Annotated in this window: 94 protein-coding genes and 2 pseudogenes (1 of these 96 cut by a window edge); 48 read left to right on the top strand and 48 right to left on the bottom strand. The window is 69.8% G+C overall.

Annotated features, from left to right (window positions below; translation table 11 throughout):
- Together OG963_RS39455 and OG963_RS39450 are read right to left on the bottom strand one after the other, a co-directional pair.
- A protein-coding gene (locus OG963_RS39455) for a zinc-binding dehydrogenase (RefSeq protein WP_319325766.1) crosses the window boundary here: on the bottom strand, positions 1-318 show its start. The gene continues 696 nt to the left of window position 1, outside the view; only the first 318 of its 1,014 coding nucleotides appear in the window; it begins with the start codon at positions 316-318; its stop codon lies beyond the left edge, outside the window.
- A gap of 71 nt (positions 319-389) precedes the next feature.
- Entirely contained in the window at positions 390-1,367 is a 978-nt protein-coding gene (locus OG963_RS39450) for an aldo/keto reductase (RefSeq protein WP_319325487.1), read from the bottom strand.
- Between the two features lie 218 nt (positions 1,368-1,585).
- Here OG963_RS39450 and OG963_RS39445 point away from each other — a divergent pair, with 218 nt between their 5' ends.
- From OG963_RS39445 to OG963_RS39430, 4 genes are all read left to right on the top strand, one after another.
- Entirely contained in the window at positions 1,586-2,494 is a 909-nt protein-coding gene (locus OG963_RS39445; RefSeq protein ID WP_319325488.1) for a helix-turn-helix transcriptional regulator, read from the top strand.
- A 582-nt stretch (positions 2,495-3,076) separates the two neighbouring features.
- The gene (locus OG963_RS39440; RefSeq protein WP_371799968.1) at positions 3,077-4,255 is read left to right on the top strand and encodes a Cmx/CmrA family chloramphenicol efflux MFS transporter; all 1,179 of its coding nucleotides are present in this window, start codon (positions 3,077-3,079) and stop codon (positions 4,253-4,255) included.
- A gap of 628 nt (positions 4,256-4,883) precedes the next feature.
- Entirely contained in the window at positions 4,884-5,096 is a 213-nt protein-coding gene (locus tag OG963_RS39435; RefSeq protein ID WP_030920378.1) for a hypothetical protein, read from the top strand.
- A gap of 710 nt (positions 5,097-5,806) precedes the next feature.
- The gene (locus tag OG963_RS39430; protein ID WP_319325490.1) at positions 5,807-6,412 is read left to right on the top strand and encodes a hypothetical protein; all 606 of its coding nucleotides are present in this window, start codon (positions 5,807-5,809) and stop codon (positions 6,410-6,412) included.
- A gap of 18 nt (positions 6,413-6,430) precedes the next feature.
- Here the strand turns inward: OG963_RS39430 and OG963_RS39425 are convergent, their stop codons facing one another.
- Both OG963_RS39425 and OG963_RS39420 read right to left on the bottom strand, forming a co-directional pair.
- Entirely contained in the window at positions 6,431-7,489 is a 1,059-nt protein-coding gene (locus OG963_RS39425; RefSeq protein ID WP_319325491.1) for a zinc-dependent alcohol dehydrogenase family protein, read from the bottom strand.
- 401 nt (positions 7,490-7,890) lie between these two features.
- Entirely contained in the window at positions 7,891-8,352 is a 462-nt protein-coding gene (locus OG963_RS39420) for a hypothetical protein (RefSeq protein WP_319325492.1), read from the bottom strand.
- Positions 8,353-8,484: 132 nt separating this feature from the next.
- Between OG963_RS39420 and OG963_RS39415 the strand changes: the two genes are divergently transcribed.
- From OG963_RS39415 to OG963_RS39395, 5 genes are all read left to right on the top strand, one after another.
- Positions 8,485-9,375, top strand: coding sequence for a LysR family transcriptional regulator (locus OG963_RS39415; protein ID WP_319739373.1), 891 nt, complete (start codon positions 8,485-8,487; stop codon positions 9,373-9,375).
- A 716-nt stretch (positions 9,376-10,091) separates the two neighbouring features.
- Positions 10,092-11,045 carry a hypothetical protein gene (locus OG963_RS39410; RefSeq protein ID WP_371799967.1) on the top strand — a complete coding sequence of 318 codons (954 nt, stop codon included), beginning with the start codon at positions 10,092-10,094 and terminating at the stop codon, positions 11,043-11,045.
- A 195-nt stretch (positions 11,046-11,240) separates the two neighbouring features.
- Entirely contained in the window at positions 11,241-12,209 is a 969-nt protein-coding gene (locus OG963_RS39405) for a sugar phosphate isomerase/epimerase (protein ID WP_319739375.1), read from the top strand.
- Positions 12,210-12,307: 98 nt separating this feature from the next.
- Positions 12,308-15,607, top strand: a complete 3,300-nt coding sequence (locus tag OG963_RS39400; RefSeq protein ID WP_319325496.1) for a PQQ-dependent sugar dehydrogenase — start codon at positions 12,308-12,310, stop codon at positions 15,605-15,607.
- Between the two features lie 300 nt (positions 15,608-15,907).
- The gene (locus tag OG963_RS39395; RefSeq protein ID WP_030920397.1) at positions 15,908-17,080 is read left to right on the top strand and encodes an ROK family transcriptional regulator; all 1,173 of its coding nucleotides are present in this window, start codon (positions 15,908-15,910) and stop codon (positions 17,078-17,080) included.
- A gap of 155 nt (positions 17,081-17,235) precedes the next feature.
- On the opposite strand, the gene OG963_RS39390 is transcribed toward OG963_RS39395, so the two are convergent.
- Positions 17,236-18,393, bottom strand: a complete 1,158-nt coding sequence (locus OG963_RS39390) for an exo-alpha-sialidase (protein WP_371799966.1) — start codon at positions 18,391-18,393, stop codon at positions 17,236-17,238.
- Positions 18,394-18,720: 327 nt separating this feature from the next.
- On the opposite strand from OG963_RS39390, the gene OG963_RS39385 reads away from it, so the two are divergent.
- The gene (locus OG963_RS39385) at positions 18,721-20,646 is read left to right on the top strand and encodes a lamin tail domain-containing protein (protein WP_371799965.1); all 1,926 of its coding nucleotides are present in this window, start codon (positions 18,721-18,723) and stop codon (positions 20,644-20,646) included.
- A gap of 396 nt (positions 20,647-21,042) precedes the next feature.
- Here the strand turns inward: OG963_RS39385 and OG963_RS39380 are convergent, their stop codons facing one another.
- Positions 21,043-21,477 carry a hypothetical protein gene (locus OG963_RS39380; protein ID WP_319739378.1) on the bottom strand — a complete coding sequence of 145 codons (435 nt, stop codon included), beginning with the start codon at positions 21,475-21,477 and terminating at the stop codon, positions 21,043-21,045.
- 515 nt (positions 21,478-21,992) lie between these two features.
- Between OG963_RS39380 and dhaK the strand changes: the two genes are divergently transcribed.
- From dhaK to OG963_RS39365, 3 genes are read left to right on the top strand one after another with little or no spacing between them, the layout of a single operon-like run.
- Positions 21,993-22,985, top strand: coding sequence for a dihydroxyacetone kinase subunit DhaK (gene dhaK / locus OG963_RS39375; RefSeq protein WP_319325499.1), 993 nt, complete (start codon positions 21,993-21,995; stop codon positions 22,983-22,985).
- 50 nt (positions 22,986-23,035) lie between these two features.
- Entirely contained in the window at positions 23,036-23,659 is a 624-nt protein-coding gene (gene dhaL, locus OG963_RS39370) for a dihydroxyacetone kinase subunit DhaL (protein WP_319325769.1), read from the top strand.
- A complete protein-coding gene (locus OG963_RS39365; RefSeq protein ID WP_030920413.1) occupies positions 23,656-24,066 on the top strand; it encodes a PTS-dependent dihydroxyacetone kinase phosphotransferase subunit DhaM in 411 nt (136 codons plus the stop codon). Before dhaL ends, OG963_RS39365 begins: the two co-directional genes overlap by 4 nt.
- A gap of 103 nt (positions 24,067-24,169) precedes the next feature.
- Here OG963_RS39365 and OG963_RS39360 read toward each other — a convergent pair whose 3' ends face one another.
- On the bottom strand, positions 24,170-27,598 hold the full coding sequence (locus OG963_RS39360) for a phosphodiester glycosidase family protein (protein ID WP_371799964.1): 3,429 nt from the start codon (positions 27,596-27,598) through the stop codon (positions 24,170-24,172).
- Positions 27,599-27,820: 222 nt separating this feature from the next.
- Between OG963_RS39360 and OG963_RS39355 the strand changes: the two genes are divergently transcribed.
- A complete protein-coding gene (locus tag OG963_RS39355) occupies positions 27,821-28,330 on the top strand; it encodes an NUDIX domain-containing protein (RefSeq protein WP_319325501.1) in 510 nt (169 codons plus the stop codon).
- Here the strand turns inward: OG963_RS39355 and OG963_RS39350 are convergent.
- The 4 genes from OG963_RS39350 to OG963_RS39335 form a co-directional block, all read right to left on the bottom strand.
- Positions 28,308-28,976 carry an NAD-dependent epimerase/dehydratase family protein gene (locus OG963_RS39350; RefSeq protein WP_319739381.1) on the bottom strand — a complete coding sequence of 223 codons (669 nt, stop codon included), beginning with the start codon at positions 28,974-28,976 and terminating at the stop codon, positions 28,308-28,310. The two genes, OG963_RS39355 and OG963_RS39350, sit on opposite strands and share 23 nt — an antisense overlap.
- A gap of 49 nt (positions 28,977-29,025) precedes the next feature.
- Complete coding sequence (gene abc-f, locus OG963_RS39345) at positions 29,026-30,675, bottom strand: ribosomal protection-like ABC-F family protein (RefSeq protein WP_319325503.1); 1,650 nt, start codon at positions 30,673-30,675, stop codon at positions 29,026-29,028.
- Between the two features lie 327 nt (positions 30,676-31,002).
- Positions 31,003-31,944, bottom strand: coding sequence for a M56 family metallopeptidase (locus OG963_RS39340; RefSeq protein ID WP_371799963.1), 942 nt, complete (start codon positions 31,942-31,944; stop codon positions 31,003-31,005).
- Positions 31,941-32,273 carry a BlaI/MecI/CopY family transcriptional regulator gene (locus tag OG963_RS39335; RefSeq protein ID WP_319325771.1) on the bottom strand — a complete coding sequence of 111 codons (333 nt, stop codon included), beginning with the start codon at positions 32,271-32,273 and terminating at the stop codon, positions 31,941-31,943. Before OG963_RS39335 ends, OG963_RS39340 begins: the two co-directional genes overlap by 4 nt.
- Positions 32,274-32,520: 247 nt before the next feature.
- Between OG963_RS39335 and OG963_RS39330 the strand changes: the two genes are divergently transcribed.
- The 4 genes from OG963_RS39330 (at position 32,521) to OG963_RS39315 (ending at position 35,161) form a co-directional block, all read left to right on the top strand.
- The gene (locus OG963_RS39330; protein WP_319325505.1) at positions 32,521-33,189 is read left to right on the top strand and encodes a DedA family protein; all 669 of its coding nucleotides are present in this window, start codon (positions 32,521-32,523) and stop codon (positions 33,187-33,189) included.
- Complete coding sequence (locus tag OG963_RS39325; protein WP_371799962.1) at positions 33,189-33,791, top strand: phosphatase PAP2 family protein; 603 nt, start codon at positions 33,189-33,191, stop codon at positions 33,789-33,791. The genes OG963_RS39330 and OG963_RS39325 overlap by 1 nt, the downstream gene beginning before the upstream one ends.
- Positions 33,788-34,522, top strand: coding sequence for a phosphatase PAP2 family protein (locus OG963_RS39320; RefSeq protein WP_319325507.1), 735 nt, complete (start codon positions 33,788-33,790; stop codon positions 34,520-34,522). Before OG963_RS39325 ends, OG963_RS39320 begins: the two co-directional genes overlap by 4 nt.
- 84 nt (positions 34,523-34,606) lie before the next feature.
- Positions 34,607-35,161 carry an isochorismatase family protein gene (locus OG963_RS39315; RefSeq protein ID WP_319325509.1) on the top strand — a complete coding sequence of 185 codons (555 nt, stop codon included), beginning with the start codon at positions 34,607-34,609 and terminating at the stop codon, positions 35,159-35,161.
- 137 nt (positions 35,162-35,298) lie between these two features.
- Here the strand turns inward: OG963_RS39315 and OG963_RS39310 are convergent, their stop codons facing one another.
- The 3 genes from OG963_RS39310 to OG963_RS39300 all read right to left on the bottom strand — a co-directional run bounded on the left by OG963_RS39310 (position 35,299) and on the right by OG963_RS39300 (position 38,437).
- Positions 35,299-36,510 carry a PP2C family protein-serine/threonine phosphatase gene (locus OG963_RS39310; protein WP_030920445.1) on the bottom strand — a complete coding sequence of 404 codons (1,212 nt, stop codon included), beginning with the start codon at positions 36,508-36,510 and terminating at the stop codon, positions 35,299-35,301.
- Between the two features lie 242 nt (positions 36,511-36,752).
- Entirely contained in the window at positions 36,753-37,517 is a 765-nt protein-coding gene (locus OG963_RS39305; RefSeq protein ID WP_319325511.1) for a GNAT family N-acetyltransferase, read from the bottom strand.
- Entirely contained in the window at positions 37,514-38,437 is a 924-nt protein-coding gene (locus tag OG963_RS39300) for an NADP-dependent oxidoreductase (RefSeq protein WP_362275910.1), read from the bottom strand. The genes OG963_RS39305 and OG963_RS39300 overlap by 4 nt, the downstream gene beginning before the upstream one ends.
- A gap of 858 nt (positions 38,438-39,295) precedes the next feature.
- Here OG963_RS39300 and OG963_RS39295 point away from each other — a divergent pair.
- From OG963_RS39295 to OG963_RS39280, 4 genes are all read left to right on the top strand, one after another.
- The gene (locus OG963_RS39295; RefSeq protein ID WP_352308036.1) at positions 39,296-39,397 is read left to right on the top strand and encodes a putative leader peptide; all 102 of its coding nucleotides are present in this window, start codon (positions 39,296-39,298) and stop codon (positions 39,395-39,397) included.
- A gap of 126 nt (positions 39,398-39,523) precedes the next feature.
- Positions 39,524-40,495, top strand: a complete 972-nt coding sequence (locus tag OG963_RS39290; RefSeq protein WP_319325513.1) for a TauD/TfdA family dioxygenase — start codon at positions 39,524-39,526, stop codon at positions 40,493-40,495.
- A 139-nt stretch (positions 40,496-40,634) separates the two neighbouring features.
- Complete coding sequence (locus OG963_RS39285; RefSeq protein WP_371799961.1) at positions 40,635-41,888, top strand: sulfite oxidase; 1,254 nt, start codon at positions 40,635-40,637, stop codon at positions 41,886-41,888.
- A 61-nt stretch (positions 41,889-41,949) separates the two neighbouring features.
- Entirely contained in the window at positions 41,950-42,477 is a 528-nt protein-coding gene (locus OG963_RS39280; protein ID WP_319739389.1) for a nuclear transport factor 2 family protein, read from the top strand.
- Here the strand turns inward: OG963_RS39280 and OG963_RS39275 are convergent.
- From OG963_RS39275 to OG963_RS39265, 3 genes are all read right to left on the bottom strand, one after another.
- On the bottom strand, positions 42,453-43,349 hold the full coding sequence (locus OG963_RS39275) for an NAD(P)-dependent oxidoreductase (RefSeq protein WP_030920459.1): 897 nt from the start codon (positions 43,347-43,349) through the stop codon (positions 42,453-42,455). The genes OG963_RS39280 and OG963_RS39275 overlap by 25 nt on opposite strands.
- Before the next feature lie 55 nt (positions 43,350-43,404).
- Complete coding sequence (locus OG963_RS39270) at positions 43,405-44,031, bottom strand: adenosylcobinamide amidohydrolase (RefSeq protein WP_371800353.1); 627 nt, start codon at positions 44,029-44,031, stop codon at positions 43,405-43,407.
- Positions 44,032-44,168: 137 nt separating this feature from the next.
- Positions 44,169-45,404: a cytochrome P450 gene (locus OG963_RS39265; RefSeq protein ID WP_319739390.1), complete on the bottom strand. Its 1,236-nt coding sequence runs from the start codon at positions 45,402-45,404 to the stop codon at positions 44,169-44,171.
- A 541-nt stretch (positions 45,405-45,945) separates the two neighbouring features.
- Here OG963_RS39265 and OG963_RS39260 point away from each other — a divergent pair.
- Entirely contained in the window at positions 45,946-46,290 is a 345-nt protein-coding gene (locus OG963_RS39260) for a PRC-barrel domain-containing protein (RefSeq protein ID WP_030920465.1), read from the top strand.
- A gap of 278 nt (positions 46,291-46,568) precedes the next feature.
- Here OG963_RS39260 and OG963_RS39255 read toward each other — a convergent pair whose 3' ends face one another.
- The 6 genes from OG963_RS39255 to OG963_RS39230 all read right to left on the bottom strand — a co-directional run bounded on the left by OG963_RS39255 (position 46,569) and on the right by OG963_RS39230 (position 52,562).
- On the bottom strand, positions 46,569-47,792 hold the full coding sequence (locus OG963_RS39255; RefSeq protein WP_319739391.1) for a beta-ketoacyl-[acyl-carrier-protein] synthase family protein: 1,224 nt from the start codon (positions 47,790-47,792) through the stop codon (positions 46,569-46,571).
- Entirely contained in the window at positions 47,789-48,067 is a 279-nt protein-coding gene (locus tag OG963_RS39250; protein WP_030920471.1) for an acyl carrier protein, read from the bottom strand. The genes OG963_RS39255 and OG963_RS39250 overlap by 4 nt, the downstream gene beginning before the upstream one ends.
- Before the next feature lie 89 nt (positions 48,068-48,156).
- Positions 48,157-48,333: a hypothetical protein gene (locus OG963_RS39245; RefSeq protein ID WP_158715908.1), complete on the bottom strand. Its 177-nt coding sequence runs from the start codon at positions 48,331-48,333 to the stop codon at positions 48,157-48,159.
- Positions 48,330-50,189, bottom strand: a complete 1,860-nt coding sequence (locus OG963_RS39240; protein ID WP_371799960.1) for an acyl-CoA dehydrogenase — start codon at positions 50,187-50,189, stop codon at positions 48,330-48,332. The genes OG963_RS39245 and OG963_RS39240 overlap by 4 nt, the downstream gene beginning before the upstream one ends.
- A 71-nt stretch (positions 50,190-50,260) precedes the next feature.
- Positions 50,261-51,490: a beta-ketoacyl-[acyl-carrier-protein] synthase family protein gene (locus OG963_RS39235; protein ID WP_319325529.1), complete on the bottom strand. Its 1,230-nt coding sequence runs from the start codon at positions 51,488-51,490 to the stop codon at positions 50,261-50,263.
- Positions 51,477-52,562, bottom strand: a complete 1,086-nt coding sequence (locus OG963_RS39230; protein ID WP_371800352.1) for a beta-ketoacyl-ACP synthase 3 — start codon at positions 52,560-52,562, stop codon at positions 51,477-51,479. Before OG963_RS39230 ends, OG963_RS39235 begins: the two co-directional genes overlap by 14 nt.
- Before the next feature lie 278 nt (positions 52,563-52,840).
- On the opposite strand from OG963_RS39230, the gene OG963_RS39225 reads away from it, so the two are divergent.
- Positions 52,841-54,154, top strand: coding sequence for a hypothetical protein (locus OG963_RS39225; RefSeq protein ID WP_319325531.1), 1,314 nt, complete (start codon positions 52,841-52,843; stop codon positions 54,152-54,154).
- Positions 54,155-54,257: 103 nt separating this feature from the next.
- Here OG963_RS39225 and OG963_RS39220 read toward each other — a convergent pair whose 3' ends face one another.
- Positions 54,258-55,190 carry a carbohydrate kinase gene (locus tag OG963_RS39220; protein ID WP_319325534.1) on the bottom strand — a complete coding sequence of 311 codons (933 nt, stop codon included), beginning with the start codon at positions 55,188-55,190 and terminating at the stop codon, positions 54,258-54,260.
- A 121-nt stretch (positions 55,191-55,311) separates the two neighbouring features.
- Here OG963_RS39220 and OG963_RS39215 point away from each other — a divergent pair, with 121 nt between their 5' ends.
- Entirely contained in the window at positions 55,312-55,521 is a 210-nt protein-coding gene (locus OG963_RS39215) for a hypothetical protein (protein ID WP_371799959.1), read from the top strand.
- Positions 55,522-55,823: 302 nt separating this feature from the next.
- Here OG963_RS39215 and OG963_RS39210 read toward each other — a convergent pair whose 3' ends face one another.
- Both OG963_RS39210 and OG963_RS39205 read right to left on the bottom strand, forming a co-directional pair.
- The gene (locus OG963_RS39210; RefSeq protein ID WP_030920486.1) at positions 55,824-56,087 is read right to left on the bottom strand and encodes a type B 50S ribosomal protein L31; all 264 of its coding nucleotides are present in this window, start codon (positions 56,085-56,087) and stop codon (positions 55,824-55,826) included.
- Positions 56,088-56,302: 215 nt separating this feature from the next.
- Positions 56,303-57,958, bottom strand: a complete 1,656-nt coding sequence (locus OG963_RS39205; protein WP_319325537.1) for a phosphodiester glycosidase family protein — start codon at positions 57,956-57,958, stop codon at positions 56,303-56,305.
- A 92-nt stretch (positions 57,959-58,050) separates the two neighbouring features.
- Here OG963_RS39205 and OG963_RS39200 point away from each other — a divergent pair, with 92 nt between their 5' ends.
- The 4 genes from OG963_RS39200 to OG963_RS39185 all read left to right on the top strand — a co-directional run bounded on the left by OG963_RS39200 (position 58,051) and on the right by OG963_RS39185 (position 63,193).
- The gene (locus tag OG963_RS39200; RefSeq protein ID WP_319325539.1) at positions 58,051-58,296 is read left to right on the top strand and encodes a hypothetical protein; all 246 of its coding nucleotides are present in this window, start codon (positions 58,051-58,053) and stop codon (positions 58,294-58,296) included.
- 120 nt (positions 58,297-58,416) lie between these two features.
- Entirely contained in the window at positions 58,417-60,186 is a 1,770-nt protein-coding gene (locus OG963_RS39195; protein ID WP_319325541.1) for a hypothetical protein, read from the top strand.
- A gap of 30 nt (positions 60,187-60,216) precedes the next feature.
- Entirely contained in the window at positions 60,217-62,184 is a 1,968-nt protein-coding gene (locus OG963_RS39190; protein ID WP_371799958.1) for a phosphocholine-specific phospholipase C, read from the top strand.
- A gap of 157 nt (positions 62,185-62,341) precedes the next feature.
- On the top strand, positions 62,342-63,193 hold the full coding sequence (locus OG963_RS39185; RefSeq protein WP_319325545.1) for a GntR family transcriptional regulator: 852 nt from the start codon (positions 62,342-62,344) through the stop codon (positions 63,191-63,193).
- 196 nt (positions 63,194-63,389) lie between these two features.
- On the opposite strand, the gene OG963_RS39180 is transcribed toward OG963_RS39185, so the two are convergent.
- The 4 genes from OG963_RS39180 to OG963_RS39165 form a co-directional block, all read right to left on the bottom strand.
- Entirely contained in the window at positions 63,390-65,024 is a 1,635-nt protein-coding gene (locus OG963_RS39180; RefSeq protein ID WP_371799957.1) for a TauD/TfdA family dioxygenase, read from the bottom strand.
- A gap of 416 nt (positions 65,025-65,440) precedes the next feature.
- On the bottom strand, positions 65,441-66,325 hold the full coding sequence (locus OG963_RS39175; protein ID WP_362275883.1) for a hypothetical protein: 885 nt from the start codon (positions 66,323-66,325) through the stop codon (positions 65,441-65,443).
- An 84-nt stretch (positions 66,326-66,409) separates the two neighbouring features.
- Positions 66,410-67,273, bottom strand: coding sequence for an ABC transporter substrate-binding protein (locus OG963_RS39170; protein WP_319325551.1), 864 nt, complete (start codon positions 67,271-67,273; stop codon positions 66,410-66,412).
- A 159-nt stretch (positions 67,274-67,432) separates the two neighbouring features.
- A complete protein-coding gene (locus OG963_RS39165; protein WP_319325552.1) occupies positions 67,433-68,059 on the bottom strand; it encodes a GNAT family N-acetyltransferase in 627 nt (208 codons plus the stop codon).
- 198 nt (positions 68,060-68,257) lie between these two features.
- On the opposite strand from OG963_RS39165, the gene OG963_RS39160 reads away from it, so the two are divergent.
- Positions 68,258-68,614, top strand: a complete 357-nt coding sequence (locus OG963_RS39160; RefSeq protein WP_319325554.1) for a YciI family protein — start codon at positions 68,258-68,260, stop codon at positions 68,612-68,614.
- Complete coding sequence (locus OG963_RS39155) at positions 68,614-69,903, top strand: RNA polymerase sigma factor (RefSeq protein WP_371799956.1); 1,290 nt, start codon at positions 68,614-68,616, stop codon at positions 69,901-69,903. Before OG963_RS39160 ends, OG963_RS39155 begins: the two co-directional genes overlap by 1 nt.
- A gap of 7 nt (positions 69,904-69,910) precedes the next feature.
- Here OG963_RS39155 and OG963_RS39150 read toward each other — a convergent pair whose 3' ends face one another.
- Complete coding sequence (locus tag OG963_RS39150) at positions 69,911-70,804, bottom strand: LysR family transcriptional regulator (RefSeq protein WP_319739401.1); 894 nt, start codon at positions 70,802-70,804, stop codon at positions 69,911-69,913.
- Positions 70,805-70,884: 80 nt separating this feature from the next.
- On the opposite strand from OG963_RS39150, the gene OG963_RS39145 reads away from it, so the two are divergent.
- On the top strand, positions 70,885-72,132 hold the full coding sequence (locus OG963_RS39145) for an MFS transporter (RefSeq protein ID WP_371799955.1): 1,248 nt from the start codon (positions 70,885-70,887) through the stop codon (positions 72,130-72,132).
- A gap of 67 nt (positions 72,133-72,199) precedes the next feature.
- On the opposite strand, the gene OG963_RS39140 is transcribed toward OG963_RS39145, so the two are convergent.
- The 8 genes from OG963_RS39140 to OG963_RS39105 form a co-directional block, all read right to left on the bottom strand.
- Entirely contained in the window at positions 72,200-72,517 is a 318-nt protein-coding gene (locus OG963_RS39140) for a cupin (protein ID WP_319325562.1), read from the bottom strand.
- 80 nt (positions 72,518-72,597) lie between these two features.
- Positions 72,598-74,220, bottom strand: a complete 1,623-nt coding sequence (locus tag OG963_RS39135) for a glycoside hydrolase family 13 protein (RefSeq protein WP_319325564.1) — start codon at positions 74,218-74,220, stop codon at positions 72,598-72,600.
- Positions 74,221-74,336: 116 nt separating this feature from the next.
- Positions 74,337-75,287, bottom strand: coding sequence for a carbohydrate ABC transporter permease (locus OG963_RS39130; RefSeq protein WP_319325565.1), 951 nt, complete (start codon positions 75,285-75,287; stop codon positions 74,337-74,339).
- Positions 75,288-75,300: 13 nt separating this feature from the next.
- Positions 75,301-76,260 (bottom strand): carbohydrate ABC transporter permease, encoded by a 960-nt coding sequence (locus OG963_RS39125; RefSeq protein WP_030920536.1) that lies wholly within the window; start codon positions 76,258-76,260, stop codon positions 75,301-75,303.
- An 87-nt stretch (positions 76,261-76,347) separates the two neighbouring features.
- Positions 76,348-77,772, bottom strand: coding sequence for an extracellular solute-binding protein (locus tag OG963_RS39120; RefSeq protein WP_319325568.1), 1,425 nt, complete (start codon positions 77,770-77,772; stop codon positions 76,348-76,350).
- A gap of 219 nt (positions 77,773-77,991) precedes the next feature.
- Positions 77,992-82,281 carry a discoidin domain-containing protein gene (locus OG963_RS39115; RefSeq protein ID WP_371799954.1) on the bottom strand — a complete coding sequence of 1,430 codons (4,290 nt, stop codon included), beginning with the start codon at positions 82,279-82,281 and terminating at the stop codon, positions 77,992-77,994.
- A 617-nt stretch (positions 82,282-82,898) separates the two neighbouring features.
- Positions 82,899-83,387: a GNAT family N-acetyltransferase gene (locus OG963_RS39110; protein WP_319325572.1), complete on the bottom strand. Its 489-nt coding sequence runs from the start codon at positions 83,385-83,387 to the stop codon at positions 82,899-82,901.
- Positions 83,388-83,900: 513 nt separating this feature from the next.
- Complete coding sequence (locus OG963_RS39105) at positions 83,901-84,413, bottom strand: DUF402 domain-containing protein (RefSeq protein WP_319325574.1); 513 nt, start codon at positions 84,411-84,413, stop codon at positions 83,901-83,903.
- Between the two features lie 612 nt (positions 84,414-85,025).
- Here OG963_RS39105 and OG963_RS39100 point away from each other — a divergent pair.
- On the top strand, positions 85,026-85,673 hold the full coding sequence (locus tag OG963_RS39100; RefSeq protein WP_362275859.1) for a cysteine hydrolase: 648 nt from the start codon (positions 85,026-85,028) through the stop codon (positions 85,671-85,673).
- Between the two features lie 381 nt (positions 85,674-86,054).
- Here the strand turns inward: OG963_RS39100 and OG963_RS39095 are convergent.
- A pseudogene (locus tag OG963_RS39095) lies at positions 86,055-86,580 on the bottom strand (transposase); the annotation flags it as partial.
- A 290-nt stretch (positions 86,581-86,870) separates the two neighbouring features.
- Here OG963_RS39095 and OG963_RS39090 point away from each other — a divergent pair.
- Positions 86,871-87,359, top strand: a complete 489-nt coding sequence (locus OG963_RS39090) for a hypothetical protein (protein ID WP_319325578.1) — start codon at positions 86,871-86,873, stop codon at positions 87,357-87,359.
- Between the two features lie 71 nt (positions 87,360-87,430).
- Here the strand turns inward: OG963_RS39090 and OG963_RS39085 are convergent, their stop codons facing one another.
- Positions 87,431-87,556, bottom strand: coding sequence for a hypothetical protein (locus tag OG963_RS39085; protein WP_319325580.1), 126 nt, complete (start codon positions 87,554-87,556; stop codon positions 87,431-87,433).
- Positions 87,557-87,969: 413 nt separating this feature from the next.
- Between OG963_RS39085 and OG963_RS39080 the strand changes: the two genes are divergently transcribed.
- The 6 genes from OG963_RS39080 (at position 87,970) to OG963_RS39055 (ending at position 95,845) form a co-directional block, all read left to right on the top strand.
- On the top strand, positions 87,970-88,965 hold the full coding sequence (locus OG963_RS39080) for an SDR family NAD(P)-dependent oxidoreductase (RefSeq protein ID WP_319739407.1): 996 nt from the start codon (positions 87,970-87,972) through the stop codon (positions 88,963-88,965).
- Between the two features lie 186 nt (positions 88,966-89,151).
- Positions 89,152-89,898, top strand: coding sequence for a 4'-phosphopantetheinyl transferase superfamily protein (locus tag OG963_RS39075; RefSeq protein WP_371799953.1), 747 nt, complete (start codon positions 89,152-89,154; stop codon positions 89,896-89,898).
- 47 nt (positions 89,899-89,945) lie between these two features.
- Positions 89,946-91,586, top strand: a complete 1,641-nt coding sequence (gene pgm, locus OG963_RS39070; RefSeq protein ID WP_319325586.1) for a phosphoglucomutase (alpha-D-glucose-1,6-bisphosphate-dependent) — start codon at positions 89,946-89,948, stop codon at positions 91,584-91,586.
- Between the two features lie 149 nt (positions 91,587-91,735).
- Positions 91,736-94,090: an FHA domain-containing protein gene (locus tag OG963_RS39065; RefSeq protein ID WP_319739409.1), complete on the top strand. Its 2,355-nt coding sequence runs from the start codon at positions 91,736-91,738 to the stop codon at positions 94,088-94,090.
- A 16-nt stretch (positions 94,091-94,106) separates the two neighbouring features.
- Entirely contained in the window at positions 94,107-94,796 is a 690-nt protein-coding gene (locus OG963_RS39060) for a hypothetical protein (RefSeq protein ID WP_319325591.1), read from the top strand.
- A complete protein-coding gene (locus tag OG963_RS39055) occupies positions 94,796-95,845 on the top strand; it encodes a serine/threonine-protein kinase (RefSeq protein WP_371800351.1) in 1,050 nt (349 codons plus the stop codon). The genes OG963_RS39060 and OG963_RS39055 overlap by 1 nt, the downstream gene beginning before the upstream one ends.
- Before the next feature lie 20 nt (positions 95,846-95,865).
- On the opposite strand, the gene OG963_RS39050 is transcribed toward OG963_RS39055, so the two are convergent.
- Positions 95,866-97,146, bottom strand: a complete 1,281-nt coding sequence (locus tag OG963_RS39050) for a streptophobe family protein (protein WP_319739411.1) — start codon at positions 97,144-97,146, stop codon at positions 95,866-95,868.
- Positions 97,147-97,290: 144 nt separating this feature from the next.
- Here OG963_RS39050 and OG963_RS39045 point away from each other — a divergent pair.
- A pseudogene (locus OG963_RS39045) lies at positions 97,291-98,617 on the top strand (DUF6777 domain-containing protein).
- Positions 98,618-98,775: 158 nt separating this feature from the next.
- Here OG963_RS39045 and OG963_RS39040 read toward each other — a convergent pair.
- Positions 98,776-102,132: a S8 family serine peptidase gene (locus tag OG963_RS39040; protein WP_371799952.1), complete on the bottom strand. Its 3,357-nt coding sequence runs from the start codon at positions 102,130-102,132 to the stop codon at positions 98,776-98,778.
- A gap of 397 nt (positions 102,133-102,529) precedes the next feature.
- On the opposite strand from OG963_RS39040, the gene OG963_RS39035 reads away from it, so the two are divergent.
- From OG963_RS39035 to OG963_RS39025, 3 genes are all read left to right on the top strand, one after another.
- The gene (locus tag OG963_RS39035; protein ID WP_093929883.1) at positions 102,530-102,709 is read left to right on the top strand and encodes a hypothetical protein; all 180 of its coding nucleotides are present in this window, start codon (positions 102,530-102,532) and stop codon (positions 102,707-102,709) included.
- Positions 102,710-103,040: 331 nt separating this feature from the next.
- Positions 103,041-103,562, top strand: coding sequence for an ATP-binding protein (locus OG963_RS39030; RefSeq protein WP_093929882.1), 522 nt, complete (start codon positions 103,041-103,043; stop codon positions 103,560-103,562).
- A 275-nt stretch (positions 103,563-103,837) separates the two neighbouring features.
- On the top strand, positions 103,838-104,053 hold the full coding sequence (locus OG963_RS39025; protein WP_030920591.1) for a hypothetical protein: 216 nt from the start codon (positions 103,838-103,840) through the stop codon (positions 104,051-104,053).
- Between the two features lie 459 nt (positions 104,054-104,512).
- Here the strand turns inward: OG963_RS39025 and OG963_RS39020 are convergent, their stop codons facing one another.
- The gene (locus OG963_RS39020; protein ID WP_158715911.1) at positions 104,513-104,686 is read right to left on the bottom strand and encodes a hypothetical protein; all 174 of its coding nucleotides are present in this window, start codon (positions 104,684-104,686) and stop codon (positions 104,513-104,515) included.
- A 284-nt stretch (positions 104,687-104,970) separates the two neighbouring features.
- Here OG963_RS39020 and OG963_RS39015 point away from each other — a divergent pair, with 284 nt between their 5' ends.
- On the top strand, positions 104,971-107,052 hold the full coding sequence (locus OG963_RS39015; RefSeq protein WP_319325600.1) for a SpoIIE family protein phosphatase: 2,082 nt from the start codon (positions 104,971-104,973) through the stop codon (positions 107,050-107,052).
- Between the two features lie 324 nt (positions 107,053-107,376).
- Here OG963_RS39015 and OG963_RS39010 read toward each other — a convergent pair whose 3' ends face one another.
- Positions 107,377-108,126 (bottom strand): lamin tail domain-containing protein, encoded by a 750-nt coding sequence (locus OG963_RS39010; protein ID WP_371799951.1) that lies wholly within the window; start codon positions 108,124-108,126, stop codon positions 107,377-107,379.
- 468 nt (positions 108,127-108,594) lie between these two features.
- On the opposite strand from OG963_RS39010, the gene OG963_RS39005 reads away from it, so the two are divergent.
- Complete coding sequence (locus OG963_RS39005) at positions 108,595-109,206, top strand: TetR/AcrR family transcriptional regulator (protein ID WP_371799950.1); 612 nt, start codon at positions 108,595-108,597, stop codon at positions 109,204-109,206.
- 74 nt (positions 109,207-109,280) lie between these two features.
- Positions 109,281-110,981, top strand: coding sequence for an acyl-CoA dehydrogenase family protein (locus OG963_RS39000; protein ID WP_371799949.1), 1,701 nt, complete (start codon positions 109,281-109,283; stop codon positions 110,979-110,981).
- A 40-nt stretch (positions 110,982-111,021) separates the two neighbouring features.
- On the opposite strand, the gene OG963_RS38995 is transcribed toward OG963_RS39000, so the two are convergent.
- Complete coding sequence (locus OG963_RS38995; protein ID WP_093929876.1) at positions 111,022-111,660, bottom strand: DUF6629 family protein; 639 nt, start codon at positions 111,658-111,660, stop codon at positions 111,022-111,024.
- A gap of 397 nt (positions 111,661-112,057) precedes the next feature.
- Between OG963_RS38995 and OG963_RS38990 the strand changes: the two genes are divergently transcribed.
- On the top strand, positions 112,058-113,374 hold the full coding sequence (locus tag OG963_RS38990) for a pectate lyase (RefSeq protein ID WP_371799948.1): 1,317 nt from the start codon (positions 112,058-112,060) through the stop codon (positions 113,372-113,374).
- 149 nt (positions 113,375-113,523) lie between these two features.
- Here the strand turns inward: OG963_RS38990 and OG963_RS38985 are convergent, their stop codons facing one another.
- Entirely contained in the window at positions 113,524-114,636 is a 1,113-nt protein-coding gene (locus OG963_RS38985; protein WP_319325605.1) for an XdhC family protein, read from the bottom strand.
- Between the two features lie 140 nt (positions 114,637-114,776).
- Positions 114,777-115,076 (bottom strand): DUF1876 domain-containing protein, encoded by a 300-nt coding sequence (locus OG963_RS38980; protein ID WP_030920613.1) that lies wholly within the window; start codon positions 115,074-115,076, stop codon positions 114,777-114,779.
- Positions 115,077-115,343: the final 267 nt, after the last annotated feature.

Below are 115,343 nucleotides of genomic sequence, written 5' to 3'. Positions count from 1 at the left end.
GAAGCCGTACCGGCCACCGTTGCGGCACGAGATGTGCAGGCCTTTGGCGCAGTAGTCACAGGTGCTGTCGCTGTACGTGAACGGGGCGACTACCAAGTCGCCCGCTGTCAGGCCGGTCACGTCCGCGCCGGTCTCCTCGATGACGCCGAGAAACTCATGCCCCATGGGCCGGCCGGTGTCGGTGGCGGGCATCGACCCGTACGGCCACAGGTCGCTGCCGCACACACAAGCGGCAAGGGTCCGCACGACGGCGTCGGTAGGCTGCACGATCTTCGGGTCGGGCCGGGCTTCGACACGGACGTCTCCGGCTCCATACATCACTGCTGCACGCACGAGGGGTAACTACTCCAAACAAGGATGGGGCTTGCGCTCCGGGTGGCGGGTGGCGCTCAGCGTTCGAGCATCTGCGCCTGGGCTTCGGTGTGGGTGTCACCGGCGGCGGGCGGCAAGCTGGAGAGCTTGTCGAGCTGCTCGCGCGTCAGCGTGATCGCGTCGGCGGCGGTGTTCTCCTCCACGCGGCCGACCCGCTTGGTGCCAGGGATCGGGGCGATGTCGTCCCCCTGGGCCAGCAGCCAGGCCAGCGCCACCTGCGCGGGCGTGGCCCCGACCTCCGCGGCCAGGGCCTGCACCTCGTCGGCGAGCGCCAGGTTGCGCTGGAAGTTCTCGCCGGAGAAGCGCGGATTGTCCCGCCGGAAATCAGAGGCATCGAACTGGTCGGTGGAGCGAACGGTGCCCGTCAGGAAGCCGCGGCCAAGCGGCGAGAACGGCACCAGACCGATATTCAGCTCCCGCAGCACCGGCAGGACACGCTCCTCGATACCGCGCGTCCACAGCGAGTATTCCGACTGCACCGCGGTGACCGGCTGGACGGCGTGCGCGCGGCGGATCGTGTCCGGGCCGGCCTCCGAGAGACCGAAGGCGCGGACCTTGCCTTCGTCGATCAGCTCGCCGACGGCGCCGGCGGTGTCCTCGATCGGCGTGTTCGGATCAACCCGGTGCTGGTAGTACAGGTCGATGTGGTCGGTGCCCAGCCGCTTCAGGGACCCCTCGACGGCGGTGCGGATGTTGGACGGACCGGAGTCCAGATTCCACGCCCCGTCCCCGGCGTGGGAGACCAGGCCGAACTTCGTCGCCAGCACCACTTGGTCACGGCGCCCCTTCAGGGCCCGGCCCAGTAGTTCCTCGTTGGTGTACGGGCCGTATATCTCGGCGGTGTCGATGAGCGTGACACCCAACTCCAGCGCACGGTGCACGGTCCTGATCGATTCCGCCTCATCGGTGCCGGAACCGGTGTAGCCGTGGGACATCCCCATCGCACCCAGGCCGATCCGGGAAACCTCCAGGTCACGCAGCTTGATGTAGTGCATTTCGCCCTCTCCTGTTCGTGGCGTCGCCCGGCACTCTCGCTCTCGCCCGACCGGCCAGATCCTGCTGTGGCGGCCTTGGCGGGGGCCGGGGTACCGGCGGTCCTGCTCCTTCACCCTCGCGTGGATTGAGCCCCCGTGGCAGGGCGGGCTCTTCGGGGGTAACGACAGGGCCCCCCTCCCACCGGCACGTCGGAGGTTCGGCGGGTGAGACTGTAGGCATGGCATCCGAGAGCGCGCACAGCGAGGGCGCCGAGCTGGGCCGCTACCTGCGCGCCCGCCGCACCCAGACCAGCCCCGACCACGTCGGCCTCACCGTCGGCGCCGGCATCCGCCGCACCCCTGGGCTGCGTCGCGAGGAGCTGGCCACCCTCGCCGGAATCAGCATCGACTACTACGTACGACTGGAGCGCGGCAAGGAGACCCGCCCCAGCCCATCGGTCCTCGACGCGCTCGCCCGAGCCCTGCACATGGATGATCAGGAGCACCAGCACCTGCGCGAGCTGGCCGCCCGCTCGGCCCGCTACATGCCCGAGCCGCCACCTGTCCCGAGCCGTACGGTGCGACCGCACCTGAAGCTGTTGCTGGAGTCACTGCGCCCGAACCCGGCCTACGTCATCAGCCGCAGCATGGACATGCTCGCCTGGAACCCCGGCGGCCTCGCCCTCTACGCCGGGCTGGACGACTGGCCGGCCAAGCACAGAAACCTCGCCCGATACCTCTTCCTGCACCCCGCAGCCCAGGACCTGTTCACCGACTGGGACCGGCAGATCACGGCCTGCGTCGCCCGCCTGCGCGCCATCGCCGGCACCGCCCCCGACGCCCCCGACCTCACCAACCTCGTCGGTGAACTCCTCCTCAAAAGCCCCGACTTCGCCGGGCTGTGGGAGCGCTACGAAGTGACCGGACGCAAGCCCGCACTGAAGACCTTCCAACACCCCCAGGTCGGCCCAGTCACCCTCACCTCGCAGTCGCTGCAGGTGGAAGGCACCCCCGGCCAGCGCATCGGCGTCTACACCGCCGAACCCGGAAGCCCCGACCACGATGCTCTGCTCCTGCTCGACATGACCGCACCGCGACCGGCGCAACGCCCGTCGTCCGCCCCCGAGACCACCGGTCAGCAGCCGTGAGCCGGTACCTCCGTCACGAAGGCTCCACGGCATGCGCCTGACGGCCATCGCCCTCACGAGCCCGCGAGGAAGCACCACGCCTGAGTCAGCGCAGCTCCGCCGCGCAGTCCTCCAGGGCGTCGCGTGCGTGCGTGAGCAGGGCACCACGACATCGGCGGCGGGCTCGGGACGCATGGTGAGGGGATGGAGCAGCCGTCCTTCCGGTCCCGCGTACCCCGCCTGCCAGGCGGCCATGCGCAGTACGCCCACCCCGACGGGGTCCGGCGGAACACCGACGCGCCAGGCACAGGCCGCCGTCTCGACCAGGCCGCGCTGGTCTTTGCGGGACATGACGCTGGTGACACGGCCGATGCCGGTGAAACCGAGGTGCCTCGACGGACATCGGTCAGGTACCGTGCGGACCATGTCGAGTCCTGAGTCGGACACGGTGGGGGCTTTCGGTCACGCCGTCAGCCCCCTGAACCACTGAGCTCGTAGCCCTGTCGTCGCGCCACATGCCGTGGTGGGACGAGTGTGTCCTGGGGACTGGCCGCGGTGACGAGATGACCTTCTCGTGCTTCTCCTCACCCCCGGAGCCACTCGATGCCTTTCCCGCTGTATCTGCTTGCCATGGCAGTCTTCGCCATGGGCACCTCGGAGTTCATGCTCGCCGGCCTCTTGCCGGACATCGCCTCAGGTCTCGACATCACAGTCGGGACAGCAGGCATGCTCACCCCTGCCTTCGCGATCGGCATGATCGTCGGTGCCCCACTCATGGCCGCGCTTGCCCGCAACTGGCCCAGTCGCTCCAGCCTTTTCGGGTTCATCCTCGCTTTCGCTGCAGCTCACGCTGTGGGCGCCGTCACCACCAGCTACCCGGTCCTGTTCGCTACCCGAGTCGTCGCCGCGCTCGCGAACGCAGGGTTCCTTGCCGTCGCTCTGACGACTGCCGCCACGCTCGTATCGCCCGACAAGAAGGGACGGGCGCTCGCCGTACTGCTGTCAGGCACGACGGTGGCCACGATCGTCGGTGTCCCTGGTGGATCGGTACTCGGCACGTTGCTCGGCTGGCGGGCCACATTCTGGGCTGTCGCCGCTCTCTGCCTGCCTGCAGCTCTGGGCATCCTGAAGGGGATCCCAGCAGGACGTGCGAAGGACGAGACGACTGGCGGGCCGGCCCTGCGCGCGGAGCTCGCCCAACTCACAAAGCCACGGTTGATCCTGGTGATGGTGCTCGGCGCGCTGGTGAACGCGGCAACCTTCGGAAGCTTCACCTTCCTTGCCCCCGTGGTGACCGGCACCGCCGGGTTGGGCGAGCTGTGGATCTCTGTCGCTCTGGTGCTCTTCGGTGCCGGTTCCTTCGTGGGTGTCACCGTCGCCGGACGGTTGTCCGACCAGCGCCCCGCCCCAGTCCTCGCAGTCGGCGGTCCCCTGCTGCTTACCGGCTGGCCGGCCCTGGCCGTGCTGGCCGACAAGCCGGCCGCTTTGCTCTCCCTCATGTTCATCCAGGGCGCGCTGTCGTTCGCGCTGGGCAGCACGCTGATCACACGGGTCCTTTACGAGGCGGCAGAAGCCCCCACCATGGCCGGCTCCTACGCGACCGCCGCACTCAACGTCGGCGCCACCGTCGGACCCCTCGTCGCTGCGACCACCCTCAGCACCGCGCTGGGAAACCTCGGGCCGCTGTGGGCAAGCGGCCTACTGGTCGCTGTCGCTCTGCTCCTCGCGTTCCCCCTCCGCAAGGTGATCGCAGCGGGCCAGAGCACCGAGGTGCTCCCGTAAACGCATGCAAACGCCCCCTGAACATCGAGGGACGCCGAAGGCTCGTGGAACGCTGCCGCAGCCGCCCCATCGCGTACGTCGCCGCCGAAGTGGTCCGCCCGCAGGATCTCTCTGGAGCTGCGGGCCGGCCAGCGCGCGGACCTGCGAGCGCACCGTGGGCCGGTGGCCGGCCTACGCCCGCACCCGGACTTCCGAAGCAGAGCGAGCCCGGGCAATCGCCGTCCGGAACGTCCACTACAACTACCGACGGCCCCACACCACCGCCGGCTTCGTAGAGGAGGTCGGCAGCGAGGTCTCCTCGGTCAAGCGGGGCCAGTTCGTGATCGGCTCCTTCGCCGCCGTGCGTTGTCTCGTTCCATTCGTGAGCGCTGTCGTCTCGTTCCTGCGGCATGCGGCGCACGCCGTACACGAGCCGCATCGCGCCGCTCCCCTCGCCGAGGCCGCCCACGGCCCTCCGGCCGCCGCGGCCCAAGTGGTGCACGCCCCGACCGACTGCTCGGCGCCCTCATGTCGCTGCGTGCGAACGGCAGCGTGCCGGGTAGAAGCGTCGATGGCAGCCGAACGGATAAATCGGGTGACAGACAACCTGTGTGCGCCCGCTGAGCCGCGCCGGGTGCATCCTGGGGTCATGGTGAACGCGCCGATCGTCGTGCACCGGCCGTCTCGGACAGGCGGCCGACGCGTCACCGCGTATGACCACATTCTCGGGCTGGCCCACGACGATCATGATCTGATCGAGTTCCTGCGCCGAGCTGGGCTCCCGGACGCCGAGACGCTGATCGACGACCCGCAAATGATCGAGTGGCGCGGGGGCCGGGCCCACGTCTACGAAGCGGCATAGGACCAGGCCACCGCACAAATCCGCCCCTCCCCGAGGGGCGGATTGCCACCAGGTCGCAGCCCCACTGGCCGCGAAGGCTGCGACCGGATGGCAGCGCGAGCCGACCAGCTCGCACAGCCGCACCCAATAGCCCTGTCGGCCAGATGGGTGTACCGGCTCCAGACGCACGAAAGCGCCTCCTGCTCGGCCCTTGACGGCCGAGCGGTGTGGTCAGCGGAGGAGCGCGAGGACTTCCGTCACCGTGCCCCGGGCCGGGACGTCTCGTGGACGACCGAGGCGACGTGCACGCACTCGCGGGCCAGCGCACAGACCGAGCCGGGCTTGTGTACGGCGGACGGGGGTCGGCACGACCAAGGAGTCAGCGACTTGTGGCACCAGACGGTCGCGGCCGGTTCGTGCCGAATCGCCACGGTGCCGGGTTCTCACGTCCGGCTCGGGTGCGCGAACCGGTTGGTCGCTGGGACGGGGACCGGGGCGCAGCGCGGCGCCGATGATGTTGGCGCGCGGTCCGGGTCACCGAGACGCCCACATGGATCAGATGAGGCTCGCGAACGGGTGTGCCGTACGCCTTCGCGTGAAAATGCAACGAGCCTGGTCTATCTCTGTATGCCCATGGGACGACGGTGGGCACGGCTTCCCGCCCTCCCGATCGGGGTAGCCGTACGGGCAGCCGCCGAGCGCCGATGCCCTACCGGACAAGGAGCACGCCCATGCGCCTCTACGCCCAGACTCCGGCACGTCGGAGCCGCCAGGTGTTCGCAGACCTGATCGCGGCGGCCCTGATCTACGGTGCGGTGAAGCTGGCCTTGGCCGTGCACAATGCGATCGGGCGACTGGCCGAGCCGGGCCGCAAGGCGGAAAGCGCCGGCAACAGTCTCTCCGACGGACTCGTCGACGCGGGCGACGCCGCCTCGAAGGTGCCGTTCGTCGGAAGCCAGTTGAAGAAGCCGCTCAAGTCCGCCGCCGAGGCCGGCACCGGGCTGGCCGACGCAGGTCGTTCGCTCCAGGACACGGTGGCCCACGTGGCGACGCTGACCACGGTCGCCCTGATCGTCATCCCGGTGGTGTTCGTGCTGTTGCTGTGGCTGCCCCCGCGCCTGCGATGGATCCGCCGCAGCGCCGTCACCCGGCGCCTCGCCGCCGATCCGGGCGGCGCCGACATCCTCGCGCTACGCGTCCTCACCGGCTCGCAGCGCGAACTTGCAGCGCTGCCCACGCCACCTGGCGGCTTCGCAGACGCTTGGCGGCGCGGCGACGAACAGGTCATCGCCGACCTGGCGGCGATCGGCCTACGGCAAGCGGGTCTACGCGGCTGACGGGTGAGCAGACGGGTCCTACCTGTCGTCGTTGTCCCGGCTGTCTTCGAACACGAAGAGTGGCTTGGGGCCACGCGCGGGTGTTTCGGCGAGCGCGATGGCTTCAGCGAAGCGTTCGAGCGGGAACGGCTGGCCCTGGGGGATGCTCAGCACTCCATCAGCGACGAGACTGCGAACCTCGGACAGCGCGCGCAGCGCATCCTCAGGCGAGGCCGTGCCGAACCATCGGTTCAGCCAGAAGCCACGGACTGCTTTGGTCTCGTAGATGAGCGAGCGTGCCTGCAGCGGGATCGTCAGCGCTGCAGGGTCGGTCTGCCGATGGGTGGAGAGCGCGCCGTAGACCACGACCTCTCCTCCCGGAGCCAATGCCTGGGACACCTGGGCACCTACGGGTCCCGCGACACAGTCGATGGCCTTGCGCACGCCGGCCGGTCCTGCGATCTCGGCCACACGCCGCAACAGGTCCTCGTCCTCCGTGCAGATGACCTCGTCACCACCGAACGCTTTGATCTCCTCAACGGCAGCGCGCCGCCGCACGACATTGATCGTGCGAATACCGAGATGCCTGGCCAGCTGAATGACGAGCCGGCCGACGGTGGAGCCCGCGGCCGTCTGCAACAACCATTGCCCCGGCTGGACGTCGAGTTCGCGAGTCACCAGTAGAAGCGCGGTCAACGGATTGACCGCGAGCTGACAGGCGCTGAAATCGCTCAGATGGTCGGGGACCGGCAGAAGCCTTCGTGTATCGGCAACAAGGTATTCCTGCCAAGTGCCGGCCACATGGGGCCCGGGTACTGCCGGTACGGCAGCGACCACCACACGCTCGCCGACCTTCGGTCCCTCGGTATCCGGGCCCAGGGCCTCGATACGGCCCACGCATTCCATGTGACCCCCGACAGCGGGAAACTCGGGCGAGAAACCGTAGCGGCCACGCAGCACGTGCAGATCACTGGCGTGAATCGGAGTCGCCTTCACACGGATCAACGCCTGACCGGCTGCCGGCGTGGGAACAGGCCGGGATTCCAGCCGCAGGACATCGGTAGGCTCGCCGACCTTTCCGGCTACGAGCGCGCGCATGGATTGTGGCATGAGTGACCTTTCGTCTCTCAGCGCCCGCCGAACTCGGCGGGCGTTCTGGACAGAAAACGATGCTGGTGCCGAAATCCTCATCGGCGCCCAGGCCCCGGATCCTTCCCTGTCAATGGAAGGGGCCGGTGCGCAGAATGTCGTCGACGTCGGCTCGCACGGTAGTGATCGCAGGCATCCCGGTGGAAGGCGGGAATCCCTTCAGACCCATGGAATGTCCCGGCGCGAGGCAGGGAAGTGGGAAAGTTGAAAATCGCCGACGCCATCAGGGTGACCCGGTCCGCGGACTCGTTCTCCTCGAATCCAGAATATGCTCACCAGCAGGTTTCCACGATTTCCTGATCATGAGAGACGTTCCCTCCGGGTCTCAGCGGAAATGAATTGGACGTGGTTCATCCGCAGTCGGAATCCGACAGTTGGTTACCCTTCGACGGGTCGGCACAGTACTTCGCATAATCTGTCCCTGCGAAGTGCTCGCCCAGCTTCCGGGAGAAGTACTGGAGCATCGGCAGCGGACGGTGGTTCATCACAAGATGTTGTGTCTTCCCCTCTTCGTTCTTATAGACGACAGCGATGTTGGCTATCGGCCTGCCGTCCACCGTCGCTGCGTAGTCCTCGACGAAGCCGTTCTCTCCGTACTTACCGATGTAGATGAAGTCCTGGAATTCGTACAGAGTGCGCGCGTAGGAGAGTACCGCCAAAACGTCCTTGGCTCCGTGGATGGTCCCGTTGAAAACCCCGGCCTCCAACGTCACATCGTCGGCAAGATTGTCCAGCCAAGGGGGGTAGTAGTCCGTGCGCTGCCGCGCCGGGTCGCCGCTGCCCAGATATGTCGGTGGCGTCTTGCAGGTCATCTTTCAGCCTCCTGTATCGGTTGAACTTCCAACAGAATCGCTGGACGCGACAGGCGCTGTCCAACGAAAGTCAGAGACTGCCGCCATCTCGCTGAGAGATACCCTGGGGGCTCACCGAGGGATACTCGGAGCGTGGAACTGCGCCAACTCGAATACTTCGTCGCGGTCGCCGAGGAAGCGAACTTCACCCGTGCCGCCGCGCGGCTGCACGTCGTCCAGTCCGCGGTCTCCACCACAATCAAGAACCTCGAGCGAGAACTCCGCACGCCGCTGCTGGAACGCACCCCCAAACGCGTGCTTCTCACCGATGCCGGTGCTGCTCTGCTGCCGCGTGCCCATGCCGCTCTCGACGCTGCCCGGGAGGCCGCAGACGCGGTGGGCGAGGTCCGCGGCGGACTGCGCGGCACACTACGGCTGGGCGCGATAACCACGGTCGGGCTCATCGACCTTCCCGTGTTCCTCGGTGAATTCCACCGGCGTCATCCCGGCGTGTTCCTGCAGACCAGCGCCGCCCCCACCGGCTCCCAAGGGCTGGTCGAAGCCCTCCTCGAACGGCGTCTCGACCTCGCCTTCGTTTCGGGGCCCGGACCACGCCCGACGGGCATCACGATGACCGCCCTCGCCACCTCGGTGCTCGACCTCGTCGTGCCGGCCGCCCATCCGCTCGCGAAACGCCGCAGCGTGTCGATCACCGAACTGGCCGACCTGGACTTCGTCGACTTCCCCTCGGGGTACAGCAACCGGACCGTTGCCGACCGGGCCTTCGCCGCTGCCTCCGTCCCCCATCGCGTCGCCATCGAGATCACCGACCTGACCACCGGCGTGGCCTACGTCCGAAACGGCCTGGGCCTGGCGCTGCTGCCACGGGTCGCCCTCGGCAAGGGACAGGACGTCACCGCGCTGACCGTCGACGACGCCGACCTGGAATTGCAGTTCTCCCTGGCCGCTCCGTCCGAGCGCACGCCCGGTACTGCGGCACGCGCCATGATCGCAATGGCGCGCGAGTTCCTCTGGCAAGGATGAGCATCACTCGGAGGGCGCTGTCGCGTCGTCGGTTGGGTCGACGTCTGACATCAGGGGATCTCGCAGCCGACCGTCGGTGATTGTCTCAGCGCCTCGTGCCTGGCGAGGATCGAAGTCGACCAGGAGGACTCGCAGGCCGAGGCCGGGCAGGTCTCACCCGGCGCATCTCACCGACTTCACTGCCTTCGGCCTCGCGGCGGCAGTGTCCGAGCGGCGCAGTCCGACTTCCGCCCCGAAGCAACTCCCTTTCCGCTGCGGTGCGTTGTCCCCGGCCAGTCGCCGGGATCGCGGCCCGCCTCGATCGCGACTGCGAACGCAGGGGCAGTGACGCGCCGTTGTGCACTCCCAGGGGCGTCCTGGGCCGCTCGGTCGTCTTTTCCACCGGCACGTCACCGCTTTTGATGAATCATTAGAAAGTTACAGAGATTCGTACCGAACCTCTGGACACCCCCTGGGCGGCGCTCTAGTGTCTCGGCCCATCGAGACATGTGTTTCGTCGCAGTAACACCGCAGCCGATCGGCGTTCACTTGAACGCCCCGCAGCTCACGAGTCTCTCCACGTCTCTCCCCCCACTGCCGGGCCACCGCCCGTCACGAGGCGCTGTGCGATCGCCGTCACAGCGGTCGTCGCTCACGCACCGTGCAGCACCCCCGTCGATACACGGGAACCGGCCGGGTCGCCGACTCTGCCGAGACCGCAGCGGAAGGGAAGCGACATGAAGATCCGTACGTTCATCGCAACGGCGTCACTGGTGGCATCCGGGAGCCTGATGGCTGTCTCCGGCTCGGCCCAGGCCGCCCTTTACACCACTTGTGTCGGTGACGGCGGGGCCGTGACCGTCAGCAACGACCTGGTCGTACCGGCCGGGAAGTCCTGCACCCTCACCGGCACGAAGGTCAAGGGCACGGTGACGGTCGAGGCCGGAGCCGACCTCGTAGCGGCCGGCGCCACCTTCAACGGCGCGGTCACCGTCAAGGAGAACGCCTATCTCGACCTCACCGACACCACCGTCAAGGGCGCGCTGACCACCGACTCCGCTTTCGGCACCCACCTGGAGAAGAGCAGCCTCAAGGCGGTCGACGCCACGAAGGGGTTCGTCTACGCGGTCGATTCGACGCTGGCGGGGAACGTCAGAACCGAGGCCGGCGAGCTGTACGTCTCCGGCAGCACCCTCAGCGGCTCGCTGACGGGTGAGGGCAACCAGTACAGCGACGTGTACGACACCACTGTCAAGGGCGCGCTCACCGTCGACGGAAACACCCTCGGCGGCGTGTTCTGCGCCAGCGAGGTGTATGGCGCCGCCACGTACTCGGGCAACGCCGACAACCTCCAGATCGGCGGCGAGGGACTGCTCGGATCCTGCGCGGGCGCCTCGTACTTCGGCGGTGACCTGGAGATCACCGACAACAGCGCGAACGCCGTGCTCGACAACGCGATCGTGCGCGGCGGCCTCACGGCGACCGGCAACAACCCCGTCCTGGTCGTGGGCGAGTTGGCGCGTATCCGTGGCGCCGTGACCGGAGAGACTGCCGCCGCGGGCGCGTCGTTCTCCCGCTCGGCAAGGGAGGCGGCACCGCAGGACCGTGGCGCCGCCCTCGCCGCGAAGGCCGACGAGCGCGCCACCGCGGCGCGGGCCGATGCCGACGCGGCGGGCGACTCCGGCCTCTGACCCGGGCCGGCGCACCCGGCGCTGCCGACCGGAACCCGCCGCGACACCGGCACCTGACGGCTGCTGTACCTGCGCGCCGCTCGGCGTGTCGCCGGCACCGGCCGTCCTGCGCCCCCGCGGCGCCCACCGCCGGGCAGCAGCCCGGCCGCGCGCCCCGGTCCACACCTTCTTCTCCTCATTTCCCCAGGAGTGACCGTGAGTCATATCCGCAAGTCCTTCGACCGCAGGAACTTTCTGCGGGCCACCGCCGGCACCACCGTGGCCCTCGCCGCCGCCTCCGTCACCGGGGCCGCGGCGACCTCTGCCAACGCTGCGTCGAGCACCCTGTCCATCCCCAAGGACCGCATCGGCATCCAGCTCTACAGCATCCGCGACAAGGTCAGTTCGCTCGGCTTCGCCGTCGTCCTCGCCGAGCTGGCCCGGATCGGCTACCAGGAGATCGAGTTCGCCGGATACACCCAGTCCACCTCCATCCTGGGCCGGCAGATCACCCTCCCGGAGATCCGCACGCTGCTCGACGACCACGGGCTGCGCGCGGTCGGCAGTCACGTCGGCATCGGCAATCTGCGCACCAACCTCCAGGGTGAGCTGGACGCCGCGCAGATCCTCGGCATGCCGCACGTGGGCACTGCCAACGCACCCTCGAACGTCAACACCGTCGCGGCCTACCGCGCCGCCGCCGACGAGTTCAATGCCTGGGGCGCCGCAGCGACCGCGCGCGGGCTCAAGCTCTACCAGCACAACCACTCGGGCGAGTTCGCGTTCGCCACCGACCAGCCGTCGGTCCGGCTGTACGACGTGTTCCTCAAGAACACCGACCCGCGCCACGTCTATCTGGAACTCGACATCTACTGGGCGTACGTGGGCCAGTACCGCTGGCCCGGATTCGACCCGGCCGCGTACGTGCGCAATCAGCCCTACCGCTACCCGCTGTTCCACATGAAGGACGGCGACGCCAACGCGGCGAACGCCAACGGCTACGACATCGTCGAGTTCGGTGCCGGAGACCTTCCGTACGAGAAGTTCATCCGCGACATCGGGCCGCGGGCCTCGCATGTCGGCATCTGGGAACAGGACACCGCGCCCAACACCCTTCCCAGTCAACCGGGTTCGCTCGGCGCGGCGGAGCGCAGCTTCACGGCGCTGAAGGGACTGCTCGACTGACAGAAGTCCGTCCCGCCGAAGAACACGAGGCGCCACCGCGAACGACGGCGCCTCGTGGGTCCGCTCCTTACCGCCAGCGATCAAGGAGACACATCACCGTGCACCGCACCCTGAGACGCCTGATCACGGGGGTCCTGCTCGTGGCACTGCCCGCGCTGGGCGGTGTGGCCATCGCGCCCGCCGCCCAGGCGCACCCGGACCACGAGAATGCCCTCGACTGGTCGAACTACGAGAAGGTCACCCTGACGAAGGACACCGGCGAGCCGATCGACCTCGCCGTGCTGCCCGACAGCCGCGTCCTGCACACCGCCCGCAACGGCGACCTGCGGATGACCGACCCCGGCACCGGTGTCACGAAGGTCGTCAACCACATCGACGTGTACCAGAACTCCGAGATGGGTTTGCAGACGGTCACGCTCGACCCGGACTTCGCCACCAACAAATGGGTCTACCTCTACTACTCGCCACCGCTGAGCACCCCGGCCGGCTCGGCACCGGAGAAGCTGCCCGCCGGGCAGACGGACGCGTACTGGAAGCAGTGGGAGGGGTACGACTCCCTGACCCGCTTCAAGTGGACCGGCGACAAGCTCGACCTCTCCACCGCGCAGGAGATCATCCGGGTCGACACCAATCGCGGTCAGTGCTGCCATGTCGCGGGTGACGTCGACTTCGACAGTCACGGCAACCTCTACCTCTCGACCGGTGGCAACACCCCTGCGTCGGGCCCGAACGTCAACGGCTACACGCCGATCAACGACGCGGCCGGCTACAACCCCGGCCTCGACGAGCGCCGCGGCTCGGGCAACACCAACGACCTGCGGGGCAAGATCCTGCGGATCGACGTCCAGGAGGACGGCAGTTACACGATCCCGGAGGGAAACCTCTTCGAGCCGGGCACGGCCAAGACACGTCCCGAGATCTTCGTGATGGGCCTGCGGAACCCCTACCGGCTGGCGGTGAACCGCGAGACCGACGCCGTGATGTGGGGCGACTACGGCCCCGACGCGGGAAACGCCGACCCGAACCGCGGGCCGATGGGATACGTCGAGTGGCAGACCACGACCAAGGCCATGAACAGCGGCTGGCCGTTCTGCACAGGTGACAACACCAAGCCCTACCGGGACTTCGACTTCGCCACCCTGACGCCCGGCCCCGCCTTCGACTGCGCGTCACCGGTCAACGACTCCCGCTGGAACACCGGCCTGACCCAGCTGCCCGCGGCCACGCCGGCCACGCTCTGGTACGGCGACCGGGACACCGACCAGCCGTGGCCCGAGCTGACCGCCTTCCGCGGTCCCGGCGGCCCGGGCGGCCAGGCGCCGATGGCCGGTCCGGTCTACCACTACGACGCGGACAGCACCTCGCCGGGCAAGTTCCCGGAGTACTGGGACGACAAGGCGTTCTTCGGGGAGTTCTCGCAGGACTACGTGGCCGCATTCACGCTCGACGGGCCGAACGGGCCCGTCAGCAAGCTGGAGAACGTCCTCCCCAACAGCGAGCGGTCGCAGAACGGCATCCCGCCGTGGGACAACCCGATGGACCTGGAGTTCGGCCCGGACGGCTCGCTCTACGTCCTCGACTACGGCGACGGCTTCTTCCGTCAGAACCCCGACGCCGGTCTCTACCGGATCGACTACGCCGAGGGCAACAAGGCTCCGACCGCGGTGATCAAGGCCGACAAGACGTCGGGCCAGGCACCGCTCGCGGTCTCGTTCAGCGCCACCGGCTCCAGTGACCCGGAGAACGGCGAACTCACCTACCAGTGGGACCTCGACGGCGACGGCACGTTCGACGCCACCGGCCCCACGGCCACCCGTACGTATCCGGACAACGGCCAGTTCCAGGCCCGGCTCAAGGTCACCGACCCGCAGGGCAAGTCCGGACTGTCGAGCCGTCAGATCACCGTGGGCAACACCGCGCCGACGATCCAGATCTCCTCACCGCCCGACGGCGGGTTCTTCAACTGGGGCGACGCGGTGCCCTACGCGATAGCCGTCGAGGACCCTGAGGACGGCACCACGCCGGACTGCGCCAAGGCGGCCTGGACCTTCGGTCTCGGGCACAACCAGCACGGACACCCGGTCAACAGCGGCACCGGCTGCACGGGCGGCATCGCGACGCCGGCCGACGCTGGGCACGGCGACACCGAGAACGTCTTCGGCGTCCTGGGGATCACCTACACCGACAAGGGTGCGGGCGGCGTGCCGCCGGCGACCGGTGACGCCCAGGTGGTGCTCAATCCGGCGCTGATGCAGGGCGAGCACTACGACTCCGCGGAGGGCGTCACGATCACGGACGACACCACGGCGTCCGGGCAGCGCAAGCTGACCTCTTTCGACGCGGGTGACTGGATCGCCTACGACCCGGTGTCGTTCGCCGGGATCAACGGGGTCAAGACCCGTGCCAGTGGCGCCGGCACTCTGGCGCTGCGCTGGGGCTCGGCGGACGCCGAGCCGTTCGCCACCGTTCCGGTCCCGGCCGGAGAGGGCTGGCAGACCGTCACCACCGACCTGTCGAAGGCCCCTTCGGGATCCGGCAAGCTCTTCGTCACCAGCTCCGGCGGTGTCGAGCTGGACTCACTGACCTTCCAGGGCGCGGGCGTCGCGGACAAGACCGCTCCCAAGGTCACCGCCACACTCAACCCGCCCCGGCCCAACGGTGACGACGGCTGGTACACCAGCAACGTGTCGCTCGCGGTCTCGGCGACCGACAACGGGACGGTCGCCAGCCGTCAGTACTCGGTCGACGACGGGACGACCTGGCAGTCGGCCAACGCTGCGGTCACGCTGTCCAAGGAGGGTGCCACCACCGTCCGTTACCGGGCGACCGACAACGGAGGCAACGTCTCCGAGGTGGGTTCGCTCACCGTACGAGTCGACCGCACCGGTCCCACGGTGACGGCCACCGGTCTCGACGCCGACGGCGTCTACGGGGACTCCAAGCGTCCGACCCCGGTCCTCTCCGCGACGGACACGGTCTCCGGCGGGGCCACCGCGACGGCCACGCTGGACGGCAAGACCCTCACCTCCGGCCGGCCGCTGGAACTGTGGCGACTGCCGCTGGGGAGCCATGACCTCACGATCACGGCCCGGGACAGGGCAGGCAACACCACCACGAAGACGGTGTCCTTCACCACCCGTACCTCCTACGCGGACATCCGCTCACTGATCACCCAGCTGCGGGCCGACGGCCTGATCACGGCGCAGGGACAGCAGCGACTGACCGTACGGCTCGACCAGGCCCAGGCGCATGCCGACGCGGGCCGCGCCAGCCAGGCCGCGGCCGTGCTGGAGTCGTTCGCCGGCTACGCGGCCGACGCCACCCTGGTGCCGGACAGCGCGGCGGGCGCGGCCCTGGCACGGGACGCGCGGGCGCTGAAGGGAGGCACCACCGGCTGACGCCGGGACCGACAGAGCTGCCCCGCTCTCCGGCGGGGCAGTTCTGTGCCCGGACCCGACTCCGTCTCGGATCCTGATGCCGGGGCGTGGCATCCCCACCAGGTCATGTTCCGTCAACAGGGCGGCAACTTTCTTCATTCTGTGAAAAAGTTGCCCGAAGCCGACCGCGCCCCTGCGATCCTGCCACCCCGCGGGCACGGGTCCTGCCGGGCGGTACGATACCCGGCCCCATGCCGCCCGCGTTTTCGCCTCGTGACACCTCCCGACAGCCGTCCGAAGGCGCCCAGAGGAAGTGAGTCCGTGAACATCCAGTACCGCGTGTTGAGTCTGCTGCGTGAAAACGGCCCGCTGTCCCGCGCTCAACTCGCGGACCGACTGGAGGTTCCGCGCCCGCGGCTGCTCGGCGAACTCGACCGCATGGTCGCCGCCGGGCGGGTCAGTGAGGCGGGCCCCGCCGCGTCGCGCGGTGGGCGCCGCTCCACCCTCGTCCAGCTCGATCCCGGTCTGCGGTTCGCCGCCGTCGATCTGGGCGCCAGCTCGGTCGACATCGAGATCACCGACGGCGCGCTCGCACCGGTGGCCTCCTGCTCCGAGCCCGCCGACATCCGCTCCGGGCCCGTCGCCGTGCTCGGCCGCATCAGCGAACTCCTGCGCGCAATGGCCGACCAGGGACACTACACGCGGCTCGACGCCATCGGCATCGGCCTGCCGGGGCCGGTCAGCTTCCGGGAGGGCATACCCGTCTCACCGCCGATCATGGTGGGCTGGAACCGCTTCCCCGTACGCGACACCCTCGCCCGCGCACACGACTGTCCCGTCGTCGTGGACAACGACGTCAACGTCATGTCCCTCGGGGAACGGCACAGCGGGGTCGCCAAAACCGTCGACCATCTGCTCTTCGTCAAGATCGGAAGCGGAATCGGCTCCGGCATGCAGCACCACGGCCGCATCTACCGGGGCGCGGAGGGCTGCGCCGGAGACATCGGACACGTCCAGGTGGAGGCCGAAACCGACGGACCCGTCTGCTCCTGCGGGAACACCGGCTGTCTGGAGGCGTACTTCGGCGGAGCGGCCCTGGCCAGGGATGCCACCCAGGCCGCACGGTCCGGCCGGTCGCCCGCCCTCGCCGCACGACTCGCCGAACGAGGAACACTGACCGCCCTGGACGTCGCAGAATGCGCCTCCGGCGGCGACAGCACGAGCGTCAACCTCGTCCGGGCCGGCGGGCACCGGGTCGGACAGGTTCTCGCCACCCTGGTCAACTTCATGAACCCGTCGATGATCGTGATCGGCGGCGGTTTGACCGGGCTCGGCTATCCGCTGCTCGCCGAGATCCGCAGCGTCGTCTACAAGCGCTCACTTCCCCTCGCCACGGGCAATCTGCCGATCGTCATGTCCGAACTAGGCCCCCGCGCAGGGGTCGTGGGCGCGGCCTTCCTCGCGAGCGAACTCGCGTACAGCGAGGAGTCCTGAAAGGAACAGCCAGTCCTGGCGTTGAGAACGAACCGCCCACCGGACAACTGCCTGCCCCGGCGCTCGGCCGCGCAGCTCGGCAGTGGTGACGGCCGGGACCAAGGCGAGCCTGCGGAACAGCATTCCCAGGGGAGGCGTCGCCCGGACCTCCGGCCTTATCGCAGGCTCCGCGCACCCTTCCCTCCCAGCGACCTCACAGGAATGCGATGGAATGCGATCTCTTCGTACGGGCCGTCGTCCCCGGTCTCATACAGAGTCCCGACCGTCCTGTCATCAAGCTGCACCAGGTCCGAGTACCCGGCCTTCCGTGACGACAAGGTCAGCACCTTCCGGAATGAGCGCCCACCATCCGCACTGCACCAGAGGGCCATGGCGACTCGCCGGGACGGCACCGAGGGCCCGGAGAACAGCAACTCACCCTGAGGTTCGCTCAGTTGCAGCACACTCCCTTGGACCATCGGGACGTCGTTGAGGGTTGGCTGCACCGCGTAGGGCCGATCGAGCGACGCACCATCGTCACCGGAATAGGCGTCCAGACGATTGCCCGGGATCGTCCCGCGCTGATCCCTGGCACTGAAGTACAACCGGCCGTCGGGCAATTGCGCGGCAGCGGATTCATTCGCGTTCACCGCACCCTCGTACGCATCATCCACAAAACCAAGGTGCCAGGACCGGCCCGAATCGTCGCTGTAGATCGCATGCGCCCCGTAGTACTTGGGCTCCTGCCCGGAGTCCCCGGACCCGGCAGAGGGGGCGGCAGAATGGTTCGCAGGCACCACCAGACGGCCTGCATGCTCGCCGCGGGTCAGCGCGACCGCATGGCCCGGCCCCGTCGCGTACCACCGCCAGTTCGCGCGCTTCACCGCTGATGTGATCTCACGGAGCTCCGAGAACGACCGCCCCTCGTCCTGGCTCGTCTGCACGAACACCCGACGGCTCTCCTCGTCCGTCGCGTCGCCTCTGAGGATCTGGGCCTCGGTCACCTCACCACTGTTGTAGGAGGTGACCAGCACGATGTCGCCGGTGCGGGGATCGACCACCGGTGCCGGATTGCCCCGGGTGTCCCCCCGCCCTGCGGCGACAACTTGCAGCGGCCCCCAGGTGCAACCCCCATCACGAGACCGCCTGACCACGACGTCGATGTCACCGCTGTCTGCCCGCCCGCCGACACGACCTTCGGCGAACGCAAGCAGCGCACCCGCGCGCGTCCGCACGACAGCGGGTATCCGGTATGAGGCATAGCCACCGGAACCCGACCTGAAGGGAGTCGACATCGTGCAGCCTCGTTCCGAACCCCGGACCTTGTCGCCCATCTCGTCCGCTCCGGATCGCACTACGGCTGCACCGACTATCGCAATCACGGCCAAACCGAGAGCGGACATCCTGTGACGAAGAGAAAGACAAGCCATGAACTCCACCCCTCAGCACATCCAATGCCGTCACCTACGCCACACCGATCTCGAGCGACAGGATTCAATCCGAACTCTCATCGCAAGCGGATGATGCAGGGCCGGCGTTCCGGTGACCAGCAGGTGGCATTCAGCTGGAGTACACGCCGTTTCAAGATCGTGCCGACATAGTTCCATCTCGTGCCTACCTCACACTCGCGTGCCGGCGTCGCCTCTGTATGCGCCGCGGCTTTGACGCTTTCAGGACTGCTCATCACAGGCGTGCTGGCCGCTCAGCCTGCGGCCGCCGCGGACCCGGCCGGCTACCAGAACGTTCGGATCAACGAAGTCACCTCGTCGAACGACGACACGGTGGAGCTGTACAACATGGGCTCGACCGCTGTGAGCATCAGCGGCTGGAAGATGTCCGACGACAGCTTCTCGCCGCAGTCGTTCAGCCCGTCCTCCAGCACGATTCCGGCCGGCGGCTTCGTCACCTACAACTCACCCAAGGGGCTGGGTGATTCGGACAAGCTGGTGATCTACACATCCAGCGGCACGGTGGTCGACCGCGTCGACTGGGCCACCGACAAGGCGAAGCCCGCGATGGCGCGTTGCGGCGGCGACGGCACGGGTGCGTGGGTGACCGCGACCTCGGCGACCACGTTCGGCGCCTCCAACGCCTCGCGCTGCCCGTCGATCCCGGCGGCGAGCCGGGTGCGGATCAACGAGGTCACCTCGAACGGCTCCGACACCGTGGAGTTGTACAACGGCGGCACGAGCGCGGTCAGCGTCGGGTCGTGGAAGTACGTCGACAGCGACTCCTCCCACTCCGCGGCCTCGATCTCGTCCTCCTCACCGAGCGCGACCAGCATCCCCGCGGGCGGCTACGTCACCTTCAACTCCACCATCGGACTGGGCGACAACGACTCGGTCTTCCTCGTCGACAGCAGCGGCAACACCATCGACTCGGTGACCTGGGCCACCGACGGTGCCAAACCGTCGGACGAACGTTGCGCCAATGGCACCGGCAGGTTCCAGACCGCCACGACCGCGACGCTCGGCAGAGTGAACTCCTGTTCCGGCAGCGGCGGTGGCGGTGGCGGTGGCGGTCAGGACGGCCAGTTGCTGGGGGGCGGTGGCTCGCTCACCAGCGGCTGCACCCCGGAGGCCCCCAGCGGCACGGGTTCCACCCCCGCGGGCACCCTGGCGTGGCCGGGCGGGCTTGACGTCACGATCGCGGACAACGTCTGCGCGTTCACCACGTCCACCGGCCCTGAGGGCCGGGACGTGAGTGGCCTGACGTTCGACCCGTCGAACCCGTCGGCACTGTGGGCCGTCAAGAACAAGAACTGGCTGTACAAGCTGGTCAAGAGCAACGACAAGTGGATCCCGGACTCGTCGTGGAGCGCGACCGGCAAGCAGATCCGGTTCGCCGGCGGCTCCGGCGAACCGGATGCCGAGGGTCTGACGTTCGGCAGTGACGGCCACATCTACGTGACCTCCGAGCGCGACAACGCCAAGAACACGGCGCCCAAGGACACGATCATGGAGTTCGACCCGGCGGCGACCGGTTCGACGCTGACACCGGTTCACCAGTGGGACATGACCTCGCAGTTCCCGGAGCTCAACACGGGTGACAAGGACGACGCCAACCTGGGCTTCGAGGGCGTCAGCTACGTGCCGGACAGCTGGCTGACCGCGAACGGCTGGGTCGACCCGCTCACCGGCGCCGCCTACAACCCGGCGAACTACCCGCTGCACGGGTCGGGCCTGTTCTTCGCCGGTCTGGAGTGGGACGGCACGTTGCACGTCTACGGCCTGAACTCGAACGGCACGTTCACCACGTTCGGCACGATCGCGACCGGCAAGGCCGCCGTGATGGACGTGACGTTCGACGCCGGAACCCAGCGCCTCATCGCGACCTGCGACAACACCTGCGGCGAGACGCACACCTTCATGAAGGTCAACGCCGGCGGCGCGCTCGTGCCGGACGTGACCTACAAGAACCCGGCCGTCATGCCGACCGACAACTTGGAGGGCTTCGCGATCGCGCCGACCTCGGCCTGCGTCAACGGCTCCCGCGAAGCGGTGTGGAGCGAGGACGGCATCTACGGCTTCGGCCCCGGAAGCTCCTCCTACGGACACGCCCTCTACAGCGGCGCCTTCCCCTGCTGATCTCGCCGACCACGGCAGACAGCTCACGCACGGGGCCGCCTCCAAGGTAAGGCGCCCAAGCAGTACACAGAGATGAAGCTCCTGGCAGACGGGGTGACGACCAGGCCCACCCGCCGACCGCCAGGAGCTTCTTCGTGCCTGTCCTCCGGACCGCCTTCAGCCGACAGGCACCGGAAGCGGCTCATAGCCCATCGACAACGGCCTCATCCTCAGCGTCCGGCCGCGCTTCGACCGCTCGGGGTCGGAACTGTTCGAGTTCACCGGTTCTCGGGTGCTGCCGAATACCATGCTCTGGCTCAACTTCCGTGGTTGCGTCGCCATGAGTGTTGGCCGGACAGAAGGCAAGGTCGTTTCGCAGACGCGTGCTTCTCGAACGCCGAGCGAGAGTGGCGAGTTCTAGTCTGCAAGGTCCCTCGCCTCGTAGCCGGTGAGGCCGATGGCGAGCAGGGGCGGTACCAGCTTGTTCAAGTACCACGCGGTGTCAGTCAGCTCTGACGCTCCGGAGAGGCCCCGCCGGTCGATCGTCGGGATGAAGGAGCAGTGCGAACGGCCGGCATGAAAAAGGAGCTGGCCACCGGTTTTCGCAGCAGAGCTATAGATGCACACCCCGACGTGGTGGTGAATGTTGTCCGGTGAATCCACCAGGGCCAGGATCCGAGTCACCTGGTCAGTGGGAGCGGACTGCCAGTTGTACAGGCCGTCGCTGTTGACCATGTACGAGACGCCAAGCGGTTCCTCCAACGACCACCGCTCGCCGGCCAAGGCCCCCACCACGGCCGCTACGGTGACGGCATGTTCGAACACGAGATCTATGTCTGCGGTCCTGGACACTCGTCACTCCTGGGGTGAGGTCGATCGATGTCCGCAGCGTTTCACGTGCGTCCTGATGCGGTTGACGTGTCCTCCGACGACGTCCGAGTTCCGGGGCAGGATCATGCCGGCGGTGACGGCGTCGCGGTCGCCGTCGATGCCGGCGGCGAGGGTGCGGTGACCGCGTCAGTCAACAGGCACCTGGTGCGGGAAGAGGCGTGAACTCGCCGGTAGCTGCCACTGTGGCCGAGTGGCACGATCTCCTCCCCCATGGTCTCCGGGCGTTGGCGCGGCCCTGGTCCAGGGTTCATCCGGACAGGGCTTGAACTCGTCGGGAACGATATGCACCCGAAACTCGCACTCGACGCCGCCTAACCTGACAATGCATCACGAGAGTCAGCATTGAGTCGGTATCAGTACCGCACGAACCGTCCTTCGCCGCCATGAACCACCGAGATCAAAAATTCGCACCACATGCTCTGACCTGCAACATCCCTGCTCAGCAGCTCGCCTGCTAATCTCGTCAGGAGGTACTTATGAGGATGCTGATCAACGTCCCGGAGACCGTCGTTGCGGACGCATTGCGCGGAATGGCCGCCGCTCACCCCGAACTGACCGTGGATGTCGACAACCGCGTCGTCATGCGGCGCGACGCTCCCGTGGCCGGGAAGGTGGCGCTCATCTCCGGGGGTGGGTCCGGGCACGAGCCGTTGCATGCCGGGTTCGTCGGACCGGGGATGCTGTCCGCCGCATGTCCCGGTGAAGTGTTCACCTCGCCCGTTCCCGACCAGATGGTGCGCGCCGCCGCCGCGGTCGACAGTGGCGCCGGGGTGTTGTTCGTCGTCAAGAACTACACCGGTGACGTGCTTAACTTCGAGATGGCCGCCGAACTCGCCGAGGACGAGGGCGTGCAGGTCGCCAAGGTGCTCGTCAACGACGACGTGGCGGTGACGGACAGTCTGTTCACGGCCGGGCGGCGCGGGACGGGCGCGACGCTGTTCGTCGAGAAGATCGCGGGGGCGGCAGCCGACGAGGGTGCACCTCTGGAGCGGGTGGCGGCCGTCGCCCGGCAGGTGAACGAGGCATCGCGGAGCTTCGGGGTGGCGCTCAGTTCCGTCACCACACCCGCCAAGGGCTCCCCCACCTTCGACCTCCCGCCCGGCGAGCTGGAGCTGGGGATCGGGATCCACGGTGAGCCGGGGCGGGAACGACGTCCGATGATGACGTCGCGGGAAATCGCCGACTTCGCGGTCCACGCGGTGCTGGACGATCTGCAGCCGACCAGTCCGGTGCTCGTGCTGGTCAACGGGATGGGAGCGACGCCCCTGCTGGAGCTGTACGGGTTCAATGCCGAGGTGCAGCGAGTGCTGTCCGAGCGGCATGTCTCCGTGGCTCGTACGCTCGTGGGGAACTATGTGACCTCGCTCGACATGGCGGGATGTTCGGTGACGCTGTGCCAGCTCGACGAGGAGCTGCTGCGGCTCTGGGACGCTCCGGTGGAGACACCCGCCCTCCGCTGGGGCCGCTGAGAACGTCCGCCCGTACACCCATGACGATGTTTCAGGGACAAGGAGATCTTGTGCTGGACGCCGACTTCTTCCGCCGTTGGATGGCCGCAGTCGCAGCCGCGGTGGATCGCGAGGCGGATCACCTCACCGAACTCGACTCGGCGATCGGGGACGCCGATCACGGCAGCAATCTGCAGCGCGGATTCGCCGCGGTGACCGCGGTGCTGGAGAAGGAGTCCCCGCAGACGCCGGGGGCCGTACTGATGCTTGCGGGACGGCAGTTGATCTCGACGGTCGGAGGGGCCTCGGGTCCGTTGTACGGGACGCTGCTGCGACGTACGGGGAAGGCGCTGGGCGACGCTCCCGCGGTGACGGAGGAGCAGCTGGCCGAGGCGTTCGCCGTGGGTGTCGCTGCCGTCGCCCAGCTGGGCGGGGCGCAGGCGGGGGACAAGACCATGCTCGATGCGCTGCTGCCGGGCGCCGCGGCGCTGGGGACCTCGCCAGGAGCGGCCCGGGACGCGGCGGAGGCGGGCGCCGCCGCCACCGTACCGATGCAGGCCCGCAAGGGCAGGGCGAGCTATCTCGGTGAGCGGAGCATCGGGCACCAGGATCCGGGGGCGACGTCCTCCGCACTGCTGATCGCCGCGCTGGCCGGGACGAGCGGCGCAGGCGCGGAGAACGGGGGCGACGCATGAGCGAGGAGAAGCAGGTCGGGATCGTGCTTGTCTCGCACAGCGGCCCGGTCGCCGAGGCGGTCGCCGAGCTGGCCAGGGGGCTGGCGGCCGGTGGTGCGACGGCGCCGGTGGCAGCGGCCGGCGGCACGCAGACGGGTGGGCTCGGCACCAGCGCGGAGCTGATCGCCGAAGCCGCCCGTTCCGTCGACGGCGGCGTGGGGATCGCGGTGCTGGTCGATCTCGGCAGCGCGGTGCTCACGGTCAAGTCGATGCTGGCCGAAGGCGACGAACTGCCGGACGGAGCACGCCTGGTGGACGCACCCTTCATCGAGGGCGCGGTGGCCGCCCTGGTCACCGCGTCGGCCGGGGGCGATCTGGCTGCGGTGGAGGCCGCGGCGTCGGAGGCGTACTCCTACCGAAAGGTGTAGAAGCACGGTTTGCGGTGCGAGCGAAGGTCCCGCACCCGGCTCTCCGCGGAGAGCCGGGTGCGCGACCGATGTGTCCGCACAGGGATTGCGGAGGGGCCGTTGGTCAGGCCGCCGAAGCGGCGGCCGCCGCGGCGATGTGGATCTGCGCCCGCTGCGTCGTCCCGTTGACCGTCACCGCGAGCGTGACCGTGCCCGGCCGGAGCGCCGTGAGTGTGCCGGTGACCGGGTCGAAGACCGCCGCGTGTCGGCGGCGGGCGCCGTCCCGGTCGCCGATGCGGACGTTCGGGGACCCGGTCCAGTCGGCGGCCAGCGGGAACGCGACCGGAACGCTGCGGGCGCCCTGGCTGACGGTCGCCGTGACCTTCGCGGTGTTCCCGGCAGCGAGGGCGGACGGGGCGTCGAGGGTCAGCGAGTCGACATGCGCCCTGGTCTGAACGGAGACCCAGTCGGGCGCGCCCTGCCACGGCTTCTGCCGGGCGGCGGCCTGTTCGCCGCGCGAGACGTGGTCCGCGCCGACGAGGGACCAGCCGGTGAATCCGCCCTCGTCCGCCGGGCCGGCCGGTGCCTTACCCGAGTTTCCGTTGATCAGATAGGGCACCCCGTCGACGTGCGAGGCGTGGAAGACCCCGACATGGCTGCCGATGAAAGCGGCTCCCTTGCCCGTCGTACGGCGGAAGTCGGCGAGCCACTGTTCGACCAGTGCCGCCTCCTTGCGGTCCCCCAGCTGGCTGCCCTTCTGTACGGTCGGGTCGCGCGGCGGTACGTGTTCGATCAGCATCACCGAATCGATGTCGCGGTCCTCGGCTGCCGCGTCGAGCTGGGCGCGCAGTTCCTTGATCTGGGCGAAGCCGCCGCCGCGCAGGGTGAGGCCGGAGGTGTCGAGTGTGATGACACGGGTTCCCTCGTGGTCGAACGTCCGCTGGGCGGGTCCGAATTCGGTGATGAAGTTGTCGATCTTCCCGCCCATCACCTCGTGGTTGCCGGGCACGTAGTACCAGGGCAGTGAGTCGCCGAGTTCTTCGGTCAGGATCTGGTGGGCGAAGGCGAGGTCCGCGGGTGATCCCTCGTCGACGAGGTCGCCGTTGACGACCAGGAAGTCGGGGTGCGTTGCCTTGATCTCGCGCAGGGTGCGCCGGGCCTGGGTGACGATCGCGCTGTCCGGGTCGCGGGCGACGAACTGGGCGTCGGACATGACCGCGAACTGCCAGTCCCGGTGTTCGGTGACCGTCGCCGGGTCGATCAACGGGTCGGCGGGGGCCGTCTGTTCGGGCAGGTCGACGGTGGGCGGCACCTGGGCGGTGAGGTCGTCGATGACGATCTGGCCGGTGTACTGCTGGGCGGCCGCCGTCTCTGCGAGGTAGAAGCGGTACACGCTGAGCGGTGTGGCCGCGCCCGCCGGTACGGCGAAGGTCACCTGCCGCCAGCCGGTCCAGGTGACGTACGGTCCGCGGAGCAACTGGTCGGAGCCCGCTGCGTCCTTCAGGTGCAGTGTCGGCCAGGCGCCCTTGCCGTCGCCCTTGATCCAGAGCTTGAACGACTGGGGTTGGCCGGGCACGGCGACGGGCTGGGGCGGCGCGGCGTAGGCGGCGCGCGTCGCGGTCGACTGGGTGAAGTCGTAGCTGAGCTGGAGGCCGGTGCCGGTGTGGCCGTCGGGGGTGGCGGAGAGGGAACCGCTCGCCCGGGCCTGGCTGAACTTCCAGGATCCGGCGTCGTCGAAGTCGGAGACGGCCTGCTCGGTGAGGCCGACGCTGACCGCCAGGGCGGTGGTGACTCCCGCGACGGTCGCCTTGATCTGCCCTGCGCCGCTGCCGGTGCGTGAGGTGACGGTGAAGTTGCCCTGGCTGTCGTCGCGTACGTCGAAGAGGGCGTGGTCGTATGCGAGGGTGACGTCGCGCGGTTCGACGGGCGCACTGGTGCCGTGCGCGTCGAGCCCGACGATCCCGAAGGTGCCGATGGCTCGGGCGTCCGCGAGGCCCACCCGCCGGGTCGTCGGTTCGATCCGGGCCAGCTTGTCGAGAACGGTCAGTGTGGTACTGCCGTGGGCGGTTCCGCGTTCGGCACGGACGTCCGTGGTGCCGCTGCGGCGCGCGGTGAAGAGGCCGTTGCGGTCGACCGTTCCGGTGTCGGCACGCGTGGTGCGCCAGCGCGGGATGCCGGTGGCGGGGCCGTACGTCTCGTCGTATCCGGTCGCTGTCAGGCGCCGGGTGAGTCCGGGGAAGACCCGCTCGGGGTGGCCGCCCTTGACCGGGTCGACGCCCGGTGCGGCGCCGGCCGGTGTGCGGGTGTCGACCCAGAATCCCTCGAGGCGGCCGCTGCCGTCGGGGGCGGTGAGTGCGAGACCGTTGGGGACGGTGCGTTCGGTGCCGTCGGAGGGGCTGTTCTCCACCTGGAGCGCGTCACTGCCGGGCCGGCGGGCGACGAGGGTGGAGGAGCCGCCGCCGTCCAGGTTCAGTGCGCTGTACGAGCCGGCGCGCCGCATCATCAGGCCGAGTTCGGTGAGGGTGACACCTCCGCTGTCGGCCTGTCGGCCGTCGATGGTGAGGATCTGCATCGTGCGGCCGTCCTGGGAGAAGCCGACGGCGGTGCGGGGCGCGGCGGTGTTGTTGCCTTCGCCGTCGTGGTTCTGGGCGACGCCGTCGACGACGAGGAGTTCCCGGCCGCCGACCGCTGTGCGCGGTACGGAGCCGCCGTCGGTGCGTGCCCGGTAGGTCAGCGACACGGGGTCACCGGGCTGGAGCGCCTTGATCGCGTCGGCTCCGGCCTCGCGGCCGACGAGGACCGTGGTGTCGTCGGGGACGGCGCCCGAGCCGGGGGTGGAGGACACGGACACGATCCTGCCGTCCCGTACCACCGCTTCGGCGACCGGTGTTGCGTTGTCCACGGTCAGTGCGCGATCGGCGGTTCCCCAGGCCGATGTGTACGCGCCCACTCCCCCGGCCGGCACGTTGGCGGCGTTGTACGCGGCGAGCTGCTGCTGCCCTGAAGGCAGGGTGAGCGTGCCCTCGAAGTACAGGTTCAGGATGCGGCCCGCGCTGTCGGGGCCGATGCCGACGGCCCGGTTGACCCCGGGGGCCGGGGACTGGACGGTCGCGCCGTCCTTGATACCGACGCCCTCGGGCGCACCGGTCTGGTTGATGTCGAAGAAGTCGGCGTTGATCGCGGCGACGGTCCGGCGGCCGGGGCCCGCGTCGTGTCCGGCGGCGAGCTCGGAGACCGTGCGCCGGTCGGAGACCTTGCCGGTGGAGAGGTAGTCGGCCTGTGCGCCGCTGCCGTCGAGGTCGACGGAGAGGGAGTCGACCCGCAGCCACTTGTCCGACTCGAGCCGGTCGTAGGAGCTGAGGCGGATGCCGGGTGCGATCGGGCGGGATGTACGTGCCGTCTCGATGCCGTCGCCGTCCACGACGGATCGGGGCGCTCCGACCGGGTTGCTCGCGGCCGGTGGCGCGACGGGTCTGAGGACCTCGGCGGAGTTACGGGGACGGGGGTCGGGGGTCGAATCGGCGACGGCGGGGGCGATGGCTCCCACCGTCATCACGGACACCGTCGCAAGCAGTACGAGGGGTCGCGTTGCTCTGCCGACTATGCCAGGTCCCACAGATCCTCCTGGATTGGCGGTGGTTGGGCGGGCAGTAAGCGCTGTCGGCGGACAGCATGGCCGCGCCCACCGCCACGCACCAGGGGGCCTCGGGAACCTCAGGGGAAACAGGGTGCGGCGGCTCGATGACACCCGTGATCATTGGGGAGACTTGACGGTATGTCGTCTCAGAAGCGCAGTGCGGGTCTTCTGCTGTTCCGGTCCACGGACGGCGAAGCCGGGTTCGAGGTGTTCATCGGGCACATGGGCGGCCCGTTCTGGGCGAGGCGCGAGGCGGCGGCGTGGTCGGTCCCCAAGGGCGAGTACGGCCCCGATGAGGAGCCCGAGGCCGCTGCCCGCCGGGAGTTCGAGGAGGAGTTCGGCCATCGGGCACCTGACGGAGTGTGGGTGCCGCTCGGTGAGTCCCGTCAGACCGGTGGCAAGTCGGTGGTCGTGTGGGCGATGGAGGCCGATGTCGATCCGGTGCGCGCCGAGCCCGGGACGTTCACCATGGAGTGGCCCCGGGGGTCCGGCGTGCAGAAAGAGTTCCCGGAGATCGACCGGTTCGCCTGGTGCACGCCGGACGAGGCGGCGGAGCGTCTCGTCACGGGCCAGCGGGTCTTCGTGGAACGGCTGGCGGAATACGTCCGGGACCGACGTCGAGAGGCTATGCGCCGGCCGCGCGGTTGATCTCTCGGCTGTGCAGGATGTGTTCGCCGGAGCCGTGCAGGCCGACGACGGCGATCATGGCGCGCCCCATGTTGTCGGTGGTCGTCACATGGTTCGGCATGATCCGCCGGAGCACCGGGTACAGCCAGGAGACACCGCGGTACATCCAGCGGTACATGGCGGTCTTCGACGTCGCGCCGTGCAGCGGCTGGATGTAGCCCGGCCGGAACATGTACGCGTGGAACCCCATCGCCAGGAGCTCGTTCTCGGTGCGCCCCTTGACCCTCGCCCACGCGGTGCGGCCCTTCTCGCTGCTGTCAGTGCCTTCGCCGGACACGTACGTGAAGGTCAGCCCCGGGTTGTGGGCGGCGACCGCCCGGGCGGCGGCCAAGGTGTACGTGTACGTGATGCGGGAGTACTCCTCCGCGCTCAGACCGGCCGAGGTGACGCCGAGGCAGAAGAAGCACGCGTCGAGGCCGGTGAGCTCGGCGTCGATCGCCGAGAAGTCCGTGAAGTCGCTGTGGACGACCTCACGGACCTTGGGGTGCCGCACGCCTGCCGGCGTGCGGCCGACGATCAGGACGCTCTCGACCCGGTCGTCGAGCAGGCAGGCCCGCAGTACGCCTTGGCCCACCATCCCGGTGGCGCCGAAAATGATCACTCGCACAGAAGCTGCTCCGGGTGGCTCGTCTCGCATCGGTCATGCCGCTCGAACTCTACGTGCGGGTCCCGGCGACCGTTCGTCCGGCACGGAGCTCCAGTCGGTCGCCGGCGAACCTGCCACGGAAGCTGCGGTCGTGCGACACGACGACCACCGCTCCTGTGTACTGCGCCAGTGCGGCCTCCAGCTCCTCCACCAGGTCGAGCGCGATGTGGTTCGTCGGCTCGTCCAGCACCAGCAGATCGGCCGGGCGGGTGACCAGCCGGGCGATGGCGAGCCGTCGTTGCTGACCGACGGAGAGGGCGGCGACGGGCACCGTCAGATCCTCCGGCCGGAACAGGCCCAGGGCGAGCAGGTGTTCCGCCCAGGTTTCCGGGTGGCCGGGACGACCTGCGGCGAAGGTCGCGAGCAGCGTACGGCGGGTCGGCCTGGCGGGAAGTTCCTGCGGGAGGTAGCCGATCCTGGCCCGGCGTCGGACCGTGCCGCGGTCGGGGCGGAGGTCTCCTGCCAGGACTCGCAGCAGAGTGGTCTTCCCGGCGCCGTTGGGGCCGGTGACCAGCAGTCGCTGTCCCGCAGTCACCTGCCAGGCAGGCAGGTCGAGCCGGTCGCCGACCACGATGGAGTCGAGTTCGGCAAGCGGCTCCTGGTGCGGTCCGCCCTCCGCCGCCACGGTCAGTTCGGCGGTGAAGCGCAGCGGTCGGGGCGGGGCGGGCACGGGTGACCGTCGCAGCTCGTCCAGTCGGGTCCTGGCCGCTCTGACCTGTCCGGACAGCTTGGCCTCGTGCGAGCGGCGGTGCTTGCCCCAGCCCTCGTGGGGGTCCTTTCCGGTGCCGGCCAGCCGTCGGCCCGCCGCGTCGACGAGTTCCTGGGTACGGGTCAGTTCGTCCAGCCATGCCTGGTGGTCCTGCGCCCAGCGGCGGCGGGCGGCGGCCTTCGCGCTGCGGTAGCCGTCCCAGCCGTCCCCGTAGCGCGAGACGCTGCGCAGATCCCGGTCGACCTCCAGGATCACGGTGGTGGTGCGCTCCAGGAAGGCCCGGTCGTGGGTGACGACGACGAGGGTTCCGCGGTGGGCGCGCAGGTGGTCCTCCAGCCAGTTGGTGGCAGGGAGGTCGAGATGGTTGGTGGGCTCGTCGAGCAGCAGCAGTTCTGGGGCGGAGGCCAGCACGCAGGCGAGTGCGAGCCTGGACTGTTCGCCGCCGGACAGGGTGCCGAGAGAGCGGTCACGGGTGAGGTGGCCGACTCCGAGGCCGTGCAGCGCGGCGTCTGCACGGGCATCGGCCCGGTAGCCGTCGCGTTCCTCATACGCCGTCAACAGGTCACCGTATGCGGCGAGTTCGGCCTCGGACGGGGTCTCGGAGGTGGCCAGCGCGGCTTCCGCGGTGCGGATCCGCCGTTCCAGTTCACGCAGCTCTGCGAGTGCCGCGTCGACGGTGTCCTGCACGGTGTGGGCGGCGCCGAGGGCAAGGGTCTGGGAGAGGTGGCCGATGCCGGCGTGGAACCGGACGGAGACGTCGCCGGTGTCCGGCTTCTCGGCCCCGGCCATCAGCCGGAGCAGTGTGGACTTCCCGGAGCCGTTCTCACCGATCACGCCCACGCGGTCGCCGGGGCGGACGGTGAGTGACACCTGGTCGAGGACGGTTCGGTCTCCGTACGCCTTGGAGACGTCTTTCAAGGTCAGTTGGGCGTGATCGTGCTGGACGGGCATGGGTGGGCTTCCCTGAGGTGGCATGCCCTCGACGGCGCACGAAAGGGGCGCTGCGGAGGCGGGGGTCCGATGGGCAGAGAGAAGGGATGCGCAGCACGCGGTGGTGACCGCACGGGTCACAGGGCGACGCTCGGCGCGCGGTGGCGTCCCTGCCCGGAATCAGCGGAAGAAGTAGTACCAACCCATGACGGCCAGTGTAACCACGCCGTCGTCGGTCGACGGCGTGGCTCGACGGCGGGCAGAGCCCTGGACCCCGGCCGTCGGCGAGGAGTTGCCCCGGCCGCACACGCTCGGCGCTCGCGGGAAGGAGAACCGCGCCGTGCGGTCTCAGTGCTCCGGGCTCTCGCCCTGCGCCACCTCGATGCTGCTGTGCAGATCATGTGTCGCGTCGAGCGCGGCCGCTCCGGACAGGGCCAGGCACGCCAGGAGTGCCGCCGCGGCCGCACGGCCGACACGCGGCCGGGGGGTCGCCCGGCCGAGCAGCGCCGCGACCCGGCGCGGTACCGGCCCCGCCGTTGCGGCGAGCGCCACGCGGGGACGACCCTCGACTTCTTCGGCGGCGCGCACGGCGAGCGCGGCTCGGCCGATCGCGCGTGCCGCGACCCGCCGGTCGCCGACCGCCACGGCCGCCGCCTCGTCGGCGCAGCGCTCCAGCGCGTAGCCCATGGGGGCACGCAGGAAGCGCAGCGCGGGGTGGCAGAGGGCGGCCAGTTCGGCTGCCGCGAGGAAGAGGTGGTGGCGACCCGCGAGGTGGGCGCGCTCGTGTGCGAGCAGGGCGTCTCGTTCGGCGGGGTCCAGGGCGCGCAGCATTCCGGTGGTGACGACGATCCGGCCGGGGCTGCCGGGGAGACCGGGCAGCGCATAGGCGTCGGGGCGGTTGTCGCGCACGACGGCCAGTTCACCGTCCGAGCCGTTGCCCGGCACGCCTGCGCGATGCAGCTCCGCCCAGTGGCGGCGGGCCGTGCGGGTGACTGCGACGGCGCACCCGGCCAACAGGGCGACTGCGGCGGCTGCGAGCGGGACGGTCACGTCGGGTGCGGCGTCGGCAAGCGGCTTCACGAGTTCGCCGACCGCGGCGACGGCGGAGAGCCGGGTCGCGCCGGGCACCACGAGCAGCACCAGGGCGAGCGTGCTGAACAGGGCGAGGCCGACGGCCGTCGAGGCGAGCAGCCGCACGGCGCGCACGGGTGACAGGGCATCCGCCAGGCGGCGGGCCGCTGGGACCGCGACGAACGGCGTCAGCAGCGGAACCCACACGGCGTAGATCATCGGGTGTCTCCGTCGAGCAGCTCCCTGAGCAGCTGCTCGTCCTCGTCGGTGAGCTGCGAGACGAATCGGGCCAGCACGGTGCTGCGGTCCTCCTCCTTCCGCAGTTCGCTGTGCATCCGGCGGGCGGTGAGACCGGGCGCGTCCTCGGTGGGGGTGTACGCGAAGCCGCGCCCCGAACGGGTGCGGGTGACCGTGCCCTTCTCGTACAGCCTGGTCAGGATCGTGGTGACGGTGGTGCGGGCCAGGGGCGCGCCGAGGGCGCCCTGCACCTGACCGGGGGTGAGCGGGGCGTCGGCCGCCCACAGGGCCGCCAGGACCGTGGATTCCAGCTCCCCGGCCGGCCGTCGCTCCGCGCTCGGCGCCGAACCGGACTCAGGGCCCGGCCCGCCATGCGGTCGAGGGCTTGTCTCACCGGGCCCGAGCGGGTCCGGATCCCCGCTCGATATCCCCTGCGCCTGGGACATGGAACTCTCCTCCCGCCTTGAGCGTCTACAGTGATGTAGACCGTCTACATCACTGTAGTCAGTCGAGCGTTCCGCCGGAACGCCCGCTCACCATTATGGGAGGCCCTCCGCCGTGTCCGTATCCTCACTGGCGGCCGCGCCGCAAGCGGTGAACCTGCTGGACGCGGGGTCACTGCTCGCCGCGTTCGGCGTACTGGGCATCGCGGCCGTGCTGTTCGCCGAGACAGGGCTGCTCGTCGGCTTCTTCCTCCCCGGCGACTCCCTGCTGTTCACCGCGGGACTGCTCAGTGTTCCCGGCACCCACGGCCCGGTCCGTCTGGCCCTGTCCCAGGTGCTCATCGCTTCCGTGATCGGTGCGCTGCTCGGCGCACAGACCGGGTACTGGATCGGGCGCCGCGGCGGCCGCGCCCTGCTGGCCCGGAGCCGGGCCAGGAGACTGCACGAGGGCGCGAGCCGCGCGGAGGAACTGCTCGACAGATACGGCCATGCGCGGGCGATCGTGCTGGCCCGCTTCGTCCCCGTGGTGCGTACGGTGCTCAACCCCTTGGCCGGGGCGCTCAACGTGCCGGCCGGGCAGTTCGCGCTCTGGCAGATCGTCGGCGGAACGATCTGGACGGTCGGGCTGGTGCTCGCGGGCTACGGGCTGGGGTCGTCGGTGCCGAATGTGGACCGCTATCTCCTGCCGATCGTGGCCGTCGTGGTCGTCGTCTCCCTCATCCCCCTCGCTGCCGAGCTGCTGCGCTCGCGCGGCGGGCGCGCCGCCGAAGGAGACCGGAACTGATGCTGCTCGCCTCGACCGCCACCTCGCTCGACGGTGGCCTCTACACCTCGATCACCGAGCTCGCCCGGCAGTCCCCCGCCGCTCTGGACTCCACGATCCACGCCTGGTCGGACTACGGTCTCGGGCTCTACGCCGTGCTGATGCTCGCGGCCTGGTGGCGGTCCCGCGCCTGGGACCCGACCCGCGCGGCCATGGCGCTCTGTGCGCCCCTGATCGTGGTGGCCGCCTACGGGGCCAACGATCTGCTGAAGCTCGCCGTCCATGAACAGCGGCCGTGCCGCACCCTGCATGCGGTCACCGTGGAGGTATGCCCGCCGCTGGGCGACTGGTCCTTCCCCAGCAATCACGCCGCCGTTGCGGCAGCCGCGACGGTCGCGATCCTGCTGACCGACCGCCGGCTCGGCGCGGTCGCCGTCCCTGCGGCGCTGCTGATGGCGGTGTCGCGGGTCTGGATCGGTGTGCACTATCCGCACGACGTGCTCATCGGGCTGGTCACCGGTGCGCTCGTAGCCCTGCCGCTGACCGTCGCCGCCCGACGCTGCGCTCCGGCCGTCGCACGGCTGCGCGAGAGCCGGCTGCGTCCACTGGTGGCGGCGCGGTGAGCGGGGAGACCTCGGCGGTGGAGCAGGCCCGGTTCCCCGAGGATCCGATCGCACCTCGCATCCGTACGGCGCTCGGGGCCGCACTGATCGGGGTCGTCGGATTCCTGGGCCTGACGGCGGTGGTCCTCACGGCCCGGCACGGGTCCGTGCTGCCGATCGACCGGGCCGCGCACACCTGGTCCCTCCACCATCGGCCCGCCGCTGTCGTCAGCGTGTCCAGGGCGGTCACGGCGACGGGTACAGGTGTGTTCCCTTACGCCGCCGCCGTGGCCGCCGGGCTGACCGCCGGCCGGGACGTACGCCACCGCCTGACGTACGCGGCAGGCGCCCTCGCCTTCCTGCTGCTCGGGCAGGCACTACGCCTCTGCCTGATGGAAGCGATCGCACGCCCCCGCCCGGCGGCGGGCGACTGGGCGACCCACGCCTCCGGGTTCGCCTTCCCGTCCGGGCACGCGACGACATCCGCGCTGACGGCGGGTCTGCTGGTGGCGGCAATCGGTCACCGGGCGCGGCTTCGCCGGGCCCGCGCCGCTGCCCCTGGCAGAGGCACCGGCACCGCCGCCGCAGCCGTCCTGCTCGGCTGCTGGGCCGCAGCCGTCGGGACGAGCCGGGTTCTGCTCGGAGTGCACTGGGCGACGGACGTGGCGGCCGGATGGCTGTTCGCCGCCGTCTGGCTGGGGCTCGGCGCCGCGCTGATACGGATACGCACGGCCCCGCCCGGATCGCACTGATCACCGGACGCCCCGGTGCGGGCCCATGGAGGCCGTTTCGCCGGGACCACCTCGCTGCCCGGGGGAGCCCGCTACGGTGGGCACATGCCTCACTCCTCCGCGCTGCTCGTGATCGACATGCAGAACAGCTTGGTGGCGATCGCGCACCGGGCCGCGGAGACCGTCGCCGTGATCGCCGGACTCCGCGAACGCGCCAGAGCCGCCGGCGTACCGGTCGTGACCATCCAGCACCGGGGCAACGGCATGGAGGCCGGTACCGAGGGCTGGCAGATCGTGCCCGACCTCGCGCCCGCCGCAGACGAGCAGGTCGTCCACAAGACCAGCGCGGACAGCTTCCTGGACACGCATCTCGACAAGACCCTCACGGCGCTGGGAGTCACCGAGGTGGTCGTCACCGGGTTCGCGACCGAGATCTGCGTGGACACCACGGCGCGGCAGGCGCTGAGCCACCGGTACGACGTGGTGCTGGTCGCCGACGGGCACACCACATCCGTCCGTCCCGACTCCGGCGATTACGTCCGGCCGGGGCAGTCGATCGCGCACCACAACGAGATCTACCGGCACATCGACTTCCCCGGGCGGAACATCCGTGTGCTGCCCGCGTCGGAAGTGGATTTCGCCGACCCTTCGGTGCTCTGAGCACGGGACGGCGCTGTGGGCGCCTCGCCGTGACTCGGATCGCCCGCTACGAGCTCGTTGCTCGGCACCGACCGGAGCGGAAGACCACCTGAGGTTGGCGTCGACGATCCGGACGGGGACCAGCAGATGCCCGTCGTCTACCGTTCGCCGAATGCCTGCGCAGCACGTCGCGCGCCCTCGCCGGCCAGTACGGGGCTGCGGCTCCCGGCCGGCGCCCTGCGCAGCGCGAGTACCGCGATGTCGTCGCGTCGTACGCCGCCGGTGAAGGCGTCGAGATCCGCATGGAGGGCGTCCAGCACCTCGCGCGACCCGCTCCCTGCCCAGCGGCCGAGCCGGGTGTCCAGCGGGTAGAAGGTGCCGACGGAGTTGCGGGCCTCGGTCACTCCGTCGGTGAAGACCAGGAGCGTCGCGCCGGACGGGAAGTCGAGTTGTTCCGCCACGCGCGGCTCGCTGCTGAGCTCGGCCATGCCGAGCGGGACGGAGGTCTGCCGGAGCGGCACCGGGGCGGCAGCACCGTCATGCAGCAGCCGGGGAGGCAGATGGCCGCAGTTCACGGCCAGCACCCGGTCGCCGTCGTCGATGCCGAGGATCAGGGCGGTGACGAAACGTTCGGTCTCACCGGTCTGGGCGGAGAAGGTGTTGTGGCGGACGACCGCGTCCTCCAGTGCGTCCGCCACTCCGGTCAGGGTGGGCTCGCGGATGGCCGCCTCCCGGAACGCGCCGAGTGCGGCGAACCCCGCTCCGATGGCCGCGATCCCCTTGCCCTGGACATCGCCGATGATCACCCGTGTTCCGTAGGGCGATTCGACGATCTCGTAGATGTCGCCCCCGACCAGCCGGTCCTCCTCGATCGGGGCGTAGACCCCGTGGGCGACGACATGGCCGGTCAGGACGGGCAGCGGGCGCAGGATCTGCCGTTGGAGAGCGACCGCCGCGGTGCGCAGTCTGGCGATCTCGGTGGCGTGACGGATCCGCAGCACACAGGAACCGACACCCAGGCCACAGGCCAGCACCGTGAAGACGACTCCGCTGGCAAGATCCCAGAACGACCCCCCGGACACCAGCCGGGAAGCGACGACGACGGCCATGATCCAGGTGGCGACGCCCACCGTCTGCCGGATGGTGCCGAAGACCGAGACAAATGCGGGCACGACGACCAGCAGAGGCACGATGCGCAGGTCGTTGCCGGTCGTCACGTCAAGGACGACGATCAAAGCGGTCAGCAGAGCCAGACCGCCGAACAACGCCGCGTTCCCGACCCGGGCCGCGGAGGCCTCGGCTTCCCCTGCGTCGGTCACCGGCAGCACCGCACTGCGTACGGCTGCGGAGCGCTGGAGCCCGATCGTCACTGCACTGCCTCCTCCTGCAGGCGCCGGAGGGTTCCGGCACTCATCTTCCAGTCCACCCGGCATCCGGCGTTCGGCACACGAGGCTTACGGCCTCATGGGCCGTGCCAAAAGTCCCGGGGCGGGGCGGACCGACGGCAATTCGGTCCGGAAGTCCCGGGCCGAAGGTCCCTTCCTTCGGTCCGGGACTTCCGGACCGGGACTGCAGATGCAGGAAGCGGGACTGCGGGAGCGACGGCTCGAGGTCAGCGCAACGCTTCCGCCCGCGCGTCGTCCGCGCCGCGGGTGCGGTCGGACACCGGCAGGTCCGGCGGTACGACGACGGAGAGGAACGATGTCCGGCGCCGGAGCCGGAAGCCCAGCGACTCGTAGAGCCTGATGGCGTTCGTGTTGGTTGCCGACGCGTGCAGGAACGGCGTCTCGCCACGCTCCCTGATCTCGTGGGCCACGGCGAGTACGAGCCGTGTGGCCAGCCCCTGGCCGCGCACGGATTCGTCCGTGCAGACGCCGCTGATCTCGCTCCAGCCGGTCGGGTGAAGCCGTTCCCCGGCCATGGCCACGAGGGCCCCGTCGCGGCGGATACCCAGGTAGGTGCCGAGCTCGACGGTGCGTGGCAGGAACGGTCCGGGGCGGGTCCGTGCGACCAGGTCGAGCATCTCCGGCACATCGGCCGGGCCGAGGAGGACGGCCTCCGGCTCGGGGGCCGCTGCCACCCCGTCGTCGACGAGCTGGACGCCCTCCGCGCGGAAGGTGACCTCCCAGTCGCCGGGCGGCGGCTCACGCAGCGCGGTGAGGGTGACGGACGCTCCGGGGCCGGCGAGTGCCGCAACGTCGGCCCAGTCCTCCGCGTCCGGGAGATCCGGCAGTGCGAGCCAGGGCGAGACGTCGGCCGGATAGCGAAGAACGCGGCCCAGACGCTCGGCGAAATGGGCGTGCGGTCCGGTCAGCGAGGCGCGGGCCGGGTTGTCCAGCGGGTGCGCCCCGGGGACCGTGGGGTACGCGGCGCTCATGCGGCGGCCACCTCGATCACGATCTTTCCGCGGGTGTGTCCGCTCTCCACCGCGCGCAGCGCCGTGGCGGCTTCGGCGAGCGGGTAGGTCTGTGTCACGTACGTCCTGAAGGCGCCGCTGACGGCGAGGCGGGCCACTTCGTCGAGAACGGCGGCGGTACGGGCCCGGACGACGGCTGCCCCGCCGAGTTCCACGGCCAGCGGCTTGCCCCCTGCGCTGATCAGCCGCTTCCGGTCCGTGAGCAGCTCCGCGACGGCCCGCAGGGCGTCACCGCCTACCAGGTCGTAGACCGCGTCGACCCCGTCCGGGGCCACTGCCCGCACGCGGTCGACGACGCCGGGTCCGGCCGGTACGTGCACGGCGCCGAGCGACTCGACGAAGTCCTTCTTGGCCGCGCTCGCCGTACCGATGACCCGGACCCCGAAGTGGCGTGCGAGCTGCACCGCTGCCACACCGACGCCGCCTCCGGCGCCGTTGATCAGCAGGGTCGATCCGGGCGCGGGGTCCAGCTGGCGAATGCCGTCGTACGCGGTGGCCGCCGCGACCGGCAGTGCGGCCGCGTCGGTGAACGACAGCCCCTCCGGCTTGTGCGCGGTGACCGCGACGGGCATCAGGGTGTACTCGGCGTAACCACCGGTCAGCGGGTTGCCGAAGACCGCGTCCCCGACTGCGAACTCGTCGACTCCGGGGCCGACCTGCTCGACCACCCCGGCCGCTTCGCTACCGAACACGGCGGGATACTGCGGCGGTTCGCTGCCGGGCCTGGTGTATCCGTTGCGCAGCTTCCAGTCGACCGGGTTGACCCCGGCGGCACGGACCGCGACGAGCAGTTCCCCGGGCCCGGGGGTGGGCGCCTCCTGCTCGACGAGGGCTTCCACCTCCGGTCCGCCGCTGCGGGTGAATACGTACGCCTTGGGCATGAGCTCCCTCGCTCCGGTTCATGGCATCGGCCACCTCGGCAGCCGTTACCGGCTACAGCTGCAAGAGCTCCGTGCGGCATGCATGTATTCCCGGGTGGTGGACTGTTCACAGGGCCGCAATGAATCCGGGTGGGGCCGCGTACTTACCGACAGGCCCCGCCCCGCCGCCTTACACGGTCAATCTGCTGTGCACCGACCATGAGCCGGTCCGCAAAGCGATCCGCCGGACCCGACTGCCCGCACGCACAGAGCCTGGCCGGCTCGCGCAGCGAGGACCGGCCGGAGTGCGCACCGGTGTGGTCAGGCCAGGCGACACCGATGGTCGACGACGTCCCCCATTCGCCGGAGACGGTGGACGCGGCCCGCTGTCGGGGCTCAGCAGCCACCACTGCACGGCGCAGGACTCCCCACCGTCACGCATGTCCTCTCCGTCACGCATGTCCTCGTCGGATACTCGCGCGCCCGACGGCGCCCACCATCCGGTCCGGGATCGATTTCCACTCAACTGCCCACGGACGCGTGCCGGTCGGGCCCCATTCGGTCGCCGCCTGTGGCAGGCTGGTGGCGACCGCCCCACCGGGCTCCCCCGTACCGGTGGGGCGGTTCTGCGCGGCTCCTGTCGCCGCCCCTCCCCCACATTGCGGCTTGATGAAATCGGGCGGGGCCCCCGGGTGCCCGCCGCCGCACGCCCGCCGGTCTCCGCGCACTCCTGCGAATGGATCTGACTGTGCAGGTCAGAGGCCACGTGGGTGGCTGCAGGGCAGTGAGGTGAGCGTCGTCCGCTCCGGACCTCGGGGCCTCTCCGCGGACAGCGCGACCGGAGTTGACGGGCTCCGGAGCCGCTGACACGCTCGCGGCATGTCCGCGACTTCGACTCTCGTCTCGCGGCGCCACGTCGATCTGGGACGCGTAGCGTCCGCGGCGTGTAGCCGCGCTCTCCGCTGCGACCGGCTCAGCTGAACAGCTGACACACGCACAGACGTTGTTGCAGCGACGACTCCCACCCGGGCACCGCCGACGCACGGCCGTGCCCGCGCTCGTCCGTCACTCCCAGACACACCATTTCCATACGGAAAGGGCTCCGCCATGACCTCTGCACCCGTCGTCGACCCGGCCCCCGACACCACCACCGTCGCCACCAGCCCCGTCACCGTCCAGAGGATCGGCGGACGTATCGGAGCCGTCGTGTCCGGCGTCCGGCTCGGCGGCGATCTCGAACCCGCCGTCGTGGCAGCCGTGCGCGCCGCGGCACTCGAGCACAAGGTGATCTTCTTCCGTGGCCAGGACCACCTGGACGGGGAGAGCCACGAGGCGTTCGGACGGCTCCTCGGTACCCCGGTCGCCCACCCGACCGTCCCGTCCGCCGACGGCCGCTACGCGCTCGGCATCGACTCCGACCACGGTGGCCGGGCCAACCAGTGGCACACCGACGTCACCTTCGTGCCCGCCTACCCGGCATTCTCCATCCTGCGGGCGGTGACCGTTCCGCCGTACGGCGGCAACACCCTGTGGTCCAACACGGCAGCCGCCTACGCCGAACTGCCCGAGTCGCTGCGCGCCCTCGCCGACGGTCTCCGGGCGATCCACTCCAACGACTACGACTACGCGGCGGTGCGCCCCGACGCCCGGCCCGAGGCGTTCGCCAAGTACCGCGAGGTGTTCACCTCCACGAAGTTCCGCACCGAGCATCCGGTGGTGCGTGTCCACCCCGAGACCGGCGAACGGGTGCTGCTCCTCGGCAACTTCGTCCAGCGGATCGCCGGGCTCACCGGCCGCGACTCCAGGGCCCTGATCGATCTGTTCCAGTCCCACATCGAGCGTCCGGAGAACACCGTGCGCTGGCAGTGGCGGACGGGGGATGTGGCCATCTGGGACAACCGCGCCACCCAGCACTACGGCGTGGACGACTCCGGCACGCACGACCGCAAACTGCGCCGGGTCACCGTCGACGGCGATGTCCCGATCGGCACGGACGGCCGCCCGTCCGTCCTGATCAGCCCCGACACCGTACCGGCCCCGGCGTTCGGGATCCCGTCCGGCGCTTCCACGGCCGACTGACCGACCACCACGCCACTCCCTCGACTCTCCTCTCTTGCAGGGTGTTGCAGCCTCACGGCATGCCGGAGGCAAGCTTCCGCCCTCGCTGCATCCTGCCGCTGCACCGGCCCGGTTGTTGTCTCCCCACCCTGGAGTGTTCATGAGATCCGTTCCGCCGTCCGAGGCCGCGTACGACCGGATGCGACTGCGCCAGTGGTCGCGCGGGGCTGCCCGGTCCGCCGGTATCCAGCGCCGTGATCTGCTGAGGTTCGTGGCCGCCGCATCGGTGACCGGTCTGGTGTCGGCAGCCCCCGCCCAGGCTGCCGGCTCACCCGCCCCCGGCATCGTGAAACCGCTGCCACCCGAGCTGTTCACCGTGCGCGGCACCAATGCCGAGACCAACTTCGCGGCGCTACGGTCCACCGGCCTGCTCACTCCGGCCGACCGGTTCTTCGTACGCAATCACACCGTCACACCACGGATCGACGCAGCCGGCTGGCGGCTCACCGTATGGGGCAGCGGACTGACGGGCTCGGCCGTGGACTTCACGTACGACCAGCTGCGCGCCCTGCCGTCCGTCACCCGCACCGCGTTCGTCGAATGCGCGGGGAACGCCCGCAGCTTCTACTCAACGCAGCAGAACCAGCAGGTCAGCGGCACCGCATGGACCCTGGGCGCAATCGGTACGGCCCGCTGGCGCGGAGTGCGGCTCGCGGATGTACTGCGGCGGGCGGGCATCGGCAGGAACGCGGTCGACGTGTTGCCCCGCGGGCTCGACGACGAGGTCGTCAGCGACGGGACGAACCTGGGCCGGGTGCGGCGGCCGCTGCCCGTCGCGAAGGCGCTGGACGATGTGGTTCTCGCGTACGAGATGAACGGCAGGCCTCTGCCGCCCGACCACGGATACCCGGTGCGGATGATCGTGCCGTCCTGGGTCGGTATCGCGAACATCAAGTGGGTCGGCGACATCGAGGTGAGTGCAGAACCCCTGCTCTCACCGTGGAACACCGGTCTCTACCGGCTGTTCGGCCCCGCGTACCCGCCGGAGGGCAGCGCACCGCTGACCCGGCAGACACTGAAGAGCGCGTTCGAACTGGCACCCGGCGCGTCGGTTCCCGTGCATCGGCGCCAGGTGCTCACGGGACGTTCCTGGTCGGGCGGGGCCCCGGTGCGCACCGTCGAGGTCAGCACCGACGGCGGCGCCCGGTGGCGGCACGCCCGGCTGCGCGACGAGCCCCGCAGCGGAAGCTGGGTCCGCTGGTCTGCCGACTGGCTGCCGAAGGAACGGGGTCCGGCGGTCCTGCTGGCGCGGGCGACGGACCGGACGGGGCGTGCGCAGCCGGACGTCGCGGTCCACAACACGCAGGGCTATCTCTTCGACGCGGTCGTACGGCACGGGGTGCACGTCGTCTGACGGGGGCGGTCGGCTGAAATGCTGTGGCACGTGCCTCGACCGGGACTGATAGGACTTCGGGATGTCGAACAACTCCCGTTCCTCCCTTGACCAGTTGGAACTGTTGCTCGCCGAGCGGGCCTGCGAACGTCTCGTCATCGAGTTCGTCCGCCGGCTCGACCTCGGGGAACCGGCCACGGTCGCCGAGCTGTTCACCGCCGACGGCACATGGGAATGGCCCGGTGGCGAACGTCGCATCGTGGGGCGCGCGGCGCTGCGTGACTACTTCGGCGGCCGGCCGGAAGACCGGTTGTCACGGCGGATGTGTACGAACATCCTCGTCACAGTGGACTCGGCGACGACCGCGTCGTCGACGACCTACTTCGCGACCTATCGGGTCGACGGCCGGAGCGACAGCCTGCCGTCACCTCGGCTGCCCGCCAACACCGGTCACTACGAGGACACGTTCCGCAAGGTCGGCGGGGTCTGGCTGCTCGCCTCACGCACCACGTTCCTCGCGTTCGGCGGAGCCACGGAGCGCGTGGCCCCGGCTCGTGCCGCGGCCGTCGACGGTCAGTCGACGGCCTACTCCGGCGGACGGCCCGCGTAGTAGGTGGCGATCATGTCCTCGCCGCCGTGGCCGGCCGCCTCCGCGCGCTCGAACCGGTCGGCCGACGCGGCGACCAGGTCCAGGATCACCCCGGAACGTCCGGCGGCCTCGAGGATGAGACGGGTGTCCTTGAGCGCGGTGGACAGGGCGAAACTGGGGGTGAGGTCGCCGGAGAGAACCGCCGCGGACTTGCCCTGGAGGTAGGCGGAGTCGAGCGGGCCGCCCTTCATCACGTCCAGGAACGACTGCGGGTCGATGTCGAGCCCCTCGGCGAGGTTGAGGCATTCGGCGATGCTGCCCACCATGTTGATCACCCAGGTGTTGACCACGAGCTTCAGTCGTGATGCATCACCGGGTGCCTCGCCGACCCAGATCGTGCGCTGCCCGATCGCATCCAGCACCGGGTCCACCGACGGCCGGACGGCGGACGGGCCGGAGACGAGGACCGTCAACGCGCCCTGTTCCGCGGGCTGTTTGGTACCGGCGACCGGGGCGTCGAGATAGACGAGTCCCAAGTCCGCCGCCCGTTGGGCGAGATCGGCGGTGGCGTCGGGTCCGACGGTGGAACTCTGCAGCAGGATCTGGCCGCCGTGCAGGCCCGACGAGGCAGCGGTGAGCGCGGCGGCGACGGACAGGCCGTCGTTGAGCATGGTCACGATGACATCCGCGCCCCGTACGGCTTCCTCCGCCGTCTCGGTGACTGTGGCGCCGTCGGCGGCGAGTGGAGCCGCCTTGGACTGCGTACGGTTCCAGGCGCGAACGCCCAGTCCCGTCCGGAGCAGGCTTCGCGCCATCCCTGATCCCATGATCCCGGTACCGAGGACGGCCACGGTCGGCCGCTTGCGGGTGACGTGGACAGGTGTGGACGTCATGAAAGCGTGGTCCCTTCGTCGGCCGCGCACCGCGTCGGCGCGGGGCGGTGAGAGGTCAAGGTTGCCGCAATGCGCCGTCGAGCACAGCACCGTGCACTGCTCTGGCGAGTCGCGATCCCCACCGCGAGCGCGGGCCTGCGAACGGCTGCGCCGCGACCCCCGGTCCGGCCTCGGGTGCGGCGACGCACACGGCGTCCGTGGGGGTGCCGGAGCAGTCGAGCCCAGCGTCCAGGAGCGCCTGGACCTTCGCCTCGGTGGCGGTCGCGACCGCGTTGACCAGTGCGGCGTCGGTCAGAGCCACAGGAACGGTGACGACGATGTTGACCGTGCCCGGCGGCGGTGGTCCGTCGGTGCCCGCAGCCGGGTCGGCGGCCCAGCCCCGTACACCGAGGCCGCTGGTCACCGTGGCGATCACGCCCTCGTCGGTGGCGACCGTGTACGCGGTGACATCGGCCGCCGTCATCAGCGCGGCGCCGGGGCCGGCAAGGGCCTCTGTGGCAGCGATCTCGGCGAGATGGGCATCGGGGTCGAGCCGCGGATAGCCGCCGGGAACCTGCGCGTTGAGGATCCATGCGCGCGGACCGATGCCGCCACCGAGCACGGCGCTGCTGCACACCCGCCAGCCGGGCCCGAGCCGCCAGACGAGATGGTGCAGGGCGACGCCGTCCTCCTGCCGGTCCAGCAGTTCGACGCGCTGTCCGGGCGGGCGGACGAGTACGGAACGAATGGTGCACTCCCGGTGGCACAGAAGAGGGCGGTCGGCAACGGCCCGTCGATCATATGGGGTGGGGACGGCAGCACTGCGTGCGGTGCCCCGCCTCAGCCCGCGGCGGGGCCGGTGTCCGGGCGGAGGCGTACCGGCAGTGTCCGCACGCTGTTGCCGACAAAGCTGGCATGGCGCACGAGTTTCTCGTCGGGCACGGTGACGTCCAGCTCCGGGAACCGGCGGAACAGCTGCTCCAGCGCGATCGTCGCCTCCATCCGTGCGAGCGGCGCTCCCAGGCAGTAGTGCGGCCCGTGGCCCAGGGAGAGGTGGCGGGCCGCCGACGTCCTGGCCGGCCGGGTGACGTCGAAGCGGTCGGCGTCGGGGCCGTGCACGGACGGGTCGCGGCCGGCGGCCGAGTATCCGGCGAGTACGGGGGTGCCCTGGGGGATGACGGTCCCGTCGAGGGTCAGGTCGCGGGTCGGATAGCGGAACGGGAAGTAGCTGACCGGGCTGTCCCAGCGCAGTGTCTCCTCCACCACGTCGGCCCATCCCGCGCGGCCCGTGGTGACCAGGTCGAGTTGGTCCCGGTGGGTGCACAGCGCGCGTACGGCATTGGTGACGAGGTTCAGCGTGGTCTCGTGACCGGCGATGATCATCAGGAGCAGGGTGCCGATGAGTTCGTGCCGACCGAGCCGGTCTCCGCCGTCGTCGCGAGCGGCGATCAGCGCGCTGGTGAGGTCGTCGCCGGGCTGCTCGGCGCGGGCCGCGGCGACGGTGCTGAGCAGTTCCACCAGCTCCCGGTTGGCGGCCATGGCCTCGGCGGGCCCGATGTCGGTGGCGACGATCTGGTTCGACAGATGGTGCAGGCGGTCCTGGTAGCGGCCGTCGACGCCGAGGAGCTCGCAGATGACGCCCATCGGCAGGGGCATCGCGAACCCGGCGCGCAGATCCACCGTCCCGTCCCCCTCCTCGGCCGCCGTGTCGATCCGGTCGAGCAGCTCGGCGGTCAGAGTCTCGATGCGTGGCCGGAGCGCTTCCACCCGCCGGGCGGTGAACGCCTTGCTCACCAGCCCACGCAGCCGCCGGTGGTCCGCATCATCGGCGGTGGTCATGCCCTGCACGGTGGCGAACGTCCGCAGTGGCCAGCCGTCGGGGATCCGCCCTTCGGTCAGTGCGGTGAAGTGGCGTGCGTCCTTCGCGACATCGGGGTGGGCCAGAAACTCCTTCAGCGCGTCGTGCCCGAGCACCGCCACCCCCGGCACATCGCCCGGCAGCACGACGGACGCCACGGCACCCCGGGCCAGCAGCCGGGCATTGTCGGCGTGTGGGCACCCGCCGGCCGGATCCATGCGGTGTGCGGTGGCCTGCCCCGGTATCGGCGAGATGTTCAACGGGCCTCTCCTGACGGTCGTCGGCTCCGGAGCGGCGGCTGACGCAGCCGTTCGGGGCGGCCGATGGCGGGATGCCGATCCTACGTTCAACGCGTGCGGGACGAAGGGTGGTTGGGCGGACGTGCGGCCGTTCCCCGTGCGGGCAGGATGGTGACACCGACGCGGAGACGGGCTCTTCGCAGACCGGTGGCGGGCACGGCCACCCTCGTCGAGATCGCTCCGCCAGCGCGAACCGTACGCACCCGGGACGCCGGGCGAGGTCCGCCCGGTCCGCGGCTCCGAATGTCTCGAACCCGCGCGGTCTTACGAGGCCTCACCCGAACGGCCCAGTGCACGGGCGGGGGCCCTACCGGTGTCGCACCCCGCTCCCGGGGACACGCCGGACGGCCGCAGCGGGCCGAGAGGTTGCACCGCCCATCCGGGTGAGGCGCGATGGAGTCCGGACGCGCCTTCCCGGTGGGCCCGCCCACGGACGCGCCCGGGCGAGGAGGAATCGGGCATGGCAGCCCCTGACGGATTCATGGATCCCGGAGAGCTCGACGGCTTGACGGTGTACGACACCGCGGGCGAGAGGGTGGGCAGCGTGGGGCGGGTGTATGTCGACGACGAGACCGGTCGGCCGGACTGGATCACGGTGCGAACCGGCCTGTTCGGCATGAGGGAGAGTTTCGTGCCGCTCCACGGGGCCCGCAAGGTGGGCTCCGATCTGCACATCAGGTATCCGAAGGACAGCGTCAAGGAAGCCCCCAGGGTGGACGCGGACGCGCATCTCTCCGTGGTCGAGGAGGAGGAGCTCTACCGGCACTACGACCTCACGGGGAAGCTCGGAGGACAGGCGCGGTGACCTGGCTCTCGGTTACCCGAGAGGCGAGGGTCGGGCCCGCACCGTGCCGATTGCCGCGGGCCGGTCCGGTCACACCGCAGCCACGCCCGGGGAACCGCGCTCCTGGGCGTCCGGCTCCGATACCCGTCAGCCACGACCGAGCTGCGCTCCACCGTCAGGCGAACAGCGACAAGGCGCCGGAGCAGCCCCCGGCAGCGCGGCGGGACCCGCCGGTCACGACGTCGCGTTCGACGCCGCCCAGGGACGTTCCGCACGGCGAACCGCCGGTACCGCAGGGCCTACGGGCGCTGGAGGGCGAGCACGGCGTTGTGGCCGCCGAACCCGAAGGAGTGACTGACCGCCCGGCGGACCGGCCGCAGGAGAGGAGCCTTGGTGACGCAGTCGATGTCGAACTCGGGTGCCGGGGAGTCCAGATTGGCGACCGGTGGTACGACTCCGTGCTGGAGCGTGAGGATCGTCAGCCCGGCCTCGATGGCTCCGGCTGCGCCCATGCAGTGGCCCAGCACTCCCTTGGGAGCCGTGACGGGCGGCCGGTGCGGATAGACCCGGCCGATGAGGGCGGCTTCGGTGGCATCGCCCAACGGTGTCGACGTGCCGTGCGCGTTGACGTGTTCGACGTCCTCGGCCCGCCAGCCCGCGTCCCGAAGCGCCGCCTCGACGGCGGCCCGGGCGACGGCGCCGGACGGATGCGGGCTGGTGGGATGGTGAGCGTCGGTGGTGGCCCCCGCACCTGCGATCAGAGCCCTCGGCGCCGCGCCCCGCGTCCGGGCGTCGTCCGCCCGCTCCAGCACCATGAGTGCGGCGCCCTCACCCATGACGAGTCCGGCACGATCGGCCGCGAACGGCCGGCAGAGACCGGCCGGGTCGCCGTCCCTGCGGGCGGCGGCGCCGGACCGGGCGAAGCCGGTCATGGCGACCGGGAAGACGATGGACTCGGTGGCGCCGGCGATCGCGATGTCGCACTGGCCGGTGACCAGCAGGTCCCGGGCCACGGACAGCGCGGTGACTCCGGAGGAACAGGCGGTGCACGGCGCCAGGCTGGGACCCGTGGCCCGCATCCGGATGGCGATCTCGGCCGCCGGCATGTTCGGGATGGTGAGCAGGATGCCGGACGGGGAGGTGGCCTCCGGCCCGCGCCGGTCGAGCGCGACGGCCTGTTCGGTCAGGCCGGCGGACCCTCCGCTGCTGGTGCCGACGACGACGGCCACCCGGCTGCCGTCCCAGTGGGCCGGGTCGAGTCCGGCGTCCGCGACCGCCTCCCGTGCCGCGAGGACGGCGAACTTGGCGTACTTCCCCATCCGGAACGCGGTCCGGCCGCCGACCGCCTCGTCCAGATCGATGCCGGAGACCGTGCACGCGAAGTCGATCTCGCACCCTTCGAGTTCGGGGACGGTGCGGGCGGGCGAGACCCCGGAGCAGACCCCGTTCCAGGTGGTTTCGGTGTCGTTGCCGGCCGGGGTGATCATACCCAGGCCGGTGACGACGACGGCGGGCCTGTTCATCGGGGGTTGCTCATCGCTGCCTCGCCGCTCGCCGTCGTCACGCCGCCGACCGTCTCGTCGATGAACCGTGTGATGTCGGCCAGGGTGGCGTCCTTGTAGAGCTTGTCCGAACCGGCGTCGACGCCCAGCTTCTCCTTGACGATGACCGCGAACTCGGCGACGGCGAGCGAGTCCATCTCCAGGCTGTCCATCGTGGAGTCCGGGAGGATCTCGGCGGCGGGCACCTTGAAGGTGCCGATGAGGATGTCGGTGATCTTGGGATGAATCGCGCTCATGATCTTCCTCTTCACTCTGTGGTGCAGGTGCGTCGAGCCCGATGAATGCACCGTCCCGACGCCGAAGTAACGGGATGACGTTCCTCCAGTTACGCCTTGCGGCGAACCGATTCGCCTACGCCCGTACGCGCGTTCGCACGGCGCCGGGCGAGAAGGGAGGTGGTGCCCCAGTACGCCAGCAGCACGGCCCGGACACCGAGGGCCGCCGCGGCCTCCCGTACCCGGCGTGCCCGCCCGGCGGTCGCCCGCTCCTGCGGGGCCGTCACCGCTCCCCCTCGGTCTTGGCGGCGGTCTGCCACGCCGCCTCCGGGTCGTCGTACGCGTCGGCGTAGTCGGCGCCTGCGATGGGCCAGTCCGCGAGCACCTCCTCCGGCAGCGCGAAGGACTCGATCAGGATGGGCAGATGCGCGGCGACATCTGCGACGAGCCTCTCGACGACGTCCGGCAGACTGTTGACCTGCTCGACGGTCAGACGACCGGCCGCGAGCAGATCGCCGCTGTTGCGGTCCACCCAACGCAGGGCGAACAGCCTCTGCAGTTCAGCGAGTCGGTCACGTGCGGGCCCCTCGGGCAGGCCGGCGACCGCGTGCGCGTACGCCTCCGCCGCCTGCCGGTGGGCGTGGGCCTCGACGCCGCGCAGCGCCGGCCCGGACGCCGCGTTCCACCGGTCCAGCGGACCGTCGTTCCGGGCGTCGCTCATCCGCGCCCGGGCCCGGGCGAACCAGAGATCCTCGACATGCGCGTGCAACCGCCCGAGGAACCGGGGGTCGGCGAGATCTCCGGGCTCGGCATCAGGCGCGCTGTCCTGTGAGGTCTGCGGAGCGGTGAACAGCATCTCGGCGGCGGCCTTGGCGTGGATGGCCAGGTTGTCCCCCTCGGCGGTGATCACGCCCTCCGCACCGGCTACGAGGTCGGCCATGCCGTTGTGCTCCAACAACGCCTGCGCTCCGCACCGTTCACGGCACTCGACGATGACCGCACGAGCCCGCCAGGTGATCCACCCCTTCGCGACGGCGACCAGCCGCTCCGCCTCGGCCCGCTCCGTCGCCGTACCCGCCTGTGCCTCCCACCGGTCGAGGACTCTGCGGTGCAGCAGGCTCATCGCGAAGACGGTGGCCGTCGCCTCGGCCAGTGGCCCGTGGTGGCTGCGGTGGGCGATCACCGGCACCGGCTGCGTGGCGCGCGGGCCGGAGATGTACCGGTGGCCGCCGTAGCGGACCGCGACGGCCAGCGTCGCGCGCGCGGCGCCGACAGCGCAGGCGCTCATGGAGATCTTGCCGATCGTGACGCGCCCGATCGAGGTGAGGAAGCGACGCCTGCGGTTGCCCATGGCGCTGCTGAACTCCCCGTTGTCGCCGACCCGTCCGTGCTCGCCGCCGAGCAGCGCCTCGCGTTCCACGAAGACCTGATCGAAGGAGGTCAGACAGTGGTCGACCGGGCTGCCCAGGCGTGCCGGGAGCCTGCGGACCCGCACCCCGGGCAGCGGCCGCACCTCGTCGGTCAGGGGCACCAGGAAGAGGTAGACCCCGTGGTCGGCGCCGTCGGCCAGCAGGCGTGCCGCGACCAGTCCGGTCTTGGGGCCGCCGGCCGGGCTGGCATTGGGCATGAACTTCTGTGCCCCGGAGTGCGGGGTGTGCAGGACGAATCCGTCACGTGCGCGGTCGTACGTCGCGGTCGTCTCGACGGCCACCGCATCATTGCCGTGCGCCACCTCCGTACAGAGGAAGGTGCCGATGCGCCGCAGTCGGAGGAAGTCCGAAAGATCGCGACGGGTGTCGGCGTCATGGTCGAGGAGGCTGCCGAGGAAGAGGTTGTAGTGGATCCCCGCGACGGTGGTGAGCGCCGGATCCACCGGGCCGATCCACTCGTGCAGGGCGGCGAGGGCGCGCGGGTCGGTGGCCGTTCCGGCGGCGCTGTCGAGCGTGCTGTTGAGGATTTTCAGCCGTTCGTACGCGAGGGAGAGGCGCGCGTCGGGTGTGCGGTCGGCGGGACGGCGGAACGGTTCCGTGGCGATCAGCCGACGCCAGGAGCTGTGCTCCTGGCGGAAGTTGCTCCCGAAGAGCACACCTTTGAGGGTGTCCGCCGTGGACTCGGTGGCGATGCTGTCGATCGTTGCGGTCATGAGTACTAGAACGATCAATGAACGGCGAGGACACACTCCCTCGCCGTCCGTCGCACAGGCGGGACAACCGGTCAGGCACGCTCGAAGGCCAGCGCGACGTTGTGTCCGCCGAAACCGAAGGAGTGGCTGACAGCCCGTCGGACGTCCTGCCGGCGCGGCTCCTTGGTCACGCAGTCGAGGTCCCACCCGTCCGGCAGGGCGTCCAGGTTGGCGATCGGCGGAACGACGCCATGTTCCAGCGTCAGTACGGTCGCCACCGCCTCGATCGCACCGGCAGCGGCGAGGGTGTGCCCGATCACCCCCTTCGCGGCGGTGAGGGAGGGACGGTGCGGGAAGAGCCGGGATACGAGTTCGGTCTCCATCGCGTCGTTCAGCGGGGTGGACGTCCCGTGCGCGTTGATGTGGTCGACATCGCGGGGGGTCCAGCCCGCCTCGTACAGCGCGGCCTCCACCGCCTGTTGCGCACCGCGGCCGTCGGGTGCGGGAGCTGTGGGGTGGCGGGCGTCCGTACTGGCACCCGCGCCGGTCAGCAGCGCACGCAGCCGGCCGCCGCGGGCACGGGCGTCGGCGGTCCGCTCCAGTACGAGCATGGCGGCGCCCTCGCCGAGGACGAACCCGTCCCGGTCCGCGGCGAACGGCCGCGACGCGCCCGCCGGATCGCTTGTCCGGGTGGAGAGCGCCCCCATCTTCGCGAAGGCCGCCACCACCAGGGGTGTCAGCACGGACTCCGCCCCGCCGGCCACCACGGTGTCGCACCGGCCGCTGGTCAGCAGGTCACGGGCGACGGCGATCGCGGTGGACCCGGAGGCGCAGGCGGTGGCGGGCGCGAGGCTGGGGCCCTGAGCGCGGAGTTCGATCGCGACCTCGCCTGCCGCCGCGTTCGGAATCATCATCGGCACCAGTAGCGGAGAGACCGCCTCCGGTCCGGCGTCGTCCAGTTTGCGCACGTTGTCGACGAGCAGGGACACGCCGCCGACGCCGACGCCGACCACCACTCCGACCCTGGATCCGTCCCAGGTCTCCGGGGAGAGTCCGGCGTCCGCGACGGCCTGCCGGGCGGCGATCAGGGCCAGTTTCACGAACCGTCCCATCCGCCATACCGATCGGCCGCCCACCACCAGGTCCAGGTCGATCCCGTCGACCGGGCAGGCGAAGTCGACCGGCAGTCCTGCCAGGTCGTCGCAGCGCCGCGCCATGGAGCGCCCCGCGCAAAGGCCCTCCCAGAAGGTGTGTTCATCGGCGCCGGCGGGGGTCACCAGTCCCACTCCCGTCACCGCGACCCCCATGTCAGCCTGCGTCATGTTCTGTTCCCTCCGTCACGCACCGTGCGTCGTTCATACGGGTTCCCGGCCAGCGAAGAGCAGCGGATCCCCAGGTCAGACCGCCTCCGAAGGCGGTGATCAGCATCTGGTCGCCGGCTCGGAACCGGCCCTCGGCGGCGGCGTCGGCGAGCGCCAGCGGAATCGATGCGGCGCCTGTGTTCCCCACCCGTTCGAGGTGCGTGACACACCGCCGCGCGTCGATGCCGAGGCGGGCGGACACCGCCCGCAGAATCCGCGCGTTGGCCTGGTGCGGGACGAAGTGGTCGACATCGGCGGCGTCCCACCCCACCTTGGCCAGCAGCGCCCGGCAGGATCCCGTCATCCGCTCGACGGCGTGCTGGTACACGGCAGGTCCCTGCATACGGAAGAACTCGTCGCCCTCGGCGGCCCGCGCCGGCGTCGAGCGGGACCGCGCACCGCCCCCGGGCACGGTGATCAGGTCGTACCCGGTGCCGTCGCTGCCCAGGTCGAAGGCGAGCAGCTCTCCGGGGGTCCCCGCCCGACCGGCCCCCACGACTGCCGCCCCGGCCCCGTCGCCGAACACCACGCCCGCCGACCGGTCGGCCGGGTCCAGCCAGGCCGAGTACACATCTGCGCCCACCAGCAGCACCCGGTCGTGGAGACCGGAGGCCACAAGTCCCCGGCAGACGGCGAGCCCGTAGACGAAGCCGCTGCATGCGGCGCCGATGTCGAATGCGGGGACCGTTCCCAGACCGAGGCGGGCAGCGAGGGCGGGGGCCGTGGCGGGGCAGGGATGGTCCGGGGTGGCGGTCGCGAGCACGAGTGCGTCCACCGGCCCGGCGGCGGTCGAACCGCCGTCGCCGACCAGTTTCCGGGCCGCTTCGAAGGCGATGTCCCCGGTGGCCAGTCCCACCCCGGCGCGGTGCCGGCTGACGATTCCGGTGCGGGCGCGTACCCACGCGTCGTCCACGCCCCACGCCGCGGGCAACGCGTCATTGCCCACCGGCTCCCCCGGCACCCACCCCGCGACGGCTTCCAGGACCGCGGTCCGTACGGGGGCCGGGCCGGGGCCCTGGCCGGGCACGGTCAAGGGTCGGGCGGACCTGAGCCGTTCCGTCTCCCGCTCCGTATCCGGCTGCACGCCGCCGTCGAGTACGTATCCCCTCGCCACTCGCTGCTCCGATTCCGTGATCGATCACGCCTGCCGGGTGTCGAACGGCAGTCGCCCCCACGAGGATGCGCTTACTGGGCCGAACGGGGGCGCGCGAGGCCCAGGGGCGTGAACCGTGCACCCCCGCGAGCCCCCCTGCTCACCCTTTCGCAGCAACTCGCCGCGCTGCACGGACGCGCAGGGCATCCCCTTGGGTCATGGCAACACCGGACCCCGATCACTTGGATTCCTCCCCCTCCCGTGCCGAGCTGGATGCGCTGCGCGCACGGATGGCGCAACTGGAGGCGCGAACTCCGGCGCGGTCCCGGCCCCGGATCCGTTCGTTCTTCGCTGTGCTGCTGATCCTCGTCGCGGCCGTCCTCACCCCACTCGGCATCGTCGCCGCCTGGGCCAAGAACGACATCGGTGACACCGACCGGTATGTGGCGATGGTGAAGCCCCTGGCCTCCGATCCCGATGTCCAGGCCGCCGTGTCGAACCGCGTCACCGATGCCGTGATGACGCATCTGGACATCCACGCCCTCCTGGAACAGGTGGCCCCCGCGGACCGGCCGGTCGTCGACAAGGCGCTGGGGCGGCTCAGCGGCCCGATCACCACCGGCGTCTCGAACTTCGTGCACGGGACGGTGGACAGGTTCGTGACCTCCGACGCCTTCGAGAGGGTGTGGGTCGCCCTCAACCGGGACGCCCACGCAGCGGCCGTCAAGGCGCTGACCGGCAGCGGAGGCGGGGCCGTGAAGCTCACCGACGACACGGTCGTCATCGATCTCGCCCCGGTGATCGACCGGGTGAAACAGCTTCTGGTCGACCACGGGTTGACGATCGCCGCGAAGATTCCCGAGATCCACACCGACTTCACCGTGCTGACGTCCGATGCGATCGGCAAGGCCAAGAAGGGGTTCCGGCTGCTGCAGATCGTCGGTTTCTGGCTGCCGTTGCTGACCCTCGTGCTCGCCGCCGGTGGGGTGCTGCTCGCCGTGCGCCGACGCCGCGCGCTGGTCACCGCGGCCCTCGCGGTCGCGGTGGGCGCCGCGGTGCTCGGCGTGGCGTTGTGGGTGTTCCGTGCGTTCTACCTGGACAGCCTCCCGGCGCCGGTGTCGCAGTCGGCGGCCGGTTCGATTTTCGATGCGCTGGTCGGCTACCTCCGCGCCGGGGTCCGGATGGTGATCACTCTGGGCGTGGTGGTCGCTCTCGCCGCCTGGCTCTCCGGCGAGGGTCGCGCCGCCACCCGGGTCAAGGCCATGTGGAACGGCGGCATCGGAGCCGTACGCGACGCGGCCGGGATCACCGGCGGTCCGGTCGGCGCCTGGGTGCACCGGGCGAAGGACCCGCTGAACTGGACGGTCGTCGTGGTGGCCGCCGTTGTGCTGATCGTGTGGGACCGGCCGACGGCGATGGTCACCGTATGGATCGCGATCGCGGCACTCTTCGCCCTCGCGGTCGTGGAGTTCCTCGACGACGACAGCACACCGCATCTGCTCCCGCCGCCGCACCGGGAGGCGCACGGGTGACGACCGGGTGATGCGGGCCTCCCACTCGCACGCCGAGGGCAGGGCATGACGGTGCCACCGTTCCCGCGAGGGGGGCGGTGGCACCGTCATGCCCGGACCCTGTTCAGAAGCGGCTGAGCGCCTCCTCCAACTCCGCCTCGTCCGGCGGGTTGGCGCCCGCCCGTGCGACGGTCACGGCGGCCGAGGCCGCCGCGTGGCGCAGGACATCGGTCACGGTGTCCCGGTCCAGGGAACGCAGCCGTTCCCGGCTCCCCGCGCCGAGCAGCCCTCGCGAGGCGAGAGCGTGCAGCGTGCCCGACATGAAGGCGTCGCCCGCACCCACCGTGTCGACGACGTCGGTGGGAAGGGCGTCGACCGTCACGTGCCCGCCCGCGAACACGGCCAGCGCGCCGTCACCCCCTCGGGTGACGAGGACGAGGGCCGGGCCGGTGGTGCGCCACCGCTCGGCGACCTGTTCCGGCTCGTGGCCCGGGTACAGCCACTCCAGGTCCTCGTCACTGGCCTTGACCACATCGCTGAGTGCGACACAGCGCTCGACCTCGCGCACGGCCGCGTCGTGGTCCCCCATCAACTCGGGCCGCACATTGGGGTCGTAGCTGACCGTCGCACCCGCCCGCAGTGACTCGACCGCGCCCAGGACAGTCGCGTTGCCGGGGCTCATCACCGCCGCGATGGAACCCGTGTGCACGTGGTGCGGCGGCCGGTCCAGGGAGACCGGGTCCAGCGTCCAGGTGATCGCGAAGGTGTACGCGGCCCGGCCGGCGCCGTCCAGGGTCACGGCGGCGGACGGGGTGGGCGTCGTCGCGCCGTCCGTGCGGACCTCGACCCCGGCGGTGGCCAGATGATCCCTGATCAGCCGCCCGTTGTCGTCCGGGCCGAGCTGGGTGAGCAGCGTGGCGTTACGCCCGAGCCGGGCCAGACCGTACGCGACATTGGCCGGGCTGCCGCCCGGGTGGACCTGATCGGCCGCACCCGGCAGCCGGACGATGTCGGCGACGCATTCGCCGATGACCAGCAGGTCGAGTCTGTCGAGCATGAGGGTGGGATCTCCTAGAGTGCGCAAACGACGGTGTCCTGTCGACATCCTCCGCCCCGCAGGCCTGGCAGCATCCATCCAGGTCAGGGTGCGACTCGGTTAGTGGTCGACGCTTCATCGCATGCCCGTCGGCGAAGACTGCACTGACACCCGCGATGTCCTGCGGAGTTCGGCACTCGGTGACGATCTCGCTGTCGAGCGCACCGTTGGTGTCGGCGTTGCCGGACCAGCAGGTCTCTTCCTGGCACACGAACACGACGCGGCTCTCGCGGCTGCCGTCGGTGGCGAAGCCGCAGCCGTCGCAGCGGTTCATGCCGGGCAGCGCCGATGAGGTGTCCGGGCCGCTGATGGTGACCCGGCCGTCGCGGCAGAACAGTTCGACCGAGGAGGCCTCCATGACAGGCTTACCCGCAGGCGCTGTTCACCGTGTCGGGGGACAGCGGTGCGCACCCGGTGCCGGCGTCGTAGCCGACCCCCGCTCGCCCCCCGGTGCGGATCCGGAAGCCGAGTTCGGTCGCGGCTCCTGTGCCCGGCAGGGCGGTCTCTGCCTCAAGTTCGTACGACCGGCCGCGCACGGCGGCGCGACGGTCGGCGGAGTCCGGACACCACGCGGGGCTGCGGCGCGGTGATGCGTCAGGAGGCGTCCTTGTTCCCTTCCTCCCCGTACCGCCGCTCGAACTTCGCCACCTGCCCCTCGGTGTCGACGACTCGGGCCTTGCCGGTGAAGAAGGGGTGGCTCTCGGCGGAGATCTCCACATCGATGACCGGGTAGGTGTTGCCGTCGTCCCAGTCGATGGTCTGGTCGCTGGACGCGGTGGACCGGGTGAGGAAGGCGTAGCCCGCGGAGCGGTCGCGGAAGACGACGGGACGGTAGGAAGGGTGCTTGTCCTGCTGCATGCCTGCTCCTGGGGACGTACGGACTCGGCTCAGCCCAGCCTCGCGAACGAAGCCGGTGGGCGCGATCGCAGACGGTCCGTACGGGGGCGCGAGGCATCACCCCGTTGCGGGGCCGCAGGCATGGAGGCGGCTTGACCGGAGCCCGGGCCCGGGGGCGGCGGCCCGGGCACGCCCCGGGTGCCGGGCAGGTCGCCGCCTCCGATGATCCCCCGGCGTCAGGAGCTACGACGCCCCGGCAGGACCTGAATCGTGTCGCCGACGGCGCGTTCACCCGTGGCGTCCGAGGTGACGTTGACGAGGGAGCCCTTCACCGCCATCGCGGAGGACCCGCCTCCGTCGAGGTTGAGAGCCTGCACCGCGCCCAGCGACCGCATGAAGCGCGCGGCCTCGCCCAGCGTGAAGCCCTCGCTCACTCCCGGCTGCCGCCCGTCCACCGTGACCAGCAGCAGCCGTCCCCGCCCGTCGATGCCGGCCAGGGTACGGGGCTGGCGGACGTTGGACCAGGCGAATCCGAACGAGAGGTCCTGCGGGTCGAGCGTGCCTTCGGTGGCGGCATCGATGTGGATGCGGCCGTCCTCGACGAGGGTGGGAGCCGCACTGACGATGCTGTCATCGGGGCCGAGCCTGACCTGCCGCCCCGAGGAGTCCCGGACGACCTCACGCAACGACAGCCGCTTGCCGACGTGTGCGTGATCCATGAGCCAGTTCCCGGCCGCCCCCGTGCCCTGCAGGACCGAGCCGTGCTCCGGCGCGACACCACCGCGGCCACCTGTGGAGACCACGATGCCGTGCTTGTCGAGGACCGTCTGGACGCCCGGGCCCGTGGGGAGCGGAGCGCGGAACGCGGGGGTGAACTTCACGAGGTCGTCCGCCAGGGTACAAGTGGTGTCGTGGCGGGGCTGGTCGGTGGGGGCGGCGCCGGGGCGTCCGCAGTTGCGGACCTTGCCCGGCACCCGGTTGATTCCCTGCACCCCGTACGTTGCCGCTCCTGCCCGTACGGTGACCGTGGTGGACAGGTCGGCGATCCGCGGCCGCCGACCCCCGTCGCCCAGGATCAGCGCGGCACGGGAACCGACCGCCATCGACTCGAGCCTGCCGTGCACGGCGGACAGGCCGGCCACCGTACCCTGGACACCGTCGGAGTCCGACGTGATGAAGAAGCCACCGTTGACGCCGATCAGTGAGCCGAGTCGGGCGGCCACCGCCGAGGTCTTCTCTCGGTCGGCCACGTTGCCACCGTCGCTGACCGCGATCGTCCCGTGAAGACGCGCCGGGTCCAGAACGGCGACGTGAATGTTCTCCGCGTCGGCCGCCTGCCGGCCGTCGTAGCCGGTCCATTCGACGGACGTACGGAACCCGGCGGCCGACACGGCCGAGTTCATGGTGCCCGCCTGGTCCTGGCTGGCATACCGGCCGACCCTGACCTGCCAACCCATCGTGCCGCGCGGGGTGTCGGCGTACTCGTCCCACAGCACCTGTTCCAGGCGCGGTTCGAACCCGGCTTCGCGTAGACGCCCGGCGGTGGAATCGGCCCAGGCCCTGTCGCCGAGCGGGGCCCATGTGGCCACACCCGTCAGGCGGTTGACAGCAGGCGCCTGCACCGTGACCGTCCATACCGCGGCGACGCCGGAGTTCCGAAGAACTCCGGTGCGGACCTGGGCGCCGGGCGCCACATCAGCTGTCGTCCACGCGATTTCGCCGGAGCCGGAGCCGGAGGCGACGGGCCGACCCGAGTCGGCGGCCCCCGCGTTCGCGACGGCAGGAGGGACGAGAGCGGCCAAAGTGAAGGCAGCCCCGAGTGCGGCCCCTCGCCATGCGGCCTGCTTCACCCGGCTCGCACTGCGACGCGACTTATCGGCGATGTCGGACATACCACTCCTGACGTTCTTGGTGTTCCGGCGGCGCGCGTCCTTTCACGCGCCGCCAACCACATCCCAGACCCATGCGAGGACACGCACACCACGTGCCGAGGACACCCGGGGAAACCCTCGGTGACAAGCGCCCGGCGCTTCAGCCCGGGGACGCCGCACGGCGGGACCTCCACCTCGGCGACCGTGAGCAGAGCGACAGGCTCGCGCGGGAGGACGCGGTGGCCCCGGAGGCGCCCCACGACGGACGGGAGAAGCCCGCTGCCGCCGGCGGGCGCCGTGACCTGCTCGACCTGCTCGTTGCCGCGGCGAGCGAGATGTCTGTCTGTCCACCGGGCTGAGGCAACCGGTCGTTCATGTACCCGTCGCTGTGGAACGGCTTGCTGGAGCGAAGTTATCTAGACAACTTGGTTCACCCGGGTACCGCCATGGCGGTACCCGGGCGGAGAGGACCCAGAACCGTGTCACCCCTCCCAGGTGTCGCCGCATCCGGTGACGCCATCGCGATCAGCTCCACCACACCCCCGCAACGGGGCGACAAACTGACCTTCAACTGGTCGACGGACGCCCCCGACCCGACCAACTGGATCGGCGTCTACAAAGGCGACCGCAAGCCGTCCAGCGGCGTCGGCTCGCTCGTGTGGGCATACGTCCCCGGCGCCTCCGGGAACACCACCCTCGACACCTCCGGTCTGAGCGACGGACCGTACACGGCCTACCTGTTGGCCAAGGACGGGTACGACATCCTGGCCCGGACAGATCCGTTCACCTTCACCGGCGAGCCGCTCGTCGACTCGCTCGTGCTCAAGGCGCCGGCCACCCTGTACGAGGGTGACCGAGCCACCTTCGGCTGGGCGACCGGCACACCCCACCCGCAGAATTGGGTCGGCATCTACGACGGTGACCGTCGGCCGGGCGACGGCGGCTCCCTCGTCTGGGAGTACACGCCCGCTGCCTCCGGCGACGTCACCCTCGACACCTCCGGCCTGAACGGCGGCCCTTACACCGCTTATCTGCTGGCCAAGGACGGGTACGACATCCTGGCCCGGACAGATCCGTTCACCTTCATCCCCCGCCCGGTCATTCCGCGGCCGCATGCGGTGGTGGACGCCCTCACAACCGCCCCGCAGACAGCGGGCACGGACTTCTCGGTCAGCCTGGGCGGCCTGTGGATCCGGCCGGAGGGCAACGCCGCCGGCACCCCCTCGTTCCAGCGCGTCTCCGGGGACAGGTGGCTCTCGGTGACCGCTGACGGCACCATCAACGGCAAGGCGCCGTCCTTCCGGTACAAGTCGCCCGGCCGCGTGGTGGTATCCGTCACCGACAGCGCCGCGGGCCGGGACACCATCACCGTCCAGGTGCCGGTGCGCTCCTCCAAGGACCGCCTGCGGATCAAGGTCGCCACGCTGAACCTCTGGGACGCCGGCTCGCACATCGACGGATTCCTGGAGAAGCAAGTACGGCTGGTGCTCACCCAGGGCCTCGACCTCGTCGCGCTCCAGGAGAGCGGAGCCACCGGCGCCCGAGACCTCGCCCGGGCTCTCGGCTGGCACGCGTACCAGGCCGGCGCCGGCCTCGGCATCGTCAGCCGCCATCTTCTCACCGACCTCGTCGCCCCCACCGCAGCCCTGCCCGCCGCCGCCGCGACCGTGCGACTGCCCGGCAGGCGCACGGTACGGCTGTGGACGGCCCAACTGGACGAGGCCGGCTACGGGCCGTACGCCGTACTGGCCGGCCGCAGCGCCGCGCAGGTCGAGGCGGCGGAGAAGCAGACGCTCCGCTACCGGCAAGTGCAGGCACTGGTGGCCGCGATGCGGCGGGACCTCGCCTCCGACGTCCCCGTCGTGCTCGCGGCCGGCCTCGCCTCACCGTCCCACCTCGACTGGACGAGCCGGACGTCCCCCGCGCACGGAGGGGTGGGCCGCGTCCGCTGGCCCGTCACGGAGGCCCTGGAGAAGGCCGGTCTGACCGACGCCTTCCGCGACCACAACTCCAACCCGGCGAAGGCACCCGGCAACACCTGGTCCCCCGTGCGCCCGCGGCGCGACGACGGCAGCGCGGAACCACAGGACCGGGTCGACCAAGTCCAGTGCGCGGGACCGCTGAAGGTGGTCGAGGCGCACACCCTCTTCACCGGGTGGCCCACGCCGGTGTCGCACACCGCCCTCAACGGCTGGCCTTCCGACCACGCTTCGGCCGTCGTGACCTTCTCCCTGTCCGCCCGCGGCTGACCCGAACGATCCTAAGGACTTCCTTTCCCTATGACTGAGATCAGCCGCCGCGCCTTCATCGGCACCGCAGCAGCCGGAGCGGCCGCGGCCGGACTCCCCGGCACGGCCATTGCCTCCGAGAACCACAACCGGCACGGAAGCATCAAGGACGTCAAGCACGTGGTCGTCCTGATGCAGGAGAACCGCAGCTTCGACCACTACTTCGGCACGCTGAGCGGCGTGCGAGGCGTCGACGACCGTCAGGCGCTCGCCTTCCCCGACGGCGACTCGGTCTTCCGTCAGCCGCACCGCGGACGCGCCGATGGCCACCTGTTTCCCTTCCGGATGGACACCACCAAGTACAACGCGCAGAACGCGGGCGGTCTGCCGCACGACTGGGAGACCGGCCACACCGCCGTCGACAGCGGCGCCATGGACAAGTGGGTCGCCGCCAAGGGCGAGCGGACCATGGGCTACTTCAACCGCGAGGACATCCCGTACCAGTACGCGTTGGCCGATGCCTTCACGGTCTGCGACGGCTACTTCTGCTCGCTGAACGGTCCCACCGACCCCAACCGCCTCTACCTCTGGTCCGGCACCGCCGGACCCGGCACCGACGGCACCACCGGCCCGTTCACCGACAACTCGGTGGTCACGGGCAATCCGGTGGCCGACTGGACGACCTACGCCGAGCGGCTGGAGGAGGCCGGCGTCAGCTGGCGCGTCTACCACAATCCGGACGGCACCGACGACCGGTACGGCGACTACGACGACAACGCGCTGTCGTACTTCAAGCAGTTCCACGCCTTCCCCAAGGACGACCCGCGTTACATCAACGCGATGACGAAGTTCGACCTGACCGCCTTCGACAAGCACTGCAAGGACGGCACCCTGCCCACGGTCTCCTGGCTTGTGGCGCCCTACCTGTTCTGCGAGCACCCGGATGCCAGCCCCGACTACGGCGCGCACTGGGTGAACACAGCCCTGCAGTCGCTCTTCGCCAACCCGGATGTGTGGGAGCACACCGTCTTCCTGTTGATGTACGACGAGAACGACGGGTACTTCGACCACGTGATACCGCCGTTCCCCGAGCCGGGCACGAAGGACGAGTTCGCGAGCGGCAAGGCACTGGGCCTGGGCAGCCGGGTACCCCTGTGGGCCGTGTCGCCGTGGTCGCGCGGCGGCTGGGTCAACTCCCAGGTGTTCGACCACACCTCGGTGCTGCGCTTCCTCGAACGCGTCACCGGTGTGCAGGAGCCCAACATCTCCGAGTGGCGACGCACGGTCTGCGGTGACCTCACCACCTGCTTCGACTTCACCCGGCCCGACTACACCATCCCCGTCCTGCCGGACACGGTCGCCCTCATGGCCAAGGCCGATGCCAACAAGAACCTGCCCGCGGTCAAGGTGCCCACCGAGCAGACCATGCCCGCGCAGGAGAAGGGAGAGCGACCGCATCGCGCGTTGCCGTACCGGCCGTGGGCCGATGTGTCGGTCGACCGGGCCACCGGCAAGGTCACCTGCACGATGACCAACGAGGGCAGCGTCGGCTTCCACTTCACCGTGCTGCCGAACATCGCCCTGCCGTTCGTCGGCACGCCGTTCACGGTCCCACCGCGCTCGTCCCGTACCTACGTGTGGGACGCCACGGCGACCGACGGCCGCTACGACCTGTCCGTGCACGGTGCCGACGGCTTCGTCCGCCGTTTCTCGGGCACCGTCCTCCGCGAGGGACAGGACGACGTGGCAGTTCCGTCGGTCCGGGCGTCACTACGGCACCCCGGGCGGTCGAAGGATGCCTCGATCGAACTGGACCTGCGCAACGACGGCGGCACCGAGGTCGCCTTCACGATCACGCCGAACGACTTCGCCGGCAAGGAGCAGACCGTCTGGGTCCATGCGGGCGGCCACTCCCGGATGACGTGGCCCACTGACGACGGGCGGTACGACATCACCGTCACCGCGGGCACCGGAACCCGCTTCGCCCAGCGTTACGCGGGAACCGTCCACACCGTGTGAGGCGGGGCGGGACCAGGTGACGACCGCCTTGCCGACCCGGGCCCGTCCCCGGCCCTCACTCTTCGCGGCACGCCCCTGGCCCGGGGCCGCGGTGGACCGGGACGCGGCCGCGCCGCCTGGCAGCTCGGCCAGGTGGCGCGGCCGGTAGGGTCTGGTGATGTTCGGCCAGAAGGCCTCACGACACAGCAGCGGCCCAGGAGACAAGGTGCAGGAGGAGCACGGCACCCCGGACAGAGATCTTCGCTACCGCAGGGTTGCCGCCGAACTACGCGAGGCGATCATCGCGGGCGAGTACGCCGCCGGTGCGAAGCTGCCGCCGGAGGGAACACTCGCCGAGCGTTACAACGTCTCCCGGGGTACGGTCCGGCACGCGCTGGCCGTGCTGCGCACGGACGGCCTGGTCACCTCGCGGCGCGGAACGCGGCGTACTGTGCTCGGTGGCCCGCGGGCACAGAGTTTCTCGGAGCTGCTCAGCTTCACCAACTGGGCCCGCTCCACCGGCGAGACGCCGGGCGGCCGGGTCGATCGCGTCGTCCGACGGCCGGCCGAGCCCCTCGATGCCGAGCAACTGGGCCTGGAGGCAGGGGCGGAGGTGTATCTGGTGCTGCGCCTGCGGACCTTGTCCGGTGAGCCGGTCATGGTCGAACGGTCGATCTACCCGGCCAGGGTGGGCGCCCTGGTGGCCGAACTGCCGCCTGACACCGTCTCGCACACCGAAGCCCTCGTCGAGCAAGGGGTGCATTTCACCGACGCCGACCACACCATCGACCTCACGTGGGCCGACGCGGACGACGCCCGGCTCCTGGACTGCCCGGTCGGGCAGGTGCTGCTGCGCGAGAGGCGCCGCACCACCGACCCGGCCGGAGTGCCGGTGGAGTGGTCCGAGGACCGCTACCTGCCCGGCACCATCGCGTTCACGGTGCACAACTCCGTGGCCACCTCGACCTTGGGTCGGCGGCACAGCCCCCGCACGGTACCGGTCGGCACCGACGGACCGTCGGCTGCGTGACGCGTCGCGGCACCGGCGGCCGTGGCCTGTGGCCTGAGGGCTGCCCCGTAATCCCTGGCGGGCGCACGACGACAGCCACGGCACCTCGCCGCGTTGTCGGAACGCCGAATACGTCCAGTACGAGGGCGCCCCTCCGCCTTGCGACGCACCGCATCCGACGCCGCGCGCCGATCCACCAGGGATTACGGGACAGCCCTCAACCCCGCAGCAGTGCGGTCAGCAACGGAAGGAAGTGCTCGAACGGGGGGGTGGGTGCGTCCGGATCCTTCGCCTCATCGTCCCAGCGACGGATGGCGACCGCGTCGGCCGCGCCCGGCAGGGCGGCGAACTGCGCCACCTGTGCCGGGGTCATCACGCCGCCCTGGACGCGCAGCGTGTACTGCGACGCCTCCGACAACCGGTTGTGGTACCCGGGTTCCACAGCGCACAGGTAGCGTTTGGCGGCCACGTGAAGGCGCACCGGCTCGGTGACTGCGGGCCCGAACCAGCGGGCCAGCAGGTCGGCTCCCGAGTGGCTGTGCCGGTTGTCGGTGCCGGACATCAGCCCGTGGCCGGTCACGGCGCCCGCGAAGTGCCCGACGTCGTGCAGCAGCGCCCCGGCCACCAGGTGCGGCGGGGCGCCGTCGGCCTCCGCCCTCGCACCGGCCTGGAGCATGTGCTCGGCCATGGAGACCGACTCGCCCAGATAATCCGCCGACCCCGGTCCGGCGAACAACTGGGCCAGCGGCTCCAGGGTGTCCGCGCGCCGCAGCACCGCCAAGGTGCTCGCCAGACCGTCCAGATCGGCGTAACAGCCCTGGAGGTGGCGTGCTCCGTCCTGGGCGAAGGCGGTACGGGCGTGCAGCAGCCGGGTGTTGTCGAACACCAGGCAGTCGCCCGGCGACAGCCGCAGATCCAGTTGCAGCTCGGGGCGGAGCAGCAGTTCCGCGAACGTGCGGTAGGCCACGTAGAACGCTTCCACCTCGGCGGCGGGCAGCCGCAGCGTGCCGATCGAACGGTTGTTGAACCGCACCTCGCGCACCCGGCCGAGGGGGTCGGTGCCGATGAGCGGACGGTCGGCTCGCAGTTCGGTTCCCGCATCACGGAAGACGAACGGCACGGGCGTACGGGTGAGGACGTCGAAGGCCTCCGGATCCTCCTCCCGCAGCAGCGCGGCCGCGGCGAAGCCGTCGACGAGACCCGAGTCGCCGCCGTCGGCGTCGTTGACCAGGCAGTGGAGCAACTGGATCGTCGGGACGGGATCGCGGTACGGGTTGTCGGTGTGCGGCGTGATGCGGGCCGATGTGAAGGCGAGGTTGTTCGGGTCGGGCTCGACGCGTACGTCGAAGAGCTTCCCGTAGTTGGTCTCGCGGACGTGGCCGAAGGTCTCCGCCACGTCGAGCACCTGTCCTTCGCGCTCCGGTACCCCGCTCAGCAGCATGAAACCCAGCCGCAATACGGAATCCAGCATGCGGGCCCGCACACCCGGCGCGCCCAGATACTCGTCCCAGCCCGCTTGCGGCAGCCGTCCGGTCAGGTCGCCGGCCTTCCACAGTTCCTTTCGGTCGTCGGTGCGCCGGTCGCCGGTCGCCGGCCCACCGGGCCGGTTGGCCTCCAGCCAGGTCAGCGGGTAGGTCGAGCGGTGTCCGTCGGGGGCCCATATCACCTCGACGGCAGGCCCCTCCGCCTCGTCCGAGTCGGTCACCGTGTCGAGCCGGAGCGCGGCGGGCAGCGCGCTGATCTGGAACAGCTTCTGTCCTGAGCGCGGATCGCGGCAGTCTGCGCACGGGCAGTTGTCGCGAAGCCACATCACCGGAAAGTCGTCGATCGGGAAGGTGGGCAGGGTCGGCACGGTCACTCCTCGGGTCAAAGTTGTATAGCCAACTTTTTCGACCGTCACAGGCGGATACGACCGGAACATGATCGCAAGGTGTCCGCCGAGCCAACCCCCGTCGGAAAGCCGGCCCGGGCGCTACCTCGGCGCATCGGTGAGCGCCGCGCCCCGGTCCGCTCCCGGCACAGAAGCCTGTTGATCACCTTGCGGTGGCCGGCCCCACAACCGCACAGCCGAGCGAACTTCGGGAGATGCGCCATCAGCCGAGCCCACTCGTCGTTCGTCGGATCTCCCCTCCCCGTGGCGGACACGACGCCCCCGCCCCGGGGATGGTCACGTGATCCGCCGGACAGGGCTCCGGCGCCGCACTGCGCCGATCCGGCGCTCGACGACGGACCTCGGCCCCGTCATGAGAGCTCGGTACGCCGGACCGGTCATCGGCATCCCATGTGCTGCTTCACGGCGGGCCACGCCTCCACCCCGTCCGAGGTGCGGACATAGACCCTGGACATGTCGTCCGTCAGCCACAGTTCCCGGTCGTCCAGGTGGTAGCCCGTGGACCGGGCACCGGCGGGCATCGTCACGTCCCCGTCGTACGCCGACGTGAGCATGCCCGAGGGGAGGACGCCCTCCGGATCTCGCGCGTACACCTTCCGGTCGGCCGAGCCCTCGCCTCCTGAACCCGCGCCCCATTCGAGGAAGTCCGCGTCCTGCCAGTCGCAGTGCGCCGAGCCCGCCGAACTGCTCACCTCGGACACGGGTACCCGGCGGCCGTCCTTGTCGGTCCAGACGCGGTACGGCTGCTTGTCCGTATAGCTCGACGGCAGCTCGGCCGGGTCGCACATGGCGGTGGTCTCCGGGCCCCAGCCCGGGCGTCCTTTGCGGTCCTTGGCGACGATGACGGCGATCTTCGTCCTGCGGTCCACGTCGAACGAGTACAGGACCCGGTCGGCTTCCTCGCGTTCCACGCGGTATCCGTACCGGGGCAGATCGGGCTGCTCGATCTCGAAGTGCAGCTTCAGCCCTTCCTCGGGCGTCGCCCCGCCGTCGCCCTTGCTCCAGGGTTCGCTGCCGCCGCCGGAGTAGATCTCCCCGTCGCACTCCAGAGCGCGGCCGGCGGCCCCCGATTCCGTCATCCTCGCCTGCGGGGTGTCGCCTTCGACGTTCGGGTGGGGCAGGTGGAGCGGGCCGCTGTAGGGCACGGCCGGCCGGTTCCCCTCGGTCACGAGGTCCTCGGGGGCATCCTCGCCGCATGCCACCGCCGACAGTGCGATCACCAGGACCCCGGCGACCGTTGCGCCCACTCTTTCTCTGTTCATGCCCCGCCCCTGTCCGCGTGCTCGCCCCTCAGCCCCTGCTGGTTGCCGGTCGGACGTACCGGGCGGCGCAGTGGTTCCGGCGCGCTAACTGCCCTGCGCCGCCTCGACGGCGTCCGCCACGAGCGTCAGGAACCGCGCATGGGCCCGGGGGCTGCAGATCGGTTCCGGATTCCACGGCACGACTGCGGCCGCCTGCTCCGGCGCCGACCGGAGCCGATCCAGAGGTGTGGCGTTGGACCGGACGTCGGTGAGCAGGATCCCGGGCCGCAGAGCCGTCACCTCCGGCCAGCCGACCGTTGACCAGTTGGCACCGGGCCCGGTCGGCGGTTCGAGGACGTCGACGCCCAGCTCCGTCAGCACGCGCAGCTCAGGCCACATGCGGGGACGGGCGAGATGCGCCTGGTCCTGCCCGGCCGGTGACAGGGCAAGTACCCGGGGCCGGGACGGACCGGCGGTGAGGGTGCGCAGCCGGTCCCGGGCGGCCGCCAGGTCCTCCGTCGTCGGAGTCTCCTCGGCGCCGAGCGAGCGGGCCAGCTCGGCGAACCGGTTGCCGATGTCGGCGAGGGTGCGTGCCTGTCCCACGTCGACGACAACGACCGGAACGTGCTCCTCCAGGTGTTTGGCGGTCTCGGGGGCGAGCCCGTAGACATGTCCTCCCCCGTAGCTGACGGCCACGACGAGGTCCGGCTCGCCTCGTAACAGGGTCTCCACGTCGAGGACGCCGCCCGCACCGAGGTACTCGACCTCGGTCAGCGGCAGGAAGCCGGTCTTCGCACGGTCGGGCTCGTCACCGTCGTGGCCGGAGCCGAAGATCCCCCACGGATGTATCCCGTAGTCCCACAGGGTGGCGCCGGCCTGGACATAGGCGAGTACCTTCGACGGCCGTCGCTCGGCTGCCGACAGCTGCCCACGGTCGTCGGAGAACTGCCACACGGTCTGCTCCCTCACGCCACACACCCCTCTGTACCGGCTGCCTCGCCCCTGTTCCGGGCTCATGCACCAGTACCTGCCCAGCTCGCCGGCACGACACCCCTGCCAAGCGGAGTTCCCGGCGCCTCGTCCGCCGTGGGTGGGACCGACGGGGTCAGCCGGTGTGCGCGCTGCGCCTCACAGGTCCGCTGCGGTGCTGCGCCCCAGGTAGGTGATCGGTCCGGGGTCCGGTACGTCGATCTCCTCGAAGCCCAGGCGGTCGTAGAAGGCCCGGGCCGGAGTGTTCGCCGTGACCATGGAGAGATGCACGGCTTCCACACCCTTGGCGCTCAGGGCGGCCAGGAACGCCCGCATCAGCGCTCTGCCGTACCCCTTCCGCTGCCATGCGGGCAGCAGATCGATGTGCAGGTGGGCGGGGTGGGCGGCCACTTCGGGGACGATCATCCGTTCCGGGTTGTGCAGGAGGGCGATCATCTCCTCGCTGGGGGTCCGCGGCGCGCCGTCGAGTTTCGGGAAGCGGTCCTCGACCAGCGGCAGCCACTGCTTGCGGAAGGCGGCGACGAACTGCGGCGTGTCCGCGGTCCCCAGGATGTAACCGACCGCCCGGCCCGTACCGTCGTCGACCACGAACGTCAGATCGGGTTCGAGGTACGCATAGGGGGCGGCGAAGATCGAGGGCATCAGGTCGAGGTCCGGATACAGGTGCCGGGAGTCGCCGCCGTTGTCGGCCGTCCGGACGCAGATGTCCGCGAGGGCCTCACGGTCGTCGGGGTGGTAGGCCCGTAGGCCGGCTGGCTTGGTCATCACCCCATCCTGCCGGTGCTGGGAGCGCTCCCACAAGACTCTGTGCGGCGCCGTCCTCGGGATCACGAGCGTCCCGGGGTGCTCCCCGGAAAACTTTCCGGGAACACGACCGTGTTCCGTGTCGATCCGGGTGGAAGCCGTTCGTATAGAGGGTGAGACGCCGGCGCGCTGCCGACGTCGTACTCGAGGAGGCACACCATGAAGCACTACCTGCTGAGCGTCATCACACCCGCTGACGGCGAGCCGCCCGCCCCCGAGGTGCTGGAAGGGATCATGCGGAACGTGGGCGTCTTCCACCGGGAACTCCAGGAGGCCGGGGCGTGGGTGTTCGCGGGCGGACTGCACGCCCCCGGCACCGCCACGGTGGTACGGCAGAAGGACGGGGACACACTGATCACCGACGGGCCGTATGCCGAGGGGAAGGAGTATCTCGGCGGGCTGTGCATCATCAAGGCACCCGACCTGGACGCCGCCCTCGACTGGGGCCGCAAGGCCGCGCGGGCGATCACCCTGCCGGTCGAGGTCCGGCCGTTCGAGGGTGAAGTGGAGGGCTGATGCCCGACTCGCCCGGGCCGTCCTGTGCCTCCGAAGTGCCCCGCACTCCGGACGACACACCCGCCGTACCCACAGCGGAGATCGAGCGCCTCTTCCGTGCGGAGTACGGCCGCGCGGTCGCCGTGCTCGTCGGCGCCTTCGGTGACATCGACATCGCGGAGGAAGCCGTCCAGGAGGCGTTCGCCACCGCGCTGGAGCGGTGGCCGTCCACCGGGCTGCCACCCGCCCCGGCCGGCTGGATCATCACCACCGCACGCAACCGGGCGATCGACCGCCTGCGCCGCGAGGCGTCCCGCGCCGACCGCCAGGCCCGGGCCGCGCTCGCGCAGGAGCTGAACGTCCGCGGCGAACCGGCCGAGGAGGGTCCCGTGCATGACGACCGACTGCGGCTGATCTTCACCTGTTGCCACCCCGCACTCGCCACCTCCGCGCAGGTCGCGCTGACCCTGAGGCTGCTGGGCGGGCTGACCACCTCGGAGCTCGCGCACGCGTTCCTGGTCCCGGAGCCGACCATGGCACAGCGGCTGGTGCGCGCCAAGGGCAAGATCCGTGACGCCCGGATCCCCTACCGGATCCCGGCCGACGCAGACCTTCCGGACCGGGTGGGCGCGGTGCTCGCCGTTGTGTACCTGATCTTCAACGAGGGGCATACGGCGAGCTCGGGCGACCGTCTCGCACGCGAGGATCTCTGCGCGGAGGCCATCCGTCTCGGCCGGCTGCTGGCGAATCTGATGCCGGACGAACCGGAGGTGCTGGGTCTGCTCGCCCTGATGCTGCTCACCGATGCGCGCCGCACCGCCAGGTCGGACCCGGACGGCGCACCGGTGTCCCTGCCCGACCAGGATCGCGCCCGGTGGGACCGCGCGCTGATCGACGAGGGGCAGGCGCTCGTACGCAGGTGTCTGCGCCGGAACCGGCCCGGCCCGTACCAGATCCAGGCCGCGATCAACGCGGTACACAGCGATGCGCCGACCGCGGCAGCGACCGACTGGGGGCAGATCCTGCGGCTCTACGACCAGTTGCTGGCGCAGGCACCGACTCCGGTCGTGGCGCTCAACCGTGCCGTCGCGGTGGCGGAGGTCGACGGACCGGGTGCGGCGCTCGTCCTCGTCGAGGAGCTCGGGCTCGACCGTTACCACGTGTTCCACGCCGTGCGGGCCGATCTGCTGCGCCGGCTGGGCCGCCGCGCCGAAGCGGCATCGGCGTACGACACCGCCATCGCCCGGACGGACAACGCCGCCGAGCAGGAATTCCTGCGGCGCCGCCGACGCGCGCTGCCGCCTGCCTGAGGGAACGTCACGGCCGGTCGGCGGCAGCCTCCGTGTCGATACCGAGCCCGGTCAGGAACGCGGCGGCCGCGGGGGTGGGGCGGAATCTGCTCCAGACCAGGCGTTCCGTGCGGGCCGGGGCATCGCGCACCGGGAGCACGGTGACTCCTGCCAGTTCGGCCGCGAACGCGGCAGGCAGCAGCGCGACGACCAGTCCGCTTCGCACGAGGCGGACGATGAAGTCGGTCCCGCTGACCTCGAAGGCCACCACGCGGGTGAGCCCCGACGCCTCGAACGCCTCCTCCGACTGGGCGCGGGCTGCGGTGCCTTCGGGGTAGTCGACGAACGTCTCCGCCGCCAGCCGCTCCAGATCCACGTCGGCCTCACGCGCCAGCGGATGGGTGGGAGCGACCACGGCGGCGAGCTCGCCCCGGGCGAGTTCGTGATCGCTCACGCCCTTCGGCCGATAGCTCGGCAGCACACCGAGGAAGGCCACATCGAGCGTGCCGTCCTGCACTCCCTGGACCAGATCCTTGCTCGGCCCCTCCTTGAGGTCGATACGGACCTTCGGATGGTGGAGGTGGAACTCGCGCAGCGCGGCCGGGATGTCGACCGCGCCGAGCGTCGGGATCGCCCCGACGGCGAGGCGCCCGCTGACCTCCCCCGTCGCTGCCGCCACCTCGGCGCGGGCCCGTTCCGCCGCGTCCAGGGCCTGGCGGGCCGCGGGCAGGAACGCCTCACCTGCTGCGGTGAGACGGACATGGCGGCTCGAGCGGTCGAACAGCCGGGCCCCCAGTTCCTTCTCGAGCCGCGCGATCTGATGACTCAGCGCGGATTGGACGACCAGGCATTTCTTCGCGGCGCGGGTGAAGTTCCGCAGGTCCGCCACCGCCACCACGTATCGCATCTGCTGAAGCTCCATCCATCCATCGTGAATCACGATCGATGGAATGAAAAACATGTGTTGGACTCATCAATGGCCGCACCTCGAGGCTGTGGGACATGGCATTTTCCGCACAGCCCCACCACGGGACGCGACACCCTGGCGCCCCGACGAACGCACTGAAACCGCTGCCCGTGCTCGGGCGTGGACTCGTCGCCCTGATGGCCGTCGCGGCCGGGCTCTCGGCCGCGGGGAACTACTTCGCCCAGCCCCTGCTCGACGTGATCGAGGCAGAACTGCACATCGGGGTCACTGCGGCGGGGCTGATCGTGACCGCGGCCCAGGGCGGGTACGCACTGGGCCTGATCCTGCTGGTGCCGCTCGGGGATGTCATGGAGCGCCGCCGACTCGCCGTGGGCCTCTTCGGTCTCACCGCGATCTTCCTGCTGCTGACGTCCGCCGCCCCCAGTGGCCCCCTGCTGATAGCGGGGACGGCTCTCACCGCACTGACATCCGTCGGCGCCCAGATCGTGGTGCCGTTCGCGGCGACCCTCGCGGCTCCGGCCGAACGCGGCAGGATCGTCGGAGTCGTCATGTCCGGTGTCCTGCTCGGCGGACTGGTCGGCCGACTGGCCTCCGGCGCGCTGTCGGAACTCGGCGGCTGGCGCACCGCCTACTGGATGAACGCCCTGCTCATGGCCGGCATGGCCGTGCTTCTGCACCGCAACCTGCCCCGGCTGCCCCGGGCGGGCGCCACCACCCCGATGCGTTACGGCGGACTGCTGCGCTCCACGCTCTCGCTGCTGCGCGAGGAGCCCGTGCTACGCATGCGGTCGGCCGTCGCGGCCTTCTCGATGGCCTCGTACAGCGTCCAGCTCACGGCGCTGACCTTTCTGCTGGCCCGGCCGCCCTTCGGCTGGAACGCGGCCGCGATCGGCTTCTTCGGTCTGCTCGGCGTCATCGGCGTGGTGGGTATGAACGTCGCCGCCAGGCTCGGTGACCGCGGCCGCGTGCAGCTGGTCTCGGGAGTGTCGGCCGCCCTGCTCACGCTCTCCTGGCCACTGCTCCTGGCGGGCGAGTCCTCTCCGCTGTGGCTCGCCGTCGGCGTGATCTCCCTGAACGTGGCCCAGCAGGCGGGGCTGAACAGCAGTCAGTACGTGATCTACGCACTCCGCCCCGAAGCCCGCAACCGGATCAACTCCGGCTTCATGACCCTGTTCTTCCTGGGCGGGGCGGCCGGGGCCGCACTCGCTTCGGTGGTCTGGTCGCGCGCGGGCTGGACCGGCGTATGTGTCCTGGGCGGCTCCCTCGCCGCGGGCAGCCTCGTGCTGTGGGTGTGGGAGCGGGTACGCGTACGGACGAGGTGACGGCGTCACCGACGGTTCCGCGCCGGGCGCACCGTGGTCCCGACGGATCCCCGAGCGTGGGCAGGAGTCAGTCGTTGACCGCGGTCAGCAGGACCACCGCGTCCTCCAGCGCCAGCAGTCCGTGCCGTTCATGCGGGATGGGCTGCAGTCCTCCCGCGGTCAGTTCCACGTCGCCGGAGGCTGCGGTGAGCCGTACGGCCCCGCGCAGGACCTGGAGCGAGGCCGCGGGCGGCGCGTTGTGCTCGTCCAGGGCCGAGCCCGCGGTGAGCGCGATGACCGTCTGCCGCAGCGGCTCCTGTCGCAGCAGCAGGTGGGCGCTGCGGCCGTGCGGGGACGTGCGCGCGGCGGCCAGATGCTCGTCGGCGAGGGCGTTGAGATCATCCATGTGCCCACTCTGCCGCAGCCCCGAGTCCACCGCGATCCGCCCGCGGACCCGCGTGTCGGCCCGCGGGTACGCGCCCCGGATCAGCTCCGCAGCCAGACCGCGGTGTCCTGCGGGAGCCTCCCCCCGTCGGCCGGCGGGCCGCTGATGAGCAGCACCTCGGTGTGGCTGGGCAGTTCGACGGGCTCCTCGGTCAGATTGACGATGCACATCAGCCCGTCGCCGCGGGTGAAGGCAAGCACCCCGGGCGCGGTCGGCAACCACACCAGTTGCTGCCCCGGCGTCCCTGAGCTGCCGAAGCCGGGCGCGGTGCGGCGCAGCCGGAGCGCCGCGCGGTACAGGCTGAGCATCGAGTCCGGATCGGCACGCTGCAGATCGGCGGCGTACGTCGACCAGTCCGCGGGTTGTGGCAGCCAGGGCTCGACGGTGGATCCGAAACCGGCGTACGGCGCCTGCCCCGCCCAGGGCAGCGGCACCCGGCAGCCGTCGCGTCCCGGGTCGGTCCCGCCGGAGCGGAAGTGCATCGGGTCCTGGATCCGGCCGCGCGGGATGTCCGCTTCCGGAAGGCCCAGCTCCTCGCCCTGGTAGAGGTAGGCCGCGCCCGGAAGGGCCAGCGAGAGCAGCGCGGCGGCGCGCGCCCGACGGGTGCCCAGTGCGAGATCCGTCGGGGTACCGAAGGTCTTCGCCGCGAAGTCGAAGCCGGTGTCCTCACGTCCGTAACGGGTGACGGTGCGGGTCACATCGTGGTTGCACAGGACCCAGGTGGCGGGCGCGCCGACCGCGGCATGCTCGGCGAGCGTGTCGTCGATGGCGGAGCGCAGCCGTCCGGCGTCCCAGGGACACGCCAGGAAGTTGAAGTTGAAGGCGGTGTGCAGCTCGTCGGGGCGCAGATAGCGGGCGAAGCGCTCGGCGTCCGGGAGCCAGACCTCTCCGACGAAGATGGCCCCGTACTCGTCGGCGATGGCTCGCCAGGAGCGATAGATGTCGTGCAGCTCGTCCCGGTCGACATAGGGGTGGGGGTCGCGTCCCTCGACGAAGTCGGGCAGTGCGGGGTCCTTGACGGGCAGGGCGGCCGAGTCGATCCGTACACCCTCCACACCTCGCTCGAACCAGAAGCGCAGGACGTCCTCGTGTTCCTGACGGACCGCCGGGTGCGCCCAGTTGAGGTCGGGCTGCTGCGTCGCGAACAGGTGCAGATACCACTCGCCGTCGTCGAGCCGGGTCCAGGGCGTGCCGCCGAACTCGGAGACCCAGTCGTTGGGCGGCATCTCGCCGTCCGCGCCACGTCCGGGCCGGAAGTGGAAGAGCTCCCGCTCGGGGCTGCCGGGGCCGGCCGCGAGGGCGGCCCGGAACCAGACGTGCTGGTCGGAGACGTGGTTGGGGACGATGTCGATGATCGTACGGATGCCCAGTTCGCGGGCCTCGGCGATCAGTTTCTCGGCCTCGGCGAGGGTGCCGAAGGCGGGGTCGATGGTGCGGTAGTCGGCCACGTCGTATCCGCCGTCGGCGAGCGGCGAGAGATACCAGGGGGTGAACCAGAGTGCGTCCACCCCCAGTTCGACGAGATAGGGCAGCTTGGCCCGTACCCCCGCGAGATCGCCGGTGCCGTCACCGTCGCCGTCGGCGAAGCTGCGTACATAGATCTGGTAGATAGCGGCGTCGCGCCACCAGTTCACGGTGGCCTCGGACGGACGGTTGTCTGCCACGTGGCGTTCCTTTCGGGCAGGTGGGACTCCGCCGTCGGCCCCGGACAGCGGGGCGCTGGATGGGAGGGCCGGCGGCGGAGCGCTGAGGAGGAGAAGGCTGCTGCGGTGGGTGGTCTCTAGCCCTTGAGGCCGCCCGCGGTGAGTCCGCTCATGATGTTGCGCTGGAAGAGCAGGAAGATGAGCAGCGTCGGGATGGACGCGATGGTGAGTGCCGCGATGAGGACGTTCTCGGGGACACCGCTGGCCAGCGAGTAGATGCCCACGTTGAGGGTCTGTTTGCTGGGGTCGGGCAGGGTGAGCATCGGCCAGAGGAAGTCCTTCCAGACGCCGACGATCGCGAAGATGGAGACGACGCCGAGGATCGGCCGGCTGATCGGCAGGACCACGGAGCGCAGGGTGCGCAGGGGTGAGGCCCCGTCGATCGCGGCGGCGTCGAGGAGTTCGCGCGGGATCGAGTCGAAGAACCGCTTCAGCAGGAAGATGTTGAAGGCGTTGGTGACGGACGGCAGCCAGATCGCCCAGGGCGAGTTGAGCAGATTGCGCTGCACGATCGGCACGTCGAGGACGGTGAGGTACTGGGGTACGACGAGGACGGTGGCCGGGATCATCAGCGTGGCCAGCATCATGCCGAGGATGACCTTGCCGAAGACGGGCCGCAGCTTGGAGAGCGAGTAGGCGGCAGCGACGTCGAAGAGCAGCTGGAAGGCGAGCGCTCCGAACGCGTAGTAGAGGGTGTTGAAGAGGAGCCGGGACAGGTCCATCACCGTCCACGCCCGGGAATAGTTCTCCGTGTGGACCGACGTGGGGAAGGCGGTCGGCGGGCTCTGCACGACTTCCTGGGTGGTCTTGAGTCCGCCGGTGACCATCCAGTAGAGCGGCCCCAGGAAGGCCACGGTGAACAGGAGGATCACCACGCCGAACACGATCCAGTAGACGGTCCTGCCGCGGGGCCGGGCGAGCTGGGCCGGTGAGATCAGTGTCCGCTGGCGTCCCAGGTCGGCGGCGCGCCGCTCGGCCCTGCGCTGTCCGGAGCCGCGCCGTCGGGAGACGAAGGCGTTCGATGCCATGGTCGGGCCCCTCCTAGTCTTCGCTGCTGCGGCTGAGTCGTACGTACACCGCGGAGAAGCCCGCGAGGACGACGAGCAGGACGAGTCCGAGGGCCGCCGCACTGCCGTAGTTGTTGAAGTTGAAGGCGTACTGGTAGATGAGGTAGACGACGGTCGTGGTGGAACCCTCTGGGCCCGCACCGTTGGTGAGGAGGAACGGCTCGGTGAAGACCTGCATCGTCGCGATGATCTGCATCAGCAGCAGCAACGAGAGGATGAGCCGGGTCTGCGGGATGGTGACGTGCCAGACCCTGCGCAGCAGTCCCGCGCCGTCCAGTTCGGCCGCTTCGTACAGTTCGCCGGGGATCGACTGGAGTGCGGCGAGGTAGATCAGGGTGGCGCCGCCCATGTTCATCCAGGTGGCCGCGATGACGACGGAGAGCATCGCGGTGTCCGTGGACTGCAGCCACTGCTGGGCGGGGAGGTGGAAGACCTCCAGGATGCGGTTGAAGAGTCCGTAGCCGGGGTCGTAGAAGTACTTGAACAGCAGGACCGAGGCGACGGGCGGCAGCATCACCGGCAGATAGACCAGCAACCGCAGGTAGCCCTGACCGTGCCGGAATTCGTTGAGTACGACCGCGACGACGAACGGGACCAGGAAGCCCAGCAGCAGGGCCAGGCCGGTGAAGAGCAGGGTGTTGCGCCAGGCCTGCCAGAAGGCCGGGTCGTTGACGACGTAGCTGAGATTGGACCAGCCGGCCCAGGTGGTCTTGCCGTTCTCGTTCTTCTGGAAGGCCAGGATGAATTCCCGGACCATCGGATACCAGGAGAAGAACGAGAAGCAGAGCACCGCCCCGATCAGGAAGCCGTGCGCCGAGATGTTGCGGCGGACGGCCCGTACGAACTCCTCGCGGGCGGAGTTCGGGCGGGCGGGGCCCGGGTGTCCGTGGCGTGGCCTGGTCGCCTTGCTGGTGGACAGGGTGGGGGCCGACATGGTGTCTCCTCGGTGCCGGTGTACTTCAGACGCGGATGGACGGTCGGGGGCGGGGCCGGGTCCGCGTGACCCGGCCCCGCGCGTCCGTCACTGGTTCGCCAGCACCTGGTTGACCTGCTTCTCGGCGTCGGAGAGCAGCTTGTCGATGTTCGCGTTCTTGTTGGTCAGGACGCCGGACATGGCGTTGTCGAGGATCTTGTAGATCTCCTGGGCCTTCGGCGGCTCGGCCTTGCCGGTGACCGGGTTGTCCATGAAGGCCTTGAAGTTCTCGACCGGCATCGTGGCGTTGGCGACCCGCTGTGCGTCGTCCTTCGTCTTGGTGTCGCCCAGGAAGAAGTTCGGCTGCGGCAGTCCGACGGGCAGCTGGTCGGCCTTGGTGCGCGCCCAGTCGAACTGGCCCTTGCCCTGGGTGAGGTTCTTGAAGTTGAGCCAGGCGACGGCGGCCTTGATCTGGTCGGGCGAACTGCCCTGCTTGATCATGTAGTTGTTGCCACCGAAGAGCGTGCCCTTGGCTCCGGGGATGGGGCCCATACCGAAGTTCTCGTACTTGGCGCCGAGCTGCTGGACCATGTACGTGATGTCGTCGGGCGCGGCGAGGAACATGCCGAGCTTGTCGCTCGCTATCTGCTTCTGCAGATCGCCCCACTTAAGCAGCTGGGTCTGGCCCATGCTGTTGTCCTCCCACCGCATGTCGTGCAGCTGCTGGAGAACCTGCTTGCCCGTGGCGTCGTTGAAGGCGGCCTTCTTACCGGTGGAGTCGACCACGTCCCCGCCGAGGGAGTACTGGGCGGCGGTGAAGTGCCAGCCGCCTGTGTTGGCCGCGCTGTACTCGCCGTAGCCCGCGATGCCCTTGCCGAGGGCCGCGATCTTCTTGGCGGCGGCCCGGACCTCTTCCCAGGTGGCCGGCGGCGTGTCCGGGTCGAGGCCGGCCTGGGTGAAGAGCTTCCGGTTGATCATCAGGCCCATGGTGTAGTTGCTGGTCGGCAGGGCGTAGAGCTTGCCGTCCTTGCGGGCCACGTCGAGGACTTGCGGCTGGATGTCCTTCAGCGCCGGGACCGACTTGTCGGTGACGTACGCGGAGATGTCGGTCGCCCCGTCGTTGTCCAGTACCTGTTCGAGGTCGGTGAAGTACGCGTAGAAGACATCGGGCTGCGACTTCGCCTTGAGCATGGCGGTGAAGCGCGGCGGCTCCAGGCACTGGCCCGGGGTGGACTTTCCGTTGATCTTGACGTTCGGGTACTTCTTGTTGAACGTCTTGATGTCCTCGTTCCACTCCCGCAGTTCCGCGGCCTTCGCCGCCGGCGGCATGCAGTCGATCGAGAGGGTCACCTTCGCCTTCGGGTCCAGCGGAGCTGACGGGTCGGACGAGCCGCCGGAGCCGCCGCCGTTGTTGTTGTCGCTGCTGCTGCTCGTACCGCATGAGGCGAGAGCGGTCAGGGCGAGGGCGGTGACGAGGGCGGCCGCGGAGGTGCGGCGTGTACGGCGATGACTGCGGAACCCAGCACTTCTCATCGATGGTCCCTTCGGGCATGGGCGTGGAAGTCCCTCGGCCGGCTCTCTGCCGGGGCGCGGCACACTCAACCACCGCTGACATCCGTGCGCAATATCTCGCGCAGATTTCGTAAAAGTTTGACAGTGCTACGCATGTGACGTGCGTGGCAGAGCTTTCGCGCCGCTCGGAACGCCGCCCGCCCAGAGTCCCGGGCGGCGTCCCTGACCTGCGGTTCCGCGTTACGGGTTGATGTTGATCCGGAAGGTGGTGGTCGTGTTCTTCACGTCCTGCGCGTTGTCGGTCAGCTTCAGGCCGTTGAAGGTGACCTCACCGACCGCGGGCCCCTGGCCCGCCTCCGGCATCTCGTTGGCCCACAGCCCGAAGCCGGACTTGGCGTCGTACGCGTCGCCGCTCTTGCGGGCGCCGGAGATCGAGATGTCGCTGAGGACGGTGTCCTTGATCGGGAACTGGGGCTGTCCTCCCACATAGTTGGTCTGGAACATGATGCCGCTGTATGTCGGATCGACGATGTCCACGTTGTTGATGTGAATCCCCTGGAACACCTTGGACGCCGAGAACAACCAGATCCCGGGGAAGGTCTGCGATCCCCAGAAGTGGCCGCCTGAACGGACGACCGACACATTCTCGATCGTGGTCGGTCCGGTCCCGAACCCATTCATCGGGTATCCGAAGTCCAGCGAGCTGACAGTGATTCCCGAGTAGACCAGGGTGTCCGCGACGCGGATATTGCGGAAGGCGTTGTCGTAGCCGCCGTAGACGGCGACTCCCGCGGCACGCCAGGTGAGGATCGAGGTCAGATTCTCGTAGACGTTGTTCTTCATGTCCGATCCCCCGGCATCGATCGCCGAGAACAGTGCGAAGCTGTCGTCGCCCGTGGCCCGGGCCTCGTTGTTGGTCACGAGGTTGTCGGTCGAGCCGTTGGTCATGTTGATGCCGTCGGCGAACAGATTGCGGATGCGGGAGTTCTTGATGGTGACGCCGTCGGTGTTCGCTCCCCAGTAGAGGCACACCATGTGTTCGTTCCAGATGTTGTCGATCACGATGTCGGAGACATTCGAGAAGTCGAACACCTTGCCCGGTCCGTCGATACGCGAGGTGTAATTGCCGAAGTACGCGAAGTTCGCGAACGACGAACCCTTCGCACTGGCCTCCGCACGGAATCCGACATCGGTGTTCTCCTGCCCGGACGGAGCGTGGAACCTGGTGTACCAGGGCCCCGCGCCGACGACTTTCACAGCCTTTCCGTAGACCTGGAATTTGCTGGACGTCTCGTACTCACCGGCCGGCAGATAGACACCCACGAGCTGTCCGGTGGTGTCCATCCGGACCTTGTCCAGGGCGTTCTGGACGTCCTGGTGGGTGAATCCGACGGGGACGGTGTACGAGGCGGGGTCCGGGTTGGCGACCGGTGCGACCTGCTCCAGGCTGACGAAGTCGATCGCATAGGTGCTGGTGTTGGCCGCGTCCTTCTGCAGCCGGATCCTGCTCCCGGCGGGAACGGTCTTTCCCAGCATCATGTTCGCCTCGTCGTAGATGTGCCGGGGCGCCCCGGATCCGGGCGCGTTGCCGGGACCCGTCTCGGCGCCGTACAGCCACGCGTACTTCGAGGTGAGGTCGATGGCCTTCAGAAAGGTCCCGTCCACATACACATTGAGCTTGGTGTCGATGCCGCCGCCGCCCGCGGAGTCCGGCACGGAGAACCGCGTCACCAGGGTGTTGGTACTCGCTCTGGTGGTGAACTCGACATAGTTGCCCGTGTTGTTGAGGGTGACGGCCTTGCGGCCCGACGCCTCGCCCGCGATGTCACCGACGGTCCGGTTCGGGCCGACGACCTGGGCGCCGCCGCCCGTGACGCCCTCCTCCGCCTCGTACGTGTCGTACGGCATGTCGGCCCCACGGCCGACGAAGAGCGACTCGGTGCTGGTGTTGTTCCCCCGTTTCACCGGGAGCTCATTGGCGTCGTCGGCGAGGACGACCTTCACGGTGTACGAGCCGTTGGCGGCCGTCCAACTGCCCAATTTCACCGGCGCGGTGGTCGCACCGGCGGCGACGGCTCCGCTGTGCGTGCCGGTGAGAGTCTTCACCGTGGCGCCCTTGGAGTCGATCAGACTCAGCGTGATGGCATGACTGCCGCTCGCGGATGCCACGGTGCCCTGGTTCTTCACCGCGACGGAGAACGTGACGTCGTCGCCGTCGGCCGGGGCCGACGGCGAGGTGGTGACCGCGGTGGCCACCAGGTCCGAGCTGGACACCGGTTTCACCACCAGCGCGTCCGCACGCGCATAGGTGTTGTCGGTCTCGTTCTGCTCGATGACTTCGCCCGCCGCGTCCGCGACGGCGCTCAGTTCGTACGAGCCCGCGTCGCGCGGCCCGATGTCCGCACTGACCTGGGTGGACGATCCGGCAGCCAGGGCGCCCACCGGCACGGTGGCCACCTTGGAGCCGCCCAGCCGGAATTCGAGCTTGCTCGCCGGCGCAGCGACCGCTCCGCTGTTGCGCACGGTCGCGGCCACGGTGATCGGGTCCGACTCGACCGGTGCGGCAGGAGCGACGCCGACCGCGGTGACCTGAAGGTCCGGGTTGGGAGCCGGGGCACCCAGGACCTGGAACTCCGCGACCTGGCCGGCACCGGAGCCCGTGTTGGAGGTGAACCTCAGTTGGACGTCGGCGACCCGGGCGGCGACCGGGATGGTCACCGTGTTGCCGGTCGCGGGGCTGAACGCGTAGTCCTTCGCCCCCACCAGACCCGTGAAGGACGTGGCGCTCTGCTCACGTCCGAGCACCTGGATGTTCTGGGTCCGGGCGCCCCAGCTGCTGTCCGGGTTGAGCTTGACCACGACACTCTCGGTGTCGGCGTTGGCACCCAGCTTCACGGTGAGGGTGTTCGGGTAACTGCCGCCCGCTCCCTCCCAGTAGGTCGTCAGCTGGTTGTCGTCGGCGTTCTCGGCGACGAACGTGTGGACCACGGACGAGGCCGTGATCGGCTTGCCGACGGCCAGGTTGGAGGCCGATCCGCTGCTGCCGTTGCGGGTGACGGTGTTGCTGTCGCCGGACGTGTTGCCCGCCGCGTCCTTGGCCCGCACGACGTACGAGACGGTGGTGCCCGCGGACTGGGTGTCCGTGTACGTGGTGACGTCGCCGGCCACACTCCTGCGGAGGACGTTGTTCGCGTAGATGTCGTAGCCGGTGACGCCCTTGTCGTCCGTCGACGCCTGCCAGGTCAGCTTGATCTGACCGGAGGCCGGCTCGGTGAGGGCGAGGCCCGCGGGTGCGGTCGGCGCCTGGGTGTCCCCCGTGTCGGCCCTGCGGGTCACGGTGTTGCTGTTGGCCGACTCGTTGCCCGCCGCGTCCTTGGCCCGTACGAAGTAGGCAACGGTGGCATCGGCGGGACGCATGTCGGTATACGTGGTGACGTCCCCGGCCACGCTGGTCAGAAGTGTGTTGTCGGCATAGATGTCGTAGCCGGTGACGCCCTCGTCGTCCGTCGACGCCTGCCAGGTCAGCTTGATCCGGCCGGAGGCCGGCTCGGTGTACGCCAGCCCCCCGGGTGCGGTCGGCGGCTCGGTGTCGCCCGTCCCGGGGCCGTAGATCTCCAGTTCGGAGAGTTGGGCGGCCGCCCGGCCGGTGTTGGCGCTGACCAGCACCCGCACGTAGCGCGTGGTGGTGGCGTCGAAGGAGACCGTCACCGCCTCACCGCCGGCGGGAGTGAATGCGTAGTCCTTGGACGGGGTGAGATCCGTGAAGTCCGAACCGTTGGCACTTCCCTGGATCTTCAGTGTCTGGGTCCTGGGTTCCCAGCCGTCCGGCAGCCGTAGCACCACCCGGTCCACGCGCACCGAAGCTCCCAGGTCGGCCTGGATCCACTGCGGCAGATCGCCGTTGCGCGACTCCCAGTAGGTGGCCGGGTTGCCGTCGTTGGCGTTGGGAGCCACATATGTCTCGGTGTAGCTGCTCGCCTGAAGTGTGCGACCCGCGGCGAGGTCGACCGACGACTCCCCCGCCGCACGGACCTCCAGCTCGGAGAGCTGCGCGGTCCGCCAGCCCGTGTTCGCCGTGATGTGCACACGCACGAAGCGGGTTCGGGTGGCAGGGAAGGAGATGGTCACCTCGTTGGAGCTGCCTGGAGCGAAGGTGTAGGCGGCCGAGGTCTTCAGAGTCGAGAAGCTGGTTCCGTCGTCGCTGCCCTGGAGCGAGAGCGTCTGTTGCCGGCTCTCCCAGCCCGCGGGCAGCTTCAACGTGACCTCATCGACACGGGTGGCGGTTCCGAGATCGGTCTGCACCCACTGGGGCAGGGTGCTGCCGGCCCCTTCCCAGTAGGTCGACCGGTCTCCGTCGTTGATGTTCCTGGCGGTGTACTCACCGTTGGCGCTGCTCGCGGCGGCGGGTCGGCCGACGGCGATGTTCGGGCCGCCGGCCGCCGAGGCGGTGAGCGCCGGCCACCCGATCATCAGAAGACTGGCGGTGACCACGGCGGAAAGGACCCGCCGTCTCCAGCATTGGGTTCTCATATGTCCCCGATCTTCGGCCTCGGCGCAGGGCGCGACGAGGGCGCGGCTCTGTCTGCGAACGTGTGCGGCACGCACTTTTCTGCACTGACTGACGGAACTTTTGCGTTTTGCGGTCAGAGAGTTGCAGAGGATTGAGAGTCAGTCCACCGTTCTCGCAGAACGGATGACCGGCAGATGCATGCGCGATGCCAGCAATTTTCAGCCAACTCAACCTCGACACAGGCCCTTACGGGCGAACCGCCAGCACTGGAAGTGATCTGTAAATTACGCAACCAATTTGCGCGACTGTGAAAGGGTCGTGCAAGGTACCTGCTCACGGGTGGGCGGGACGAATGTCGCGCCGCGCAGCACGAAGCGGGGCCCGCAGATGCGGACCCCGCGCTCGTTGTGCTGATTCAGCTGGTCGACGTCGGAGACCGGCGGTGCAAATAAGGCGGCCGAGCGGACACACGTCCCGGGCCGTACATCCACAGGCACGAGCCGTAGTCGCTGAAGCCCGTTTCCCGGTCCTGGCCGGCGCCACGCGCCGTGCCCACACTGTTCTTCCTTCGTCCGGGATGCGCTTCGCCTGGAACGTGATCAGCCGGACAACTCAACTCGTCGGCATGCGGAAGCAGTCAGCCCCGCGCCGTCCACCGGTACAGGACGTCCGGTTCCTTCTCCTCGTTGCGGCTGCCGTCGTTGAAGTCCACGGCGGCGAATCCGTGCCGCTCGTAGAACGCCCGGGCATCGGTGTTGCGCTGGAAGGCATACAGGGTGAGCTCTTCGGGAGAGATCTCGCGGGCCTTTGCCAGAAGCAACGAACCGATGCCCCGGCGTCGCACATCGGGGCGCAGATAGAGGTGTTCGAGCTCGGTTCCGTCGACGGAGGCGAACCCGAGGACGTCACCCGTCCCGGTCCCGGTCTCGGCGACCCACACCGTGGTCCCTGGCAGGACGACGTGGGTCATCCAGGCGAGGGTGTCCGCGTCACTGTGCACCTTCGGGAGATACGGCATGGTCCGCGCGCGGGAGGCGAGGAAGAGCCGGGTGAGGGGCTCTGCGTCCTTGGCTTCGGCCTTCCGCAGCAGTGGGCGGTCGGCCGGTGCGGGCTCGTTCGGTGCCATGTCGTCTCTCCATGTCCAGGCGGAGCCCGTCGCGCCTCCCCGTGCGCGGTGAGCTGCTCACATCGCGGACGAACCTATGCCGGAGCCCGTGCGGATCGCCACACATATAGAATCAGGGGAGCGCTTCACGCCGCTGACGCTTCCTCACCTGGCCAGGGCGCACCCCTCTCCATCCCTGACTGTCCCCGGATTCACTTTTTCAGCAGGCCGGCACACATGGGCGTATTCAGGGCACGGTGATCGTTCACGGGGTTTTCCTGTCCGTCCAGCCCCCATCTGGCCCATCGGGCGCCGCCGGCGGGCATCTGTGCCGCCGGCGGACGGGCTGCGAGGTCAGCGCCGGGCTGAAAAGGGTCGCTGGCCCGCCCAACGCCGTGAACGCGCCCGCCTCCGCATCCGCAGCCGCAGCCGCAGCCGCAGCCGCAGCGGGAAGGGTATCCGCTGGGGCGGACGTCCCCTGGCCGCAGCGGCCTGACACCAGCTTGAACCCGGTGAGTGCCCGCGGCTGACGCGTCATCTGACCTTGTCGAGCCAGGCACGGAAGTGGCTGTTGAAGGGTTCTGCACTTGCGCGCAGTGCTGCTTGGAGCCAGTGGGCCGAGGCGGCCGCCCGGTTGATGACGTCAGGCGGGTAGGTGTAGCGGACTTGGTGGTCGACGAATTCGTCCTGGTCGTCGATGAAGATGTCACCCCCTTCTCGCACGCGGCAGACATCGAGGTCCAGGTCGACCATGGTGACCTCGCCGGGGTTCGGCCACCGGGACGGGGTGGTGACGTCGCAGTAGGCGTCCAACCGCTGGGGCGCGTCCAGGAACAACGCCGTCCACCAGGCGTCACGGGGGATGAGCTTGACCCGGGCTTCCTTGGATTCGTACACCGGCCCCGTGTCGCCCTTGCTGTGGACGGTGCCGGCTGGCATGCCGAGCCAGATGCCGTGGTCGTCCTCGCCGAGCCGGAGCATGGTGCAGTGCCAATGCAGGCTTCCGTCGTACTTGCGGGCGGAGAACAGAACCTCAGAGGCATTCATGCCCAGCACGCTACCGCGAAGATTGTAGTCGTCCTTGTCGAATTTCGGTGACCGCACTCCGCGCGAACCGAGCTTCTTGCGGTTGCGGACCTGATCGGCCTTTCCGGGATTGTGCAGCCGATACCGCGTCCGTGCAGTTAGGCGCGGTTGCCTCGGGAGCCATACGCCGTGTCCGCTCTGACCTTGTCGGGTTCGGTGCGCGGCCGACCTCTGCCGAGCCGCGGTACCCGTATCGCCTCCAGGACCGCTTGGAACTGCGGACTGTCGTGCCAGTGGCCAGCAGTGACAAAGAGCCCGACGGGCGCCGGACGTCGATGCAGCCGATGGCCGGACGCCTTGGCGTCGATCGACCGAGGTGCGCAATTCACCGATGCAGAACGCCCCGCGATCGGGCACAGTGGAACGGAGGGCCGAATGACCGGGACGGCGCCTCTTCAGGGCACGCACCCCCGAAGGTGAGCAAGGCGCTCGAGTGATGTCGCTCGGTGTCGGAACAATCCGCACCGGCTCAGGAAGAGACCTCACGTCACCGGACCGGAATGCGCTTCGGAAGGACATCCGCTGTACCGAACTTGCCACATCAGTGGTTTGTCATCGCGTGAGGAGCGCCAGGTGGAGATCAGGAAGACCGACACGGCGGTTGTGTTCATTGACCCACAGAACGATGTGCTGAGCGATACCGGCGCGAACTGGGACGTGGTGGGAGCGAGCGTCACCGAGAACAGGACCGTCGAGAATATGGAGAGAATCTTCGAGGCGGCGAAGGCGGGCGGATACGAGGTCTTCATCTCGCCTCATTACTTCTACCCGACGGACAGCGGATGGCGAATGAACGGGCCGCTCGAGACGAGCGAGCTCGAGACCCACACGTTCGCACGGACGGGACAACTCGATCTGACCGGGTTCCGAAACTCCGGGGCAGACTGGCTGGACCGCTTCAAGCCCTACATCGAAGACGGCAGAACAGTGGTCGCCAGCCCGCACAAGGTATTCGGACCGGAAACCAACGACTTGGTGCTGCAACTGCGCAAGCGGGGAATACAAAGGATTATTCTTGGCGGGATGCTGGCGAACATGTGCGTCGAGTCCCATATGCGGCACCTCATCGAGGAGGGATTCGAGGTCGCCGTGGTCAGGGATGCAACAGCTGGACCCCGACACCCGGTCTGGGGCGACGGCTATCAGGCGGCGATCATCAACTACCGTTTCTTCGCCCATGCGTTGCTGTCGACTGATGAAGTAATCGATCGAATGCACTGAGGAGCTCGCAGCCGGGAAATGGCCCTCGCGTCGGTGCGATGGTTACGATTTCAACAGGCGCCATCGACAGTCGCCGGTCTACTGCGCGGGGAGTTCCGTGGAAACACGTCCAGCGAGACTGCAGCCGACGCTCGGAGCGATGTGTCGGTAGCAACAGAGGTTGCGGAACGGGCGTTCCCAGACAATACCGGGATTGAGCACGAACGGGATGCCCTGGAAGACCAATCGGTCCGGATACCGCTTGCGACCCGGGTGCCGAACGCGACGTTCCACCTTGGGTGGCAAAGGGTCGACCACAGCTCACAACTCGCCTTCGTCGTCCGACGGCTTCGGCCGAGCCACGTCACACCCCCAGAGCAAGCGGTTCTGGCTGATGGTTTCAGCGGTTCGGAGTCGTCTCAAGCAGATGATCCTGCGGGCGAGTTGGAGTAGACCCCCAGGTGCAGGTCGGCGCGTGTCCAGCAGCGCATTCTGAGTAGCTTGAACTGGTGGAGACAGGCGAAGGTCCGGCCGACGACCCAGCGGTTCTTGCCCAGGCCGGAGCCATGGCTGCGCCCTTGCGGGCGATCTCCGGTGTGATGCCGCGGGCCAGGAGAAGCCGGCGGTATTTGTCGTAGCCGCGGTCGGCGAACAGCTGGCGTGGCCGGTGACGCGGCCGCCCGTGGGCACCGCGGATGCGGGGTATCGCGTCCAGCAATGGCATCAGCTGAGTGACGTCGTGACGGTTTCCGTTGGTCAGCGAGTCGGCCGAGGGGGCGCCGTGCATGTCGACGATCAGGTGGCGCTTGCTGCCGGGCCGAGCCCGGTCGACCGGCGAAGGTCCAGTGTGAGCCCACCTTTTGAGAGCCCTGACGTGGGAGCCGTCAATCGCCCCATCGTCCATGTCCAGCAGGCTCGTTGCTCGCAGGCCGTTCTCCTCAGCGCAAAGGAAGTACGCCCCACTGGCGAACTCCCCGGCGATTGCCTGCAGCGGCGCACCCGAGGCGAGCCTCAAGCCGTCGCCGCACCGCTTCCGCCCGACGTCGAAACTGAAGGATGACCGCAGCAGCCCGTGAATGTCTGCGTGTTCTGGATCAGGTCGAGTAGATGATCACTTGAGGTCATGGCACTGAACCCATCAGTTGAGCAACGAATACCTCAGAGCGGCCTCGAAGCCCACCTGGTGCCACCGCCACAGTATGGCGCAAGCTAGTCCTCATGGATTGGTTACCGCTGCTCTCCACCCTGGCCGGAGCCGCGATCGGCATCGTCGCTACGCTCATCGCGGATCGGAATCGGTGGAAACGCGAGGATGCCAAAGAAGCTCTTCGGCTGCGGCTCGACATCTACACGCAGTACACCACCGCCGTGAAGGTGCTCGGTGAGACCCTGCGAGCCTTGGCCGAGCGCGAGCACCCCTCCGTCGACGAGCGGGCGCTTGCGCTGCGCGAAGTCTTCCGAGAATCAGGCATCGCCACCGCATCCGAACGGATGTGGCTCATCGCGCCCCAACCCGTCGTCAAGGCCTCCAACAGCGTGTTCCACTGCCTGCGACGCATCTGCGACGGATACATCGACGGCACTGCTGTCAGCAGTCCAGAGGACCACGCGCGCTGGGAGGCACGCGGCGAAGCAGCCGCCAAGATGCGCAAGCTCATGCGCGAAGATCTCGGCGTCGGCCCAATCACCGAACGCCACAGCGCCTGACTGATCATTTCAGAGTGAAGTTCGCAGCCGCCTCAGCAGGGCGGCGTCGTTCAGCCGCCCGTCCGGTCTGATCACGTGATGCCGAGGGTGGCCACCGGTCGGGTGGCATCTCGGCCGTGCTTGCGCAGGCCAGCTGCGATGTTGTCGTAGTCGGTCAGGCGGAGGGCGCCGATGGCCAGGTTGCGCAGTGCCGCCATGGCCCGGGGCGCGGTCCCGGTCCGGACGCGGGAGGCGTCCTCGGCGAAGGTTTCGCCTGAACGGCGTCTCCCTGTGTCGCTTGGTCCCGCTCGTACGTCACGCCGTCGTGGCTGCCCGGCGCCGGAATCACCCCTGGGCCACTCGCCTGGCCGGATCGGGAGCCTGGCCGGATCGAAGAAGGGCCGTTCCCCACTGCGGTCCGCGACGACCCGATCGCTGCCGAGTTCAGCCCCGACGTGCAGTGGGAGTCCAGGCCTATCGGCCGGGAGGAAGCAGGTTCCAATCAAAGGGCCGTTGGTCTTTGATTCCCTCTGCTCAGTCCCTTAGGTTCGAGGTAGTCGACCGGTCTACGAGTACCCGGACCCACCGATATCCACATCCCTGATTACCCCATTGACTAGGACTTGAGGTCATGACATCCACCGAGCGCATCCGCACCCCCTTCGGGGAGGAGTCGACGGCCGCCGAGGTCATTGAGGGTGTCGACCTTTCCGGCAAGCAAGCAGTCGTCACCGGGGCGGCTTCAGGTCTCGGCACCGAGACCGCGCGCGCCCTCGCTGGTGCCGGCGCGTCGGTCACCCTCGCGGTCCGCGACACGGACGCCGGCGAGCGGGTCGCGGCCGACATACGCGAGGCCACCGGCAACGACGCCGTCCATGTCGGCCGGGTCGACCTCGCCGACAAGGCGTCGATCGCCGACTTCACGAGCGCATGGACGGGGCCCTTGCATATCCTCGTCAACAACGCTGGCGTGATGCAGCTGCCCACGCTCGATCGCACACCGGATGGGTGGGAGCTGCAGTTCGCGTCCAACCATCTCGGCCACTTCGCGCTCGCGTTCGGCCTGCACGACGCGCTCGCGACGGCCGGCAGCGCGCGCATCGTGTCGCTGAGCTCCCGCGGCCACCATGCCTCACCTGTTGAGTTCGACGACATCAACTTCGCCTCCCGCCCCTACGACCCGCGACTCGGTTACGGGCAGTCCAAGACTGCCAACGTCCTCTTCGCGGTCGGGGCGACCAACCGCTGGGCAGCCGACGGGATCACCGCCAACGCCGTCCACCCCGGCGTGATCCTGGGGACGAATCTGACTCGCTACATGGAGCCGGAACAACTCACACAGCTGCGCGAAGCCGCGGCGGCCGGGGAATTCGGCACGTTCCAGGGCGCGCCGTTCCGGTTCAAGACGGTCGCTCAGGGCGCCGCGACGAGCGTCCTGGTCGCGACCTCACCCCAGCTGGAAGGAATCGGCGGCCGCTACTTCGAGGACAACAACGAGGGGGAGAAGCTGTCGGCCGAGGCCGTAGGGAAGTCCCCCGGGGGCGTAGCCCCGTACGCGGTCGACCCGGACGCCGCCGAGCGTCTGTGGGAACTGTCGCGCGCCGCAATGGGCGCGCAAATTGCATGACACTGCCTCGGTCCCGTGCGCGCCCAGTAGCACTGGCCTGGCGTAATTCTGGTTTGCCGGTTTACGCCTGGCGTCGATGTCGATTTACTCAGCGAGTGCGGCCCCTGATGATCTTCTAGTTCTCTACGCTGAAGGTCGTCGGGAGCCGCCCTCATGCCTGCATCGTTGTCGACAACAGGTGAATGGATGACTCGACCTGTGCATCAGCCCATCCAGTTCGACCCGGAGGACGGCGGCCGGAGTGCTCCGTCGGTATGGCCTGCCCGGACACCAGCGCTGTGGATCGTGGACGCCGTGCGGCACGGTGATCGTGCCGAGCGGCTCGCCCCCGGGATCCTCGACACCGGGGAACAGCGGCGGGCCGAGAGCTTTGCCGCGTCGGTCGACCGCCGCTGCTATGTCGCGGCCCATGTGGCGCTGCGGATACTGCTCGGTGCCCGTCTGGGCCTCGAACCCCGCGACGTAACGATGGTCCGCGAGCCGTGCCCGTCCTGCGGCGGTCCGCACGGCCGGCCCGCGACCGACGGCGGGGTGCACTTCTCGCTCTCGCACAGCCGGGACCTGTCGCTGCTCGCGTTCGCCGCCGTGCCGCTGGGCGTCGACGTGGAGGCCGTACCGAGCAGCGAGGCCGCGGCGGAGGTCGGAGCGATGCTGCATCCGGCGGAGTCCCGGGAACTGGCGGCGCTCTCCGCTTCGGACCGGCCCGTCGCCTTCGCCCGGGCCTGGACGCGCAAGGAGGCATATCTCAAGGGCGAGGGCATCGGGCTGGCCCGCGATCTCTCCCTCGACCATCTGGGCACCGGGCCCGTGCCGCGGCCCGGTCCGGCGGGCTGGACGGTCGCCGATGTGCTGGTTCCGGTCGGCTATGCGGCCGCGGTGGCCGTCCGTGCGGCGGGGCAGCCACCGGTCGCGAACGGCCACCGGCGAAAATGATCCGGCGGGCAGAGCAGGACGACCGATCGATACGGAGGAGTGGGCAGATGCCGCACGAACGAGCTGGACAGCAGGCGCGGCCGGAGGACCTCACCGATGTGGCCCGGCTGGTGACGGCGTATTACACGCTGCACCCGGATCCGGCCGAGCCGGACCAGCGGGTCGCGTTCGGCACCTCCGGCCACCGCGGTTCGTCGACGGCCACCGCGTTCAACGAGGACCACATCGCTGCGACCAGCCAGGCCATCAGCGAGTACCGGGCGTCACAGGGCACGGACGGGCCGCTCTTCCTCGGGGCGGACACCCATGCGCTGTCGGAGCCCGCGCGGGTCACCGCCATCGAGGTGTTCGCCGCCAACGACGTGACGGTGCTGATCGACTCCGCCGACGGCTACACCCCGACCCCGGCGGTGTCGCACGCGATCCTCACCCACAACCGGGGCCGTACGTCGGGTCTCGCCGACGGTGTGGTGGTGACGCCGTCCCACAATCCGCCGGCCGACGGCGGGTTCAAGTACAACCCGCCGAACGGCGGCCCGGCCGGATCCGAGGCGACCGGCTGGATCCAGGAGCGGGCCAACGAGATCATCGCGTCCGGCATGAAGGAGGTACGGCGGCTGCCGTACGTCCGCGCGCTGGCGGCACCGACCACCGCGACGTACGACTTCCTCGGCAGCTACGTGGCGGATCTGCCGTCCGTGCTCGATCTCGACGCGGTCCGTGCCGCCGGGGTGCGGATCGGCGCGGACCCGCTGGGTGGCGCATCGGTCGCGTACTGGGGCCGCATCGCCGAACAGCACCGGCTCGATCTCACGGTCGTCAATCCGCTGACCGACCCCACCTGGCGGTTCATGTCGCTGGACTGGGACGGCAGGATCCGGATGGACTGTTCCTCGCCGTACGCGATGGCGTCGCTGATCGAGCAGCGCGACCGCTACCAGATCGCCACCGGCAACGACGCGGATGCCGACCGGCACGGCATCGTCACCCCGGACGCCGGGCTGATGAACCCGAACCACTACCTCTCCGTAGCCATCAACTACCTGTTCGCACACCGCGCACAGTGGCCGGCCGCGGCGGGCGTCGGCAAGACACTGGTGTCGTCGGGGATGATCGACCGGGTCGCCGCCGATCTCGGACGGCAGCTGGTCGAGGTGCCGGTCGGTTTCAAGTGGTTCGTGGACGGTCTGGTCGACGGGTCGTTCGGGTTCGGCGGCGAGGAGTCGGCCGGCGCGTCGTTCCTGCGCCGTGACGGTTCGGTCTGGACGACCGACAAGGACGGCATCATCCTGGCACTGCTGGCGTCGGAGATCCTCGCGGTGACCGAGAAGTCCCCGTCGGAGCAGTACGCGGCACTCACCGCGCGCTTCGGTGAGCCGTCGTACGCCCGCATCGACGCCCCCGCCGATCGCGAGCAGAAGGCGGTACTCGCCAAGCTCTCGCCGGAGCAGATCACAGCCGACACGCTGGCCGGCGAACCGGTCACGGCGGTACTCACCTCGGCTCCGGGCAACGGCGCACCGATCGGCGGTATCAAGGTCACCACGGAGAACGCCTGGTTCGCCGCCCGCCCGTCGGGCACCGAGGACGTCTACAAGATCTACGCGGAGTCGTTCCTGGGCTCCGATCACCTCGGCCGGGTGCAGGACGAGGCCAAGGCGGTCGTCTCGGCGGCCCTCGGCGCCTGAGTCCGTTCGCGAAGACGAGCAAGCCGCCTGCCGCGACCTCGGCCGTCGCGGGAGGCGGCTCCTCGGTGGAGGGTGGACGTGCCGCTGCGGCGGGAAATGTCGGCGGTGACCCACAAGCACACAAAGGGACCAATAGATAGAATTCGAGCATGGTAGACCGGCCTGTCACGTCGACCGCGCCCGAACTCGTACTCGAAACCGATGCAGGACCCACGGTGATGAGCCCGAGCCGGGATTACCACGTCGGCCGCGACCCCCTGAGCGACATCGTCATCGACGACGTCCGGGTGTCATGGCACCATGCGGTGCTCCGGCCGGTGGCCGACCACTGGTCCCTGGAGGACGAGAACAGTACGAACGGTACCTACACCGGGGGCAAGCGCATCCATGAATCGGGCGTGGGCCCCGGCAGCGTCATCCGGTTCGGTCACCCCGCGGACGGGCCGTGCGCCGTTCTGGTCGGCCAGGGACCCCCGTCGCCCACGCTGCACCCGGCCGACCGTCCGTCCGCCGTCTCCATGCCCTCGGCCACCGGAACGTTTCGGCAGCCGACCACCGTGCGGCCGCGGCCCGTCCATACCGTACGTATCGGCCGCAGCGCCGACAACGACCTCGTCGTCGACGACCTGACCGTCTCGCACCGGCACGCCGAACTGCGGGCGCATCCGGACGGCACGTACGAGATCGTCGACCTCGGCTCGCACAACGGCACCTATCTCAACGGGCAACTGGTCGGCCGCGCACCGGTCGCCGCCGGTGACATCGTCGGCATCGGTCACTCCGAGTTCTCTCTTGTCGGCGACGTGCTGCAGGAGTTCGTCGACACCGGTGAGGTCTCCCTCGATGTACAGGACCTGGCGGTCACCGTGGACGGGGGCCGCAAGACCCTGCTCGACGACGTCTCCTTCCCGGTGGGCGAGAAGTGCCTGCTCGGCGTGGTGGGTCCGAGCGGCTCCGGAAAGTCCACCCTGCTCAACGCATTGACCGGCCTCCGGCCGGCCGACGAGGGCAGTGTCCTCTACGACGGACGCGACCTTTACCACGACTACGCCGAGCTGCGCCATCGCATCGGGCTCGTCCCGCAGGACGACATCCTGCACTCCCAGCTGACCGTGCACCGCGCCCTCGGGTATGCCGCCGAGCTCCGCTTCCCGCACGACACGGCCCCGTCCGAACGCCGGGCCCGGGTCACCGAGGTGATCCGTGAGCTGGCACTGGAAAAGCGGACGGAGCAGCCGATCCACAGCCTCTCCGGCGGTCAGCGCAAGCGCGTCAGCGTCGCACTGGAGCTGCTGACGAAGCCGTCGCTGCTCTTCCTCGACGAGCCGACCTCGGGGCTCGACCCCGGCATGGACCGCTCGGTCATGCACATGCTCCGGGGGCTCGCCGACGACGGACGTACGGTCATCGTCGTCACGCACAGTGTGCTCAGCCTCGATGTCTGCGACCGGCTGCTGGTGCTCGCCCCCGGCGGGAAGACCGCCTATTACGGGCCGCCGGACGATGCACTCCCCTTCCTCGGGTTCAAGCATTGGCCGGAGGCGTTCGAGGCGTTCGAGAACGACCGGGACCGGGACTGGTCGGCGGAGTACCGCGCGTCCCCGTTCCACCGGCAGTACATCGCGAACTCCACCGCGCAGCCCCGGCTTCCGCACGCCCCGGTCGCACCGGTCGCACCGCCGCCGAAGACCCGGAGCGGGGGTGCTCAGCTGCGGACGCTGGTCCGCCGGTACACCGCCGCGCTGAGCGCCGACCGGACCTTCCTGGCCGTCATGATCGCTCTGCCGTTCGTGATGGGCGCGATGACCCGGGCCCTGGCCGGCAGCCGGCTGAACCAGGACACCGCGATCAACGCACTGCTGATCCTGTGCGTGGGCGCCGTGCTCACCGGCGCCGCCAATGCCGTACGGGAGCTCGTCAAGGAACGGGCGATCTATCAGCGGGAGCGTGCCGTCGGGCTGTCCAGATCGGCGTATCTGATGTCCAAAGTGGTTGTCCTGGGCACCATTACGGTGCTGCAGGCCGTCGTCCTGACCCTCGTCGGCCTGGCGGGGGTCGATCTGAACGCCCCGGGCGGCAAGGGCGTTCTTATGCCACCACTGGTCGAAATGACGCTGGCCGTGGCCCTGTTGTCGTTCACCGCGATGATGCTCGGTCTGCTCGTCTCCGCACTGGTGCGCAAGGAGGAGGTCACCATGCCGCTGCTGGTCCTCCTCGCGATCGTCCAGGTCGTCTTCTGCGGTGCGCTGCTGAAGCTGCACGGCGTGCCCGGGTTGGAGCAGCTGGCGTGGCTGGTGCCGTCCCGCTGGGCGCTCGCGGCGATGGGCGGGACCATCGATCTCGGCAGGATCGTGCCGGGAAGGGTGAGCGCGGATCCACTGTTCGACCACACCGCGGCAGCGTGGCTGCTGAACATGGGGATGCTGGTCGTGCTGTCGGTCGTCTTCGGACTGGTGGTGGCGCGGCTGCTCCGCCGGCACGAGCCCGTCATCATGCGGAAGTAGCGGAGGCGGGGAGCCCATGGCGACACCGGAGTTCCGCCCCACACACGTGGTCCCCCCGGACGGGATGTCCACATGGGAGGCACCCGACATGTCCCGGCCTACCGCGCCGCTCGACCCGCTGCTCCCCGTCCAGCTGGTCGGCCGGCGCGGCGACTGGGGGCGGATTCTTTGCGCGAACGGCTGGTCGGCATGGGTGGACGGCCGGCTGCTCGTCTCCGTACCGCACGGCCCGCCGGAGCCCGGTCAGCCGCTCGCGCGCACCGCGGACCCCCGGCCGCTGATGGCACAGGTGCAGGAGTCGCTGGCCCGGTACCGGGACGCCGCGGAGGAGCTGGCCGAGGGCCGGATCGACGGGGAGACCTTCCGCTGTCGTACCCAGGGGCTGCGGGTGGGCATGGTCGCCGACGGCGAGGCGGTGTGGCTGTACGACGCCGAGCACGAGCGCTGGGTGTACTGCGACGGGACGCAGCTGAGTACGTACGCGGCCTCGGCCGGTCCGGGCCGCCCGAGCGATGCCCCTGTGCACCCCGGGACCGAAGACGTGCACGCACCGGAGCCTGAGCCGACGCAGATCGTCGACCCCGCGCGGCTGGCCGCATACCACCCTGCGGATACCGCCGATGCCGAGCCGACGCAGCTTCTGGGATCCGTCGACGGGCCCGGACCGGACACCGCCCATCCGCCCACCCGGACGGGTGACGCATGATGTCCCCCGACCCCGCCCCCGCGCCGGGCCCTCCGCGCTCCCCCGACCCGCGTCGGGACACGGAGCTGCCCGTGGGCCGACCGTCCGACCTGCTCGGCAGGCAGATCGCGGATTACCGGGTGGAGAGCGAGATCGGCCGCGGTGGCATGGCGGTCGTGTACCGCGCGAGGGATCTGCGGCTGGACCGGACGGTCGCGCTCAAGCTGCTCGCCCCCGAACTCGCCCGCAACGACACCTTCAGGAAGCGGTTCACCCATGAGTCGAGGGTGGCCGCCGCGATCGACCATCCGCATATCGTGCCGGTCTTCGAGGCCGGGGAGACCGAGGGCATCCTCTACATCGCGATGCGTTATGTCGCCGGCCAGGACCTGCGCGCCCTCATCGACCGTCAGGGGCCGATGCAGATCGCGACGGCGGTCCGGATCGCCGCGCAGGTGGCGTCCGCGCTCGACGCCGCACACGACCACGACCTGGTGCACAGGGACGTCAAACCCGGCAACATCTTGGTCGCTGCGGGCACGGACAGCGACCACCCGGAACATGTGTACCTCACGGACTTCGGGCTGACGAAGAAGTCGCTGTCGCTGACCGGGTTCACCTCGGTGGGCCAGTTCGTCGGCACGCTCGACTACGTGGCGCCCGAGCAGATCTCCGGGCGTCCGGTGGACGGCCGGTGCGACGTCTACAGCCTGGCCTGTGTGGTGTTCGAGACGATGGCCGCCGCACCGCCGTTTCAGCGGGACGACGACATGGCGCTGTTGTGGGCCCATCAGTTCGACCCGCCGCCGCCGCTGACCGGCAGGCGCCCCGACCTCCCGCCCGCCGTCGACGACGTGCTGGTGAAGGCCCTGGCCAAGAGCCCTGACGACCGGTACGACTCCTGTCTGCAGTTCGTCGCCGCGCTGCGCTCGGCAGCGCGGAGCACGGTGCGGAAGGACCGTCCGCCGACGCAGGTGGACCAACGAATCGGTGCATGGGCCACCGGGCCCGGACCACCGCCCGCGCCGCCGCACTGGGCCCTTCCCGTGTTCCCGGGGCTCGTACGCTGAAGGCTGTGGCCGAGCCCGTCTCAGCCGTCCGCCGGCACTTCGCCGCGCCGGTCGACCCTGGAGGCGAGCAGACCACCGAGGAAACCGGTGACCAGGCCCCAGAGAGCGGCGACAGCGAGTGCGGACCACAACCGTGGACGCAGCGTCAGCTCTCCGCCGAGACCGCGGCCGAGGTCTCCGATACCGAGCAGCGACACCCCGTAGTGCGCGGAGACCCTCGCAAGGAGACAGATGGTCAGCACGGTGAGGACGAGCGCCACCGCCATGTGTACGGCGTGCTGCCAGGGCCGGATCCGGGCCGGTGAGCGGACCGCCATGAGGAACGCGGCGGCCACGGTGAGCACGGCGGCGGCGACGACCAGCCACCACGCCCGCCCGTCCTGTTCGGCGAGCGTGGAGACATCGACCGTGGAGATGTCCGGCGTACGCAGTACGGAGTCGAGCATCTGCGGCATCGGCAGCCCGAAGGGACCGTCCACCTTCCCCTCCCAGGACGCGCCCAGCCCCAGCGTGTAGGCGAGCCAGACAAGGTTCGGCAACCCCAGGAGGATCACGGCGAACGTGTCGGCCGGGTGCCCGCGGACGGCCAGGACGACGAGTGCGACCACCAGACCCACGACGACGTACGCCAGCAGCAGCACGACCATCGCATACGCGGCCGGGCGCACCGACTCCTGGAAGCGCACGAGGCGGCCCGGGAGCGGCGCACCGCGCGATACGAGCAGGGCCAGGACGAGGATGCCGGCCAGCCAGATCAGGCCGAGTACGAGGGTGAGGAGGATGTCGGTCCGGAAGCCGACCTTCGGGGCGACGCCCAGCAGATCCGCGACGGCCGCCTCCGTCTCGTCGCGCACGGGAATGTCGAAGGTCGCTCTGGCCAGGACCGAAAGGCCGATGAGGACCAGCGCCCACAGCACCGCCACCCGGGCGGCCCAGCCGGCCAGTTCGCGCGATCCCGCGACGGCCCGGTGGCGCAGCGGCCGCAGAAATCCCACGGCGATCACCAGGGCGCCGACCAGGGTCACCGACAGCGGAAGCACCGAGAACTCCGCATGGGTACTGGCGAGATCCCCGGCGTTGCCCGAGAGCTCGACGGATCCGCCTGCCGCCATCACGACGACGGCCGCGACGACGCGCGGGAAGGCGCTGTCGGGCAGGCCGGCCGCGCCCGCCGCCCAGAGCCCGAGGGCGGCCGCGACGACCATGACCACCAGCCCGGCGAGCACCGTCAGGAGGGCGTGACCCCAGCCGTGCGCGGGTCTCGGCGCACGGCTGCGGTCGCTGGATGCCTGTTGGCTCACGCTGCCACGCTAGGCAGGCCCGGGACGGACCGCCCCTTGGGAGGGGCCGACAGCGTCAGCTTGCGAGGCGCGCCGTTGCCGCGCACACAATGAGCACACACGGGAACAAAGGGGGCCTGATCCTTACGTGGGGAAGAAGAGGCCGTGAGCAGCCAACCGCCGTCGTCCGACCGCCCGACAGGCCCCCCTTCCGGCCCCCCTGTCGGGTCCCACGCAACCGGGGTCCGTGCCTCCACCGCCCGGCACTCCGTCAGGCTCCTCCGGCGGGCCACCGAGCAGCGGTGACTCCGGCACGGGCGGGCCCTCGGGGCCCGGCGGCCCGAGCGGGTCCGGGGGCGGCCCCGGCCGCCCGTGGTGGAGGTCCGTTCCCAAGGTGGCGACGATCGCCGCCGTGATCATCGCCGTGGCCGTGATGGCTGTCGTTTTCATCCGCCCCGACGGGGACGGCGGTTCGACGGCGCGCGGCGAAATCTTCCTGCAGCCGGCGGGATCGGCCGGGCAGGACCCGTTCACCGACTCGACGTCACGCAGCAGCGCCCCGGAGACACCGACCACGGCGCCCACCCCGACCAGGACCGGGGCGGGGGTCACGCAGGGCGTGGACGGCTCGACCCCAGGTCTGTACGGCGGGACCCGCAAGGTCGCCAGCTGCGACGTGGAGAAGCAGATCAAGGCGCTGACGGCCGCACCGGACACGAACGACGCCTTCGCCGGGGTACTGGGTATCGATCCGTCCGACGTCCCCGCCTATCTGCGGACGCTGACCCCCGTCCAGTTGCGGTTGGACACCCGGGTCACCAACCACGGGTTCCGGGACGGCTCCGCCACCAGCTATCAGGCGGTGCTTCAGGCCGGTACGGCCGTGCTCGTCGACGACCGCGGCGTGCCGCGGGTGCGCTGCGCGTGCGGCAATCCACTGCTCGAACCGGTCCCGTCGAAGGGCAGTCCGGAGGTGAGGGGTGAGCGATGGCCCGGGTACCGTTCCTCGAACGTCGTGGTGGTGGAGCCCGCACCGCGCGTGGTGAAGAAGTTCGTCATGTACGACCCGAGAAGCGGCGGCTGGTTCACCCGCGGCACGGGTGACACCGGCGGCAGCGACAAGAAGACGAAGCCGCCCGCCGAGCACCCGCCGTCGCCCTGTCCACCGGCCCCCGAGGGGAAGTCCACCGAGCCGTGTCCACCGGCCTCGGACACGTCGCAGTCCCCGTCCCCCGAGTCCGTCCCGCCCCGGTCCCCGTCCCCCGGATCTGCGACCCCCGAGTCCCCGTCCACCGCGTCCCCGTCCACCGAGCCGTCGGGCCCGCAGCCCCCGCCCTCCCCTGAGGAGCCTTCCGGCCCGCCGCCCGTCATCGAGTCGCCGGCGTCCGGGTCGGCCCCGGAGCCGTCACCTCCCGGGCCCGCGTCACCGGAGTCCTCGGCGATGGCCTCGGTCTCCGGGACCAAGTCCCCGGCCGGTCACCCGTCCGCCTGAGCGGCGCCGGTGACTTGTGGGGATGTGCCGTACCGGGCGCCCGGCGCGGCGGCACCGAGCCCTCCGCGCACGCGAACGGCCTGCCGGAACGGAGGACCGTCCCGGCAGGCCGCTTGGGTTCACGTGCCACTCACCCGGAGTTCAGCGGTTGAGCGCCGTCACTTCCCGTAATACGCGTTGTAGATCGACACGGACGACTTGTTGCCCTTCTTGTCCGTGAAATTGGCCTTGAAGGAGATCGACTTCCCCTTGGCCGGGTTCTTCACCGAGATCTTGCCCGACTTGACGGTGACCTTCTTCCAGGTCTTGCCTGCGTCGTAACTGACGTACACCGTCAGCGACTTGAGGTTCGTACCGGCGGCAGCACCCAGCACCTTCACCGGAACGGACGCGGTCCTGCCGGCAGTGACCTTGCTGTCCAGGGTCACCGTGGGCGAGAAGCGCACCGTGGATGCCGGGAGCTGTGCGGCCGAAGAGGTCTTCTTCGACCGGAAGGTCCAGCTGGCGTCGATCCGGGAGGACACCGACGCCACCTTCGCCGATCGCTTCACGGAGGTCGTGAGCCGGTACTCGGCGTCACCGGAAGGGACCTTGAAGAAGCTCTGCCCGTCCAGCGCGTCCGTATTCTCGGCGACCTTGGTGCCGTTGCGGTACAGCGACGTCTTCACCGAGGTGTAGGCGGACGAGCCGGAGTGGGTCTGGCCGTCGGCGAAGAGCGGCAGCACACCGATGAGGTCGTTCCCCTCGCGGAACAGACCGTACGACTTGTCGATCCTCGGGCCGAACACAGCCGTGTTGAAGGTCTTCCCGTAACTCTTGCCCGCCGCGAAGGTCTGCGGTGCACCCAGCGTGTAGAACGCGTCGGCCACCGGGAAGCCGTCGGAGTCGACCCCGCCGTACTGCTCGAAGTCGAAGCTCCACTTCACCTTGTTCGCAGTCGAGAGATAGAGCGTGCGGGTGGCGGGGAGCTTCTGCTCCGACGGGACGGAGATGTTGGAGAACGACCCGGGCACGTAACCCCACGGAGCGATCCCACCGGTCTTCCCGGCGGCGGAGGTGCCCAGCCCGATCTTCACCTTGGCCATCTGAGCAGTGGTGAACTTCTTGGTGTACCCGGTCGCGACCTGCTTCACCGGTCCGCCGAAGACGACGTCGTAGCCGGTCGATGAGCCCTTGGCCCAGATGCCGGACCAGAACTGGGACAGCGAGCCGTCGGTCACCTGCGCGCCCAGATGGGCGGTGCGGAACCCCTTGAACGAGTCCAGCCACCACCCGAAATCGTAGCCGCTCTGCTCCGTCTCGAGCTGGATGTCGGCCGAAGCGAACTGCGACTTCGCGCCGGTGTCGGGCACGGTGATGTCCACCGGCTTCGTCTTCCGGGCGTCGAGCGTCACGGTGACGTCCTTGGTGACGCTCAGCTTCGGCTGGAAGATCCAGTCGGCACCCTTGCCGAAGTCCTCCCGGTCCACGTAGATACCGGTGTTGACCGCGTAGGTCCCCCTGGGGACACGCACCTTCACCGTTCCGGTCGGTCCCGTCGGGTCGAGCCACACGTCCGCCACGTCCCCGCCGATACCGACGAGACTCGTGTCGTAGAGCGCGGCGGACTTCCCCTGCCGGTCGAGGTGCTTGAGCGTCACGGTGTACGACTCGGCCTCGCGCTCGACCGCGGCCGCGGTGCGGACGGTCTGGCCGCCGCCGCTGCCGACGACATAGGCGGAGTAGCTGCCGTCCGTCGTGCCGCCGAGCTTGGTGTCGACGGTCAGCGGTACCTCGGCGGTACCGCCCGCGGGGACGGTGACCTTGTCCGCGCCGAGGGCGAAGAAGCCGGCGGGCGCGGGCTTGCCCGTCGGGCCGGTGGCCGTCACCGCCAGGTCGAGGGTGACGTCCGTCGCACCGAGGTTACGGTACGTCACCTTCTTGACGACCGGGGTGTCATCGGTGTGCGGCCACTGCTGCACTCCGAAGCCGACCGAGACCGGATCGGCAACGACACTCTGGCCGATGGCCCGGTCGACGGCGATCCGGCCCGAGCCCTGCTCGAACGGCGTGTACGCGCCCGGCTTCGTGGACGCGGTCAGCGCGCCCTTGAGCTCGGCGTACTTCCACTCCGGGTGCTCCTGCTTGAGCAGCGCCGCGGCGCCCGCCACGTGCGGGGTCGCCATCGACGTACCGGAGATCGTCAGATAGCCGGGCGGGTTCTGCCCGACCTCCTGGTCGATGACGGAACCGGGTGCGGCTGCGGCCGTGATGTCCACACCGGGTGCGGTCACATCGGGCTTGATCGCACCGTCGCCGATACGCGGACCGCGGCTGGAGAACGCGGCCAACTTGTCGTTGTCGTCGACCGCGCCGACGGTCAGCGCGGCGTCCGCGCTGCCCGGCGAGCCGACCGTGCCGGCCCCGCCCTCGCCCTCGTTGCCCGCCGCGATGGCGAACAGGACGCCCTTCTCCGCCGACAGCTTGTTCACTTCGGCTTCGAGCGGATCGATCTCAGGGCTGTCGGGGCCGCCCAGGCTCAGGTTGACGATGTCGGCGCCCTGCTCGGCCGCCCACTCCATGCCGGCCAGGATGCCGGAGTCCTCACCGTAGCCGCTGTCGTCGAGCACCTTGCCGTTCAGCAGCTTGGCATCCGGGGCTACGCCCTTGAACTTCCCGTCCGACTTGGCGCCCGTGCCGGCCGCGATGGATGCCACATGGGTGCCGTGCCCGAAGCGGTCGACCGCGTCGGCCGACGTGGAGAAGTTCTTCTCGGCGAGGACCTGGCCCTGGAGGTCGGGGTGGGTGGCGTCCACGCCGGTGTCCAGGACAGCGATCTTGACGCCCTTGCCGGTGTAACCGGCCTGCCATGCGGCCGGCGCACCGATCTGGGGCACGCTCTTGTCGAGGCTCGCCCGACGCACCCCGTCCAGCCAGACCCGGTCGACACCGGAGGCCGTGGCGCGTTCGCCGCTGCCCGCGCGCTTGCTGGTGAGCGCCTGCCAGATATCCTCGGCGTCGCTCTTCGGGGTGGTCAGCGCGTCGGCATTCAGCGATTTCAAGGTCCGCCGGACCTTCGTACCGCCCGCTTCCCGGACCTCGGCCTTCGCCGCGGCGGCCTGCCCGCCCCGATACCCGACGATCAGTTTCAGGCCCGCCTTCTGGGCCTTGCGGTTCACCGCGCTGTTCAGCTCGGTGACGTCGAAGAGCCGCTCGTCGAGCTTGCCGTCGGCGATCAGCCCCCGGGCGTCGCTCGGAACGAGGAGCGTGTGCCCGTCGCGTATGCGCTTGGCCACCGGTATGTGTTCGCGCCCCTTGGCGGGCTCGAACATCACGACACGGCCCTTGGCATCCACGGAGACGCGGTCACCGGTGATGAGTGTGATGTGGTGCGGGGCCACGAGCTGTGTGCCCGTGGCCCTCGCGTGCGTGCGATCCACTGTCGCCACGGCCGGGGTGGTCATGCCCGCCGCGAGCGCCACGGCGGCTGCCGCGGCAAGGGTGGATACGCACGCACTCTTCACATGTCTGTGCAAGTCTCCCCCTGGAGATCAAGTGGTTCCTCGGAACCGCCAGTTCCGCGGGGTCACGCACAAGTCTCCGCACCCCCCGGTCGACGCATTATGGCCGAGCGGCACCCGAACGCATGAACATTTCTGCGACACGCGTGCGGAGTTGACGGAAATACACCTATGGGTGCGGAAAAGCACCCGTGGCACTGATGGCGGCCGGCCGGAGCGGTCCCGCCATCCCGCTGCCGGTGACGATGCTCGGGCCCGGCGGTCGGTCGTAGGCGGGCGGCGTTGGGTGACGATTCCCTCCGGGCCGGGTGGCTTCGTACCGGACCGGCCGGCGCCGACCGTAGGGGCTCCGTGGCGAATTGGCCTGCACTCGGCCGGGGCCGTTGTCGGTCCCGCGCCGTACTCTTTTCGTATGCCCCGACGCCCTTCGCCTGCCACGCCTGTGCGCTCTCCCGACGCGGTGAACGAGGACATTCGCGCGCTCTGGGCGCGGTCGGGTGCCGTGCTGTCACCGGAGGGCCGCCGGGAGTACGAGCGGCTGCTGGTGGAATGGGCGACCGCGGTCCGGGCGGATGTCGTCGAGGCGGCGTGAGCTCCACGGCTCCGGCCGATCGTCAGCGCCACCGTTTGCGATCCGGCCGTGGCGAAACCGGGTGACCAGCTGATCGAACCGGCGCGTACCCCCGCCCGCGCAGGGGAAGGCCCCGAGTGAGCCGCACTCCGGACGAGCGCTGGGCGCCGTGACGCAAGGCGGCAGAAACGCTCCAGGCTGCCGTGACCGCCCCCGGCCGGAGGCCATGCCACTGTTCGAGACAGGTGACACCGGAACTCAGCGGGCGGCACCGTCCTGAGAAGCGCCGAAGCCGTACCGGATTTCTGCTGTGCCCGTTGTCGCGGCCCGCACAGCGGTAGCGTCGGGTTCCATGATCGTATGGCTCAACGGCACCCACGGCGCAGGCAAGACGACGACCAGTGCACTCGTGCAGCGACTGATCCCGGATTCACGGGTGTTCGACGCCGAGAAGGTCGGCGAGACGCTCATGGACATCACGCCGGGACTGCCCGGAACGGACAACTTCCAGCACTGGCCGCCGTGGCGGCCGCTCGTGGTCGAGACCGCCCGCCGCGTACTCGAATACACCGGCGGCACTCTGGTGATGCCCATGACCGTCCTGGTCGAGCAGTACTGGCGCGAGATCAGCACGGGCCTCGCCCAACATGCCATTCCGGTACGGCACTTCGTCCTCCACGCCGACCAGGACACCCTCCGCGGGCGCATCGAGGGGGACACTCTTCTCGGCCCCTCCCCATTCCGCCTCAAATACCTCGAGCCCTACGCCGAGGCGGCCCGCACGTGGCTGCACAGCGAGGCCGAGGTCGTCGACACCACACACCTCACGCCCGCCCAGGCCGCCCTGCAGATCGCGGAGGCCGTCAAGAGTTGACGCCCGCCCGCCACGCGAAGGCGGAGGCCCGGCCCAGCCCGGCACCGTGGACATGGCCGGCAGCCGACACACACCGCAATCGAACATGCATCTGATCCTCTGTCGCCCGACCTGTCGCACCTGCGCATCCTGCGGACCTGGACTGCCAAAGAGGTAGAGCGCATCGACGCGGCCACCGAGCGGCGGGGCGAGAAGGGGGGCCGCCCGGTCAGCCGCTGCTCGGCAGGCGGCGGCCTGAGGATGCTGTGAGCGGCCACCTGATGCACCCTGGACGCATGGGTGCCCCGATAGTCGTCCACGGCCTCTCCCATACCGGTGGCCGGGCGGTCACCATCAATGATGAGATCGTCGGTCTCGTCTACGACGACTGGGGCCTGATCGAACTTCTCCGGTGGGCGGGTCTCTACGACGCCGAGCATTACCTCGAGGACGCGCACTGGATCGAATGGCGCGGCGGCTGGCCGCGCCGATACCGGTGGGGATATTCCTAGCGGGTGCGCCCACCCACTGCGCGGACGCCGAATCCGGCGGCCGTATGCGTGAACTCGGGCCGGGCGCGACGGCGCGACGTTGCAACCTGCATCGGATCGAATGGCGGGACGGCCGGGCGCTTCGCTACGAACCGGCATGAGCCCGGGCATGCCCCGACCCTCCCGCAGGGAGGTCGGGAGGGGCGGCGGGGCCCACCCAGCTCACAACTGCGGGCGGCACCCGAAACGGGGCCTTGGCCTGGGGGCTTCGGGGATCCCGCGTGATCAACAATGCACCCGAACCAGCCAAAGGGGTAGAGGCGTGACTGAAAAACGTCGGGGCGTTCCTCTCCTCCCCTGAAAGGAACACCGAGTACCCCGAATCGCCCGGGCCGTACCCACGACGAAGGCCCCGGACCACGAGGTCCAGGGCCCGAACGCGGATCGGTCGCCGCAGCCTGCCTGCTGTGCGTGTACTTATCAGTCGGCGATGTCTATGTCGATCCGGCCGATCTTGGCCTGCCGGTTGTTGACGGTGGTGACGATGAGGCTCTTGCCGTTCACGTCCTTGGTCTTCTGGACGAGTTCGCGGAGGTCGTCGAGGGTGATCTCTTTTCCGGACTTGGGTGTCAGGTGAGTCGTCACAGGTGGCATGTCCCCCATCATCCCGATCGTCAAGCGCCCTGTCACGAGGGCGTCATGGCCTTGATCAGGTACAGCATCAGAGCGCTGGCGTCAGTGGCCAGCCGACTCGATGAGCCGGCGGGCCCGACAGAGGGCGCAGCCGGCCGGTACGGCGTCCGCGGGAGGATCGGAGATGGTCACGGTCGGAATTCACTCGTCTGCCGTTCCTCGGTGGCGGGGCGAACCGGGAGCCCGGACGCTGATCGCATACGTGACGAATCGCAGGGTGGGCGGAGCCTGATGGGGGTGACACCGTGTCGGACGCAGGTGCACCGGTCCCCGCGTCCACGAAGGACGACGGTCTGGACGCGGCGCTCCTCGACAGACTGTTCGACCAGTCCGTGGTGGGCCTTCATGTGCTCGATCCGCAGCTACGTCTGGTTCGGATCAGCTCACCACCCGGTTCCGACCTCGCCGAGCAGGTGCTCGGGCGGCACTTCACCGATGCGTACCATCTCGACCGGCCGAACTCCTCCACCGCGGAGCTGCTGCAACGCGTGCTGGACACGGGTGTACCGGTGCACGATCGGCTGGTCCACGGTCGCGCAGAGGGAGCGCCCGGTCCGAGCCGCAGCTTCCTGGTCACCGTCTACCGGCTGAACGGCAAGCAGGGGCAGGTCCTCGGCCTGCTCGCCGCCGTCGTCGATGTCACCGAGCGCGAGAAGGCACGCACCCGGGCGATATACCGGGCGAGGTTGCTCAGGAGTGTGGGCCGGTCTCTCGATATGGCGACCACGTGCCAGGGGCTGGTCGAAGCCGTCGTGCCGGGGTTCGCGGACTTCGCCGTGGTCGAGGTCGTGGACGAAGTGCTGCGCGGCGCGGATCCTCCGCTGGCCCCGCTGGGGGCGGAGGTCCCGCTGCGCCGGGCCGCGCTGCGCGGACTCATGGACGCCGAAGGCCGGGACGGGCTCGTCAGTGACACGCGCCGGCTGCCTGCCGGCACCCCCTTCGCCCTGGCGGTGTCGGACCTGCAGCCCCGGCATGTCGCACTCGACGCGGACTCCCCGTGGCTCGCCGCGGATCCGCAGACCGCCCGGGTGATGCGGGCGCTCGATGCCCATTCACTGATGGTGGTCCCATTGACTCTGCACGGCGCGGTCCTCGGGCTGGTGAGCCTGTACCGGGGCCCTGGATCGGAGCCGTACGACGCGAACGACACCACGCTCGCGCAGACCGCGGCCGTCCATGTCGCGCTCAGTATCGACAACGCGCGCCGGTACGAGCGCGACCATGTGATCGCGTCGACGGTCCAGCGCCGACTGCTGCCGCAGGGCGACAGTGCCAGGATCGCCGTCGACACCGCGCACGTCCTGCTGCCCGGCCGCAACATCGGATGCTGGTTCGACACCATCGGCCTGTCCGGCGCCCGCACCGCGCTGGTCGTCGGCAATGTCGCGGGTCACGGCCTCCAAACAGCCATCGCCATGGGGCAGTTGCGTACGGTCATCCAGGCCCTGGCCGGTCTGGATCTGGAGCCGGCCGAGGTCCTGGCCCGGCTGAACGACACGGCGGACCGGCTGGCCGCCGAGCGCGCCGCGCTGCCGGCGGGCGACACGCTGCACCGGGAGTCACTGAATGCGTCCTGCGTCTACGCGGTCTACGACCCGTTCTCCCGCACCTGTACGGTCGCCCGCGCGGGACATCCCGCGCCGATCGTCATCGCACCCGACGGCAGCACGCCCGCCGTGGACGTACCCGAGGGGCCGGCGCTCTTCGCCTCCGACAGCGCCCCGTTCGCCACTGCCGTCCTCGAGATCGACGAGGGCAGCATCCTGGCGTTCGCCACCGGCGCACTGCTGCCCGACGACGAGTCCGCCGCGCGAGTACGGAGGGCGCTGGCGCGCCCCGACCGCGATCTGCAGAGGCTGTGCGACGGCGTCGTCTACAGCCAGCCGACCGACAGTCTCCCTGACGGCGCGGCCCTTCTCCTCGCCCGTACCGGCAGAGTGCCGCCCGAGCGCGTCGCCACGTGGGAGCTGGTTCATGAGCGGACGACACCCGCCGTCGCCCGTACCCTGGTGCGCGACCGGCTCGACGGCTGGAACCTCGACGACGAGACGGTCCAGGCGACCGAGTTGATCGTGAGCGAGCTGGTGACCAACGCCGTCCGGTACGGCACCCCGCCCCTCCAGCTGCGGCTCATTCTGGACCGGTCGCTGACGTGCGAGGTCCACGACAGCAGCCCGGTGGCACCGCACCTGCGCCATGCCCGGACGGTCGACGAGGGCGGGCGCGGACTGTTCATCGTCTCCCAGCTCGCCACTCACTGGGGCACCCGGTACGACCGGCACGGCAAGGCACTCTGGACCGAGCAGGAGGTGCCCGGCCTCCGGTGACGAAGCCGGTCCCGGCGCGGGGTGGGTGTCACGGGCATCCAGTCGGCTCGACGTGGGGCAGGGCACGCGACCGGGTGCTGGACCGCCTCGCACCGGTGCGAGGCGCAGGGGGGCAGCCTCGTGAGCTCCATCGGCGTGGACCGCACGACGATCTGGGACGCCCGCGGGGCGGTCGACGCGCTCGACGCCCAGCATGTCGCGCGCCGGGCCGCCGACGAGTAGGCCGCGCACGACGCGTGCGGCGCACCGCGGCCGGATCGGCCGCGGTGCGCCGTGAGCGAGAGGCGGGGGCCGCTCCCGGGTCAGGGAACGGCCGTCAGAGGGTCAGCGACGACCGCCACGATCGTGGTCGCGCCCGTTGTCACGTCCGTTGTCGCGCGGGTTGTCACGTCCGTGATCGCGCGGGTTGTCACGCCCGTTGTCGCGCGGGTTGTCACGCCCGTGATCGCGCGGGTTGTCACGCCCGTTGTCACGCGGGTTGTCACGCCCGTGATCGCGCGGGTTGTCACGCCCGTGGTCACGCCCGTGGTCACGCCTGTTGTCACGTCCACGGTCGCGATCGTGGCCGAGGCCGAGGCCGTATCCGAGGATGCTTCCGAGGCCGTACCCGATGTGATGGCGGCCCCAGGACTTGGAGTCGACCGTGTAGCCGCGGCTGTCACGCAAGGTCGCGGTGTCACTGTTGTCCCAGACGTACCGACGGAGGTCCTGATAGACGTCGTAGCCGTTGTCACGGCCGATGCCGGTGTGGACCCGCACCGAGGAGCGACCGGCCAGACGCAGGTCGAACCGGTAGGTGCGGCGGCTCTCGTCACTGAGCGTCCAGCCGCGGAGGTTGACCGTCTGCCGGCTGGTGTTGGTGACGGTGACCCACTCGTCGTTGAGGCTGCGGTTGGAGCCGTCATCGCGTCCGGGGCTGTCGTACTGGATCTGCCCCAGGACGACGGGCGAATACGAGGTGTACCGACCGCGGTCATGGCCGTGGTCGTCAGCGGCAGCCGGGAGTGCTGCGGCCGCCACCAGGGCGCCGGCCGCGAGAACGGAAGCGGTGAACCGCCGTGCGGAACGGGACATGAAGACCTCTCAGATGCTGGCCCGGACCGCAAGGTCCGAGCGTTGTTCGATCCCGGCGTGATGCCGAGAACGCACACTTTGGCCCGAACACCCGATTTATGTCAGACGCCCCGATCCGTGTTACGAAATGCAGACATTTCTGTCACACACGCCTGCATTCGACACGCATCCGATCCCCGGCCATCCGTCAATCGCTGACCACTGCATCCACCCGTTCGGTATCGGCACGCCTGGCCTCGCACACCCTCACGCCACTCGGTGTGCGCAACGACTCACCCTGCGCAACAGGCGCCGGGTTCTGTAACAGCCACCCCACGGCCAAGCTCGAACGATTTTTCAGTTACCGGCAGAAATACGAAACAGCGTTCTACTTCCAGCCGTTCACAGCGCGCCGTTCCCGATCATTGCGCGGGGAACGCAACGGTGGTTCAGTGGAAGCTGAAGTTATGAATCGAGGTTCAGATCATCGTGGCCTACCGCCCCACCGCCCGCACCGAGGCGACACGGCTCGCGCATCGCCAGCGGTTGCTGGACGCCGCACGACAGCTGCTGGCCGAGGGCGGATACGCCGCGGCCAGCATCTCCGCGCTCGCCGAGCGCGCCCAGGTCGCCACCGGCAGCGTCTACAACCACTTCGCCTCGAAGCAGGAGTTGCTGGCCGCGGTCTTCCGGCATGTCGCCGGCCATGAGCTCACCGCGGTACAGGAAGCCGTGGGCGCGAAATGCGGGGCGGCCGAGCAATTGCGCGCCCTGGTCGAGGTGTTCGCGTTCCGGGCCCTGCGTACGCCGCGTACGGCCTGGGCGCTGCTCGCAGAGCCCGTCGATCCGCTGGTCGAGGCGGAACGACTGACCTACCGGCGCGGCTATCACGCCCTCGCCGAAACGGTCATCACAGCCGGCATCGAGTCGGGTGAGCTGCCCGTGCAGAACGCCCGGCTGTCTGCCGCCGCGGTGATCGGCGCGATCAGTGAATCGCTGCTCGGCCCGCTGTCCCCGGTGGGCGAGCGGACCGACCCGGAGCCGCTCGTGGCAGGTATCGCCACCCTGTGCCTCAGAGCCGTGGGAGCGGTCGGCACCTGACCCGCTCCCCGCAGCCCACCGTCACTCCCCAGTACCGGCCGACCAGACAGCCGACGTCAGACAGGATCTCCGAGATGACCGTCACCGCATCCCCGACCGGCCTCCGGCCGGAGGCTCCCGCACCGCACCCCACCCATGAGGTCACCAACCAGGCGCCGCCCCGGACCAGCCTCGACGAGTACGGCACCAATCTGCCGCTCGCCGAGGCCGTCCGGACATTCGGCGCGGCATGGCACGAGCCGGAACTCCACGAGATCGGCAGCCTGGTCGGCTCCACGAAGTTCCAGACCGATGCGGAGCTCGCCCACACGTCCCCGCCCGTGCTGCGCACCCACGACCGGTACGGCAACCGGGTCGACGAGGTCGACTTCCACCCGGCGTACCACGAGATCATCGGCGCGGCCGTGCGTCATGGCGCGCACACCGCGGCGTGGGCCGATCCGAAGCCGGGTGCCGCCGTGGCCCGGGCGGCGTCGTTCATGCTGTTCGCCCAGGTCGAGCCGGGCCACGCCTGCCCGATGTCCATGTCGCACGCCGTGGTCCCGGTCCTGCAACGCGACCTCGAAGTGGGCCAGGACTGGCTGCCGGGTCTGCTCAGTCGCTCCTACGACCCGCGGCTGATCGCTCCGGGCAGCAAGTCGGGGCTGACGTTCGGTATGGGGATGACGGAGAAGCAGGGCGGCTCCGACGTCCGAGCCAACACCACGCGCGCGGTCCCGGTCGCCTCCGACCCCGACGGCCGAGCCCATCTGCTGACCGGTCACAAGTGGTTCTTCTCAGCCCCGCAGTCGGATGCCTTCCTGGTTCTGGCCCAGGCGGCGGCCGGGCTGACCTGCTTCCTCGTACCGCGTGTGCTGGCCGACGGCACGCGTAACACGGTCCGTATCCAGCGGCTGAAGAACAAGCTCGGCAACAAGTCGAACGCCTCCTCCGAGGTGGAGTTCGACTCCACGTGGGCGGTACGGGTCGGCGAGCCGGGGCGTGGCGTTCCCACCATCATCGAGATGGTCAACCACACGCGCCTGGACTGTGTACTGGGCACCACGGCGGGCATGCGCCAGTCGGTCTCCGAGGCGATCTGGCATGCGGAGCACCGCAGCGCCTTCGGTGCCCGGCTGGTCGACCAGCCGGCCATGACGGCGGTCCTCGCCGATCTTGCCCTGGAGACGGAGGCCGCGACCTGGACCTCGCTGCGGCTCGCCCAGGCGTACGAGACGGGCAGCGGCGACTCCGAGGCGATGTTCCGCCGGCTGGCCACGGCGGTGGCCAAGTACTGGATCTGCAAGCGCGGCCCGCACCACGCCTACGAGGCGCTGGAGTGCCTGGGCGGCAACGGCTACACCGAGGACTGGCCGCTGGCCCGCCGCTACCGCGAACAGCCGGTGATGGCCGTGTGGGAGGGCTCGGGCAATGTCATCGCCCTCGATGTCCTGCGTGGCATCGCCAGGACCCCGCAGTCGCTGGACGCCTTCTGGGCCGAGCTGGAGACGACCGGCGGTGCCAGTGCCGTACTCGACGCACATGTGCGCCGGGTGCGTCGTGAGCTGGCGGAGGACCTGCTCGATCCCCTTGCCGCACAGACGCGTGCCCGGGCGACGGTCGAGGCCATGGCGCTGGCCCTGCAGTCCTCGCTGATGCTGCGTCACGCTCCGGCGCCCATGGCCGAGGCGTTCGTCGCCGCCCGCCTGGGTGAAGACCGTGGCCATCAGTACGGCATCCTGCCGCGCGGCACGGACGCCGCCGCGATCGTGGAGCGGCACTTCGGCGGACTCTGAGGGCTGTCCCGGCCGATCGGCCGGGCACCGACCTGTCCTCTCAGTGATGCTGCAGCGACGTTCGATCGGTGACCGGCGGACGGCGCGTCCAGCCGAGCAGGACCACCGAGCACACCGCGGCGAACGCGCACCAGGTGGAGATGAACTCCAGACGCCACAGCGTCGCGCAGATCGCGGCGCCGGCGGCGACGAGGAAGCCGAGGAGCCGCAGCAGACGGTCACCGGCGAGCAGCAGGGAGCCGACCGTGGCCACGAGGTAGCCCGCGACGAGCAGTTCCGAGTGCGGAAGGTCGAGGACGTAGCCGAGGGTGTGACCGCGGATCTCCGCGGTCACAGGGCGGGCGGCCAGACCGTACGCGAGGCAGGCGGCGGTCACGGCGCCGACCACCACGGGGAGCAGCAGCCGGCGCCGGGCCCGCGGCGGCGCGGCGCTCAGCACTGCCGACGGCACCCAGAGCGCCAGCAGCGGAAGGGCGATGACGGCCCAGGCCACCGTGGCGGGTCCGGCGCCGCCGCCGGAGCGCCAGATGAACGACTCGATGATCTGATGGGCACCGAGTAGCAGCGGCAGCGCAGCGAGCGGCAGATCGCGGGACCCGCGGGTGCGCGCGACGCAGACCGCTCCGATCGCGGCGATGCCGGAACCGGCCACCAGATCGGCGGTCGCACTCCAGCACATGAAGTCACCCCGGCCCCGAAGTCGTGCGAGTCGATCTCTGACGGGGGCAACGCTAGGGCCTCCTCACGGGACAAGACCGGCGCCCCGCCCACACCTGATGGGCTTCGAGTGGCGGCGCTGCCGGCGTTCCGATCCCGGGAGCCGTCAACTACGGCTCACTGCACGGGCGTCGGTGGCGAGCACCCGCCGGCAGCGGTCAGGTGCGTCCGTTCGCGCTTGTTCGCGCCAACTCATTGACCGTCGCATCCCGTTGACGTACCGTCACCGCTGTTCGCGTACAAGAAATCGGTTCAGAATACGGAACGTCGTTCCCTGGCCGAGGAACTGCCTTTACCACCGCACCAACCACCTCACGGGTGCCTGCGGAGGACACCGCAGGCGGTGAAAGGAACTCCGAGTGCGCACAGAGAATCAGCATGCCAGACGGCGGGGCGGCCGGGCAGCCGCCTCGTTCATCGCGGTCGTCTCACTGATCGCCGCGGCTCTCACAGCACTGTTCGCGACCGGCTCGGCCACGGCCGCGCCGGCAGCGGGCTCGTACAGCCTGTCGAACGCAGGCAGCGGACTGTGTCTGGAGGTTCCGGCCTCCGCAACCTCCGACGGTGTCCAGCTCAGCCAGAACACCTGCACCGGCGCCGCCCGGCAGACGTGGCGGCTCACGGCCTCCGGAAGCGGCTACACCCTGGCTGCCTCGCACAGCGGCAAGTGCGCCGCGGTGCGTGACGCCTCCACCAGCGCGGGCAAGGCGGTCGAGCAGCAGACCTGCAGCGGCGCCTCCAGTCAGGTGTGGACGCTCGCTCCGGTCAGCGGCAACACCTACCAGGTCGTCAACAGCAACGGCGGCAAGTGCCTCAACACCAAGGACAGTTCGACCGCGGTCGGCGCCGTGGTCCAGCAGAACTCCTGCGACTCGGTGACCAGCAAGCGCTGGACCTTCACCGCGGCGGGCTCCGTCCCCACGGATCCGCCGACCACTCCCCCGACCACTCCGCCCACGACGCCGCCCACCACCCCCGGGGCACCGCCCGCATGGCCCACCGCCAACGGCAGTCAGGCCGTGACGGCGACCATCGGAGTGTCCGGTACCTACGACGGCGGCCTGAAGCGCTTCTACGGCAGCGGTGACCTCGGCAGCGACGGTCAGGACGAGGACCAGCCGGCCATGTTCGAGCTCGCGGACGGTGCCACTCTGCAGAACGTCATCCTCGGCGCCCCGGCCGCCGACGGCGTCCACTGCCTCGGCGCCTGCACGCTCAAGAACGTGTGGTGGGAGGATGTGGGTGAGGACGCCGCGACCTTCCTCGGCGGCTCCTCCTCGCTGGTCCGCACGATCGACGGCGGCGGCGCGAGGCTGGCGGACGACAAGGTGTTCCAGCACAACGGCGCCGGCACCCTGATCATCAAGAACTTCCGGGTCGAGGACTTCGGCAAGCTGTACCGCTCGTGCGGCAACTGCTCCACGATGTACGGCCGGCACGTCCAGGTACAGAACGTCTGGGTCACCTCGCCGGGTGACAGCATCGTGGGCATCAACACCAACTACGGTGACACGGCCCGGTTCTCCGGCATCACGATCTACGACGACGCAGATGCCGATATCGACATCTGCACCAAGTACAAGGGTGTGACGAGCGGCGAGCCCACCAAGATCGGTACCGGGGCGGACGGCACCAACTGCATCTACTCCCCCTCGGACATCACCTACGTCGACTGACGCGAGGTCCGGAACACCGAGAAGAGGCCCGCCCCGGCAAGGCGAATTCCAGGGGTCGTAGCAACACAGTTGTCAACTGGCTGAAGCCAGGAGCTTAGCCAGACGCTCGGCTGGGGTTTCCCAGCCGAGCGTTTTGCGTGGCCGCCGGCTCACAGGGACATCGGTCGCGGCCGGTGGATCGCCCCTGCGGTGTCGGCGAGGGGGGCGCCGGTGCCGCCCCAGCGCAGTGCGACGATCTCCGCGGCGATCGAGACAGCCACCTCCTCGGGGGTGCGGGCGCCGAGATCGAGGCCGATGGGCGAGCGCAGTCTCGCCAGTTCCGTCCCGCCCAGGCCGGTCTCCCGCAGCCGTGCCAGCCGGTCCTCATGAGTCCGGCGGCTTCCCATCACGCCGATGTACGCGGCCGGGCAGCGCAGAGCCACCTCCAACAAGGGGACGTCGAACTTCGGATCGTGCGTGAGCACGCACATGACGGTCCGCTCATCGGTGTCCGTGGAGCGCAGATAGCGGTGCGGCCAGTCGACGACCACCTCCACACCGTCCGGGAATCGCCGGGGGTCGGCGAAGACCGGCCGTGCGTCGCAGACGGTGACCAGGTAGCCGAGGAACGCTCCGATCCGGGCCACCGCGGCGGCGAAATCGATCGCACCGAAGACAAGCATGCGCGGGGGCGGCGCGAAGGAGTGCAGGAACACGGTGACGTCGTCCTCACGGCGCTCGCCACGTGGACCGTAGTGGCGCAGGCCCGTTGCCCCTTGGGCCAGTTCGCCCCGTGCGTCGGCGGTCACAGCCGCGTCGAGGCCGCTGGTTCCGAGCGAACCGGACACCGTGTCCGGCCAGACGGCGAGCGCGGCGCCGTGCCGGGCAGGGCCGTCCGTCACGGTGGCCAGAACCACCGGCCGGTGTTCGGCGACCGACGCGGCGACCTCGCCGAACGCGGGGTCGGTCGCGGGCGACACAGGGCGTACGAGAAGGGTGATCTCACCACCGCAGGTGAGGCCGACCGCGAAGGCGTCCTCGTCGCTGTAACCGAACGTCCGCAGTTGTGCCCGGCCGGTCTCGACGACCTCCGTGGCCAGGTCGAAGACGGCTCCTTCGACACAGCCGCCGGACACGCTGCCCACGACTTCGTCACCGGGGCCCACCGCCATCGCCGCGCCGGGGCCGCGGGGCGCGCTTCGGGTGACCGCGACGACGGTGGCGAGCCCGAACGGCTCTCCGGAGGCGTACCAGCGGCTCAGCGCCGGGAGGATCTCACGCATGACGAGCACCGCCCCCAGCTGTCTCGCCGCCGACACCTGCCGTGAACGGTGTCCGGAGAGCCTGCAGGCCGTGTCTCTCGACCAAGGCATCCATGAATGTGCCGTCGGCGGTGAGGCCGTAGGCCTTGCGGCCTACGGCGTCAGCCCGCCACATCCGGCCAGGCGTACGGCTTGCCCAGGGGCCCCTTCGTGGGGCCGGCGCCCACCGCCTCCATCTCGCGGTCGGCCGCTCTCATCAGCTGGCCCGCGACGTCCTTCATGGCACGGCTCGCCGCGAGTTCGTCACCGATGGTGGGGATGTCCACGTCCTGCGGGTTGCAGCGGGCGACCCCATGCCCCATGAGCTTCTCGGAACCGGTGTCCAGCACGGCTTCGGCCTTGGTCGTACCGTTCTCCTCGGAGAGATCGAGGTGGACATTCCACTCCAGTGTGCGTGTCATCGCGCACCTCCCTCACCCGCGTCCGGGCTGTGCCGCCACGACGCGTTCCTGTCATCAGGATCCACCCAGCACGGCCGGTTCGCGCGCTCCGGGCTCGGCGGGTGCCGCCCCGGGACCCTGCGGAATCGGTGACCGGCGGCTCACCCTGCGGGAGTTTCGGCACCGAAATATGATGCAGGGAGCAACTGCCACGGGTGTCGTCGCCGGACGGTGCCCGGCCGCGCGGTGCCCACGGGACTGTGCGGAAGGCGTCCCGGATCCGCCCGC

The organism is Streptomyces sp. NBC_01707, assembly GCF_041438805.1.
In the GTDB taxonomy this organism is placed as follows: domain Bacteria; phylum Actinomycetota; class Actinomycetes; order Streptomycetales; family Streptomycetaceae; genus Streptomyces.
The sequence above is the reverse complement of the archived record's forward strand: the minus strand, read 5'-3'. Positions and strand labels throughout refer to the sequence as shown.

Bases quoted from the DNA above. Each gene is read 5' to 3' on its own strand.
- OG963_RS39450 (WP_319325487.1), bottom strand. From the start codon at position 1,367: ATGCACTACATCAAGCTGCGTGACCTGGAGGTTTCCCGGATCGGCCTG.
- OG963_RS39445 (WP_319325488.1), top strand. From the start codon at position 1,586: ATGGCATCCGAGAGCGCGCACAGCGAGGGCGCCGAGCTGGGCCGCTAC.
- OG963_RS39440 (WP_371799968.1), top strand. From the start codon at position 3,077: ATGCCTTTCCCGCTGTATCTGCTTGCCATGGCAGTCTTCGCCATGGGC.
- OG963_RS39435 (WP_030920378.1), top strand. From the start codon at position 4,884: ATGGTGAACGCGCCGATCGTCGTGCACCGGCCGTCTCGGACAGGCGGC.
- OG963_RS39430 (WP_319325490.1), top strand. From the start codon at position 5,807: ATGCGCCTCTACGCCCAGACTCCGGCACGTCGGAGCCGCCAGGTGTTC.
- OG963_RS39425 (WP_319325491.1), bottom strand. From the start codon at position 7,489: ATGCGCGCGCTCGTAGCCGGAAAGGTCGGCGAGCCTACCGATGTCCTG.
- OG963_RS39420 (WP_319325492.1), bottom strand. From the start codon at position 8,352: ATGACCTGCAAGACGCCACCGACATATCTGGGCAGCGGCGACCCGGCG.
- OG963_RS39410 (WP_371799967.1), top strand. From the start codon at position 10,092: ATGAAGATCCGTACGTTCATCGCAACGGCGTCACTGGTGGCATCCGGG.
- OG963_RS39390 (WP_371799966.1), bottom strand. From the start codon at position 18,393: ATGGGCGACAAGGTCCGGGGTTCGGAACGAGGCTGCACGATGTCGACT.
- dhaK (WP_319325499.1), top strand. From the start codon at position 21,993: ATGAGGATGCTGATCAACGTCCCGGAGACCGTCGTTGCGGACGCATTG.
- OG963_RS39365 (WP_030920413.1), top strand. From the start codon at position 23,656: ATGAGCGAGGAGAAGCAGGTCGGGATCGTGCTTGTCTCGCACAGCGGC.
- OG963_RS39360 (WP_371799964.1), bottom strand. From the start codon at position 27,598: ATGACGGTGGGAGCCATCGCCCCCGCCGTCGCCGATTCGACCCCCGAC.
- OG963_RS39355 (WP_319325501.1), top strand. From the start codon at position 27,821: ATGTCGTCTCAGAAGCGCAGTGCGGGTCTTCTGCTGTTCCGGTCCACG.
- abc-f (WP_319325503.1), bottom strand. From the start codon at position 30,675: ATGCCCGTCCAGCACGATCACGCCCAACTGACCTTGAAAGACGTCTCC.
- OG963_RS39340 (WP_371799963.1), bottom strand. From the start codon at position 31,944: ATGATCTACGCCGTGTGGGTTCCGCTGCTGACGCCGTTCGTCGCGGTC.
- OG963_RS39325 (WP_371799962.1), top strand. From the start codon at position 33,189: ATGCTGCTCGCCTCGACCGCCACCTCGCTCGACGGTGGCCTCTACACC.
- OG963_RS39315 (WP_319325509.1), top strand. From the start codon at position 34,607: ATGCCTCACTCCTCCGCGCTGCTCGTGATCGACATGCAGAACAGCTTG.
- OG963_RS39305 (WP_319325511.1), bottom strand. From the start codon at position 37,517: ATGAGCGCCGCGTACCCCACGGTCCCCGGGGCGCACCCGCTGGACAAC.
- OG963_RS39300 (WP_362275910.1), bottom strand. From the start codon at position 38,437: ATGCCCAAGGCGTACGTATTCACCCGCAGCGGCGGACCGGAGGTGGAA.
- OG963_RS39295 (WP_352308036.1), top strand. From the start codon at position 39,296: ATGTCCGCGACTTCGACTCTCGTCTCGCGGCGCCACGTCGATCTGGGA.
- OG963_RS39290 (WP_319325513.1), top strand. From the start codon at position 39,524: ATGACCTCTGCACCCGTCGTCGACCCGGCCCCCGACACCACCACCGTC.
- OG963_RS39285 (WP_371799961.1), top strand. From the start codon at position 40,635: ATGAGATCCGTTCCGCCGTCCGAGGCCGCGTACGACCGGATGCGACTG.
- OG963_RS39280 (WP_319739389.1), top strand. From the start codon at position 41,950: ATGTCGAACAACTCCCGTTCCTCCCTTGACCAGTTGGAACTGTTGCTC.
- OG963_RS39275 (WP_030920459.1), bottom strand. From the start codon at position 43,349: ATGACGTCCACACCTGTCCACGTCACCCGCAAGCGGCCGACCGTGGCC.
- OG963_RS39265 (WP_319739390.1), bottom strand. From the start codon at position 45,404: ATGGATCCGGCCGGCGGGTGCCCACACGCCGACAATGCCCGGCTGCTG.
- OG963_RS39260 (WP_030920465.1), top strand. From the start codon at position 45,946: ATGGCAGCCCCTGACGGATTCATGGATCCCGGAGAGCTCGACGGCTTG.
- OG963_RS39255 (WP_319739391.1), bottom strand. From the start codon at position 47,792: ATGAACAGGCCCGCCGTCGTCGTCACCGGCCTGGGTATGATCACCCCG.
- OG963_RS39250 (WP_030920471.1), bottom strand. From the start codon at position 48,067: ATGAGCGCGATTCATCCCAAGATCACCGACATCCTCATCGGCACCTTC.
- OG963_RS39240 (WP_371799960.1), bottom strand. From the start codon at position 50,189: ATGACCGCAACGATCGACAGCATCGCCACCGAGTCCACGGCGGACACC.
- OG963_RS39235 (WP_319325529.1), bottom strand. From the start codon at position 51,490: ATGACGCAGGCTGACATGGGGGTCGCGGTGACGGGAGTGGGACTGGTG.
- OG963_RS39225 (WP_319325531.1), top strand. From the start codon at position 52,841: ATGGCAACACCGGACCCCGATCACTTGGATTCCTCCCCCTCCCGTGCC.
- OG963_RS39220 (WP_319325534.1), bottom strand. From the start codon at position 55,190: ATGCTCGACAGACTCGACCTGCTGGTCATCGGCGAATGCGTCGCCGAC.
- OG963_RS39215 (WP_371799959.1), top strand. From the start codon at position 55,312: ATGCCCGTCGGCGAAGACTGCACTGACACCCGCGATGTCCTGCGGAGT.
- OG963_RS39210 (WP_030920486.1), bottom strand. From the start codon at position 56,087: ATGCAGCAGGACAAGCACCCTTCCTACCGTCCCGTCGTCTTCCGCGAC.
- OG963_RS39205 (WP_319325537.1), bottom strand. From the start codon at position 57,958: ATGTCCGACATCGCCGATAAGTCGCGTCGCAGTGCGAGCCGGGTGAAG.
- OG963_RS39190 (WP_371799958.1), top strand. From the start codon at position 60,217: ATGACTGAGATCAGCCGCCGCGCCTTCATCGGCACCGCAGCAGCCGGA.
- OG963_RS39185 (WP_319325545.1), top strand. From the start codon at position 62,342: ATGTTCGGCCAGAAGGCCTCACGACACAGCAGCGGCCCAGGAGACAAG.
- OG963_RS39175 (WP_362275883.1), bottom strand. From the start codon at position 66,325: ATGAACAGAGAAAGAGTGGGCGCAACGGTCGCCGGGGTCCTGGTGATC.
- OG963_RS39165 (WP_319325552.1), bottom strand. From the start codon at position 68,059: ATGACCAAGCCAGCCGGCCTACGGGCCTACCACCCCGACGACCGTGAG.
- OG963_RS39160 (WP_319325554.1), top strand. From the start codon at position 68,258: ATGAAGCACTACCTGCTGAGCGTCATCACACCCGCTGACGGCGAGCCG.
- OG963_RS39155 (WP_371799956.1), top strand. From the start codon at position 68,614: ATGCCCGACTCGCCCGGGCCGTCCTGTGCCTCCGAAGTGCCCCGCACT.
- OG963_RS39150 (WP_319739401.1), bottom strand. From the start codon at position 70,804: ATGGAGCTTCAGCAGATGCGATACGTGGTGGCGGTGGCGGACCTGCGG.
- OG963_RS39145 (WP_371799955.1), top strand. From the start codon at position 70,885: ATGGCATTTTCCGCACAGCCCCACCACGGGACGCGACACCCTGGCGCC.
- OG963_RS39140 (WP_319325562.1), bottom strand. From the start codon at position 72,517: ATGGATGATCTCAACGCCCTCGCCGACGAGCATCTGGCCGCCGCGCGC.
- OG963_RS39130 (WP_319325565.1), bottom strand. From the start codon at position 75,287: ATGGCATCGAACGCCTTCGTCTCCCGACGGCGCGGCTCCGGACAGCGC.
- OG963_RS39125 (WP_030920536.1), bottom strand. From the start codon at position 76,260: ATGTCGGCCCCCACCCTGTCCACCAGCAAGGCGACCAGGCCACGCCAC.
- OG963_RS39120 (WP_319325568.1), bottom strand. From the start codon at position 77,772: ATGAGAAGTGCTGGGTTCCGCAGTCATCGCCGTACACGCCGCACCTCC.
- OG963_RS39115 (WP_371799954.1), bottom strand. From the start codon at position 82,281: ATGAGAACCCAATGCTGGAGACGGCGGGTCCTTTCCGCCGTGGTCACC.
- OG963_RS39110 (WP_319325572.1), bottom strand. From the start codon at position 83,387: ATGGCACCGAACGAGCCCGCACCGGCCGACCGCCCACTGCTGCGGAAG.
- OG963_RS39105 (WP_319325574.1), bottom strand. From the start codon at position 84,413: ATGAATGCCTCTGAGGTTCTGTTCTCCGCCCGCAAGTACGACGGAAGC.
- OG963_RS39090 (WP_319325578.1), top strand. From the start codon at position 86,871: ATGGATTGGTTACCGCTGCTCTCCACCCTGGCCGGAGCCGCGATCGGC.
- OG963_RS39085 (WP_319325580.1), bottom strand. From the start codon at position 87,556: ATGGCGGCACTGCGCAACCTGGCCATCGGCGCCCTCCGCCTGACCGAC.
- OG963_RS39080 (WP_319739407.1), top strand. From the start codon at position 87,970: ATGACATCCACCGAGCGCATCCGCACCCCCTTCGGGGAGGAGTCGACG.
- OG963_RS39075 (WP_371799953.1), top strand. From the start codon at position 89,152: ATGACTCGACCTGTGCATCAGCCCATCCAGTTCGACCCGGAGGACGGC.
- pgm (WP_319325586.1), top strand. From the start codon at position 89,946: ATGCCGCACGAACGAGCTGGACAGCAGGCGCGGCCGGAGGACCTCACC.
- OG963_RS39065 (WP_319739409.1), top strand. From the start codon at position 91,736: ATGGTAGACCGGCCTGTCACGTCGACCGCGCCCGAACTCGTACTCGAA.
- OG963_RS39060 (WP_319325591.1), top strand. From the start codon at position 94,107: ATGGCGACACCGGAGTTCCGCCCCACACACGTGGTCCCCCCGGACGGG.
- OG963_RS39055 (WP_371800351.1), top strand. From the start codon at position 94,796: ATGTCCCCCGACCCCGCCCCCGCGCCGGGCCCTCCGCGCTCCCCCGAC.
- OG963_RS39035 (WP_093929883.1), top strand. From the start codon at position 102,530: ATGCCCCGACGCCCTTCGCCTGCCACGCCTGTGCGCTCTCCCGACGCG.
- OG963_RS39030 (WP_093929882.1), top strand. From the start codon at position 103,041: ATGATCGTATGGCTCAACGGCACCCACGGCGCAGGCAAGACGACGACC.
- OG963_RS39025 (WP_030920591.1), top strand. From the start codon at position 103,838: ATGGGTGCCCCGATAGTCGTCCACGGCCTCTCCCATACCGGTGGCCGG.
- OG963_RS39020 (WP_158715911.1), bottom strand. From the start codon at position 104,686: ATGCCACCTGTGACGACTCACCTGACACCCAAGTCCGGAAAAGAGATC.
- OG963_RS39010 (WP_371799951.1), bottom strand. From the start codon at position 108,126: ATGTCCCGTTCCGCACGGCGGTTCACCGCTTCCGTTCTCGCGGCCGGC.
- OG963_RS39000 (WP_371799949.1), top strand. From the start codon at position 109,281: ATGACCGTCACCGCATCCCCGACCGGCCTCCGGCCGGAGGCTCCCGCA.
- OG963_RS38995 (WP_093929876.1), bottom strand. From the start codon at position 111,660: ATGTGCTGGAGTGCGACCGCCGATCTGGTGGCCGGTTCCGGCATCGCC.
- OG963_RS38985 (WP_319325605.1), bottom strand. From the start codon at position 114,636: ATGCGTGAGATCCTCCCGGCGCTGAGCCGCTGGTACGCCTCCGGAGAG.
- OG963_RS38980 (WP_030920613.1), bottom strand. From the start codon at position 115,076: ATGACACGCACACTGGAGTGGAATGTCCACCTCGATCTCTCCGAGGAG.